At 61.1% G+C, this 112802-nt stretch carries 119 protein-coding genes and 4 tRNA genes; 45 read left to right on the top strand and 78 right to left on the bottom strand.

The window, feature by feature from the left end; all coding sequences use genetic code 11:
• Nucleotides 1-43 precede the first annotated feature (43 nt).
• Nucleotides 44-460: a hypothetical protein gene (locus QQK16_RS14775; protein ID WP_284197238.1), complete on the top strand. Its 417-nt coding sequence runs from the start codon at nucleotides 44-46 to the stop codon at nucleotides 458-460.
• A gap of 541 nt (nucleotides 461-1001) precedes the next feature.
• On the opposite strand, the gene hutG is transcribed toward QQK16_RS14775, so the two are convergent.
• The 8 genes from hutG to QQK16_RS14735 all read right to left on the bottom strand — a co-directional run bounded on the left by hutG (nucleotide 1002) and on the right by QQK16_RS14735 (nucleotide 10987).
• On the bottom strand, nucleotides 1002-1940 hold the full coding sequence (hutG, locus tag QQK16_RS14770; protein WP_284197237.1) for a formimidoylglutamase: 939 nt from the start codon (nucleotides 1938-1940) through the stop codon (nucleotides 1002-1004).
• A gap of 47 nt (nucleotides 1941-1987) precedes the next feature.
• Complete coding sequence (locus QQK16_RS14765; protein ID WP_284197236.1) at nucleotides 1988-2410, bottom strand: hypothetical protein; 423 nt, start codon at nucleotides 2408-2410, stop codon at nucleotides 1988-1990.
• A 138-nt stretch (nucleotides 2411-2548) separates the two neighbouring features.
• Nucleotides 2549-3751, bottom strand: a complete 1203-nt coding sequence (gene hutI / locus QQK16_RS14760) for an imidazolonepropionase (protein WP_284197235.1) — start codon at nucleotides 3749-3751, stop codon at nucleotides 2549-2551.
• A gap of 140 nt (nucleotides 3752-3891) precedes the next feature.
• A complete protein-coding gene (gene hutU, locus QQK16_RS14755) occupies nucleotides 3892-5565 on the bottom strand; it encodes a urocanate hydratase (RefSeq protein WP_284197234.1) in 1674 nt (557 codons plus the stop codon).
• 32 nt (nucleotides 5566-5597) lie between these two features.
• Nucleotides 5598-6101, bottom strand: coding sequence for a GNAT family N-acetyltransferase (locus QQK16_RS14750; protein WP_284197233.1), 504 nt, complete (start codon nucleotides 6099-6101; stop codon nucleotides 5598-5600).
• Between the two features lie 8 nt (nucleotides 6102-6109).
• The gene (gene hutC, locus QQK16_RS14745) at nucleotides 6110-6805 is read right to left on the bottom strand and encodes a histidine utilization repressor (RefSeq protein ID WP_284197232.1); all 696 of its coding nucleotides are present in this window, start codon (nucleotides 6803-6805) and stop codon (nucleotides 6110-6112) included.
• A gap of 148 nt (nucleotides 6806-6953) precedes the next feature.
• Nucleotides 6954-8483: a histidine ammonia-lyase gene (gene hutH, locus QQK16_RS14740; protein WP_308447046.1), complete on the bottom strand. Its 1530-nt coding sequence runs from the start codon at nucleotides 8481-8483 to the stop codon at nucleotides 6954-6956.
• Between the two features lie 365 nt (nucleotides 8484-8848).
• Nucleotides 8849-10987: an AsmA family protein gene (locus QQK16_RS14735; protein ID WP_284197231.1), complete on the bottom strand. Its 2139-nt coding sequence runs from the start codon at nucleotides 10985-10987 to the stop codon at nucleotides 8849-8851.
• Nucleotides 10988-11243: 256 nt separating this feature from the next.
• Between QQK16_RS14735 and QQK16_RS14730 the strand changes: the two genes are divergently transcribed.
• On the top strand, nucleotides 11244-11669 hold the full coding sequence (locus QQK16_RS14730) for an acyl-CoA thioesterase (protein WP_284197230.1): 426 nt from the start codon (nucleotides 11244-11246) through the stop codon (nucleotides 11667-11669).
• 73 nt (nucleotides 11670-11742) lie between these two features.
• Here the strand turns inward: QQK16_RS14730 and QQK16_RS14725 are convergent, their stop codons facing one another.
• From QQK16_RS14725 to QQK16_RS14710, 4 genes are all read right to left on the bottom strand, one after another.
• The gene (locus QQK16_RS14725) at nucleotides 11743-13356 is read right to left on the bottom strand and encodes a methyl-accepting chemotaxis protein (protein WP_284197229.1); all 1614 of its coding nucleotides are present in this window, start codon (nucleotides 13354-13356) and stop codon (nucleotides 11743-11745) included.
• Between the two features lie 191 nt (nucleotides 13357-13547).
• Complete coding sequence (gene mnmA, locus QQK16_RS14720) at nucleotides 13548-14618, bottom strand: tRNA 2-thiouridine(34) synthase MnmA (protein WP_284197228.1); 1071 nt, start codon at nucleotides 14616-14618, stop codon at nucleotides 13548-13550.
• A 111-nt stretch (nucleotides 14619-14729) separates the two neighbouring features.
• On the bottom strand, nucleotides 14730-15257 hold the full coding sequence (locus QQK16_RS14715) for an NUDIX hydrolase (RefSeq protein WP_284197227.1): 528 nt from the start codon (nucleotides 15255-15257) through the stop codon (nucleotides 14730-14732).
• Between the two features lie 225 nt (nucleotides 15258-15482).
• Nucleotides 15483-15746: a hypothetical protein gene (locus QQK16_RS14710; protein ID WP_284197226.1), complete on the bottom strand. Its 264-nt coding sequence runs from the start codon at nucleotides 15744-15746 to the stop codon at nucleotides 15483-15485.
• Nucleotides 15747-16158: 412 nt separating this feature from the next.
• Between QQK16_RS14710 and QQK16_RS14705 the strand changes: the two genes are divergently transcribed.
• From QQK16_RS14705 to QQK16_RS14660, 10 genes are all read left to right on the top strand, one after another.
• Nucleotides 16159-17034 (top strand): BadF/BadG/BcrA/BcrD ATPase family protein, encoded by an 876-nt coding sequence (locus tag QQK16_RS14705; protein WP_284197225.1) that lies wholly within the window; start codon nucleotides 16159-16161, stop codon nucleotides 17032-17034.
• Nucleotides 17035-17781, top strand: coding sequence for a GntR family transcriptional regulator (locus tag QQK16_RS14700; RefSeq protein WP_284197224.1), 747 nt, complete (start codon nucleotides 17035-17037; stop codon nucleotides 17779-17781). It begins immediately after the preceding gene.
• A 16-nt stretch (nucleotides 17782-17797) separates the two neighbouring features.
• The gene (gene nagA, locus QQK16_RS14695; RefSeq protein ID WP_284197223.1) at nucleotides 17798-18910 is read left to right on the top strand and encodes an N-acetylglucosamine-6-phosphate deacetylase; all 1113 of its coding nucleotides are present in this window, start codon (nucleotides 17798-17800) and stop codon (nucleotides 18908-18910) included.
• Nucleotides 18911-19933 (top strand): SIS domain-containing protein, encoded by a 1023-nt coding sequence (locus QQK16_RS14690; RefSeq protein ID WP_308447045.1) that lies wholly within the window; start codon nucleotides 18911-18913, stop codon nucleotides 19931-19933.
• A 179-nt stretch (nucleotides 19934-20112) separates the two neighbouring features.
• Nucleotides 20113-21378 (top strand): extracellular solute-binding protein, encoded by a 1266-nt coding sequence (locus QQK16_RS14685; protein ID WP_284197222.1) that lies wholly within the window; start codon nucleotides 20113-20115, stop codon nucleotides 21376-21378.
• Between the two features lie 153 nt (nucleotides 21379-21531).
• Nucleotides 21532-22401 (top strand): carbohydrate ABC transporter permease, encoded by an 870-nt coding sequence (locus QQK16_RS14680; RefSeq protein WP_284197221.1) that lies wholly within the window; start codon nucleotides 21532-21534, stop codon nucleotides 22399-22401.
• Complete coding sequence (locus QQK16_RS14675; protein WP_284197220.1) at nucleotides 22398-23291, top strand: carbohydrate ABC transporter permease; 894 nt, start codon at nucleotides 22398-22400, stop codon at nucleotides 23289-23291. The genes QQK16_RS14680 and QQK16_RS14675 overlap by 4 nt, the downstream gene beginning before the upstream one ends.
• Nucleotides 23288-24778: a beta-N-acetylhexosaminidase gene (nagZ, locus tag QQK16_RS14670; protein WP_284197219.1), complete on the top strand. Its 1491-nt coding sequence runs from the start codon at nucleotides 23288-23290 to the stop codon at nucleotides 24776-24778. The genes QQK16_RS14675 and nagZ overlap by 4 nt, the downstream gene beginning before the upstream one ends.
• 281 nt (nucleotides 24779-25059) lie before the next feature.
• Nucleotides 25060-26172, top strand: a complete 1113-nt coding sequence (locus QQK16_RS14665) for an ABC transporter ATP-binding protein (protein ID WP_284197218.1) — start codon at nucleotides 25060-25062, stop codon at nucleotides 26170-26172.
• Nucleotides 26173-26262: 90 nt separating this feature from the next.
• Nucleotides 26263-29013: a TonB-dependent receptor gene (locus tag QQK16_RS14660; protein WP_284197217.1), complete on the top strand. Its 2751-nt coding sequence runs from the start codon at nucleotides 26263-26265 to the stop codon at nucleotides 29011-29013.
• Nucleotides 29014-29263: 250 nt separating this feature from the next.
• On the opposite strand, the gene QQK16_RS14655 is transcribed toward QQK16_RS14660, so the two are convergent.
• From QQK16_RS14655 to QQK16_RS14635, 5 genes are all read right to left on the bottom strand, one after another.
• Nucleotides 29264-30091 (bottom strand): M48 family metalloprotease, encoded by an 828-nt coding sequence (locus tag QQK16_RS14655; RefSeq protein ID WP_284197216.1) that lies wholly within the window; start codon nucleotides 30089-30091, stop codon nucleotides 29264-29266.
• A 20-nt stretch (nucleotides 30092-30111) separates the two neighbouring features.
• Nucleotides 30112-30612 (bottom strand): SH3 domain-containing protein, encoded by a 501-nt coding sequence (locus tag QQK16_RS14650; protein ID WP_284197215.1) that lies wholly within the window; start codon nucleotides 30610-30612, stop codon nucleotides 30112-30114.
• 4 nt (nucleotides 30613-30616) lie between these two features.
• Entirely contained in the window at nucleotides 30617-32488 is a 1872-nt protein-coding gene (locus QQK16_RS14645; protein WP_284197214.1) for a CHASE2 domain-containing protein, read from the bottom strand.
• Between the two features lie 68 nt (nucleotides 32489-32556).
• Nucleotides 32557-32928, bottom strand: coding sequence for a hypothetical protein (locus tag QQK16_RS14640; protein WP_284197213.1), 372 nt, complete (start codon nucleotides 32926-32928; stop codon nucleotides 32557-32559).
• A 161-nt stretch (nucleotides 32929-33089) separates the two neighbouring features.
• Nucleotides 33090-33815, bottom strand: coding sequence for a YebC/PmpR family DNA-binding transcriptional regulator (locus QQK16_RS14635; RefSeq protein WP_284197212.1), 726 nt, complete (start codon nucleotides 33813-33815; stop codon nucleotides 33090-33092).
• Here QQK16_RS14635 and QQK16_RS14630 point away from each other — a divergent pair.
• Nucleotides 33814-33939: a hypothetical protein gene (locus QQK16_RS14630; protein WP_284197211.1), complete on the top strand. Its 126-nt coding sequence runs from the start codon at nucleotides 33814-33816 to the stop codon at nucleotides 33937-33939. The genes QQK16_RS14635 and QQK16_RS14630 overlap by 2 nt on opposite strands.
• Nucleotides 33936-34226, top strand: a complete 291-nt coding sequence (locus tag QQK16_RS14625; RefSeq protein ID WP_284197210.1) for a PsiF family protein — start codon at nucleotides 33936-33938, stop codon at nucleotides 34224-34226. The genes QQK16_RS14630 and QQK16_RS14625 overlap by 4 nt, the downstream gene beginning before the upstream one ends.
• A gap of 45 nt (nucleotides 34227-34271) precedes the next feature.
• Here QQK16_RS14625 and QQK16_RS14620 read toward each other — a convergent pair whose 3' ends face one another.
• Nucleotides 34272-35252, bottom strand: a complete 981-nt coding sequence (locus QQK16_RS14620; protein WP_284197209.1) for a site-specific tyrosine recombinase XerD — start codon at nucleotides 35250-35252, stop codon at nucleotides 34272-34274.
• 53 nt (nucleotides 35253-35305) lie between these two features.
• Between QQK16_RS14620 and QQK16_RS14615 the strand changes: the two genes are divergently transcribed.
• Nucleotides 35306-36193, top strand: coding sequence for an AEC family transporter (locus tag QQK16_RS14615; protein ID WP_284197208.1), 888 nt, complete (start codon nucleotides 35306-35308; stop codon nucleotides 36191-36193).
• A gap of 70 nt (nucleotides 36194-36263) precedes the next feature.
• Here QQK16_RS14615 and rplS read toward each other — a convergent pair whose 3' ends face one another.
• The 5 genes from rplS to ffh all read right to left on the bottom strand — a co-directional run bounded on the left by rplS (nucleotide 36264) and on the right by ffh (nucleotide 39891).
• Entirely contained in the window at nucleotides 36264-36644 is a 381-nt protein-coding gene (gene rplS, locus QQK16_RS14610) for a 50S ribosomal protein L19 (protein WP_284197207.1), read from the bottom strand.
• A 61-nt stretch (nucleotides 36645-36705) separates the two neighbouring features.
• Complete coding sequence (gene trmD, locus QQK16_RS14605; RefSeq protein ID WP_308447044.1) at nucleotides 36706-37479, bottom strand: tRNA (guanosine(37)-N1)-methyltransferase TrmD; 774 nt, start codon at nucleotides 37477-37479, stop codon at nucleotides 36706-36708.
• A 1-nt stretch (nucleotide 37480) separates the two neighbouring features.
• Nucleotides 37481-38029 (bottom strand): ribosome maturation factor RimM, encoded by a 549-nt coding sequence (gene rimM / locus QQK16_RS14600; protein ID WP_284197206.1) that lies wholly within the window; start codon nucleotides 38027-38029, stop codon nucleotides 37481-37483.
• A 24-nt stretch (nucleotides 38030-38053) separates the two neighbouring features.
• On the bottom strand, nucleotides 38054-38296 hold the full coding sequence (gene rpsP / locus QQK16_RS14595) for a 30S ribosomal protein S16 (RefSeq protein ID WP_284197205.1): 243 nt from the start codon (nucleotides 38294-38296) through the stop codon (nucleotides 38054-38056).
• Nucleotides 38297-38541: 245 nt separating this feature from the next.
• Nucleotides 38542-39891, bottom strand: coding sequence for a signal recognition particle protein (gene ffh / locus QQK16_RS14590; RefSeq protein ID WP_284197204.1), 1350 nt, complete (start codon nucleotides 39889-39891; stop codon nucleotides 38542-38544).
• 261 nt (nucleotides 39892-40152) lie between these two features.
• Between ffh and QQK16_RS14585 the strand changes: the two genes are divergently transcribed.
• The 9 genes from QQK16_RS14585 to QQK16_RS14545 all read left to right on the top strand — a co-directional run bounded on the left by QQK16_RS14585 (nucleotide 40153) and on the right by QQK16_RS14545 (nucleotide 48429).
• A complete protein-coding gene (locus QQK16_RS14585; protein ID WP_284197203.1) occupies nucleotides 40153-40971 on the top strand; it encodes a cytochrome C assembly family protein in 819 nt (272 codons plus the stop codon).
• Between the two features lie 193 nt (nucleotides 40972-41164).
• The gene (pilB, locus tag QQK16_RS14580) at nucleotides 41165-42877 is read left to right on the top strand and encodes a type IV-A pilus assembly ATPase PilB (protein ID WP_284197202.1); all 1713 of its coding nucleotides are present in this window, start codon (nucleotides 41165-41167) and stop codon (nucleotides 42875-42877) included.
• Between the two features lie 25 nt (nucleotides 42878-42902).
• The gene (locus QQK16_RS14575) at nucleotides 42903-44126 is read left to right on the top strand and encodes a type II secretion system F family protein (RefSeq protein ID WP_284197201.1); all 1224 of its coding nucleotides are present in this window, start codon (nucleotides 42903-42905) and stop codon (nucleotides 44124-44126) included.
• Nucleotides 44127-44130: 4 nt separating this feature from the next.
• Nucleotides 44131-45000: a prepilin peptidase gene (locus QQK16_RS14570; protein WP_284197200.1), complete on the top strand. Its 870-nt coding sequence runs from the start codon at nucleotides 44131-44133 to the stop codon at nucleotides 44998-45000.
• Nucleotides 45001-45031: 31 nt separating this feature from the next.
• On the top strand, nucleotides 45032-45646 hold the full coding sequence (coaE, locus tag QQK16_RS14565; protein ID WP_308447052.1) for a dephospho-CoA kinase: 615 nt from the start codon (nucleotides 45032-45034) through the stop codon (nucleotides 45644-45646).
• A gap of 70 nt (nucleotides 45647-45716) precedes the next feature.
• Nucleotides 45717-46475: a cell division protein ZapD gene (gene zapD, locus QQK16_RS14560; RefSeq protein WP_284197198.1), complete on the top strand. Its 759-nt coding sequence runs from the start codon at nucleotides 45717-45719 to the stop codon at nucleotides 46473-46475.
• A gap of 3 nt (nucleotides 46476-46478) precedes the next feature.
• Nucleotides 46479-46670 carry a DNA gyrase inhibitor YacG gene (locus tag QQK16_RS14555; protein ID WP_284197197.1) on the top strand — a complete coding sequence of 64 codons (192 nt, stop codon included), beginning with the start codon at nucleotides 46479-46481 and terminating at the stop codon, nucleotides 46668-46670.
• Between the two features lie 107 nt (nucleotides 46671-46777).
• Nucleotides 46778-47533 carry a GNAT family N-acetyltransferase gene (locus QQK16_RS14550; protein ID WP_284197196.1) on the top strand — a complete coding sequence of 252 codons (756 nt, stop codon included), beginning with the start codon at nucleotides 46778-46780 and terminating at the stop codon, nucleotides 47531-47533.
• 77 nt (nucleotides 47534-47610) lie between these two features.
• On the top strand, nucleotides 47611-48429 hold the full coding sequence (locus QQK16_RS14545) for a lysophospholipid acyltransferase family protein (protein WP_284197195.1): 819 nt from the start codon (nucleotides 47611-47613) through the stop codon (nucleotides 48427-48429).
• Here QQK16_RS14545 and QQK16_RS14540 read toward each other — a convergent pair.
• Nucleotides 48413-49237 carry a symmetrical bis(5'-nucleosyl)-tetraphosphatase gene (locus QQK16_RS14540; protein ID WP_284197194.1) on the bottom strand — a complete coding sequence of 275 codons (825 nt, stop codon included), beginning with the start codon at nucleotides 49235-49237 and terminating at the stop codon, nucleotides 48413-48415. The genes QQK16_RS14545 and QQK16_RS14540 overlap by 17 nt on opposite strands.
• A 105-nt stretch (nucleotides 49238-49342) precedes the next feature.
• Between QQK16_RS14540 and QQK16_RS14535 the strand changes: the two genes are divergently transcribed.
• Nucleotides 49343-50245 carry an HDOD domain-containing protein gene (locus QQK16_RS14535; RefSeq protein WP_284197193.1) on the top strand — a complete coding sequence of 301 codons (903 nt, stop codon included), beginning with the start codon at nucleotides 49343-49345 and terminating at the stop codon, nucleotides 50243-50245.
• Between the two features lie 81 nt (nucleotides 50246-50326).
• On the opposite strand, the gene rplQ is transcribed toward QQK16_RS14535, so the two are convergent.
• The 46 genes from rplQ to QQK16_RS14305 form a co-directional block, all read right to left on the bottom strand.
• Complete coding sequence (rplQ, locus tag QQK16_RS14530; RefSeq protein ID WP_284197192.1) at nucleotides 50327-50716, bottom strand: 50S ribosomal protein L17; 390 nt, start codon at nucleotides 50714-50716, stop codon at nucleotides 50327-50329.
• Nucleotides 50717-50746: 30 nt separating this feature from the next.
• Entirely contained in the window at nucleotides 50747-51730 is a 984-nt protein-coding gene (locus QQK16_RS14525; RefSeq protein WP_284197191.1) for a DNA-directed RNA polymerase subunit alpha, read from the bottom strand.
• A gap of 52 nt (nucleotides 51731-51782) precedes the next feature.
• Entirely contained in the window at nucleotides 51783-52403 is a 621-nt protein-coding gene (gene rpsD, locus QQK16_RS14520; protein WP_284197190.1) for a 30S ribosomal protein S4, read from the bottom strand.
• Nucleotides 52404-52418: 15 nt separating this feature from the next.
• Nucleotides 52419-52811, bottom strand: a complete 393-nt coding sequence (gene rpsK, locus QQK16_RS14515) for a 30S ribosomal protein S11 (protein WP_072428309.1) — start codon at nucleotides 52809-52811, stop codon at nucleotides 52419-52421.
• Nucleotides 52812-52828: 17 nt separating this feature from the next.
• Nucleotides 52829-53191, bottom strand: a complete 363-nt coding sequence (gene rpsM, locus QQK16_RS14510; protein WP_284197189.1) for a 30S ribosomal protein S13 — start codon at nucleotides 53189-53191, stop codon at nucleotides 52829-52831.
• A 70-nt stretch (nucleotides 53192-53261) separates the two neighbouring features.
• Nucleotides 53262-53375 carry a 50S ribosomal protein L36 gene (gene rpmJ / locus QQK16_RS14505; protein WP_072428311.1) on the bottom strand — a complete coding sequence of 38 codons (114 nt, stop codon included), beginning with the start codon at nucleotides 53373-53375 and terminating at the stop codon, nucleotides 53262-53264.
• Nucleotides 53376-53403: 28 nt separating this feature from the next.
• Entirely contained in the window at nucleotides 53404-53622 is a 219-nt protein-coding gene (gene infA, locus QQK16_RS14500) for a translation initiation factor IF-1 (RefSeq protein ID WP_284197188.1), read from the bottom strand.
• A 39-nt stretch (nucleotides 53623-53661) separates the two neighbouring features.
• The gene (gene secY, locus QQK16_RS14495; RefSeq protein WP_284197187.1) at nucleotides 53662-54963 is read right to left on the bottom strand and encodes a preprotein translocase subunit SecY; all 1302 of its coding nucleotides are present in this window, start codon (nucleotides 54961-54963) and stop codon (nucleotides 53662-53664) included.
• Between the two features lie 36 nt (nucleotides 54964-54999).
• The gene (gene rplO, locus QQK16_RS14490; protein WP_284197186.1) at nucleotides 55000-55434 is read right to left on the bottom strand and encodes a 50S ribosomal protein L15; all 435 of its coding nucleotides are present in this window, start codon (nucleotides 55432-55434) and stop codon (nucleotides 55000-55002) included.
• A complete protein-coding gene (gene rpmD, locus QQK16_RS14485; RefSeq protein WP_284197185.1) occupies nucleotides 55435-55617 on the bottom strand; it encodes a 50S ribosomal protein L30 in 183 nt (60 codons plus the stop codon).
• Nucleotides 55610-56131, bottom strand: a complete 522-nt coding sequence (gene rpsE / locus QQK16_RS14480) for a 30S ribosomal protein S5 (protein ID WP_284197184.1) — start codon at nucleotides 56129-56131, stop codon at nucleotides 55610-55612. Before rpsE ends, rpmD begins: the two co-directional genes overlap by 8 nt.
• A gap of 9 nt (nucleotides 56132-56140) precedes the next feature.
• Entirely contained in the window at nucleotides 56141-56494 is a 354-nt protein-coding gene (rplR, locus tag QQK16_RS14475) for a 50S ribosomal protein L18 (protein WP_284197183.1), read from the bottom strand.
• A gap of 14 nt (nucleotides 56495-56508) precedes the next feature.
• Nucleotides 56509-57042, bottom strand: a complete 534-nt coding sequence (gene rplF, locus QQK16_RS14470) for a 50S ribosomal protein L6 (protein WP_284197182.1) — start codon at nucleotides 57040-57042, stop codon at nucleotides 56509-56511.
• Between the two features lie 10 nt (nucleotides 57043-57052).
• Complete coding sequence (rpsH, locus tag QQK16_RS14465; protein ID WP_284197181.1) at nucleotides 57053-57448, bottom strand: 30S ribosomal protein S8; 396 nt, start codon at nucleotides 57446-57448, stop codon at nucleotides 57053-57055.
• 11 nt (nucleotides 57449-57459) lie between these two features.
• Nucleotides 57460-57765 carry a 30S ribosomal protein S14 gene (rpsN, locus tag QQK16_RS14460; protein WP_284197180.1) on the bottom strand — a complete coding sequence of 102 codons (306 nt, stop codon included), beginning with the start codon at nucleotides 57763-57765 and terminating at the stop codon, nucleotides 57460-57462.
• 8 nt (nucleotides 57766-57773) lie between these two features.
• A complete protein-coding gene (gene rplE, locus QQK16_RS14455) occupies nucleotides 57774-58313 on the bottom strand; it encodes a 50S ribosomal protein L5 (protein ID WP_284197179.1) in 540 nt (179 codons plus the stop codon).
• 2 nt (nucleotides 58314-58315) lie between these two features.
• A complete protein-coding gene (gene rplX / locus QQK16_RS14450) occupies nucleotides 58316-58633 on the bottom strand; it encodes a 50S ribosomal protein L24 (RefSeq protein WP_284197178.1) in 318 nt (105 codons plus the stop codon).
• Nucleotides 58634-58644: 11 nt separating this feature from the next.
• Nucleotides 58645-59013 carry a 50S ribosomal protein L14 gene (gene rplN, locus QQK16_RS14445; protein WP_072428322.1) on the bottom strand — a complete coding sequence of 123 codons (369 nt, stop codon included), beginning with the start codon at nucleotides 59011-59013 and terminating at the stop codon, nucleotides 58645-58647.
• A gap of 221 nt (nucleotides 59014-59234) precedes the next feature.
• The gene (rpsQ, locus tag QQK16_RS14440; RefSeq protein ID WP_284197177.1) at nucleotides 59235-59498 is read right to left on the bottom strand and encodes a 30S ribosomal protein S17; all 264 of its coding nucleotides are present in this window, start codon (nucleotides 59496-59498) and stop codon (nucleotides 59235-59237) included.
• Complete coding sequence (gene rpmC, locus QQK16_RS14435; RefSeq protein WP_284197176.1) at nucleotides 59499-59687, bottom strand: 50S ribosomal protein L29; 189 nt, start codon at nucleotides 59685-59687, stop codon at nucleotides 59499-59501.
• 1 nt (nucleotide 59688) lies between these two features.
• Nucleotides 59689-60105, bottom strand: coding sequence for a 50S ribosomal protein L16 (gene rplP / locus QQK16_RS14430; protein ID WP_072428324.1), 417 nt, complete (start codon nucleotides 60103-60105; stop codon nucleotides 59689-59691).
• Nucleotides 60089-60793, bottom strand: a complete 705-nt coding sequence (gene rpsC, locus QQK16_RS14425; RefSeq protein WP_308447043.1) for a 30S ribosomal protein S3 — start codon at nucleotides 60791-60793, stop codon at nucleotides 60089-60091. The genes rplP and rpsC overlap by 17 nt, the downstream gene beginning before the upstream one ends.
• 7 nt (nucleotides 60794-60800) lie before the next feature.
• The gene (rplV, locus tag QQK16_RS14420) at nucleotides 60801-61130 is read right to left on the bottom strand and encodes a 50S ribosomal protein L22 (RefSeq protein ID WP_284197175.1); all 330 of its coding nucleotides are present in this window, start codon (nucleotides 61128-61130) and stop codon (nucleotides 60801-60803) included.
• A gap of 9 nt (nucleotides 61131-61139) precedes the next feature.
• Nucleotides 61140-61415 (bottom strand): 30S ribosomal protein S19, encoded by a 276-nt coding sequence (rpsS, locus tag QQK16_RS14415; RefSeq protein ID WP_028446086.1) that lies wholly within the window; start codon nucleotides 61413-61415, stop codon nucleotides 61140-61142.
• 6 nt (nucleotides 61416-61421) lie between these two features.
• Nucleotides 61422-62252: a 50S ribosomal protein L2 gene (gene rplB, locus QQK16_RS14410; RefSeq protein ID WP_284197174.1), complete on the bottom strand. Its 831-nt coding sequence runs from the start codon at nucleotides 62250-62252 to the stop codon at nucleotides 61422-61424.
• Nucleotides 62253-62263: 11 nt separating this feature from the next.
• Nucleotides 62264-62560 (bottom strand): 50S ribosomal protein L23, encoded by a 297-nt coding sequence (gene rplW, locus QQK16_RS14405; RefSeq protein WP_284197303.1) that lies wholly within the window; start codon nucleotides 62558-62560, stop codon nucleotides 62264-62266.
• Between the two features lie 5 nt (nucleotides 62561-62565).
• Nucleotides 62566-63189 (bottom strand): 50S ribosomal protein L4, encoded by a 624-nt coding sequence (gene rplD, locus QQK16_RS14400; RefSeq protein WP_284197173.1) that lies wholly within the window; start codon nucleotides 63187-63189, stop codon nucleotides 62566-62568.
• Nucleotides 63189-63833 (bottom strand): 50S ribosomal protein L3, encoded by a 645-nt coding sequence (gene rplC, locus QQK16_RS14395; protein ID WP_284197172.1) that lies wholly within the window; start codon nucleotides 63831-63833, stop codon nucleotides 63189-63191. The genes rplD and rplC overlap by 1 nt, the downstream gene beginning before the upstream one ends.
• Nucleotides 63834-64020: 187 nt before the next feature.
• The gene (gene rpsJ, locus QQK16_RS14390; RefSeq protein ID WP_072428332.1) at nucleotides 64021-64332 is read right to left on the bottom strand and encodes a 30S ribosomal protein S10; all 312 of its coding nucleotides are present in this window, start codon (nucleotides 64330-64332) and stop codon (nucleotides 64021-64023) included.
• Between the two features lie 87 nt (nucleotides 64333-64419).
• Nucleotides 64420-65610 (bottom strand): elongation factor Tu, encoded by a 1191-nt coding sequence (gene tuf / locus QQK16_RS14385; RefSeq protein ID WP_284197161.1) that lies wholly within the window; start codon nucleotides 65608-65610, stop codon nucleotides 64420-64422.
• A 62-nt stretch (nucleotides 65611-65672) separates the two neighbouring features.
• Entirely contained in the window at nucleotides 65673-67769 is a 2097-nt protein-coding gene (gene fusA, locus QQK16_RS14380; protein WP_284197171.1) for an elongation factor G, read from the bottom strand.
• A 28-nt stretch (nucleotides 67770-67797) separates the two neighbouring features.
• A complete protein-coding gene (gene rpsG, locus QQK16_RS14375) occupies nucleotides 67798-68268 on the bottom strand; it encodes a 30S ribosomal protein S7 (protein ID WP_284197170.1) in 471 nt (156 codons plus the stop codon).
• 160 nt (nucleotides 68269-68428) lie between these two features.
• The gene (gene rpsL, locus QQK16_RS14370) at nucleotides 68429-68803 is read right to left on the bottom strand and encodes a 30S ribosomal protein S12 (protein ID WP_072428335.1); all 375 of its coding nucleotides are present in this window, start codon (nucleotides 68801-68803) and stop codon (nucleotides 68429-68431) included.
• A gap of 198 nt (nucleotides 68804-69001) precedes the next feature.
• The gene (gene rpoC, locus QQK16_RS14365) at nucleotides 69002-73195 is read right to left on the bottom strand and encodes a DNA-directed RNA polymerase subunit beta' (RefSeq protein WP_284197169.1); all 4194 of its coding nucleotides are present in this window, start codon (nucleotides 73193-73195) and stop codon (nucleotides 69002-69004) included.
• Nucleotides 73196-73308: 113 nt separating this feature from the next.
• Complete coding sequence (rpoB, locus tag QQK16_RS14360) at nucleotides 73309-77496, bottom strand: DNA-directed RNA polymerase subunit beta (RefSeq protein ID WP_284197168.1); 4188 nt, start codon at nucleotides 77494-77496, stop codon at nucleotides 73309-73311.
• Nucleotides 77497-77664: 168 nt separating this feature from the next.
• On the bottom strand, nucleotides 77665-78033 hold the full coding sequence (gene rplL, locus QQK16_RS14355; RefSeq protein WP_284197167.1) for a 50S ribosomal protein L7/L12: 369 nt from the start codon (nucleotides 78031-78033) through the stop codon (nucleotides 77665-77667).
• Between the two features lie 56 nt (nucleotides 78034-78089).
• A complete protein-coding gene (gene rplJ / locus QQK16_RS14350; RefSeq protein WP_284197166.1) occupies nucleotides 78090-78626 on the bottom strand; it encodes a 50S ribosomal protein L10 in 537 nt (178 codons plus the stop codon).
• A 307-nt stretch (nucleotides 78627-78933) separates the two neighbouring features.
• Nucleotides 78934-79632, bottom strand: a complete 699-nt coding sequence (rplA, locus tag QQK16_RS14345) for a 50S ribosomal protein L1 (protein ID WP_284197165.1) — start codon at nucleotides 79630-79632, stop codon at nucleotides 78934-78936.
• Nucleotides 79633-80064, bottom strand: a complete 432-nt coding sequence (gene rplK, locus QQK16_RS14340; protein ID WP_284197164.1) for a 50S ribosomal protein L11 — start codon at nucleotides 80062-80064, stop codon at nucleotides 79633-79635.
• Nucleotides 80065-80168: 104 nt separating this feature from the next.
• The gene (nusG, locus tag QQK16_RS14335) at nucleotides 80169-80702 is read right to left on the bottom strand and encodes a transcription termination/antitermination protein NusG (protein ID WP_284197163.1); all 534 of its coding nucleotides are present in this window, start codon (nucleotides 80700-80702) and stop codon (nucleotides 80169-80171) included.
• Between the two features lie 22 nt (nucleotides 80703-80724).
• A complete protein-coding gene (gene secE, locus QQK16_RS14330; protein ID WP_284197162.1) occupies nucleotides 80725-81081 on the bottom strand; it encodes a preprotein translocase subunit SecE in 357 nt (118 codons plus the stop codon).
• Between the two features lie 86 nt (nucleotides 81082-81167).
• Nucleotides 81168-81243, bottom strand: a tRNA-Trp gene (locus QQK16_RS14325).
• Between the two features lie 50 nt (nucleotides 81244-81293).
• On the bottom strand, nucleotides 81294-82484 hold the full coding sequence (gene tuf / locus QQK16_RS14320; protein WP_284197161.1) for an elongation factor Tu: 1191 nt from the start codon (nucleotides 82482-82484) through the stop codon (nucleotides 81294-81296).
• A gap of 39 nt (nucleotides 82485-82523) precedes the next feature.
• A tRNA-Thr gene (locus tag QQK16_RS14315) sits at nucleotides 82524-82598 on the bottom strand.
• Nucleotides 82599-82615: 17 nt separating this feature from the next.
• Nucleotides 82616-82689: transfer RNA gene (locus QQK16_RS14310), tRNA-Gly, on the bottom strand.
• Nucleotides 82690-82759: 70 nt separating this feature from the next.
• Nucleotides 82760-82844 (bottom strand) — tRNA-Tyr (locus QQK16_RS14305).
• 104 nt (nucleotides 82845-82948) lie between these two features.
• Here QQK16_RS14305 and QQK16_RS14300 point away from each other — a divergent pair.
• Together QQK16_RS14300 and QQK16_RS14295 are read left to right on the top strand one after the other, a co-directional pair.
• Nucleotides 82949-83890 (top strand): hypothetical protein, encoded by a 942-nt coding sequence (locus tag QQK16_RS14300; RefSeq protein WP_284197160.1) that lies wholly within the window; start codon nucleotides 82949-82951, stop codon nucleotides 83888-83890.
• Nucleotides 83881-84636 (top strand): type II secretion system protein, encoded by a 756-nt coding sequence (locus QQK16_RS14295; RefSeq protein ID WP_284197159.1) that lies wholly within the window; start codon nucleotides 83881-83883, stop codon nucleotides 84634-84636. The genes QQK16_RS14300 and QQK16_RS14295 overlap by 10 nt, the downstream gene beginning before the upstream one ends.
• Here the strand turns inward: QQK16_RS14295 and QQK16_RS14290 are convergent.
• Complete coding sequence (locus tag QQK16_RS14290) at nucleotides 84633-86324, bottom strand: sensor histidine kinase (protein WP_284197158.1); 1692 nt, start codon at nucleotides 86322-86324, stop codon at nucleotides 84633-84635. The two genes, QQK16_RS14295 and QQK16_RS14290, sit on opposite strands and share 4 nt — an antisense overlap.
• A gap of 178 nt (nucleotides 86325-86502) precedes the next feature.
• Here QQK16_RS14290 and QQK16_RS14285 point away from each other — a divergent pair, with 178 nt between their 5' ends.
• Nucleotides 86503-87159 carry a prepilin-type N-terminal cleavage/methylation domain-containing protein gene (locus tag QQK16_RS14285; RefSeq protein WP_284197157.1) on the top strand — a complete coding sequence of 219 codons (657 nt, stop codon included), beginning with the start codon at nucleotides 86503-86505 and terminating at the stop codon, nucleotides 87157-87159.
• Nucleotides 87160-87202: 43 nt separating this feature from the next.
• On the opposite strand, the gene QQK16_RS14280 is transcribed toward QQK16_RS14285, so the two are convergent.
• Entirely contained in the window at nucleotides 87203-89170 is a 1968-nt protein-coding gene (locus QQK16_RS14280) for a monovalent cation:proton antiporter-2 (CPA2) family protein (RefSeq protein ID WP_284197156.1), read from the bottom strand.
• Between the two features lie 138 nt (nucleotides 89171-89308).
• Between QQK16_RS14280 and QQK16_RS14275 the strand changes: the two genes are divergently transcribed.
• The 13 genes from QQK16_RS14275 to QQK16_RS14215 all read left to right on the top strand — a co-directional run bounded on the left by QQK16_RS14275 (nucleotide 89309) and on the right by QQK16_RS14215 (nucleotide 99310).
• On the top strand, nucleotides 89309-90295 hold the full coding sequence (locus QQK16_RS14275; RefSeq protein ID WP_284197155.1) for a KpsF/GutQ family sugar-phosphate isomerase: 987 nt from the start codon (nucleotides 89309-89311) through the stop codon (nucleotides 90293-90295).
• A gap of 69 nt (nucleotides 90296-90364) precedes the next feature.
• Complete coding sequence (kdsC, locus tag QQK16_RS14270; protein WP_284197154.1) at nucleotides 90365-90880, top strand: 3-deoxy-manno-octulosonate-8-phosphatase KdsC; 516 nt, start codon at nucleotides 90365-90367, stop codon at nucleotides 90878-90880.
• Nucleotides 90881-90882: 2 nt separating this feature from the next.
• Nucleotides 90883-91458 carry an LPS export ABC transporter periplasmic protein LptC gene (gene lptC, locus QQK16_RS14265; protein ID WP_284197153.1) on the top strand — a complete coding sequence of 192 codons (576 nt, stop codon included), beginning with the start codon at nucleotides 90883-90885 and terminating at the stop codon, nucleotides 91456-91458.
• Nucleotides 91439-91972 carry a lipopolysaccharide transport periplasmic protein LptA gene (gene lptA, locus QQK16_RS14260; RefSeq protein ID WP_284197152.1) on the top strand — a complete coding sequence of 178 codons (534 nt, stop codon included), beginning with the start codon at nucleotides 91439-91441 and terminating at the stop codon, nucleotides 91970-91972. Before lptC ends, lptA begins: the two co-directional genes overlap by 20 nt.
• Entirely contained in the window at nucleotides 91969-92694 is a 726-nt protein-coding gene (lptB, locus tag QQK16_RS14255; protein ID WP_284197151.1) for an LPS export ABC transporter ATP-binding protein, read from the top strand. Before lptA ends, lptB begins: the two co-directional genes overlap by 4 nt.
• A gap of 17 nt (nucleotides 92695-92711) precedes the next feature.
• Complete coding sequence (locus QQK16_RS14250) at nucleotides 92712-94172, top strand: RNA polymerase factor sigma-54 (protein ID WP_284197150.1); 1461 nt, start codon at nucleotides 92712-92714, stop codon at nucleotides 94170-94172.
• Nucleotides 94173-94215: 43 nt separating this feature from the next.
• Nucleotides 94216-94563 carry a ribosome hibernation-promoting factor, HPF/YfiA family gene (hpf, locus tag QQK16_RS14245; RefSeq protein WP_284197149.1) on the top strand — a complete coding sequence of 116 codons (348 nt, stop codon included), beginning with the start codon at nucleotides 94216-94218 and terminating at the stop codon, nucleotides 94561-94563.
• Between the two features lie 188 nt (nucleotides 94564-94751).
• Nucleotides 94752-95207 carry a PTS sugar transporter subunit IIA gene (locus QQK16_RS14240; RefSeq protein WP_284197148.1) on the top strand — a complete coding sequence of 152 codons (456 nt, stop codon included), beginning with the start codon at nucleotides 94752-94754 and terminating at the stop codon, nucleotides 95205-95207.
• 70 nt (nucleotides 95208-95277) lie between these two features.
• Nucleotides 95278-96219: an HPr(Ser) kinase/phosphatase gene (hprK, locus tag QQK16_RS14235; protein ID WP_284197147.1), complete on the top strand. Its 942-nt coding sequence runs from the start codon at nucleotides 95278-95280 to the stop codon at nucleotides 96217-96219.
• 6 nt (nucleotides 96220-96225) lie between these two features.
• Entirely contained in the window at nucleotides 96226-97086 is an 861-nt protein-coding gene (gene rapZ, locus QQK16_RS14230) for an RNase adapter RapZ (RefSeq protein ID WP_308447041.1), read from the top strand.
• Nucleotides 97083-97691, top strand: a complete 609-nt coding sequence (locus QQK16_RS14225; protein WP_284197146.1) for a flavin prenyltransferase UbiX — start codon at nucleotides 97083-97085, stop codon at nucleotides 97689-97691. Before rapZ ends, QQK16_RS14225 begins: the two co-directional genes overlap by 4 nt.
• Before the next feature lie 70 nt (nucleotides 97692-97761).
• Nucleotides 97762-98553 carry a TIGR00266 family protein gene (locus QQK16_RS14220; RefSeq protein ID WP_284197145.1) on the top strand — a complete coding sequence of 264 codons (792 nt, stop codon included), beginning with the start codon at nucleotides 97762-97764 and terminating at the stop codon, nucleotides 98551-98553.
• 124 nt (nucleotides 98554-98677) lie between these two features.
• Complete coding sequence (locus tag QQK16_RS14215; protein WP_284197144.1) at nucleotides 98678-99310, top strand: hypothetical protein; 633 nt, start codon at nucleotides 98678-98680, stop codon at nucleotides 99308-99310.
• Nucleotides 99311-100004: 694 nt separating this feature from the next.
• Here the strand turns inward: QQK16_RS14215 and QQK16_RS14210 are convergent.
• The 4 genes from QQK16_RS14210 to QQK16_RS14195 form a co-directional block, all read right to left on the bottom strand.
• Nucleotides 100005-101327, bottom strand: coding sequence for a TolC family outer membrane protein (locus QQK16_RS14210; RefSeq protein WP_284197143.1), 1323 nt, complete (start codon nucleotides 101325-101327; stop codon nucleotides 100005-100007).
• Nucleotides 101328-101419: 92 nt separating this feature from the next.
• Nucleotides 101420-104473 carry an efflux RND transporter permease subunit gene (locus tag QQK16_RS14205; RefSeq protein ID WP_284197142.1) on the bottom strand — a complete coding sequence of 1018 codons (3054 nt, stop codon included), beginning with the start codon at nucleotides 104471-104473 and terminating at the stop codon, nucleotides 101420-101422.
• 18 nt (nucleotides 104474-104491) lie between these two features.
• Nucleotides 104492-105535, bottom strand: a complete 1044-nt coding sequence (locus QQK16_RS14200) for an efflux RND transporter periplasmic adaptor subunit (protein WP_284197141.1) — start codon at nucleotides 105533-105535, stop codon at nucleotides 104492-104494.
• Nucleotides 105532-106221 carry a TetR/AcrR family transcriptional regulator gene (locus QQK16_RS14195; protein WP_284197140.1) on the bottom strand — a complete coding sequence of 230 codons (690 nt, stop codon included), beginning with the start codon at nucleotides 106219-106221 and terminating at the stop codon, nucleotides 105532-105534. Before QQK16_RS14195 ends, QQK16_RS14200 begins: the two co-directional genes overlap by 4 nt.
• A 123-nt stretch (nucleotides 106222-106344) precedes the next feature.
• Here QQK16_RS14195 and argB point away from each other — a divergent pair, with 123 nt between their 5' ends.
• The gene (argB, locus tag QQK16_RS14190; protein WP_284197139.1) at nucleotides 106345-107244 is read left to right on the top strand and encodes an acetylglutamate kinase; all 900 of its coding nucleotides are present in this window, start codon (nucleotides 106345-106347) and stop codon (nucleotides 107242-107244) included.
• 456 nt (nucleotides 107245-107700) lie between these two features.
• Here the strand turns inward: argB and QQK16_RS14185 are convergent, their stop codons facing one another.
• Entirely contained in the window at nucleotides 107701-108501 is an 801-nt protein-coding gene (locus QQK16_RS14185) for a substrate-binding periplasmic protein (RefSeq protein ID WP_284197138.1), read from the bottom strand.
• A 743-nt stretch (nucleotides 108502-109244) separates the two neighbouring features.
• Here QQK16_RS14185 and QQK16_RS14180 point away from each other — a divergent pair.
• Complete coding sequence (locus QQK16_RS14180) at nucleotides 109245-109946, top strand: formylglycine-generating enzyme family protein (RefSeq protein WP_284197137.1); 702 nt, start codon at nucleotides 109245-109247, stop codon at nucleotides 109944-109946.
• A 15-nt stretch (nucleotides 109947-109961) separates the two neighbouring features.
• Here QQK16_RS14180 and gcvA read toward each other — a convergent pair whose 3' ends face one another.
• Nucleotides 109962-110846 (bottom strand): transcriptional regulator GcvA, encoded by an 885-nt coding sequence (gene gcvA / locus QQK16_RS14175; RefSeq protein WP_284197136.1) that lies wholly within the window; start codon nucleotides 110844-110846, stop codon nucleotides 109962-109964.
• A 103-nt stretch (nucleotides 110847-110949) separates the two neighbouring features.
• Between gcvA and QQK16_RS14170 the strand changes: the two genes are divergently transcribed.
• On the top strand, nucleotides 110950-112233 hold the full coding sequence (locus QQK16_RS14170) for an adenylosuccinate synthase (RefSeq protein WP_284197135.1): 1284 nt from the start codon (nucleotides 110950-110952) through the stop codon (nucleotides 112231-112233).
• A gap of 89 nt (nucleotides 112234-112322) precedes the next feature.
• Entirely contained in the window at nucleotides 112323-112754 is a 432-nt protein-coding gene (locus tag QQK16_RS14165) for a CBS domain-containing protein (RefSeq protein ID WP_284197134.1), read from the top strand.
• Nucleotides 112755-112802: the final 48 nt, after the last annotated feature.

Below are 112802 nucleotides of genomic sequence, written 5' to 3'. Positions count from 1 at the left end.
AGCGTCGTAGCATCAATGCCTACCATCAACAGGCCTGTCACCCATGCTTCCAGAGGATTTCGAGTTAACTATCTGGCGCCGCCCTCATCGCACGTGGGGTTCGGTCATCGAGATTGATGCCACGATGGTGGCGGATGGTATCGGTGGGGTGATTCAATCCCACGAGCATGCCATCTGCACGGCGCATAGTGTCCATGTGAATCTAGACCTACCCCACGAGACGTTTGCCGTTACGTCCGATCAACTGCGGCGGATTCAGGCATTGGCCGATCAGATCAGCTACAAACTCCCCACCACGACCACAGGTATGCTCGGCGGGACTCAATTCGGCTTGAGGCTGAGTCGTGGTTCACATTCCCTCACCATCGAATGGTCGCCCCGGCTTGAAGATCAGACGGAAACCGTCAAGGCGCTTTTCATTGCCACCGAGCAACTGGCAAACTCCCCCGGCAGTCCCTGAGTCCTGCACAACATAGCGTGGCTTGAGTCCCAAGTGCCCGTTCAAGATCGCTTTACCACGTCGTTCGCCAGGCGAAACGACCTTGAACAGGCTCAAAACTACGGTCGCAGCAGGTCACGCCCACCGTTACCCAGTATCGCCTTATAGTACGCATTGCTGCGCATAGCCGGGCACGCCATAACTGCGTCCAGGAAAACAGGCGGCGGCTGGTACTGGTGTGCAGCGATGTAATGGACTATCGCGACCGGCGCGACATATATACAGCCCTGATAGGGCACAAACACATTATTTCCGCAGTAAGGCCCATCGAACTGGCATAGAGAACACTGGTGCAAACCCGCCGACACAAAGGGTTGCCAAGGATTGCTACACAACTGCTTCAGTCGTTGAAAAAATACCTCATCCACCTTCCCGGTCGCATATTCCTCTTCCGCCGTCAGCCACCCAACGACACGCACTGCCCCACAGCGCGTGTGGTAACGGACTGCATTGGCTCAGATCAGGTAGATAGGGCATATGAAAGCCGCTCCGGTACCCAGCCTCACCGAGCAATCCGCCAAGCCAGCCGTGCCGCCACCTTGGCGGTGACACCATCGCGGTCGAAGGCCGGGTTCAGCTCGGCGATATCCGCCAGCATCAGCTTGCCCGTGGCCTTGGCGGCATCGATCAGGGCCTCGACCACCGACAGCTCCACGCCGTAGGCTGCCGGCGCCGAAACGCCCGGCGCCACGCTGCCCGGCAGGACATCAAGGCAGACGGTCAGGTATAGCCAGTCCACTTCGTCGGCAAAGAAGGCCAGGGTATCGAGCAGGTCTTCCATCCTGTCGCGCGTACACTCCTCGTCGCCGCGCCACTGCACGCCCAGCTCGCGGGCGCGGTGGAACAGGGCCTCGGTATTGCCCGGCTCAGAGATGCCATAGACCAGGTAGTTGAACGACATCCGGTTGGCCGCGCAGGCCTCGGCAATCTGCCGGAACGGCGTGCCGGAACTGCCACGCTCGCCTGCCCGCAGATCGAAATGGGCATCGAGATTGATGATGCCTATGCGCGGCGGCCTGCCCTGCAGCTCGGCGTGGCGTGCCAGGCCGAGGAAGCTGCCATAGGCAATCTCGTGCCCACCGCCCAGCACCAGCGGAAAATGCCCGCGCTGCAGCAGATGGGTCACCTGCCTGCCCAGCTCCTGCTGCGCCTCTTCCAGCGCATCGCCCACGCAGCGCACATTACCGGCATCGTAGATATGCCCCTCATGGTGCCAGGCCAGGTTGGCCAGCGCCTTGCGCAGGGCCAGCGGCCCCTCCTCGGCGCCAGGCCGGCCGTGATTGCGCTGCACCCCGGCGTGGCAGGCAAAGCCCAGCAAGGCCGTACCGGGGGGCGCATCATCGTGGAAGGCCTGCAGACACTCATGCCAGCGGCGGGCCAGCGGGCCTTCCGCGGCGTCTACGCGGCCTTGCCATACGGCCATATCAGCAGCTTGGTACATAGTGGGACTCCAATGAGAATAGCCTCCCGGCTAGGGATGGACGGGCACTAGCCAGGATAGGACAGGAATAATTCGGTTTGCAGCTTGCCAGCGGGCCTTTGCCATTGCCAGCCGCTAGCCTGCAGCACTTCGGCCAGCGCCGCGAAAAGCGACTGGGCAGATCGTCGGTTGCCAAGCGCGATGCCATCGTAGGCGTAACCGGGCCGGCGCAGAAAGACGCACTCTGCAGGCAAATCGGCCACGCCAGGATGAAGATACAGGCCACTTCCTGGCCGGATGGCAGTACGCCAGACAGGTAGCAACAGGCACATTCGGTAGTAGGTCACGCCACGCCTGCCAACCACCAGTACCTCAAGCAAGCCCAGCGGCAACAATAGCAGGCACCAGACCCAAACCGGCCAGGGTGGCAACAGCAGAAGCGTGGTTGCCATATCGCTGTCCCACAACACAAACAGGTAGATGCCCATCATGAGCATATACATCTGCAAGGTCACGATGCCGGCGGGTAGCAAGAATAAGTGCCAGGAACCGATGCGGCGCTGATACCACCAACCGCCCGGCCTTGATAACCATCGCCACGCCTGGCTTGTGCTGGGTGGAGCCATGCGCTAACCCTGTTGACCGTTGTACCAGCGCCCCAGCAGCGGCTCGCCGCCCAACCAGTAGCATAGCTCGGCCGGCCGGTTGATCTGCCATAGTGCCAGGTCGGCGCGCTTGCCGATTTCCAGTGTGCCGGTCTGCTGCTGCAGGCCCAGCGCCTGCGCCGCATGCCGCGTCATGCCGGCAAGGGCCTCGGCCGGGGTGAGGCGGAACAGCGTGCAGGCCATGTTCAGCGCCAACAGTGGGCTGGAGGCGGGCGCCGTGCCGGGATTGCAGTCAGTGGAAACCGCCATGGGCACACCCGCCGCCCGCAGGGCAGCGATAGGTGGCAGCTTGGTCTCGCGCAGGCAGTAGAAGGCGATGGGCAACAGCACGGCGACCGTGCCATGCTGCGCCATGGCGGCAATGGCCTGCTCGTCCAGCCACTCCAGATGATCGGCCGACAGCCCATCATGCTGGGCCGTCAGCAGCGCCCCGCCCGAGTCGGACAACTGCTCGGCATGCAACTTGACCGGCAGGCCCAGCGCCTTGGCCGCCTGGAAGAGGCGCGCCACCTGATCGCGGCTGAAGCCTATCTGCTCGCAGAAGGCATCGACGGCATCTACCAGCCCTTCCTCCGCCAGCGGCTTGAGCCAGGCAATGCAGGCCTCGATATAGTCATCCGGCCGGCCCTGGAATTCGGGTGGCAGCGCATGGGCCGCCAGGTAGGTGGCTTGCACGCCGACCCGCCGCTGCTGACCCAGCTGCCGCGCCACCCGCAGCATCTTGCGCTCGCTGTCGAAATCCAGGCCATAGCCTGACTTGACCTCCACCGTGGTCACCCCCTCGCGCAGCATGCCGTCCAGCCGGCGCAGGCTCTGCGCCAGCAGCTCGGCCTCGCTGACAGCGCGGGTAGCGCTGACCGAGGAGCGTATGCCGCCGCCAGCACGGGCAATCTCCTCATAGCTGGCGCCATTGAGACGCAGCTCGAACTCATGCGAACGGTCTCCGCCAAATACCAGGTGGGTATGGCAGTCGATCAGCCCAGGCGTAAGCCAGCCGCCCTGCCCGTCCACCTCTTGCAGTTCGCCCAGGCCGGCGGGGATATCCTGCTCTGCCCCTAGCCAGGCTATGCGGCCATCGCGCACCAGCAGTGCGGCATCATGCAGCTCGCCGTAGCCATCAGGCTGGGCAAAGGTGGCAAGGTGGGTGTGGCGTATCAGCAGGTTCATGGCTTTGGCGTTGTTTGCAGACCCAGGTTTCAGGCCAGGTTTTCAATTTTTCAATAGGCCGTGCCGCCGGGCAACAGCGCGGCGGCACGGCTAGGCAGCAGGGGGGAGTGCTGCCGTCTGGTGGCCGGCCCCCCGCCTGATCAGCGACCCAGCATGGGCAGGTTCAACCCCTGCTCGCGGGCACAAGTCTGTGCAATCTCATAGCCGGCATCGGCATGGCGCATCACGCCTGTGCCCGGGTCGTTCCACAGCACCCGTTCGATACGCTTGGCGGCAGCATCGCTGCCATCACAGACGATAACCACGCCGGAATGCTGCGAATAGCCCATGCCCACACCACCGCCGTGGTGCAAGGACACCCAGGTCGCGCCGCCAGCCGTGTTCAACAGCGCATTGAGCAAGGGCCAGTCCGAGACCGCATCGCTACCGTCGCGCATAGCCTCGGTTTCGCGGTTCGGGGAGGCCACCGAACCCGAGTCCAGGTGATCGCGGCCGATGACCACGGGGGCCTTCAGCTCGCCCGTTCTGACCATCTCGTTGAAGGCCAGCCCCAGGCGATGCCGGTCGCCCAGACCCACCCAGCAGATACGGGCCGGCAGGCCCTGGAAGGCGATACGCTCGCGCGCCATGTCCAGCCAGTTGTGCAGGTGCGGATCGTCGGGTATCAGTTCCTTGACCTTGGCATCGGTCTTGTAGATATCCTCGGGATCGCCCGACAGCGCCACCCAGCGGAAGGGGCCTACGCCCTTGCAGAACAAGGGACGGATATAGGCCGGTACAAAGCCGGGGAAATCGAAGGCGTTGCTGACGCCCTGGTCCAGCGCCACCTGGCGGATATTGTTGCCGTAGTCGAGGGTGGCCGCACCGCGCGCCTGCAGGTCCAGCATGGCTTGCACATGCACAGCCATGGAGCGGCTGGCCGCCTCCACCACGCTCTGGGGTGCCGACTTCTGCTTGTCGCGCCACTCCGCCACGCTCCAGCCCTGCGGTAGATAGCCGTGTACCGGGTCATGGGCCGAGGTCTGATCGGTCACCACATCGGGGGTGATGCCACGCTGCACCAGCTCGCCAAACACATCGGCGGCATTGCCCAGCAGGCCCACCGATACCGGCTTGCCTTCAGCCCGGGCGGCATCCAGCATGGCCAGCGCCTCATCCAGGGTATGGGCCTTCTTGTCCACATAGCGGGTCTTCAGGCGGAAATCGATGCGGGTCTCGTCGCACTCCACCGCAATCATGGAGAAGCCCGCCATGGTGGCGGCCAGCGGCTGGGCGCCGCCCATGCCCCCCAGGCCACCGGTCAGTATCCAGCGGCCTGCCGGCTTGCCATCGAAATGCTGGTTGGCAACGGCGTAGAAAGTCTCGTAGGTCCCCTGCACTATGCCCTGGGTACCGATGTAGATCCACGAGCCGGCCGTCATCTGGCCGTACATCATCAAGCCCTTCTTATCGAGCTCATTGAAATGGTCCCAGTTGGCCCAGGCCGGCACCAGATTGGAGTTAGCCAGCAGCACACGCGGCGCGTCGGCATGGGTACGGAACACCCCCACCGGTTTGCCGCTCTGTATCAGCAGCGTCTCATCGTCGTTCAGGGTCTTGAGCGTATCCAGGATGCGGTCATAGCAAGCCCAATCGCGTGCCGCCCGGCCTATGCCGCCGTAGACCACCAGCGAAGTCGGGTGCTCCGCCACCTCGGCATCCAGATTGTTCTGGATCATGCGGAAGGCAGCTTCGGTCAGCCAGCTCTTGCAGCTCAGCTCGCTGCCGCGCGGGGCGCGGATGACGCGGCTGGGGTCGATGCGGGGATCGGTCATGGTGGTCTCCTGTCGGGGAAGGGTAGATCGAATCAGGCTGCGCCGGGGCTGAGGTCCAGGCGCAGAAAATCGGTGGTTGGATGCTTGGGATTGGCAGCGTCGAAGCGCCAGCCATGCCGACGGTAGAAGGCCAGAGCAGGAGCATTATGTCTGTCCACGCTGAGTCGCGCGGTATGGCAGCCGTGGCGCCGCAGATAGTCGACGGCATAGTCGTGCAACTGCCCACCCAGGCCTTGATGGCGCCAAGCCGGTAGCAGGTAGAACAGATGCACATAGCCGTGCCCAGGCTGATCTGGCTCGTGCCTGACCTCCAGTTGGCCGACGATCTCATCCCCCAGCCAGGCATGCACATAACCATCCGGGTAGTCGGCGCAACGCTGCGCCAACCTGGCCCGGTACAGCTCGCCCGCCGGTCCGGCATCGCGGTCGAACGCCTCGGTGGTACCGAACGATACCTGGTAGGAATCCCGCCGCATGGCATAGGCCTCGGCAAAATCATCGTCCAGCTGGATGGGGGCAAGGCGCAGATGCATCATGGCCTACCTTAGAAATGCCCGCTGAACTGGTAGCGGCCGGCCGGGTGGTACAGGTTGGCCACGCTGGCCACCAGGCCACGGGAGTAGGTGCGGCGATGCAGCACCAGGCACGGCTCGTCCTTGTCCATGGCCAGCCTGGCCTTGGCAGTGCGATCGGGCCGGCGTGCCTCGATACGGTATTCCACCCGTGATAAGGGCGCGGCACGGGTCAGGTATTCGTTGGGGGTGATGCGGCTGTAATCCTGCTTGAGGTAGTCCGGCGCCAGCTGTGGATTGGCCCAGCGTTCCTCCAGCTGGATGGGCAGCCCGTTCTCGCGATGCAGTATCAGCGAATAGAACAATGGCGCCCCCACCTGCAAGCCCATCTCGGCGGCCAGTGTGGTATCGGCCTTGACGGCCTGCAGCTTTAGCAGCTCGGCCGTATGCTCATGCCCACGTGCGCGGATTTCCTCGGCGATGCTCTTGATGTCGACCAGCGTGCTCTGGTACTTGGTGGCCGCCACAAAGGTGCCCGCGCCCTGGCTACGGGTCAGCACCCCCTCGGCCGCCAGCTCGCGCACTGCGCGGTTGACTGTCATGCGGGCCACATCGAAGCGCTTGACCAGCTCGTTCTCGCTGGGCACCTGATCACCGGCACGCCAGCGGCCTGCCTGTATCTCGCTCAGCAGGTAGTCCTTGATCTGTTGGTAGGCCGGTGTACTCATGCTCTCCTCACCTCAGAGCCCGTCATGGACTCAATTCATCGCTGCTTGTAGCGGATTACACGGGTGCCACCAGGCAGCAAGGCAGCCAGTACCAGCAGCCCCCGTGATTGAATCCACGCACCTACGCCGAGGTGCGTGGCACGCCGCCTCAGGCCTGCGAATCGAAGCGGAACGGCGCCAGCTTGGCAAAAGCCCCGTCGCGCACCAGCTGGGTGATGGCCTCGATATCGGGGGCAAAGTAGCGGTCGATATCGTAATGCGGCACCTTGCCACGGATCAGCGCCATGGCGGCCAGCAAACGTGGCGAGGTCTGGTGCGGCGCACGCAGATCCACCCCCTGTGCCGCAGCCAGCAGTTCTATCGCCAGGATATGCGCCACATTCTCGGCAATATCGCCCAGCTTGCGGGCAGCAAAGGTTGCCATGGACACATGGTCTTCCTGGTTGGCCGAAGTCGGCAGCGAATCCACCGAGGCCGGATGCGCCAGAGTCTTGTTTTCGCTGGCCAGCGCAGCGGCCGTCACGTGGGCAATCATGAAACCAGAGTTCACCCCGCCATCCTTCACCAGGAAGGGTGGCAGGCCGGACAGGGTGGCATCGATCAGAAGTGCGATACGACGCTCGGCCAGCGCACCGATTTCGGAAACGGCAATGGCCAGGTTGTCGGCAGCGAAGGCCACCGGCTCGGCGTGGAAGTTGCCGCCAGACAGCACTTCATTGGTATCGGGGAACACCAGTGGGTTGTCGGATACCGCGTCGGCCTCGCGCAGCAGCACATTGGCGGCATGGCGCATCTGGTCCAGGCAGGCACCCATCACCTGCGGCTGGCAGCGCAGGCTGTAGGGGTCCTGCACCTTGTCGCATTCCTTGTGGCTGGCAATGATGGCGGAACCATCCAGCAACTGGCGATAGGCCGCCGCAGCGTCAATCTGGCCGGCATGGCCACGCAGCTCGTGGATGCGGCGGTCAAACGGCACGACCGAGCCGGCGGCCGCGTCCACGCTCAAGGCACCGGCCACCAGGCCGGTCTGGTACAGGTCTTCTATGGCATACAGGTTCACCAGCGCAATGGCGGTAGAAGCCTGGGTACCGTTGAGCAGGGCCAGGCCCTCCTTGGCACCCAGGGTCATGGGGCTGAGGCCAACACGGGCCAGGCCCTCCACGGCAGGCAGGAACTTGCCATCCACCATCACCTCGCCCACACCCAGCAGCACGGCTGCCATATGGGCCAGGGGTGCCAAGTCACCCGACGCGCCTACCGAACCCTTGGCAGGGATGCTGGGCAGCACATCGGCATTCAAGAGCTTGAGCAGCGCCGTGATCACTTCCAGCCGTATGCCGGAATAGCCACGGCCCATGCTGGAGATCTTGAGCGTAAGCAGCAGGCGCACCATGGATGCGGGCAACGGCGCGCCCACGCCCACGGCGTGCGACAGCACCAGGTTCTTTTGCAACAGTTCCAGCTGATCGGCCGGGATATGGGTGGAAGCCAAGCGGCCAAAGCCGGTATTGATGCCATAAGCCGGCGCCCCCTTGGCCACGATGGCCGCCACGGCGCGAGCGCCGGCCTCAATGCCGGGTACGGCCGCAGGGTCCAGCGTCAGCTGCACACCGCCCGCCATGATGGCACGCAGTTGCTTGTGGGTCAGTTTACCGGGGGTCAGGGTCATGGCTTGCATGGTGTCTCTCGCATCGGATGATCGAATGAAACACAGATTACTCGTCTACATTTGTATAGACAAGATCGATTGCAAAAAAACCTGACCCGCGAGGGACATCCCCCAGCCATCGCTGGCCCGCCACCAGCACCCAAAGGCTGGGACAGGCGGCCAACCCGCCTTGGCTGCTTCAGCGGCTGATATGAACTTGAATCATTGAAAAACCGCCGCGCATTCAGACTGCTGACGGACGGCAGCGAGGGGTGTGACCCCCTCAGGGGAGAGCCCGCCGACTCAGGCTGCGCTCACGCCCAGCGCCGGGGTTACCCAGGCGCCTGCGCCATCCATCACCACCCCACTGGTATGAAGGCTCGCCTATCGGCTTGTCATTGCTTGGGCGCAGCGGCCGCGGGCTTGGCGGCGTTACCCAGCTTCTCCCGCAGGGCCGTGGTATCGAGCTTGTAGCTGGGCGACGCCAGCGGGCCGCTGATCTGTATTGGCACCTGCACACCTTTCAGGGCATCAAGTTCGGGCACGCCGCTGCCGCCACGCACGGTGGCATTGAGCAGATAGTCCACCTCGCCCCGGCCTATATCGATACGGCCATCGCCCGCCAGATTCAGGAACGGCGCACGAATGACCAGGTCACGGCTCTCGGCCACGCCTTCCTTGATCACGAAACGGGCGCTGAGGTCGGAAAAGCGGGTACGCCGGGCCACGTCTGCCGGTATGGCGCCACCCGTCAACCTGGCCAAGTTGCTGCGCAGGCCGCGCAACACATCGCCCACATCCAGGCCGGCAATGGCGCCACGGGTCAGCATCAGATCCACCCGCCCCGACATACCTTGGCGCAGCGCCGCAATACTGCTGGCCGGCGCCGTGATATCCAGATTGAGCGTCCCCCGGCCTGACAGACGGTCTATGCCGAAGGTATCGGACATCAGTGCCGCCACCTCCATGCCGGTCAATGTCTGCAGCATGTGCAGCCGGGGTTTGGCCCCCCCTTCCAGCAACAGCTTGCCATTGAGCTGGCCGCCGTAGATATCCGCCCGCAGCGGATCAAGCTTGAGCTGGCGCCGCTTGGTATCCACATGCGTCTGCAGGTTGAATACCCGGAAACGGCCTATATCCAGCTCGCCTATGCGCACCTCGCCACGCGCCACCAGGCCGCTCAGCCAATCCAGCGACAGCGGCTGTGCTGGGTCCAGCAGCGGTGCTGCCTCGGCATTGGGCAGGTAGGGGGTTAGATCGAGCTTGGCCAGATCCAGTGCAAAGGCATAGCGTGAGGAGACAAAATCCTCCAGCGACAGCTGTGCCGTGACTGGCGCCCCATCCAACTGGCCCCGGCTATCCCAATCGAAGCGCTCGCGCTCCAGATCCACCGCCGTGCGGCCAGCCAGCGCCAGCTTGATGGCGCCTTGCGGCAAGGCCTTGTTACGGTATGAACCTGTCAGGGTAAAGGCCGGCAACTCCATGGTGCGCCAGTTGCCCATGCGCAAGGGGCTCTCTATCTCCAGCTGGGCGTTCTGGGTGTCATCCAGCAGCTGCAGGGTCAGCCTGGCCTGGTCGGCAGCCAGACCGCCCGTGGGCTCCGCAGCCAGCCGTGCCAGCCTCAGTTGGCCGGCGATTTCACTGAGTCGGCTCTTGATACCGAACTCCGCCTCAATCTCGCCGGTTGCCAGCCCACCCTCGCCGCCACGCAGCGCCGGCGTTTTGAGCTTGGCCTGCCAGCGCTGCTCGCCCCGCTGCACGGTTGCCTGCGCCACCACCTGCTGTAGCTGCGCCCGCCATGGCAAGGCCCCCAACTCCAGGTCGCCAGCCAGCTCGAACCGGCCATCGCGCCATTCTGGTGTCTGCGCATTGATGGCCAGGCGAAATTGCTTGAGCCTGGCCGCCAGCTTCGCCCGGTCTACCCGCAGCTCGCTATCCACCCGCAGCCCACCGCCCCAGTCCGGTGCAGTCAGCTGCCCCACCACCGTTACCGCCCCATTCTCCCCCTCAGGGTCCAGCGCGTGCAGGTCCAGCTTGCGAAACCGGGTCGTGGCGCCATGGGCGTCCTGCCAGTTCAGCGCGGCCGACACCAAGTCCACCCGCTCCGGCCGCCAATCCACACGACCAGGCTTGGGACGCCGCGCCAGCAGGTCGTCGATGTTAAGCGTGCCATCCAGGCGCTGGTAGGCATTCACTACCAGGCCTTCGACTCGAGCATCGACCAGCTCGGCCCGGCCCTTCATCAGCCCCCCCCAACCCAGCGAGAAGCGCGCGCTTTCAAAGTGTGCAAACAGGGCGCGGCCATCCGGCTCGCTAATGGTCAGGTCTTCCAGGGTGACATTGGGGCGCGGCAACAAGGCCAGGCGCAAGGCGCCTATCTCGACCTTGCGACCCAGCGAATCACTGGCATCGGCGGCAAGCTTGTCGCCCAGGGCACTGAGGTTGAATAGCGGCACGGCTACCACCACCGCCAGCAAAAAGGCGAAGGCATAGAGGCAGCGACGTAGCCGTGGAGGAATCTGGTACAAAGGCATGGCCCGATTATGCCTGTGGCAAGGCTCACCATGCCACGACCCTTGCAGGATTTATATTTGCCCGAATACAAATCAAGCGCTTGCGGACATCGCAAACGACCGCACCACACGGCGCAACGCCCTGCCAGCGGGCAACAACGCTTTGAACAGATAGCGACCATGCACCCGGCACCTGCACAGCCCAAGCTAGCAATCAGTGGCTAGCGTCCATGGCAGGCTCTATGATGCGCCATCCTCACTCACGAGCCCATCGAGCATGAGCAATCCACACATTACCGAGATCAAGGTACGCGGCTATCACCTGGATCTGTACGGCCACGTCAACAACGCCCGCTACCTGGAGTTCCTGGAAGAAGCCCGCTGGGGCTTCACCGAAGACCATGGCTCGCTGGAATTCTTCAGCCAGGCCGGCCTCGCCTTTGTCATCGTCAACATCAATATCAACTACCGCCGCGCCGCGCTGATGGGCGAAGAGTTGAGCATCGCCACGGCCATGCAGAAGATAGGCAGCCGCAGCGCCGTCATTCACCAGGTCGTCAGCCTCAAGGGCAGCGATACCGTCATTGCCGAGGCAGATGTCACCTTCGTGATCTTCGATGCCAAGCAAGGTAGCGCCATCGCCATGGATGGCGAGCTGCGCACCATGTTCGAGCGCTTGCCGCACTGGCCACCAGCCGGCTGATACCGCAAGCCGCCTGAAGACGCGAAAAGCCCAGACAAGGTCTTGGGCTTTTGCTTGCCTTACTTGTCTTAACCTAAACCCGGTAGCGCGACACCGTCACCTGCATCTGGTTGGCCAAGGCCTGCAACTGGTTGGCCGCATCCGCCGTGACGCCGGCAGCGCCGCTGGTTTCCTCCGACATCTGGGCGATGCGCTCAACCTGTTGGGCGATATTGGTACTGGCCGCGCTCTGCTCGCGGATGGCATGGCTGATATCGTCCACCATCTCCACCACTTGGCCCGAGCCCTGCCGTATCTGCAAGATGGTCTCGCCGGCCCCCCTGGCTTTTTCCACGCCGACATCAACCCGCTCCACCACCTCGCGCATACGGCTCACCGCCGCATCCGCACCTTGCTGAATGGTGGCGATCAGGGCGCCTATCTCCTGCGTGGACACCGAGGTCCGCTCTGCCAGCTTGCGCACTTCGTCTGCCACCACGGCAAAGCCACGTCCCTGCTCACCTGCACGGGCTGCCTCGATGGCGGCATTCAGCGCCAGCAGATTGGTTTGGTCCGCCACGTCTTTGATCACACTGACCACGGCACCGATATTGGCGCTCTCACGCGCAAGCAGATTGATCTGTTCCGATGCATCAGCCACCCGCTCGGCGATGCCGTTGATCTCAGCCACTGTGGCCTTGATCACCACCTCGCCCTCGCCCGCCATATCGCCTGACCGCCGCGACATGGTATTGGCCTCATTGGCCCTGTCGGCCACATGGTTGATGCTGACCGTCACCTGCTCCACGGTCGCCGCCATATTGGCGGCCGATTCACTGGCCGAGGTGGAACTATGCGACATCTGCCGGGCCGCATCGGCCATGCCATTGGCCTGGCCCGCGACGCCGTCGACACCGCTGGCGATATCCCGGAAGCTGGTCTGCAAGGTATCGAGCAGGCGATTGAAGGCCGCCACCGTCATGCCTACCTCGTCGCGGCTGCTGATGGGCACACGCTGGGTAAAGTCGAGGTCCCGACCTATGCGCTCCACCGTGCGCTCCATCAAAGCCAGCGGGCCGGAGACCGCGCCATAGATCCACCAGCCAAACCCCACCAGTACCAGCACGCCCAGGGCAATTACCACCATGAACAGATTGCGTGACGACTCATACACGCTATCCGCCTCCAGCGCTGCGGCTTCCTGCATCTTGAGGTTGTAGCCCGCCATCTTCTCGATGGAAGCCTGCAGCACCTGTTCAGCCGGTATCACCTTGCCATACAGGGCAGCGACTGCCTGATCGGCTTGAGCCGCACTGGAGCTTTTCAGCGCCTCGGCATAACCAGCCTGGTAGGTATCAAAAGCTGCCTTCAGGGCGCCATAGTTGGCCTTGTCAGTCGCATCCGAGGCAAAGCTGGCGTAGCCATCCACCGCCAGCTTGGCCCTGCTGACTGCCTCATCCACCTTCTGGTTGAAGGCCTTCTTGAGGTCCACATCCTCTTCCATGATGTGCGACAGCAGCAAAGCTCGCATCTCACGGTATGAAATAGCAATATCGTCGGTGGCCTGAACCCGGGGAATACTCTCGACGGTAAGCGACTGCACTTGGTTATTCAAAGACATAAAGGCCTTCAGGCCTATACCACCCACCGCAAGCAGTGCAACCAGGGCAGCAGCCAGCATCACGACAAGACGCTTGCCTATGGACATATCGGTGTTCCTTTCTGGATTTCGCCTTCGCCTACAGCCAGCGAAGCCGCGCGCGCCGGCCCACGTTGCCCGGCCCCCTCCCAGAGAGGTATCAACTGCAGCAGCAACGCACGCCGGGCACGGCCAGCCTGCGCCGCCCCAAATCGAGTAAATACACTATAGCGTTGGTGCCGCCAGGATGCTCGGCTTAATCAAACGATAATTCCGCCTCCCAGGCAGGCCTCGCCGTCATACAGCACGGCCGACTGTCCTGGCGTCACCGCCCACTGCGGTACATCGAACCGAAGCCTGGCCACGCCGTCGCGCACCTCCAGCAGCTCACAGCTGGCATCGGCCTGGCGGTAGCGCGTCTTGGCGGTATAGCGGCCAGGCCTGGGCGCCTCGTCTGCCACCCAGCTCAGTTGATCGGCCAGCAGGGTATCCTTCAGCAGCAGCGGATGATCATGGCCTTGCACCACGATCAACTCATTGGCCGCCATGTCCTTGCCCGCCACATACCAGGGCTCGCCCGGCCCACCGATGTTCAAGCCCTGGCGCTGGCCCAGGGTGTAATACATCAGGCCCATATGCTCGCCCACCGTACGGCCCTCAGCCGTACGCATGCGGCCAGGTACCTTGGGCAGGTAGCGGTTGAGGAACTCACGGAAAGGACGCTCGCCAATAAAGCAGATCCCGGTGGAATCCTTCTTGGCATGGTTGGGCAGCTTGATCTCAGCCGCAATCTGCCGCACCTCGGTCTTGCGCATGCCCCCCAACGGGAATACCGCTCGCGATACCTGGTACTGGCTCAGGCGGTACAGGAAATAGCTCTGGTCCTTGGTTTCGTCCACCCCGCGCAGCAAGCGGGTGCGCCCGTCGGCTGCCAGGTCGGTGCCGGCATAGTGGCCGGTTGCGATCTTCTCGGCCCCCAGGCTGATGGCATAGTCCAGAAACGCCTTGAACTTGATCTCGGCATTGCACAGCACATCGGGATTGGGCGTACGGCCAGCCTGGTACTCGCTCAGAAAATAGGCAAACACCCTGTCCTTGTACTCAGTGGCAAAGTTCACCAGCTCGATATCGATGCCCACCAGGTCGGCCACTGCGATGGCGTCGCGCGAGTCCTCCTTGATCGAGCAGAACTCGTCGTTGTTGTCATCTTCCCAGTTCTGCATGAATACGCCGACCACGTCTATCCCCTGCTGCTTGAGCAGCCAGGCGGTTACCGAGGAATCCACGCCGCCCGATAGGCCGACGACTATGCGCTGGGTCTTGTCAGTCACAAGCAATACTCTTCTGCGGCCTAGGCCGCGTTATCGGGATATGTCCTTCCTGCTTGAGGCAGGGGAACACACTCCCCAAATTAGCACTTCATCCTGCGCCGTACTTGCCGCTCAAGCAGCGTCTTTGTCGTAGTGGCGTATCAAGTCCAGCGGATAGCGCCGTCCCGCGCGGTAATCCTCTATGCATTGCAACACCAGTGGGCTGCGATGCTGCGCCTGGCAGGCGAGGACTTCCTCATAGCTCAGCCATACGGCACGGACGATACCGTCGTCCAGCACTGCCACCACGTCGCCGGGCCTCGCCTCGGCCGCAAAGCGATGGCTGCAGACCCCCGCCCCGGCAACCTGGCCAGGCGCCAGGTCGGCGGCGTAGGCAAAGCGCAGATAGGTCAGCCCAGGCTTGCCGGGCGGTGACCACTGATAGATGCCCACCAGAGCCGTGGGGCACACTTGGTAAGCGGTTTCCTCGCGCGCCTCGCGTATGGCCGCCGCAAGCAAGGATTCATCATCATCGAGGTGTCCCGCCGGCTGGTTATAGCGGCGACCGTGCTCAGTCAGTTCCTCGACCAGCAGATAGCGCCCCGCCTGCTCGACCAGCACAGCCACAGTGGTATTCGGTTTCCAGATGGGGTCGGACACGGTGCACACAAGCCTTACGGCGGGAAAATCCCGCTATTTTAAACACTAAGAGCCTGTTCACGATTTTTTCACCAGCGCTGGAGAATGCCGCCACCCCGGCCCCCTCTGCAGCGCATCACCCCATGTGCAGTAACGAAACCCAGTGACGTAGCTCTGTTAGCAGCACCAAAAAGCAAAAAAGGCGGCTCGCGCCGCCTTTTTCCATTCAGGCCGAAGCCGTCCCGATTAGGACTTCTTCTCTTCCTTCTTGGCTTCTTCCTTCTTGGCTTCAGCCTTTACTTCAACCTTCTTCTCTTCCTTCTTGGCTTCGGCCTTCACTTCAACCTTCTTCTCTTCCTTCTTGGCTTCGGCCTTGGCTTCAACCTTCTTCTCGTCCTTCTTCACTTCGGCCTTGGCGGCATCAGCCTTAGGGGCTTCGGTCTTGGCAACTTCGGTAGCGAAGGCAGCGGTAGCGAACAGGCCGGCGATCAGAGCAGCGATCAGTTTCATGGTGTTTCCTTTAATTGGAGGAGGAGTGGATACAGCTTGGAATTGGAGCGGCTAACAAAACCCAGCGCAGCGGTTCTGGCTAGGCGTGCGGGCGCAGGCAGTACGTGGGTACGGCAAGCTCGCACAACAACGCCAGAAGGGTTTTGTTAGCCGCTTTTATTACGACGGTATGACACGTCACCCGCCTTAACGCAGACCCCAGCAAGGCGGTTGACACGGCATGGCAAGAAATCTGATACCAGCCAGCCGCTGGCTCAGGCGCTGCCACGCCACACATAGCCCGCAAAATCGGGACTTGCCGCACAAAGTCGTTGACAGCACCACGCCAGTGGTATTGAATCGGTATTGTATTCAACTGGTATCAAACCAGTCACAATAAGACCGGTATCTATCGGTCACGCGGAGTTAATGGATGTCTCTTGAATTCTTGATCGGCGTCGATGGCGGCGGCACAGGCACCAGGGTGCTGGTGGCGGATCGCGACGGCCGCGAGCTGGCACGGGGCAGCGCCGGGCCATCAGGCCTGGCACTGGGCATCGCGCCAGCGTGGCAAGCCATACAGGCCGCCTGCGACCATGCGTTCGCCAGCCTGGGCCAGCCTTTCGACGCCGCCCGCTGCGCCATGGGCCTGGGCCTGGCAGGCGTACATAACGCCAGCTGGGCCGCGGCATTCCTGGCAGCCGCGCCGGCACTCCATGCCATCAAGCTGGACAACGATGGCTTCACCACCCTGCTGGGCGCGCATGGCGGCCAGCCTGGCGTCATCGTTGCCATCGGCACCGGCACCATAGGCGAGGCCTGGTTCGGCGACAGCCCATCCGGCCCGCGCAAGCGCACCGTATCGGGCTGGGGTTTTCCCTGCGGCGACGAAGGCAGCGGTGCCTGGATAGGCATGAGGGCCACCCAGCTGGCGCAGAAGGCATTGGATGGGCGACTGTCTCGCGGACCACTGGCTGAGGCAGTAATACAACATCTTGGCGGCTCGGTAGACAGTGCCTATGACTGGCTGGCGCAGGCTCGCCAGACCAATTACGCACAACTTACGCCGCTGGTACTAAGCCACGCCACGAACGACGGCGCCGCTGCTACCATCTTGCGCCAGGCTGGTGAAGAAATTGCGGCGATAGCGCTAGCGCTGGATCCCGAGTCTCATCTGCCACTGGCGTTCTGTGGTGGTCTTGCTGCGGCATTGCAACCCTGGCTACCAGCAGAACTGGTCCACCGTGCGCGCCAGCCTTTGGGCGACTCCGCCACTGGCGCGCTGCATCTGATTAGGGGAAATACATAAATGGACAAGGCCCGCGAAGCCGCCCTTCTGGCACTCAAGCCAGATGCAGACAGCAGCACCCCGCTTTATCTCCAGGTTGCCAACAAACTCTCCAGCGCCATCTCCACGGGCCTCTGGCAAGCCGACGAGGCCCTGCCCTCCGAGCGCGTGCTGTGCGACATGCTGGACATCTCGCGCGTCACCGCCCGCAAGGCCATGGACATGCTGTTCGAGCAAGGCCTGATCGTCAGGCGCCAGGGCTCGGGCACCTATATCGCCCCCCGCCTGGTGCAGCCACTGTCGCGGCTCACCAGCTTTTCTGAAGAAATCCGCAGCCGTGGCTTTGCCCCCTCGTCGCGCTGGCTTAGCCGCGAGACGGGTATCGCCAGCCAGGAGGAAGTCCTGCGCTTGGGACTGTCGCCGGCAGCCAACGTGGCCCGGCTCAAACGCCTGCGCATGGCCGACGACACGGTCATGGCGGTGGAAACCTCCACCCTACCCAGCCGTTACCTGGCCGACCCCACCGTGGTGGCCGACTCGCTGTATGCCTATCTCGACAGCCACGGCAGCTCGGTCACCCGCGCCCTGCAGCACATTAAGGCCGTCAATGCCACCGACGAGATTGCCCAGCTGGCAGGCATACCCTCGGGCACAGCCATGCTGATGATTACCCGAATAGGCTATCTCGACAGCGGCCTGCCGGTGGAGCTGACCTACTCCTATTGCCGCAATGACTACTACGACTTCATCGCCGAACTCCGCCGCTGAGCAAAGAACCTGAACGATGCAAAACCTGCACGGCAATATCCTCACTCCCGATGGCTGGCAACACGGCGAACTGCGCTTCGACACGCATATCACCGCATTGCAGGGCCAGGCACGCGATCCCGCCGGCAACGCCGACGACATCATCCTGCCTGGCTTTATCGACCTGCATGTCCATGGTGGCGGCGGTCGTGATGTCATGGAGGGGGGCGATGCCCTGTCGGTGATCACCCGCATACATGCCCGGCACGGCACCACCAGCCTGCTGGCCACCACCATGACGGCACCCAAGCGCGAGATAGAACATGCGCTCAGCGGCGTGGCCACCGTGGTGGCGCAGCGCACCAGCGGTGGTGCCCGGGTACTGGGCGTGCATCTGGAAGGCCCTTATATCAACCCCGGCAAGCTCGGCGCCCAGCCCAACTTCGCCCGCGACGGGGTACTCAACGAGATCAGCAGCTTCAACAATCTCGCCCCGTTGCGGGTACTGACCCTGGCGCCCGAGGTGCAGGGCCATATGGCCTTGATCAGCGAACTGGTGTCACGCGGCATACGGGTACAGTTGGGCCACACCCTGGGTAGCTACGAGGATGGCGTGGAAGCCCTCAAGCATGGGGCGTCGAGCTTCACCCACCTGTTCAACGCCATGACCGGCCTGCATCACCGCGAGCCCGGCATGGTGGGCGCAGCACTGGCCCACGCCGAGTACGCCGAGCTGATACCCGACCTGTTGCATGTGCACCCTGGCGCCATCAAGGCAGCACTGCGCGCCATACCCAAGCTCTATTGCGTCACCGACTCGACCGCCGCCGCCGGTATGCCCGACGGCAACTACAAGCTGGGGCGTCATACCGTCACCAAGTGCATGGGCGGCGTGCGCCTGCCCGATGGCACGCTGGCCGGCTCCACCCTGACGCTGGACGAAGCCCTGCGCAACCTGGTGAGCCTGGGCCTGGACCTGGACGACGCCGCCCGCCGGCTATCCACCTACCAGGCCGAGCTGCTGGGCCTCGATGATCGCGGCCAGCTCAAGCCCGGCGCTTACGCCGACATCGTGGTGCTTGATCGCAACCTGAAACTGAAGGCCGTCTATGTCGAAGGCGAGCCGGTAAATCTGACGTCGGAGAAGTAAGTGACTACTTGCATGTGGAAAGAGATGCGCGAAGGCGCAGCTGCCATCGCCCGCCAGGCAGACAAACAGGATGCCCGCTACGCCGAACTGGGTGCGCGCCTGCGCCATACCGACCCGCACGCGCTGGTCACCGTGGCACGGGGCAGTTCCGACCATGCCTCGGCCTATTTGGCCTATCTCACCATGCTGCGGCTGGGCCGCCTGTCCGTCTCGCTGCCCATGTCGCTGGTCACCCTCTACGATGCCCCGCTGGATGTGGCAGGCACGGTCGCCGTCGCCGTCTCGCAGTCTGGCCGCAGCCCCGACGTGGTCGAGCCGATCAAGCGCTTCCGCCAGGGCCGCGCCCAAACCATAGCCCTGGTCAATGATGCCGCCTCGCCGCTGGCCGAAGCCGCCGAATGGACGCTGCCGCTGGAAGCCGGCCCCGAATACGCCGTGGCCGCCACCAAGAGCTATATCGCCAGCCTGGCCGCTGGCGCCCGCCTGGTTGCCCACTGGGCCGATGACGCCCAATTGCTCAACGGCCTGGCCGCCCTGCCCGATAACCTGGCCAAGGCGCAGGAAGTGGACTGGTCCCATGGCGTGGAGGTATTGCAGCAAGCCGAGCGCATCATGGTGGTGGGCCGAGGCCTGACCCTGCCAGTTGCCCTGGAGGCTGCCCTCAAATGCAAGGAAACCGCAGCCATCCAGGCCGAGGCATTCTCGGGCGCCGAGATCAAGCATGGCCCCATGGCACTGATAGACGAAGGCTACCCCCTGCTGATCTTCGCACCGCGCGGCCCGGCGCAGGCGGGTCTGATCAAGCTGGCAGAAGAAATGCGCGCCCGTGGCGCCAAGGTGCTGCTGGCGGCCCCGACCGATGTGGCCGAGCGCGAACTGACCCTGCCGCTGGGCCCGGTACCGGAACTCGACCCCATTGCGGCCGTCACCGCCTTCTACCCCATGGTGGAGGCCCTGGCCCGTGCCCGTGGCTACGACCCCGATCAACCGCGGCACCTGAACAAAGTGACCTTGACCCGCTAGCCCGCCGGGCCAGCACTGGCCACGCCGTGGGCCACCGCACGGCAGGTCAAGCAATTGACCCACCCTGGCCCCAGGCCAGGGAAGAGACGACACCGCGCCCAAGAGCCCGGTGCAGGATTGGAGGGCGCGCCAACGCGCACGCCTGCTAGACGACAACAGACTGATGGGGTGTATGCACCATGAAGACCAACCGTATCGCCAAGACAGCCCTGCTGCTGGCAGGCCTTGCCCTCTGCGGCCAGGCACAGGCAGCCAAGCAGCGCCTGGAGTTCTGGACACAGAGCCTGGCACCCAAGTTCGCCCCCTACTTCAAGGATGTGGTCAGCCGCTACAACGCGTCCAACGCCCATGTCGAAGTGGTCTGGGTGGATTACCCCTGGGACGTGATACGCACCAAGTTCACCGCGGCCATTGCCTCGGGCAAGCCCCCCGCCATGGCCAATATGGACGTACCCTGGGCCTATGAATACAAGCAGAAGGGGCTGATACAGTCGGTCGACCCCCTGGTGGACAAGAGCCAGTATGTCGGCGGCGCCCTCAAGGACGTCACCTTCGATGGCAAGCTGTACGCCTTCCCCTTCTATAACGGCGCCAATGTCATTGCCTACAACACCGAGCTGTTCAAAAAAGCCGGCCTGGACCCGAAAAAGGCCCCCGGCAGCCTGACCGAACAGCTCAACTACGCCAAGATCATCAAGGCCAAGACCGGTGTCGCCGGCTTTGCCCCCACCCTGGGTCCCACCAAGCTGGAAGGCCTGATGGCGCAGGAAGGCCTGGAGGTATTGAAGGATGGCCGCGCCGTATTCAACTCGCCCGCCCACGTCGCCCTGGTGAACAAGCTGGCCGACGCCTACAAGGCCGGTGCCCTGCTCAAGGACAATCTGTTTGCCCAGGACAACTTCCAGGTCTCGATGGCCGCCTATAACAGCGGCCGGCTGGCCATGCTGGTATCGGTGCCCGCCGCCATGACCCGGGTACGCGACGACGCCCCCGGCATCTACAAGGTCACCGATGTGGCCGGCCTGCAGCTCAGCCCCACCGGCATCGCCTCGGGCGGCTGGCAGTTCACCTTTGTGGTGCCGCGCAATGTCGATGCCAAGCTGCTGCCGGAGATAGGCAAGTTCGGCAACTACCTGACCAATGCCGAGAACCAGCTGGCCTTCTCGCGCTTTGCCGGTACCCTGCCCACTTCCAAGCGCGCCGCACAGGACGCCCACTTCCAGACCTACCCGACCAACGCCGGCGCGGTGGAAAAAGCCGTGGTGGCCGCCGCCAAGAACCTGGAACAGACACGCACCATCTACCTGGGCGGTGTCAAGGATGCCGAGCTGCTGTCCACCCGCCTGTCCGCCGCCGTCGAGCAAGCCGTCACCGGCCGCAAGGACACCAAGCAGGCACTGGATGAAGCCGTCGCTTTCTGGAACAAGAAACTCGGCAAGTCCTGATACCGATACAAGGCCTTGACCCGCTACGCCCGCCCTGGGGCCGACGTAGCGGGTGCCGCACGCCCATACCGGGCAAGGCGACCTGGCTGATCCCGGCGTGGCCGGTATCGCCCTGACACGCAGCTGCCGTACACCGGCATGGAGACATCTATCGTGGCCCACTCCCGCAAAGCCACCCTGACGGCCTATCTGTTCCTGACCCCGGCCATGGTCCTGCTCCTGGCCTTTGCCTTCTGGCCCGTCGGCTTCGGCTCCTATATCGCATTCACCCAATACAACCTGATCGACGCACCGGTATGGGTGGGGCTGGAGAATTTCCGCGAACTGTTCGACGACGAACTGTTCATCGGCTCGCTGAAGAATTCCGCCCTCTACCTCATTGTGGTACCGGTCATCCAAGTACTGGCCATCCTGCTGGCGGTCCTGGTCAACAACAACTTGCCGGGCATCAAGTTCTTCCGCGCCGCCTATTACCTGCCGGTGGTCACCACCGTGTCGGTCATCGGCATCATCTGGAACTTCATGTACAACGACGATGGCGCCCTCAATGCCATCCTGCGCTGGCTGCACCTGATCAACGAGCCCATAGGCTTTCTCACCGACGACCGCATCGCCCTGTTTGCCGTCATGTTCGTCACCATCTGGCGCGGCCTGGGCTGGTATATGGTGCTCTACCTGGCCGGCCTGCAAGCCATCTCGGCCGATGTCTACGAGGCCGCCACTCTGGACGGCGCCAATGCCTGGCAGAAGTTCTGGCGCATCACCGTGCCCCTGCTGCTGCCCACCATCCTGCTCTGCTCCATCATGTCCATGCTGGCCGCCGTCAAAGCCTTTGAGGAAGTGCAGATCATGACCCAGGGTGGACCATTCCAGTCCACCTACACGGCGCTCTACTACGCCTATGAATTCGGTATCAAGTCGCTCAACTTCGGTCGTGCGCTGGCCGCCAGCCTGGTCATGTCGGTCGTCTGCATGCTGCTGGCCTGGCTCAACTTCCGCTACCTGCAGCCCAAGAACCCATGAGCCAAGCCCAAACCATGCCGGCAATCGCCCCCTCGTCCGCCTCCGCGCTGCAGCGCGGCCTGCGCAGTGCCCGCCTGCGTCGCATCGTCCGGCGCCTGCCCCACTACCTGCTGCTGTCCGTGCTGGCCATCATCACCGTCTATCCGTTCTGGTGGACCCTGGTCACGGCCCTCTCCACCACCGGCGACGTCTACAGCTTTCCACCGCCGCTGTGGCCGCAGGACCCCAGCCTGGTCAACTTCATCGAGGTATTCGACACCATCGATCTGCTGGCCTTCTACAAGAACTCCCTGTTGATCTCGGGCGCTACCGTGGTCGGCACCCTGGTGATCTGCAGCCTCGCCGCCTATCCGCTGGCACGGATGCAGTTTCCCGGGCGCAAGCTGGTGTTCGGCGCCATTATCGCCACCATGATCCTGCCGGCCGAGATCAACTTCCTGGTCAATTTCATCACGGTCTCCAAGCTGCAGCTGACCGATAGCGTGACCGGCGTGGTCCTTCCCAATCTGGCGGGCGCGGTCGGCATCTTCCTGATGAAGCAGGCCTTCGAGGCCGTGCCGCAGGATCTGATCGACGCAGCCCGGGTAGATGGTGCCAACGAGTGGGAAATCTTCTGGAAGATCATGCTGCCCTTGGCCAAGCCCGCCCTGGGTGCGCTGGCCATCCTGACGCTGGTGACCGCCTGGAACCAATACATCTGGCCCTCGGTGGTCATGACCAGCCCGGAGAACTTCCCGCTCAGCGTAGGCGTGCAATACCTGTCGGGCTCCTTCAGCTTCAAGACCCGCGTGGTCGCCGCCGGCGCTGTGCTGACCGTGATCCCCATCCTGATCGTCTTCCTGTTTACCCAGCGCTATTTCCTGCGTGGCTTTGATGGTGCCGTGAAATGACCCAGAACCTGAACCAACTTGCCGGCCGCGCCCTGATGGTCGATGTGCCCGGCGATGAACTGACCGCCGCCGATGCCGACTTCCTGCGGCAGCTTGATACCCGAGCCATCTGCCTGTTCCGCCGCAATGTCAGCAGCGCCGAGAAAACCCGCAAACTGGTGGCCGACCTCAAAGCCGTCATCGGCCAGGATGCCCTGATAGGCATAGACCAGGAGGGCGGCGCCGTGATGCGCACCCTGTTCATGCCCGCCGCCCCCAGCGCCATGGCCCTGGGCGCAATCGGCTCCGACACCCTGGCCTACCAGGTCGGTGCCGCCATCGCTCGCGGCCTGGCATCGCTGGGTATCAACTGGAACTACGCACCGGTGCTGGATCTGAACAACAATCCGCGCAACCCCGTCATCGGCGAGCGCAGCTTCGGCGCAGATCCAGAGCAAGCCGCCCGCCTGGCTGGCGCCTGGATGGCCGGCCACCTCAGCGAAGGCGTGGCTACCTGCGTCAAGCATTTCCCCGGTCATGGCGACACCCATACCGATTCGCACCTGGCCCTGCCCATCGTCGACAAGTCACGCGCTGCCATCGAGCAATACGAACTGTCGCCGTTTCATGCCCTCATCCAACAGACCCCTGGCTTGATGAGCGCCCATATCGTCTTCCCCGCCTTCGACAATGAGCGCCCCGCTACCCTTTCGCCCGCCATATTGCAAACCCTGCTACGCGACGAATGGGGCTACCAGGGCGTCACCATTACCGATGGCATGAACATGAAGGCCATACGCGAGCGCTGGGGCCAGGCCCAGGGCACGGTCATGGCCGTCGCTGCGGGCGCCGACCTGTCGCTGGTGCTGCAGTTCAGCGATGAAATGGCCGAGGCCAAGCAGGCCTTGCTGGCGGCCGTCGCCGCCGGCACGCTTCCCGCCGCAAGGCTAGCCGAGGCGGATGCACGCGTCACCGCCATGGCCCGCCGCTATCCCGCCGAAGTCCGTCCCTACAGCACCGAACAGGAAGCCGCCGACCGCGCGTTGTTTGCCGGTGCCTGGGCGCGCGCCCTGACCCTGGTAGGCGAGGCACAAAGGCCGCCACTGGGTAGCCGGGTCAGGCTGGTATTGCAGGCCGACGCTCCCTCCGACGGCGTATCCGAGCCCGGCCTGGCCGCCAGCGTGCTGATCGCCAAGCTGGCGCCACTGTACGCGCTGGACGTAGTGAGCTACCCGCGCCGCAGCGAGTTGGACTGGGCCAAGCTCCCACAGGATGGCGTCTACACCATCGTGGCCTCTACCACGCGCGAACGCTACAGCGCAGCCGAGCGCAGCAGCTGGCGCCCGCACCTGCACCTGGCGCTATGGAACCCCTATGCCGCTGCCGACCTGCCCTGTGCAGCGCTGGTCAGCTATGGCTTTGCCGACCCGGCGCTGAATGCCGTGGTGGCTTGGCTCAAGGGCGAGCTGAACGCTACCGGCCGGTTGCCCGCTCCGCTGGACGCCTGATACCGCGCAACGCAAGCGCGTTGCCCGCCCCTCCAAGGCCCGCATGCCCCACCCTTTTTAGGGGGTGTCGCATGCGGGCCTTCTGCTGTCTGCCACCGGGGTTTGCACAGGGATTTGGTACAAGCGTCCAGCGTCTGCCGCACAAACGCAACACTTGCAGACAAGCACCATAAAGGCGTTGACAGTGTTGTTACAGTGGTATTGAATCGGTCTTGTATTAAATTGGTATTGAAGCGGTGTCAATAGGACAATACCGCTGGCCAACAACAAGGAACCGGTCCATGGCCGAACTGAAACTGAAAAACCTGCAGAAGACCTACGAAGACGGCCCCACCGTTATCCACGGCATCGATCTTGATATCCGCGATGGCGAGTTCATGGTCTTCGTCGGCCCCAGCGGCTGTGGCAAGACCACCACCTTGCGGATGATAGCCGGGCTGGAGGACATCAGCGGCGGCGAGCTGTCCATAGGCCAGCGCCGGGTCAACGATGTCCCCGCCGCCAAGCGCGGGGTTGCCATGGTGTTCCAGAGCTATGCCCTGTACCCGCACATGACCGTGCGCGAGAACATGGGCTTTGGCCTCAAGCTGGCCAAGAAACCCAAGGCCGAGATCAACGAAGCCGTCGAGCGCGCCGCCCAGGTGCTGCAGATCACCCATTTGCTTGAGCGCAAGCCCAAAGCGCTTTCGGGCGGCCAGCGCCAGCGCGTTGCCATAGGCCGCGCCATCGTGCGCAAGCCCGACGTCTTCTTGTTCGATGAGCCACTGTCCAACCTGGATGCCTCCTTGCGCGTACAGATGCGCATCGAACTGGCCAAGCTGCACAAGGATCTGGCCACCACCATGATCTACGTCACCCACGATCAGGTTGAGGCCATGACCCTGGGCGACCGCATTGCGGTCTTCAATGGTGGTCGCATCGAGCAGGTCGGCACCCCGCTGGAACTGTATCAGCAGCCAGCCAACCAGTTTGTCGCCGGCTTCCTCGGCTCACCCAAGATGAATTTCCTGCCGGCCCAGCTGCGCAGTGGTAGCAACAGTGGTAGCGATATTGTTCTAGCCGGTAATACCAGTATTACCCTGCCCCAACAGTACCGCCTGCAGTCCGGCAGCCCCATCACCCTGGGCGTGCGGCCTGAGCACATTGCCTGGCAAGTCCAGGCCGGGGACAACGCCATCCCCGCCAGCGTCGACCTGGTGGAGCACCTGGGCGGCGAGCAGATCATCTACGCCCGTGCCGACGGCATGGACGCCCAGATCGCCTTCTCCCTGCCCAGCAAGGAAACCGCACCACACCGTGGCGAGCGCGTCTGGCTCAAGCCCGAGCTGGCTGCCTGCCACCTGTTCGATGCGGCCGGCCTGGCCCTGCCGGGCAGCGGCCAACCCTATCCGTAGCACCCGTATACCCCGCCTTCGCCGGGTAGGGCGAAGCCGGGATCGTTGTTCAGCATCAGAGCGGTACTAATCCAATTACAGGAGAGCGGCATGTTTAACGAAAGGGGTTTCGCCATGCAGTACAAACCAACGCCCGTCGCCTTGGCAGTAGCCATTGCCATGCTGGGCGCAGCAGCACCCGCCTATGCGGCCGATGCACCGGCCGCCCAGCCTGAGGTGAAGGCGGAGGAAGTGAAGGTTACCGGCATCCGGGCCTCCAAGCAGCGCTCACTGGTTGCCAAGCGCAACGCAGCCTCAGTCGTGGAAGTCGTGACCTCCGAAGATATCGGCAAGATGCCGGACAAAAACGTCGCCGACTCGCTCCAGCGCGTTCCTGGTGTCAATACCATCACCGCCGGCGGCACCGAGGGCGGCTTTGGTGAAAACGACCGTATCAGCCTGCGTGGCACTCCCCCCAGCCTGACCGCCACCACCATCAACGGCCACGGCGTCGGCACTGGCGACTGGTTCATCCTGAACCAGACCGGTGCAGGCCGCAGTGTCAGCTACTCCCTGCTCCCGTCCGAACTTGTAGAGCGCATCGAAGTACGCAAGAGTGCCCGTGCTGACATAACCGAAGGCGGTGTCGCCGGCTCGGTAGACATCCAGACACGCCACCCGCTGGACGCCAAGACCCAGTTTTCCGCCACTGGCAATATCCAGGCCGTCTATTCGGAACTGGCCGACAAATGGGACCCCCAGCTCAGCGCCTCCTTCAACTGGAAGAACAGTGCCAATACATTTGGCATCATGGTGCAAGGCTTCAACGAGAAGCGCCATCTGCGCCGCGACGGGCAGGAATTTTTGTGGTGGGACACCCTGGAAAACCTCTGGGGCAAAAACAACGACGTATTGGCAGCCGCACCCGAGCTACGCGGCAAGAACATCAGTCTGCTGACCGGCTCGGCATGGTTTGAGCAGGAGCGCGTGCGCAAAGGCGGCCTGATCACCCTGCAGGCTCGGCCTGCCGAAGGCATCAACCTGGAGCTGTCCGGCTTCAGCTCCAAGCTCAACGCCTCGAACTACAACCGCAACCAGATGTTCTGGGCCGTGTCGCCACTCACCAATGGTGTCGTCCCCTCCAGCTACACCATAGAAGGCAGCACAGTCACCGCCATCGCCTTCCCCGCCACCTGCCCTGCTCATCTCAATGGCGCCTGTGGTGGTTCCTGGATACAGGACGCGATCGGCCGCAAGGGCGCTTACGCCAAATCCGACTTCCTCAACCTGGATGGTCGCTTCAATATCAGCGACCGCTTCACCCTGACCGGCCAGCTTGGCACCACACGCGGTGAAGGCGGCACGCCGCGCGATACCATCGCTGAAATTGGCGGCCCATATGTAGGCGGCAGCTACAAACTCAACGGTATGAACGGCGCGGCAACCGTCACCATACCAGGCGTGGCAAATTTCCCCACCGCAGGCAATATCGACACATGGGGCGGCAAGGTACTGACCAAGGATTCCGAGGACTACGGCCAGATTGATGGACGCTATGCCTTTGCTGAAGGTGTCGTCCCCACCCTTAAGTTTGGCCTGCATTTTGCCAAGCATGAGCGCAGCCTGGAGCAGTCCGGCAGCATTACCGACCCAGCAGGCGTGCCACGCAGCAGCCTAGGAGCCGTTACCGGAAGCTATCCAAGCGACTTCGGCGCCGGACTGGGTGGTGGTGTGCTTGGCGGTTCTTGGGCCATTCCCTTTGACCAGCTGATTGCCTGGGGCGACAAGTACAAGCGCCCCGACCGGCAGGATTGGGCCAGCTCCTACACCATCAGCGAACCCACCAGTTCGGCCTACATCATGGCTGACATTCAAACCGACGAAGGCCTGAGCGGTAATGTGGGTATCCGTTTTGCCCGTACCAAGGAAGAGATCAAGTCCTATGTACTGGATGCCAACGGCAGTTTCCAAGGGCCAGGCAACACCCGTTACGCGGCCAGCGTCGTATCGTCGGATTACACAGACGTCCTGCCCAGCGCCAACCTCAGGCTCGATATCGGCAGCGATCTGGTCGCCCGGATTGCCTTGGCCAAGGTCATGGCTCGTCCCGACTTTGGCCGCCTGGCCGGCCTGAGCCTGAACGATACCTCACTGAGTGGCAGCGGCGGCAACCCTTACCTCAAGCCTATCCGCTCGACCAACTTTGATGCGGGGGTGGAATGGTACTTCGGCAAGAATGCCATGTTGTCAGCGGCATTCTACTCGATGGACCTGTCATCCTATGTTTCGTTCGGTACCTACAATGCCGTATTCCGCAACGGTGTGGAAAGCCAGAAGCAAGGCAAGGACGTATTCAGCACCTATTTGATGAACACCCCAATCAACACCACAGGTGATGTCAAGGGTATAGAACTATCGCTGGAAATGCCCATAGGTGGTGGCTTTGGCTTCAACACCAACTACACCTATGCGGATGGTAAGGAAACCAGCGTGGCCTGTGAGGCTAAGGAAAATGCCGGTGACCGACACGCTTGCGACCTCGTCGGCACCTCTGAGCACTCCTTCAACCTGGGCGGTTTCTACGAAGTGGGCAAGTTGAGCGCCCGCGTCGCCTACAACTACCGCTCCGCCTTCCTGAACGGTATCGATCGTCGCAGCGCGGTCTATCAGGATGCGGTCGGCACCTGGGTCGCTTCGCTCGGCTACACCATCAACGACAACCTGGCGTTGAGCTTCGACGCCAAGGACATCAACAACCCACTGCTGAAGACCTATGTCTACGACAAGACCGGTGCCAAGCAGCCGCAGTCGTTCTACAAAAATGGCCGTCAGTACTATGTCGGCCTACGCATGAAATATTAAGCCCTGGCAAGGGGCAGGTCGTCGCAGCATGGCGGCCTGCCCTGTTCCACCGTGCGACAAAACACCGCCATTGCGGTGGCCGGCAAGGCGGCGTAGCAGGTCCCGGCCCATCTTCCATCAAGGTTCACTCCTCTCTGGCGCGTGTTGCATCCCGCTTTGGGCCATGCCACCGCGCCATTTTTTATGCGCCATCCAGCATGAAAAACGGCGCACCGGCCAGGCCGGTACGCCGCTCATCGTTACCCCCAGGCTAGCGCCTGAGCTTGCTGAAGCGCGGCAGGTTGTCCACGTTCTTGCTCAACTCCTCCATGCGCTCACCCATAGCCACTTCCAGCCGGTCCAACCGGTCATTGGGCATGGGGTGGGTTTCCAGCAGAAAACCCAAGCCAGGGTCGCTTGCCGATTCCGACAGGGTCTGCAACACCCCAACCAGGCCATAGGGGTTGTAACCGGCACGTGCCGCAATCACCACTCCCATGCGGTCGGCCTCGTACTCATCCTCCTTGTCCAGCCCCTTCAGGTAAAGCTCCTTGCCGCCGCCTATCAGCTTGGCGGTATTGGCCGCGCTGCGCTTGCCGGTGTTGTCGGCATACTGGGCGGCGATATCAGACAAGGCCGCCGTCCCCAGGCTTTTCTGGATGGCGCTGAGCTGGTGCTTCTTCAGCACATGGGCGATTTCATGGGCCAACACCCCCGCCAGCTCGGCCTCACTGCGCAGGCGCTGCAGCAGCCCTCGGGTGACCAGGACATGCCCGCCCGGCGTGGCAAAGGCATTCACATGGGGATGGTCTATCACCCCGAACTTCCAGGGCAGGCCTGGGCGCTCACTGTGCAGCGCCAGCCACACACCCACCCGGTTTACATAGCGCTGCATCTCGGCGTCGTCCACCAGCGGTGCCGCGCCCAACAGGGTAGCGGCCAACTCGCCACCCATCTGCACTTCTTCGGCCTCGGTAATATCGCGATTGGCGTCCACCACCTTCTTGGCGGTCTCCAGCCCCTTGATCAGCTTGCCCACATCCCAGGCCTGGGCCGGGGCGGCAAAGGCCAACAACAGGGGCAATATCAGTTTGCGCATGCTGAGCTCCTTCTTCCCTGTCATTTGCTGTCAGCCGATTTGGGCAGGTAGTCGACCTTCACGTCTTCCAGTTTGCCGGCGCGGGCAAACCGCTTGGCATCTTCTGCCGTGACCTGCATGCCGTTGAGCTTGGCCAACTGCTCCATATCAGGCTGGGCCTCCTTCAGCCCATCCTTGCTGATGCCCTTTACGCCTGTGGTCTGGGTCTTGGACGAACTCCCGGTCTGGAACACCGATACCAGCGATCCCAGCCCGCCACCACCACTGCCGGGCTTGGCCTGGCTATTGCCGGTACGTACATTTAGCATCTTCACCCAGCCGACCTGACCGTCGGCCTTGATCTGTATCCAGGCGCCTTGGCGCTGCACGATCTCTACCGCCGCCTTGGCCGCCACATCGCTGACCTTGGCTGCATCCGCAAAAGGCTTCTGTTTCAGTTCTGCTGCCCGCAATACTGTGCCCATCTCTGCCGCCTGCGCAAAGCCAGCCGCCAACAGCAAGATAGTTATCGCTAGTTTCATTGCTTCAACTCCCGTTTCCGCTCGTGCCCAGACGCCCGGGCTCAAACAACCTGACTTCCTGCTCCCTGCCTTTTACATGGTGCAAGCCGCAATCACGGTAGCTGAAATCCGCCTGCGCCAGCAGCATGGTCGACTCCGCCACCAGCACCCGCGCCACCCCCTTGGTCTGCCCTTCTATACGGCTGGCCAAGTTCACCGTGTCACCTATTGCAGTGTAGTCCAGTCTATCTCGAGAGCCGATAAAGCCGACAACCGCAGGCCCGCTATTGAGGCCGATACCAATGTCGAAATCATGACCCAGCTCGGTCAGCTCGGCCTTGAATCGCACCAGCGCCTCCGCCATCTCAATGGCGGCCGCTATCGCATGCTTGGCGTGATCAGGGTCATTCACCGGAGCGCCCCAGAAGGCCATGATGGCATCGCCGATGAACTTGTCCAGGGTGCCGCCGTGGCGGAAGATGATTTCCACCTGGGTGGAGAAATAGCGGTTGAGCAGGGAGACGATGGCCTCTGGCGAGCGGGTTTCCGACAGCGTGGTAAAACCGCGAATGTCCGAAAACAGCACCGTCACCTGGCGGCTTTCAGCATTCACCTCGGTATTGATCTCACCATTGGCCACCAGATCGCTTACCACGCGCGGGTCCAGAAAACGCTGGAACATGCCCATGGCCCGCTCGCGCTGCTGCCGCTCCTTCAGATAGGCCAGCAGGGCACACAGCCAGAAATAGCCCCAGCCCCAGGCCAGCGGCGCAAACAAGGGCAGGAACAACCCTCGCCCAAGCTGCCACCAGACTATCGCCACCACCAATACATTCACACCCAGCAAACCATACAAGATACGGGTAGGCGCATAGCCACGGGCAAACAGCCAGGCGATGCTGCCCAGCAACAGCGCAATAAAGGGCAGCACCAGCGGCCTGGGCTTCTCGCCCAGCCAATCACCGGCCCGCAGGTTGTCTATGCTGGTGGCCAGGATATCGACGCCGGGATAGGTGCTGGCCAAGGGGGTAAGACGCAGGTCCATCAGGCCCGGTGCCGCCGCACCGACCACCACGACCTTGTCCTTGAACTCCATCAGCGGACGGCGGGGCTGCTCGCGCTGCGCGTCTTCATACAGGTCGGCATAGGACACATGCTGCCAGCCACCGCGCCAGTTGAGCAGAATACGGTCACCCTGCTGCGGCAGCGGCCAGCCCAGGTCGCGCGCCAGCCGGGCTGGCATGGAGGGGAAGCGCCAGCCCTGGTAGTCCTTGTAGAGCAGGTAGTGGCGACCAACCAGGTCGCTGTCTTCCACAAAATTGATCAGCCCGCCACGCATGGCCCCCGGCTGCTTGTGCTGCAGCATCACCAGGGGCAGCAATACCGGAATGCGGGTTTGCGGATTGGCCCCTGGCAGCGCCGTCACCCCCACAGCAGGCGGGATCATGCTGGCCATGGGCCCACCACTACCACTGTCCTGCAGCGCCATGGCCAGGTAAACGTTGCTGTGCGCCGCCACCGTCTCGGCAAAGGCCTGGTCATGCTCGGGCCGATAGAAATCCATCTCGTTGAAATGAATATCAAACACGATGGCACGGGCCCCCTGGCGCGCCAGATAGTCGGTCAGTTCGCCATGCACCGAGCGTGGCCATGGCCAGCTGCCGGCCGCCTCATTCATCCGTTCGAGAGAGCGCTGGTCGATATCGACCACCACCACGCCGGTCGAAACCGGGCGGCGCTTGGCATGCTCACGCAGCAGCACATCGCCGGCGCGCTGGTCGATGATGCGGCTGGTGTGCAATACGGTGTAGTCCAGCAACACCAGCAGCAAGCTGATGGCCAGCCAGTGCCACCAGGAGAAATGGCGCAGCAGGCGTAAGAGGTGGGCGGAGGTCATGGCGTGGCCAGGCGATCAGACAGCTTGCTTTTTAGCAGCCTGCGGCCCCGATCTCCAGTGCCGTCCGCTTATTTCAACGGCCCCATGCGCGTCATGGCTGGTTTGTGCTGGCGCAGCATCTGCGCCACAAAGGCATCCCGCTGGGTAGGCGAGCAGCGGGCCAGCATGCGGAAAGTCTCACTCGGCAGGCGGCGATAGCGCCGGCGATCCCGTTGAGGGTGGACCTGGCGCCAGCGGTTGAACACCAGCCAATCCCACAGCTCATCAGGCACTGGCTCACCTATCTTCATGACCAGGTCACGATAGGCAATGTAGTCGCCTATATGGGGCCGGGGGCCAGGGTCGGGCAATTGCCGGCTGACACGCATGCCCAACAAGCCGCGCAGGCGATCACGCCAGCGGCTGTTACCACGATTTCGATAATTTGGCGTGTGATACATGGCGACAATCCGTTCCTTAACAAGCCTCTGTGCCTGCTCCATCTTAGGCAAGCCATAGCTCAAATGCGTAAGGGCCGGATAACCGGCCCTCTGTCGGGAAGTACTGCATTCATCACAGCGGCCATGCCAGCCCGCCCGCAGACTCCCCGTCTACTGGTCTGTTACTCGTCCATCAGGGCGGTGGTGTAGACCTCCTGGACATCGTCCAGGCTTTCCAGCGCATCCAACAGCTTCTGCATCTTCACGGCATCGTCGCCGGCCAGCGGTGTTTCCGCCTGCGGCTTCATGGTGGCTTCGCCCATCTCAGCCTTGAAACCGGCAGCCTCCAGGGTTTCCTTGATGGTGACGAAGTCATAGGGAGGGGTGATGACCTCGATGGAACCGTCGTCATTGCTCACCACATCGTCAGCGCCAGCCTCCAGCGCCGCTTCCATCAAGGCATCCTCATTGGTGCCAGGGGCAAAGATCAGGTAACCGCAGTGCTTGAACTGGAACGACACGCAACCGTCAGTGCCCATGTTGCCGCCATACTTGTTGAAAGCATGGCGCACATCGGCCACGGTACGGGTCTTGTTATCGGTCAGGCAATCCACCATCACGGCGGCACCGCCTATGCCATAACCCTCGTAGCGCGTTTCCATGTAGTCCACGCCCTCCAGGTTACCGGCACCGCGATCAATGGCGCGCTGGATATTGTCCTTGGGCATATTGGCGCCCAGGGCTTTGTCCACCGCCAGTCGCAGGCGCGGGTTGGTAGCAGGGTCAGGGTCACCCATCTTGGCGGCAACCGTGATTTCCTTGATCAGCCGCGTGAACAGCTGGCCGCGCTTGGCGTCCTGACGACCCTTGCGGTGTTGAATATTCGCCCACTTGGAATGGCCGGCCATGATAAAAATCCTCGAAAACGAATCAGAAGAAGGCCGGCATTTTATCACAGCGGCATTTGCTGCTGGCTGGCAGCTCTTCTACACTGCCTTGGCTTTGCCATTTCCCTACTGGAGTTCACCATGAAACTGCTTGCCCTTATCGTTCCCGCCCTGCTGAGCCTAAGCCTTACCCATGCTGCCGACGCCCCCGCCACTGCCAAGGAACCCACCAAGCAACAGAGCAAGATGGTTCAGTGCAACAAGGATGCCGAAGGCAAGAAAGGCGACGAGCGCAAGAAATTCATGAGCGAATGCCTCAAGGCCAAGCCCGCCAACCCTCAGCAGGAAAAGATGAAGGCCTGTAACAAGGAGGCCGAAGGCAAGAAGGGCGACGAGCGCAAGAAGTTCATGAGCGAGTGCCTGAAGAAGTAGTCCAGCCATCACCCCTGCTGGCGTGGCTCGCCTGGCGAGCCACTGTCATCCGTCACCGCGACGGCCACGCGGATGATGCGCTGCATGCAAGGTTGCCAGCCTGGCCTTGGCCACATGGGTGTAGATCTGGGTGGTGGTAATGTCCGCATGCCCCAGCAGCAGTTGCACCACCCGCAGGTCCGCGCCGTGGTTGACCAGATGGGTGGCAAAGGCGTGCCGCAGCACATGCGGGCTCAGGCGCTGGGCCGCTATGCCCACCCGCAGTGCGTATTGCTTGACGATATACCAGAAGCCCTGCCGGGTCAGCGGCTGGCCATGGGCATTCACGAAGGCAATCGGGTGGGCACGGCCGCCTAACAACTGAGGCCGCCCTTCGGCCAGGTAGCGCCGGAATGCCTGCTGTGCCGGCTGCCCCATAGGCACCAACCGCGTCTTGTCTCCCTTGCCATGCTCTATCCGCACCGAACCTTCGGCCAGATTCATGGCAGCCAGCGGCAAGGCCACCAACTCGGACACCCGCAGGCCAGCCGCATACATCAGTTCCAGCATGGCCGCGTCACGCAGACCCAGCGGCGTATCCAGCGCGGGCGCACGCATCAGCGCCTCCACCTCCACCTCAGACAGCGTCTTGGGCAAGGGCCGCACCAGCCTGGGGCCATCCAGCTCGCCGGTGGGGTCCACAGCTATCGTCTCCTCCTCCAGCAAATGCCGGTAGTAGCGACGCAAGGCCGACAACAAGCGGCCACGGGATGCCCCATTCTTGCCCCGCATCAAGGCGGGCAGACGTCGCTTGTCCACCTCGCTCAATGCCGCCGTCTCGGCATAGCGCACCGCCAGCAGGGCTAGGTAATCCCGTATCTGATCGGGGCCAGCGCTCAGGCTGTCGCTACCCGATTGCGCCAGCCAATCGGCCCATTGTGTCAGGTCGCGCCGGTAGCTATCTGCAGTGTGGCCGCTCCACCCCTCCGACAGCCAGGCGGCATCAATAAAACCGTCTATTCTGTCCCGATCCGTCATGGCGGACATAAAGTCACCACCTCATGCTGCATTTTGCTCGAACAGGCCGATAATCCCAGCCCATGATCACCCTGCTGCTACCTGACTTCCTGCTGATACTGCTGGGCTATGCGCTCAGGCGCAGCAGCTTTCGCGACGATGGTTTCTGGCAGGGCATGGAACAGTTTATCTACTACGTCCTGTTTCCGCCGCTGCTCTTCAATGCAGTGTCACGCGCACCGCTGGACATGGCGCAAAGCGGCCCCATGCTGCTGGCAGGCCTGCTGTTCACCCTGGGTGGACTGTTGTTGGGCTATGCCGCCCGCTGGCTACTGCAGGCCTCACCCGCCGCACTGAACAGCGGCACACAATGCGCCTACCGCTTCAATACCTACGTGGGCCTGGCCATCATCGGCGGCCTGCACGGCCAGCAAGGCATTGCCGCCTTCGCCGTGCTGGTCGGCCTGCTGATTCCACTGGTCAACCTCATCGCCATCCTGCAACTGACCCGGGGCCAGGGCAACCGCATCTGGCGCGAGCTGCTGACCAACCCGCTGATCATCGCCATTGTCCTGGGGCTGTGCTGGAATCTCAACGAATGGTCCTTGCCCGCCTGGCTGCACCACGGCCTGGGCCTGCTGGCAGGTGCCGCCCTGCCACTGGGTCTCATCACCGTAGGCGGCGCCCTGCGCCTGGCGGCCTGGCGCGGCGCGCCCTGGCTGGTTGCCTGGTGGTCGGTGGTCAAGCTGCTGCTGCTGCCCTTGCTGGCCGTTGCCTGCTGCCGCCTGCTGGGGGTGACTGGCGTGTACTACCAGGCAGCGCTGGTACTGGCCTGCCTGCCCTCTGCCACCACCGCCTATATCCTGGCCGTGCGCCTGGGCAGTGACGGCCAGCTGGTCGCCGCCACCATCACCGCCACCACCTTGGGCGCCATGCTGACCGTGCCGCTCAACCTCGCCCTATGGGGATGAAGGTCCTGCGGGCATAAAAAAACGGCCGTCTTGCGACGACCGTCTTTCAAGCAGCAGCAGTGTCCGTCGCTTAAGCGGCGGCAACAGCGACCTTGCGGGCCGGCAGCTTTTCCTTGATACGTGCGGACTTGCCCGAGCGGTCGCGCAGGTAGTACAGCTTGGCGCGACGCACATCACCACGACGCTTCACTTCAACCGAAGCAACCAGCGGCGAGTAGGTCTGGAAAGTACGCTCAACGCCTTCACCCGACGAAATCTTGCGGACGATGAAGGAGCTGTTCAGGCCGCGGTTACGCTTGGCGATAACCACGCCTTCGTAAGCCTGCAGACGCTCGCGGTTACCTTCCTTCACCTTCACTTGCACGATGACGGTGTCACCGGGGGCGAATTCGGGGAGGGTCTTGCCCAGACGGGCGATTTCTTCTTGTTCCAGCTTGGCGATGAGATTCATCGTTCAATACTCCAGTGTGAAGCTTGTTCCTTCTCAGGCTGCCAGCCACCTCTCGGTGCGCTCAGGCATCCTCTTTACGTGCATCCTGGTCCTGTTCGGACTGGAACTCACGGAGAAGACGAGCTTCCTCTTTTGTCAGTTGGCGATCCTGCAGCAACTCGGGCCGACGCAACCACGTCCGCCCCAGCGACTGCTTAAGCCGCCAACGCCTGATCGCCGCATGGTTGCCCGAAAGCAGGACTTCCGGAACCGCCATGCCGCGATATTCTTCTGGACGGGTGTAATGCGGGCAATCCAGCAACCCGTCCACAAAACTGTCTTCCTGCGCCGAGGCTGCATCATTCAGCACCCCGGGCAACTGCCTGACCAGCGCATCGATCAGTACCATGGCCGGCAATTCGCCGCCCGACAGCACATAGTCGCCAATGGAGATTTCCTCATCCACCTGGCGCGCAATCACACGCTCATCTATGCCTTCGTAGCGACCGGCCAGAATGATCAGGCCGGGCTCCTGCAGCAGTCGCATCACCGACTCATGGGTCAGCGGCGCGCCCTGCGGCGACATATAAACCACCCTGCTGCGCGCAGCGCCAGCAGCAGCCTGCGCTGACCTGGCATCCTCGATGGCAGCCTCCAGCGGCTCTGGCAGCATCACCATGCCGGGGCCACCACCATAGGGGCGATCATCCACCCGCCGGTAATTGCCCGTGCTGTAGTCGCGCGGGTTCCAGCACTGCAGGCCAAACAAGGCTTGCTCGTGTGCCCGCTGCGTCACGCCATGCTGGGCAATCGCCTCGAACATGGCAGGAAAAATCGTGACGACATCAAAGCGCACGTCAGTAATCCAGGCCCCAATCGACCTTGATCACGCCGGCTACCTGGTCAACGCTGTCGATGACCGGGCCCACGAACGGGATCAGGCGTTCAGCCTGGCCATCCTTCACCACCAGCACGTCATTGGCACCGGTGCTGAGCAGGTTGTCTACCTTGCCCAGGCTTTCGCCCTGCAGGTTGACAACGGCCAGGCCGATCAGATCGGCCCAGTAGTATTCACCCTCATCTGCCGGCGGCATGGCAGAGCGCGGAATCGCAACCGTCATCCCCTTGAAACCATGGGCGACATCACGATCCGTCACGCCTTCCAGCTTGGCAGACAGATTCTTGGGCTGGCGATTACCCTCTTCGACACGATAGGCGCGCCAGTTGCCATTACGGCCCAGCCACCATGTATCGTAATCAAACAGGCTATCGGCGTACTCGGTGTCGGAAACCACCTTCACCCAGCCGCGTATACCAAACGCACCTGCGACAAAACCCATCGGCACCAGATCAGCCGGTACACCGGCCTGTGATGCTGCGATGGGCTTTTGGTCCGCCGGCTTCATGTCGGCGCTCACGTCCTTCGGCACTTAGGCCGGCAGACGCTTGACCAGCTTCTTGACGCTGTCAGCCAGCTGGGCACCGTTGCCAATCCAGTGGCTCAGGCGGTCAGCAGCAATGCGCAGACCCTCTTCGCCATCCTTGGCTTGGGGGTTGTAGAAGCCAATGCGTTCAATAAAGCGACCGTCACGGCGGCAGCGCTTGTCGGCCACGACCACGTTGAAGAACGGACGATCCTTGGCGCCACCACGGGCAAGACGAATCACAACCATTATGTTGTTCCTAAAATTCTGGTTAGGCGGAGAAAGCCGGGCATTCTACAACCACCCGGCACAAAGCAGCAAGAAGATCTTGCAACTCAAGTAATTAGACCTTATCGGCAAACCACACTGGCGGCCGCCAGGCGGGGCGTACAGCCAGCGCACCCGCGTTGCACAACGACAAGGCGGCAAGCCTTGAACAGGCGCCCAGAGTCTATTCACGATCTTTTCCCCGGGGAAAAATCGTGAAAAGGCTCTTACATGCCGGGGAGCATGCCCTTCATGCCCTTCATCAGCTTGAACATATTCTTGCCGGAGAACTGCTTCATCATCTTCTGCATGTCCTCGAACTGCTTGAGCAGGCGATTGACTTCCTGCACGCTGACCCCGGCGCCGGCAGCGATACGGCGCTTGCGGCTGGCCTTGAGCAACTCGGGCTTGCGCCGCTCCAGCGGCGTCATCGAGCGTATGATGCCCTCCACCCGGCGCATGGCTTTTTCAGCCTCCGGCCCCTGCATGGCCTGGCTCATCTGGCCCATGCCCGGCAATTTGTCGAGCAGGCCGGACATGCCACCCATTTTCTTCATCTGCTGTATCTGCGCCAGGAAATCCTCAAGGTCAAACCCCTTGCCGGACTTCATCTTCTTGGCGAGTTTCTCAGCCTCTTCCACATCGACCGTCTGCTGCACCTGCTCAATCAGGCTGAGCACATCGCCCATGCCCAGGATGCGCGAAGCCATGCGCTCGGGGTGGAAGGGCTCCAACCCACCCACCTTCTCGCCCACCCCGATGAACTTGATCGGCTTGCCGGTCACATGCCGCACTGACAGCGCCGCACCACCACGGGCATCGCCATCGAGCTTGGTCAGCACCACGCCGGTCAGCGGCAAGGCCTCACCAAAGGCCCGCGCCGTATTCACCGCATCCTGCCCCTGCATGGCATCCACCACAAACAGCGTCTCTATCGGGTTGAGCAGCGCATGCAACTGCTTGATCTCGGCCATCATGGCCTCGTCTATTGCCAGGCGGCCCGCAGTATCAACAATCAGGACATCAAAGAAATGCCGCTTGGCATGATCCAGCGCAGCACGGGCGATATCGGCCGGCGCCTGCTTGGGGTCGGAAGGAAACCACTCCACCCCCACCTGGCCTGCCAACAGCTTGAGCTGCTCGATGGCGGCAGGCCGATACACGTCGGCCGAGACCACCAGCACCTTCTTCTTGGAATCTTCCTTCAGGCGCTTGGCCAGCTTGCCGGTGGTCGTGGTCTTGCCCGCCCCCTGCAAGCCCGCCATCAGCACGATGGCCGGCGGCACAGCAGCCAGGTTGAGGCTGTCGTTGTGGTCGCCCATCAGCTTCTTCAGCTCATCGTGCACCACACCGATCACCGCCTGGCCCGGCGTCAGGCTGCCCATCACCTCCTGCCCCAGGGCACGCTCTTTCACCTGCGCCACGAAGGTTTTCACCACAGGCAAGGCGACATCGGCCTCTAGCAGGGCCATGCGCACCTCGCGCATGGCGTCCGAGATATTGTCCTCCGTCAACCGGGCGTGACCGCGCAGAGTTTTGACGACAGTGGAAAGACGGCTTTGCAGGTTGTCAAACATGGGAGCAATTCTCAATCGGCACCCAGCGGTGCTCTGTTAGACTTGAGCAGCCTCTCGACACGAGGCCGAAGACTGGTTCGGAAACTGTTTACCGCTATCTTGCCCGCCAGCAGCAGGGCCGCAAACACGGCATCCGCAGCCGCATGGGGTAGCTGCCGCAGCGCACTAGCGATGCCGGCAAGCGCGTAGACAGATTCCCAAAGGCTGTTTAAACCCGGCAGTTTACCTGACTTGCCGCAACCCGACTTGCCAACACGCCCCATGACTCAGCACCTCACCCTGCTCCCCCTGTTGGTATGGCTAGGCTACCTCGCGCTGGCCTGCTGGCTGTGGGCATCACGCCGGCAACCCTTCCAGGCCCCGCCAGCCACCCGCCTCAAGCTGGAACACAGCCTGCTGGGCCTGCTGCTGCTACTGCACGCCCCCCTGGCCTTCACCCCCCTGATCGGCCTTGCCCCCCACTTCGGCGCGCGCGAAGCCCTGGGCATGCTGACCTGGATAGCGGTACTGATCTACTGGACAGCAGCCTTCCTGATCAAGCTGGAAGGCCTGCAGGTCATCTTGCTGCCCGTGGCAACCGTCAGCCTGGGCGCCAGCCTGCTGATGCCTGCCGGCCACCCGACACCATGGCTGTCCGCCCCCCTGATGCAGGCTCATTTCGCCATTGCCATGCTGGCCTATGGTTTTTTCGCCGTAGCGGCGGGACTGGCGGTCCTGATGCGCCTGGCCGATCGCCAGCTGCACCAACCAGGCCGCGGCCTGCTCAGCCAGCTACCACCCTTGCTGGCACTTGAACGACTACTATTCTCCACCCTGGCGCTGGGCTTTGTGCTGCTGACCGCCACCCTGGTCACCGGCACGGTCTTCTCCGAGGCGCTGTTCCACAAAGCGGTTACTTTCAATCACAAAACCCTGTTCTCGCTGGCAGCATGGCTGGTATTCGCCGCCCTGCTCTGGGGCAGGCAGACGCGCGGCTGGCGCGGCCGCATTGCCGTGAACTGGACACTGACGGGCTTCACCCTGCTGCTGTTGGCCTATATTGGTAGTCGGTTCGTACTGGATGCGCTGCTGCAACACTGATCGCCGCAGCCAAGCGGCAGCGCCATCCGGCAATTATGCAAGGCGAAATTTATGCCTACGCCATAAAAAACCCATCAAAGCCAGACGGCGCAAGGGTTTTCGGCTTTACATACGAACTTGACAAAGGCATTATTTATGCCAGCCTTCTAAATACGGCGCAGTTCGCGTCACCTTCCGCAAGGACGCATTACCTATGGCGCAATCCCCATCCACCCTCTCTGGCATCGCCCGCGCGCTGGTTCAGCAAGGCCGCTTACAGGAAGCCGATGCGGATGCCATCCAGGCACAGGCACAGGCCAGCCAGACCAGCTTTGTGCAGGCCCTGGTTGCCAGCAAGAAACTCAGCGGCCTGCAGGTGGCCGAGTTCGCAGCCCAGACCTTCGGCTACCCCATGCTGGACCTGGCCCAACTCGACCCGGCCTATATCCCGCCCGGCGCGCTGGATCGCAAACTGATGCAGACCCGCCGCATCGCCCCGCTGTACAAGCGCGGCACCAAGCTGTTCGTGGCCATCTCCGATCCGACCTACCTGCAGGCACTGGAAGATGCCAAGTTCCAGAGCGGCGCCGTCATCGAACCCATCATTGTCGAAGACCCCAAGCTGGGACAATTGATCGATAAGCTGGTCGAGGCCAGTGGCGCCAACCTCAAGGACATGGTGAACGACCAGGACGACCTGGACCTCAACGTGCCCGAGGAGAGCCAGGTAGAAGCCGACACCGGCACCAACGAAGTTGATGACGCCCCGGTGGTGAAATACATCCAGAAGCTGTTACTGGATGCCATCAATAGCGGCGCCTCCGATATCCACTTCGAGCCCTACGAGAAATTCTACCGCGTACGCTACCGCATCGACGGCGTGCTGCGCGAAGTGGCCCAGCCTCCGCTGGCCATCAAGGAGAAAATCTCCTCCCGTATCAAGGTGATCTCCAAGCTCGACATCTCGGAAAAGCGCATCCCGCAAGATGGTCGGATGAAGCTGGTGCTATCGAAGACGCGCGCCATCGACTTCCGGGTCTCCACCTTGCCCACGCTGTTCGGTGAGAAGATCTGTATGCGGATTCTCGACCCCAGCTCCGCCACGCTAGGTATCGACGCACTGGGTTACGAGCCTGATCAAAAAGCAGCCTTGCTGGACGCTGTCCATCGCCCCTACGGCATGGTATTGGTAACCGGCCCCACCGGCTCCGGCAAGACGGTGTCGCTCTATACTTGCCTCAATATCCTGAATGAACCTGGCATCAATATTTCGACCGCCGAAGACCCGGCCGAAATCAACCTGCCCGGCATCAACCAGGTCAACGTCAACGACAAGGCCGGCCTGACATTCGCGGCCGCACTCAAATCCTTCCTGCGGCAGGATCCCGACATCATCATGGTCGGTGAAATCCGTGACCTGGAGACCGCCGACATCTCGATCAAGGCCGCCCAGACCGGTCACATGGTGTTCTCCACCCTGCACACCAACGATGCGCCTGCCACCCTCTCACGTATGCTGAACATGGGCATCGCCCCGTTCAACATCGCCTCGTCGGTCATCCTGATCACCGGCCAGCGGCTGGCACGGCGCCTATGCTCTGCCTGCAAGAAACCGGTGGACATACCACACGACGTGCTGTTGCGCGCCGGCTACACCGAGGACGACCTGGACGGCAGTTGGCAGCCCTATGGGCCTGTTGGTTGTGATATCTGCAAGGGCACGGGCTACAAGGGCCGGGTGGGCATCTATCAGGTCATGCCCATCTCCGAAGAAATGCAACGCATCATCATGCGCCAGGGTAACTCTATAGACATCGCAGACCAGGCCAAGCGCGAGGGTATTCGCGACTTGCGCCAATCCGGCTTGCTCAAGGTCAAGCAAGGCATGACCTCGCTGACCGAAGTAGAAGCCGTCACCAACGAATAAGGCTGTTAAGCCAAGGAGTAACCGCATGGCGGTCGATAAGAAAAACCAGGTCAAGGAACAAACCTTTTCCTGGGAAGGCAAAGACAAGACGGGTAAAACCATCAAGGGTGAAATGCGCGCCGGTGGCGATGCCGTGGTGCGTGCCAGTCTGCGCCGCCAGGGCGTTACCGTGCTCAAGATCAAGAAGCAATCCCGATCCATGGGCAAGCGCATCACCGAGAAGGACATCACCTTCTTCACCCGCCAGATGGCGGTCATGATGAAGTCCGGCGTACCGCTGCTGCAAGCCTTCGACATCGTCGCCAAGGGTCACGCCAACCCCAGCGTGACCCGCCTGCTGACCGAGATCAAGAACGACGTGGAAACCGGTGCTAGCCTCACCCAGGCCTTCCGCAAGCACCCGCTCTACTTCGACCAGTTGTTCTGCAACCTGATACAGGCGGGCGAGCAGGCCGGTATTCTCGATAATTTGCTGGATAGACTAGCAACCTACAAGGAAAAGATCCTGGCCATCAAGGGCAAGATCAAGTCCGCACTGTTCTACCCCATCTCGATTGTTGTTGCAGCATTTATTGTGATCTCGGTGATCATGATTTTCGTGATCCCCGCCTTCAAAGACCTGTTCTCTGGCTTTGGCGCCGAACTGCCTGGCCCCACCCAGTTAGTGATTACCATCTCGGAGATCTTCCTCGGTTACTGGTGGGCCATATTCGGCAGCATAGGCGGCGCCATCTATGGCGTCATCCAGCTCAAGAAACGTTCACGTAAGTTCCAGCATGCCATAGACAAGTTGTCGTTACGCATCCCGGTGCTGGGCGAAGTCATGCGCAAGGCCACCATCGCCCGCTGGACACGCACCATGTCCACCATGTTTGCCGCCGGTGTGCCGCTGGTTGAAGCACTGGACTCCGTCGGCGGCGCCGCCGGCAATATCATTTATGCCGATGCCACCAAACGCATCCAGACCGAAGTCAGCACCGGTACCAGCCTGACTGTCGCCATGCAGAACAGCGAAGTCTTCCCCCCTATGGTGATGCAGATGGTTGCCATCGGCGAAGAATCCGGCGCACTGGACGCCATGCTGGGCAAGATCGCCGACTTCTTCGAACAGGAAGTGGACGAGGCCGTCGATGCGCTGACCAGCCTGATGGAACCCATGATCATGATGGTACTGGGCCCCATCATCGGCGGCATCATCATTGCCATGTACCTGCCCATCTTCAAGATGGGTGCCGCCGTCGGCGGCTGATGCAATGACGCTACTCAACCTCGCCAGCATTGAGCCGGCGTTCTTCATAGTTTTCTCGCTATGCTTGGGCCTGATCGTAGGCAGCTTTCTGAACGTGGTTATCCATCGCTTGCCCAAGATGATGGAGAGCGAATTCCGTCACGAATGCGCGGTCATCGATCTGCCCGAAGATGCCGAAGAGCCAGCCAGGCCACGCTACAACCTGGCGGTACCGCGCTCAGCCTGCCCAGGCTGTGGCGCCCTCATCACCGCCCGCGACAATATCCCCGTGCTCTCCTGGCTATGGCTGCGCGGACGCTGCCGTCACTGCCAGACAGCCATCAGTCCGCGCTATCCGCTGGTGGAACTGACGACCGGCCTGCTCACTGCCGCCATGGCCTGGCACTTTGGCCCCTCCCTGCTGGCGGTGGGTGCGATTCTTCTGGTGTGGTTCCTGGTAGCCTTGTTCTGCATTGATGCCGATACCTATCTGCTGCCCGATAGCCTGACCCTGCCCCTGCTCTGGCTGGGCCTGCTGTTCAACCTGAACGGCATCTTCGTTCCCTTGCAGGATGCCGTCGTTGGTGCCATGGCTGGCTATCTGCTGCTCTGGCTGGTCTACTGGGCCTTCAAGCTGGTCACCGGCAAGGACGGCATGGGATATGGCGATTTCAAGCTGCTGGCTGCCCTGGGCGCCTGGATGGGCTGGCAGTGCCTGCCTGTCATCATCCTCATGTCGTCGGTAGCCGGTGCAATCATAGGCATCAGCCTGACCCTGCTGGCGCGGCGAGGCTGGGGCAAACCCCTGCCTTTTGGACCCTACCTGGCCATAGCCGGCCTCGCCACCCTGTTCTGGGGTCCGCAACTACAAAGACTAATCTGGGGCGCCTACTGATGCCTCGTCCGCCGGAGTGCCTCTCTTGCGCGTGATAGGCCTGACCGGCGGCATTGGCTCGGGCAAATCCGCCGTCGCCCAGGCTTTCCAGGCGCTGGGCGTGCCCCTGGTCGATACCGACGAGATCGCCCATCGCCTAAGCCAGCCCGGGCAGGCAGGTGCCGCCTGCGTAGCGCAGCTGTTCGGATCAGATTACCTGACGCCAGATGGCGCCATCGACCGCCCCAGGCTAAGACACGCCATCTTCAGCAATCCCCAGGCTAAGGCCAACCTGGAAGCCACCTTCCACCCCCTGATACGCCAGACCGCACTGGCCGATCTGGCCAGCCTGCCCACCACCACGCCCTATTGCCTGCTGGCCGTGCCCCTGCTGTTCGAGACGGGCGCCTACGCCAGTACGATCTCGCGCGCCCTGGTGGTCGATGTCCCCGAGGCGATGCAGATATCTCGCGTGATGCAGCGCAGCCAGCTCAGCGAGACCGAGGTCAGGGCCATCATGGCCGGCCAGATGAGCCGCAGCGAACGTTTGGCTCGAGCCGACGACGTGATCACCAACGACGGCGACCTCGCGCAACTCGCGGATAAAGTTAAGGTTTTACATAAGAAATATCTGCAAGCACCTGAATCGGAACCCGATTCAGCTTAATCGTTTGTAAAAATGGGGCGAATCTTGCACAATCGAGCGCTAATACAGGCCTAACCATTCCACGCCCAACGTGATCAGCTACGAATTCCCCGTCAACGAACGTATCCGCACCTTGCTGCGGCTGGAGGATTTGTACGACCGTGCCGCCTTCTTTGCCGGTCGCGATCACCCCCTGGAGCATCACGCCTCCCTGCTGTGCCTGTTCGAAATCATGGAAGTGGCCGGCCGCGCCGATCTGAAATCAGATCTGCTGCAGGAACTGGACCGCCAGCGCCAGACACTGGAAGGACTGCGCGACAATCCGCAGATTTCCGAAGAGGCGCTGGATATGGTACTGGCCGATATCGAGCACACCCATGGCCGCCTGCTGGAGCCCACCGGCAAGTTCGCCCAGCACCTGCGTGAGAATGAGTGGCTGATGGCCATCAAGCAGCGCTCCGGCATTCCCGGCGGCGTTTGCGAGTTCGACCTGCCCTCCTACCACTTCTGGCAACAAAAACCGGTAGAAGAACGCCGGCACGAACTGGGGGGCTGGCTAGGCCCCATGCTGCCCATCAAGGACGGCATAGACATCGTGCTGCGGATATTACGCAACAGCGCCAAGGTAGTACCCCTGGTGGCCCGCAATGGTGCCTTCCAGCAGATGTCGGGCGGCAAGCTGGTGCAGCTACTCAAGGTAACACTGGCCTCCGACATTCCCTACGTCCCCGAACTCTCGGCCAACAAGTACGCCATCAATGTGCGTTTCGTTACGCCTGCCGCCGGCTCCGACCGCCCCAGGCAGTGCGATCACGATATCGATTTCGTCCTGGCTTTCTGCAACCTCTGATCCATGTCCCAACGTCAAGTCCCCTGCCCGTGTTGCGGCAAGCTCAGCCCATGGTCAACCGATAATCCCTGGCGTCCTTTTTGCAGCGAACGCTGCAAGCAGATAGACCTTGGCCTATGGGCTGCCGAACAGTACCGGGTTGCAGGCAGTCCGGTCGATCCGCTGGCAGACGACGGTAGCGACCACCGCGCCTAGGCGTCGTTACACCGGTAAGAAATCCTTCATTCCACGGTCACCTGACCGTCATCGCAGCACTCTAAGTTTGTTCCTGAGACCACGAACAGACCTGGAGCCCCAGCGCCATGCTGCATATCGAACTGCAACCCACCACCCCGGTCCGGCCCAAGCTCAGCGTCAGCTTGGCCAGCAGCGACAGCGACGTACGCGCAGCGCAGGCCTTGCGCTACAAGGTGTTTGGCGAAGAGATGGGCGCTCGGCTCAACAGCCGCCATAGCGGCCTGGATGTAGACCTGTTCGACCCCTGGTGCGAACACCTGCTGGTACGGGACGAAGCCAGCAACGAAGTCGTCGGCACCTATCGCATCCTGCCGCCCCACCAAGCCAAGGCACTAGGCAGCTACTACTCCGAAACCGAGTTCGACCTGACCCGCTTCCAGCACATCCGCAACAGCATGGTCGAAGTGGGGCGCTCCTGCGTACATCCTGACTACCGCACCGGCGCCACCATCACCCTGCTCTGGGCCGGTCTGGCCGACTACATGAGCCGCCACGGCTACGAATACCTGGTCGGCTGCGCCAGCATCAGCATGGCGGACGGCGGACATGCCGCCGCCAGCATCTACCGGGAGCTGAGCAAGAAATCCATGTCGCCGGTAGAGTGGCGCGCCCATCCACGCTGCCCACTGCCCCTGGATGCACTCGATGATGCCGTGCCGGCCGAGATCCCGCCGCTGATCAAGGGCTATATGCGCGTGGGGGCCTATATCTGCGGCCTGCCGGCATGGGATCCGGACTTCAACACCGCCGACCTGCTGATCCTGCTTCCCATGAGCCGGATGAATAACCGTTACGCCCGCCACTTCATCGCCACCGAATGACCGGGGTGCTGGCCGGTATCAGCGCACGGTTTGCTGACAAGCCGCTGCTCGCGACATTACACTCGCGGCTTGTCACCATGAAAACACCGCGACTACTACGCGCGTGGCGTTCCGCCCGCCTCTTCCTGCATCTGCTGCTTGGCCTGACCGAGGTTGCCCTGCTGTTCAAGCGCAGGGATGCCGCCAGCCGGGCGCGCGCCATCGCGCGCTGGTCTCGGCGCCTGTGCCAGATACTGGGCATCGAGGTGGAAGCACGCGGCGACCACCCTGAGCTGGTGCCTACCAATACCGTGCTGGTGGCCAACCACGTGTCCTGGCTGGATATCTTTGTCATGAATGCGGTCTGCCCATCGCGCTTCGTGGCCAAATCCGAGGTCCGCCGCTGGCCCCTGATAGGCTGGCTATGCCATCGGACCGGCACCCTGTTCGTGGCCCGCGAACGCCGCCATGACACCGTGCGGGTCAATCGCCAGATTGCCCATGCGCTCAGCAGCGGCGATTGCATTGCTGTCTTCCCCGAAGGCAGTACCACCCATGGGCTGGATGTCGCCAGCTTCAATGCCTCGCTGCTGCAGCCCGCAATAGAAGCTGGCGCCCAGCTGCAGCCCATCGCCCTGCGCTACTACGACCAGCACGGCCTGCGCAGCACGGCTGCCGCCTATGTGGGGGAAATGAGCCTGATTGAATCCATGGGCCTGTTGCTGGCTGAACCGCGCATGCGCGTCACCCTCGATTACCTGCCCGCCCTAGCCGCCCAGGAATATGGCCGGCGAGAGCTGGCGCAGCTGGCGCAGCAACGCATCGCCGAACGGGTGCGTAGCGATATCGAGCTGGCCGTCGCAGCACCTGAGGCCTCGCAACCGGCAAACGGGGACGACATCAGCCCCAGTCGCTAGAGCGCGCTTGCCGTGATGGCACCTGAAACACCTGCCTATCCTCCAGCCGCACACCAGCCAGGCTGCCGCCCCAGACGCAGCCGGTATCCAGCGCGATGACATCAGGCCTCAGCATCAAGCCCAGGGCCGACCAATGGCCGCTGACTATACAGACATCCTGCTGCTGCCTATCCGGCGCATCAAACCAGGCATGCAGATAGGCCGGCGCATTGTCCAGCTCTCCCTTGAAATCCAGGTCCAAGGCCCCTGTGTCCGTCAGCAGGCGCATGCGGGTGCAGACATTCACCACCAGGCGCAGCCTGTCTATGCCGACCAGCCCCTCATGCCACCGACTCGGTTGATTGCCATACATCTGCCCCAGGAATTCCTTATACCCCGCGGAGGCCAGCACCGCCTCGACCTCCGCCGACAGCGCCACCGCCTGTTGCGCCGTCCAGTCGGGCAGCAAGCCCGCATGAACAAACAGAAAGCCACCGCATCGCCGCACCAGCGGCTGACAACGCAGCCAGTCCAACAGCAAGGGTGCGTCAGGCGCCGCCAACACCTCGGCCAGGGTATCCCTACCTTTCTGCCTCGCCAGACCCGCCTGCACCGCCAGCAGGTGCAAATCATGATTGCCAAGCACGATATCGACACAGTCCCGGTGCTGATACACCCAACGCAACACCGCCAGTGAGTCTGGCCCACGATTGACGAGATCGCCCACCAGGAACAGTCGATCCCTATCCGGCTGAAACGCCATCTCGGCCAACAAGTCCAGAAACTCCTGATAACAACCCTGCAGGTCGCCTATTGCATAGCTGGCCATGGTGAACTCGATAAGGGTAAGCCGCCGATTATAGTGATATCGGCAGCTTGCGTGCTGGGCTGGCTATCGCTGGCACTGAGCACTAGACTCATGCGAGGAGGACAGATGATAGAGCACCCATTAGCCAGTATTGATGCCTGGACACGCTTCTTCGAAGCCAGCACCTTCCCCATACTCGCCCGCAGCAAGGCAGAGCTGGTCAAGCTGGTGGAGAAAGGCGAGGATGCCACGGTGCTGGATCTGGCCGCTGTCGCACATCACGACGCCCTGCTGGCACTCAAGATACTGCGATATCTGCAGCGTCACCGCTCCGCCCAGCAACTGACCGACGTCACCACCGTAGAACGGGTCATCCTGATGGTGGGAGTCGACCCCCTGCTGCGCGCCTTTGTCGAATGCGACACGGTCGAGCATATGCTACAGGGGCACCCACAGGGTCTGAAGCAGGTCCTGCGGGTGCTGCAGCGGGCCTTCCATGCCGCCATTAGTGCCGAACTCTGGGCCGGTCACCGGCACGATATCGACGGCGGCGAGGTGGGTACCGCCGCCTTGCTGCGCGATATTGCCGAAGTACTGGTGGGCTGCTTCTCCCCCAAGCTGCTACTACGCATACGTGCCATGCAACAGCTAGACAAGCGCCTGCGCAGCCAGGTAGCACAAAAGACCGTGCTGGGCTTTCCGTTACTCGAGCTACAACTGGCACTGATCGAAGCCTGGCACCTGCCCCCGATACTAAAGATGCTGATGGATGAAGGCCACGCAGAGAACCCCAGGGTGCGTACCGTTACGACCGCAGTGGCCTATGCCCGCCATAGTGCCAATGGCTGGAACGATGAGGCGCTTCCTGACGACTACCAGGCTGTAGCCGACCTGGCCGGCATGGGTTACGACAAGGCGCAGCACCTGTGCCACGAAGCCAGCCGCAAAGCGCAGAAAAGCTGGGACTGGTTTGGCGATGATCCCGCCGAGCCGCCACCACCCATACAGATATCGGCCCACCCCAGCTAATGCTGCGGCTACGCCGAAAGCAGTACGCCAGACGTAAAAAAGCCAACCCTAAGGTTGGCTTTTCTATTGGAACACTGTGGTTTAGGCAGCTTCCACGACTTCAGCAACTTCCGGACGGTCCAGCAGTTCGACCAATGCCATAGGAGCATTGTCGCCCTGACGGAAACCGTACTTCAGGATGCGCAGGTAGCCGCCGTTACGGTTCTTGTAGCGTGGGCCCAGCACGTCGAACAGCTTCAGGGTCAGCTCACGATCGCGGGTGCGGTCGAAGGCCAGACGCAGGTTGGCGACAGTGCGCTCCTGCTTGCCCAGAGTGATCAGCGGCTCAGCCACGCGACGCAGTTCCTTTGCCTTAGGCAGCGTCGTCTTGATGACTTCGTGCTTCAGCAGTGCGTTGGCCAGGTTGCGCAGCATCGCCAGACGATGGCTCGTCGTGCGATTCAGTTTGCGGTTACTTTGACGATGACGCATGGTGTTTATCCCTTGTCTTTCCAGCCTGGATTACGGCTTTTCCAGGCCGACCGGCGGCCAGTTTTCCAGCTTCATGCCGAGCGTCAGACCCTTGGAGGCCAGCACTTCCTTGATTTCGTTCAAGGACTTGCGACCCAGGTTGGGGGTCTTCAGCAATTCGGTCTCGGTACGCTGGATCAGGTCACCGATGTAATAGATGTTTTCAGCCTTCAGGCAGTTCGCCGAACGCACGGTCAATTCCAGATCGTCAACCGGGCGGAGCAGGATCGGGTCGACCTGCGGGGCACGAGGCGCCTCAGGTTCGACTTCAGTGCTCTTCAGGTCAGCGAACACGGCCAGCTGCTCGACCAGGACGCGGGCGGCAAAACGAACCGCTTCTTCCGGATCGATGGCACCGTTCGTTTCGATCTCCATCACCAGCTTGTCGAGGTCGGTACGCTGCTCAACACGAGCGCTCTCAACCGCGTAGCTGACGCGACGTATCGGGCTGAACGACGCATCCAGCAGGATAGAGCCGATGTTACGACCCTCTTCCTTGTCCAGACGCACGACAGCCGGCTGGTAGCCGCGGCCCTTTTCAACCTTGATCTCCATGGCGAGCTTACCGCCAGCAGAGAGGTTGGCGATCACGTGATCAGGGTTGACGATCTCGACGTCGTGAGGGACTTCGATATCGCTGGCCTTAACAACGCCTTCGCCATCCTTCTTCAGGGTCAGCAGGGCTTCACCACGGCCGTGCAGCTTGAGCACCACACCCTTGAGGTTCAAGAGGATATCAACGACATCCTCCTGAACACCGTCAAGTGCCGAGTACTCATGCAACACGCCTTCGATCTTAACTTCGGTCGGCGCATAGCCGGGCATCGACGACAGCAGGATACGGCGCAACGCATTGCCGAGCGTATGGCCGTAGCCACGCTCAAACGGCTCCATCACGACACGCGCCTGGGTAGACGACGATGCCTGCACATCGATGATGCGCGGTTTCAGCAAGTCATTCGCGTTGCTTTGCATAAACAATCAATCCCTTTATCGAAACGAGCGACGATCCGTATTTACGGTTCGATTACTTCGAGTAGAACTCGACGACGAGCTGCTCGTTGATGTCGCTGGACAGGTCGCTGCGTTCTGGGGCGCTCTTGTAAACGCCTTCCATCTTCTTGCCATCGACACTAACCCAGCCGGGGAAACCGATCTGCTCAGCCAGCGCGAGCGCTTCCTGAATACGAACCTGCTTCTTCGACTTGTCGCGAACAGACACCACGTCGCCAGCCTTGACCTGGTAGGAGGCGATATTCACCACCACACCATTCACGGTGATCGACTTGTGGCTGACCAGCTGACGAGCTTCCGAGCGAGTCGAGCCGAAGCCCATGCGGTACACAACGTTGTCGAGACGCGCTTCCAGGATCTTCAACAGGTTTTCACCGGTCGAGCCCTTACGGCGGGAAGCCTCTTCAAAATAACGGCGGAACTGACGCTCAAGAACACCGTAGATACGGCGAATCTTTTGCTTCTCACGCAGTTGCACACCAAAACCTGACAGACGGGGCTGCTTAGCACCGTGTTGACCAGGCTTACTATCCAGCTTGCACTTGCTGTCCAGAGCGCGACGTGCGCTCTTCAGGAACAGATCTGTGCCTTCGCGGCGCGAAAGTTTACATTTCGGTCCGATATAACGTGCCATCTCGGGTCTCCGGAATTAGATACGACGCTTTTTCGGCGGACGACAGCCGTTGTGCGGTACGGGGGTAACGTCGGAAATGCTGGTGATCTTGAAACCCAGCGCATTCAACGCACGCACAGCGGAGTCACGGCCTGGGCCGGGTCCCTTGATGCGGACTTCGAGGTTCTTGACGCCATATTCCTGGGCAACTTTACCAGCATGCTCCGCTGCCACCTGGGCGGCGAATGGTGTACTTTTCCGAGAGCCCTTGAAACCAGCACCGCCCGAGGTAGCCCAGGAGAGAGCATTTCCTTGGCGATCAGTGATGGTCACGATCGTGTTGTTGAAGGAAGCGTGCACATGCACGATGCCTTCCGACACGACCTTTTTGACTTTCTTCCGTACACGCACTGTGTTTGCTTTAGCCATTGCTATTCCTTAAGTGCTTACTTCTTCCCTGCGATCGACTTACGCGGGCCCTTACGGGTACGCGCGTTCGTGCGGGTGCGCTGACCACGCGCGGGCAAGCCCTTGCGATGGCGCAGACCACGGTAACAACCGAGGTCCATCAGACGCTTGATGTTCATCGTAATCTCACGACGGAGGTCACCCTCAACCGTGAACTTGCCGACTTCCTCGCGCAGCTTGTCCATCTCTGCATCGGTCAGGTCCTTGATCTTGCGATCAGCTGGAACTGAAGCGATGGCACAGATGGCCTTAGCGCGAGTCTGTCCGATCCCGTAAATGGCTTGCAGGCCAATGACGGTATGCTGATGATTGGGTATGTTTACCCCAGCAATACGGGCCATTCTCGTTACCCCAGATGTAAAAAGTTGCGGATTCTAGCACCAAACGCCAGCCGACGGCAACTGACGCGGCTTAACCTTGACGTTGTTTGTGCCGCGGATCCGTGCAGATCACACGCACAACGCGGTTGCGGCGTATGACTTTGCAGTTACGGCATATTTTCTTGACCGAAGCTTGAACTCGCATCGCTCTATCCTTTCAATGAAAAACCGCGTCACTTCGAGCGGAAGACTATACGGGCACGGGATAGATCGTAGGGCGTCAGCTCCACGGTCACCTTATCGCCAGGCAGGATGCGGATATAGTGCATCCGCATCTTGCCGGAGATATGGCCCAGTACCACATGACCATTTTCCAGTTTCACGCGAAAAGTCGCGTTGGGAAGGTTCTCCAGAACCTCCCCTTGCATCTGAATAACGTCTTCCTTCGACATGACTCGTTCGGGTTATCTATCGTTAGTCACAGGTTCGTATCAGCCAGCCTTGAAGTTCGCTTTCTTCAGCAAACTCTCGTACTGGTGAGACAGCAGATACGACTGGACCTGTGCCATGAAGTCCATCGTTACCACCACCACGATCAACAGTGAAGTACCGCCGAAATAGAACGGCAGGTTCCACTGCAGGAGCAGGAACTCCGGAATCAGGCAGATGATGCTGATGTAGATCGCACCGATCAGCGTCAGACGCAGAATCACTCGCTCAATATACTTTGCGGTCTGTTCACCCGGGCGTATGCCAGGGATATACGCACCGCTCTTCTTCAGGTTCTCAGCCGTTTCCTTGGGGTTGAATACCAAGGCGGTATAGAAGTAGCAGAAGAAGATGATGGCAGCTGCATAAAGCATCACATACAGCGGCTGACCAGGATGCAACATGGAGCCGACCGGCTTCAACCAGGAGAAGAAGCTGGACTCACCACCCCAGGACATCAGAGTAGCCGGAAACAATATGATGCTCGAAGCAAAAATCGGCGGTATGACACCAGCCATGTTCAGCTTGAGTGGCAGGTGGGTGTTCTGACCTTGCATCACGCGGTTGCCCACCTGACGCTTGGCATAGCTCACCAGCACCTTGCGCTGACCACGCTCCACAAACACCACTGCAGCAGTCAGCAAGACCACGCCAGCACCCAGGGCCAACACCAGCAGCACAGGCAGCGCACCTTGGTTAGCCAACTCCAGGGTCTGACCTATGGATGCCGGTATGCCAGAGGCAATACCCGCAAAGATCAGGATGGAGATACCGTTACCCAGGCCACGCTCGGTGATCTGCTCACCCAGCCACATCAAGAACATCGTGCCGGTCACCAGGGTCAACACAGTGGTGAAGTAAAACTCCGCACCACTGATACCTGGCACAACCAACTGAGAATTGAGCGCCCAACTTGCCGCACCGAAGCTTTGTGCAACAGCGATAACCACGGTCAGATAACGCGTGTACTGCGTGATCTTGCGACGACCTGCCTCACCCTCCTTCTTCAATTCCTTCAGCTTGGGTACGACTTCCGAACCCAGCTGAACGACAATAGAAGCAGAGATATACGGCATGATGCCGATGGTAAACACCGTTGCCCTGGACAAGGCACCGCCCGAGAACATGTTGAACATGTTCAGCAGCCCGGCCCCGCTCTGCGACATGTCGAAGAGCTTGGCCAAGGCTATCGGATCAATACCTGGTATAGGGATATGCGCACCGATGCGATAAACGATCAAAGCACCTATGAGGAACAAGATTCGTTTTTTCAGATCTGCATACTTGCTTGCAGTACTGGCCATCGCAGGATTTGCCACGTAGTCGCCCTATCTCAAGCTTTATTCGACAATGCTGCCGCCGGCGGCTTCCAGAGCAGCACGGGCACCGGCAGTTGCCGACACGCCACGCAGCTTGATAGCCTTCTCCACCTTACCAGCCAGGATCAGCTTGGCAGCCTTGGCACCTTGCGGAACCAGGCCAGCCTGCTTCAACACCAGCAAGTCGGCTTCTTCAACCGGCAGCTTGTTCAGGTCGTCCAGACGCAGCTCAACCGTATGACCCTTGGTCAACGACTTGAAACCACGCTTAGGCAGGCGACGTTGCAAAGGCATTTGACCGCCTTCGAAGCCCACCTTGTGGAAACCACCCGAACGCGACTTCTGACCCTTGTGACCACGGCCACAAGTCTTGCCCAGGCCAGAGCCAATGCCGCGGCCTACACGCTTGGAAGCGTGCTTGGCACCATCAGCGGGCTTGATCGTATTCAGTTCCATTTAGCCCTCGCTTTTCAGCAGATAGCTGATCTTGTTGATCATGCCGCGGTTTTCCGGGGTATCGATCACTTCCACCGTTTGGCGGATGCGACGCAGACCCAGACCACGAGCGCACGCCTTGTGCGCTTCGAGACGGCCAATCAGGCTCTTGACGAGCGTTACCTTGATCTTGGAATTAGCCATTTGCCTCGGCCCCCAGGATGTCCTCGATGGCCTTGCCGCGCTTGGCAGCAACTTCAGCCGGGCTGCGCAGCTTGGACAAACCGTCCAGGGTGGCACGCACGAGGTTGTAAGGATTGGTGGAACCGTGGCACTTGGCCGAGATGTTGGTCACGCCCATCACCTCGAACACAGCGCGCATCGGACCACCGGCCTTGATACCAGCGCCTTCAGCGGCAGGCTGCATGAACACGGTGGTAGCACCGTGCTTGCCAACGACTGCGTGCTGAACGGTACCGTTCTTCAAGCTGATCTTCACCAGCTTGCGGCGGGCTTCTTCCATTGCCTTTTGCACAGCCACGGGCACTTCCTTCGACTTGCCCTTGCCCATGCCAATACGGCCATCACCGTCACCGACCACGGTCAGTGCGGCGAAACCCATGATCCGGCCACCCTTCACCACCTTGGTGACGCGGTTGACGCTGATCATCTTCTCCCGCAGGCCGTCGCCGCGATCTTCGATTTCTGACTTCGCCATGATTACTCCTTAGAATTCGAGGCCGGCTTCACGAGCGGCGTCGGCCAAAGCCTTGACGCGGCCGTGGTAATGGAAGCCCGAGCGGTCGAAGGCAACGGCGCTTACGCCAGCAGCCTTCGCCTTTTCGGCGATACGCTTACCAACAGCAGCTGCAGCAGCGATGTTGCCACCGTTAGCGATGTCCTTACGGACATCCACTTCCAGGGTCGACGCGCTGGCCAGCACCTTGCCGCCGGTCTCATCAATGACCTGGGCGTAGATATGGCTGTTAGTGCGATGAACCGAAAGGCGCACCACTTTCAAGCCGGCAATGCGGGCACGGGTTTTGCGGGCCCTGCGCAAGCGAGTTTCGTTCTTGTCCATGATTTCAGCCTCGATTACTTCTTCTTGGTTTCTTTCAGGACCACCACTTCGTCGCTATAACGTACACCCTTGCCCTTATAGGGCTCTGGAGCACGGTATGCGCGAATCTCAGCGGCAACCTGACCAACCTGTTGCTTGTCGACACCCTTCAGGAGGATCTCGGTCTGCGTCGGGGTTTCCACCTTCACACCAGCCGGCATCTTGTGCGCGACAGGGTGGGAGAAACCCAGCGTCAGATTGAGAACTTCACCTTGAGCCTGGGCACGATAACCCACGCCTACCAGGTTGAGCTTGCGCTCAAAGCCCTTGGAGACGCCGGTTACCATGTTGTTCAGCAGCGCACGCATCGTGCCGGACATGGCGCGGGAGTGCTTGCTTTCATCAACGGCCTTGAAGACCAGAGCGTTGTTTTCGACAGCGATCTCGACAGCGCTATCCAGAGGACGCGATGCGGTACCGAGCGGGCCCTTAACAACAATCTCGCCACCGGCCATCTTGACTTCAACGCCGGCAGGCAGAACGACTGGGTTTTTAGCTACGCGGGACATGTTCTACTCCTTACGCCACGAAGCAGAGCAGCTCGCCACCGATACCCTGGGCGCGTGCTTTGCGGTCAGTCATCACACCCATGGAGGTGGAGACAATGGCGATACCGAGGCCATTCATGACCTTGGGGATATCGTTCACGCCCTTGTAGATACGCAGACCAGGCTTCGAAACGCGATCGATGCGCTCGATAACCGGACGGCCGGCGTAGTACTTCAACTCGATATCGAGTTGGGGCTTCTTTTCATCGCCGGTCACGGCGAAGTTTTCGATATAACCTTCATCCTTCAGCACGGTAGCGATAGCCACCTTGATCTTGGAGGAGGGCATCGTTACCGACGGCTTGTCCGCACGCTGAGCGTTACGGATGCGGGTCAGCATATCGGCGATGGGATCATGCATACTCATTCGTGATCTCCTTACCAGCTGGCCTTGACAACACCGGGGATCTCACCACGCATGGCGATCTCACGGAGCTTGTTACGGCCGAGGCCGAACTTGCGGAACACACCACGCGGACGACCGGTAACCGAACAACGGTTACGCAGACGCGTCGGGTTGGCGTTGCGCGGCAGGGCCTGGAGTTTCAGGCGGGCGGCGAAGCGCTCTTCGTCGCTCAGGTTCTGGTCGTTGATGATTGCCAGCAGCTGTTCGCGCTTGGCGGCAAACTTCGCCACCAGCTTTTCGCGCTTCTCTTGACGGTTGATCAAAGCGAGTTTAGCCATGGCAAACCTCAGTTCTTAAACGGGAACTTGAACGCGGCGAGCAGCGCACGGGCTTCTTCGTCGGTCTTCGCGGTGGTGGTAATCGTGATGTTCATACCACGCAGGGCGTCGATCTTGTCGTACTCGATTTCCGGGAAAATGATCTGTTCCTTGACGCCCATGTTGTAGTTACCACGGCCGTCAAAGGACTTGCCCGAAACACCGCGGAAGTCGCGCACGCGCGGCAGAGCGATGGTCACCAGACGATCCAGGAATTCATACATACGATCGCGACGCAGGGTGACCTTGCAGCCAACCGGGTAGTTGTCACGAATCTTGAAGCCGGCAATCGACTTCTTCGACAGGGTCACGACGGGCTTTTGGCCGGTGATCTTGGTCAGATCGCCAACGGCGTGTTCCATGACCTTCTTATCGGCCACAGCTTCGCCAACACCCATGTTGACAGTGATCTTCTCGATGCGCGGCACTTCCATGATCGACGTATAGCCGAACTTTTCAGTGAGCTGCGGAACGACGGTTTCTTTGTAGAAATCTTGCAAGCGTGCCATGTTTAGCCCCCGACCACTTCGCCGTTCGACTTGAACACGCGAACTTTTTTGCCGTCGTCGAGCAACTTGAAGCCGACACGGTCAGCCTTCTGGGTCGCCTTATTGAAGATGGCTACGTTGGAAACCTGGATCGGCATCGTCTTGTCCACCACGCCGCCAGCAACACCGCGAACCGGATTCGGCTTCTGGTGCTTCTTCACGACGTTGATACCTTCAACGATAACCTTGTCATTGACCAGAACACGCAGGACGGTGCCGCGCTTGCCCTTGTCTTTGCCAGTGATAACGACGACTTCGTCGCCTTTACGAATCTTATTCATGCGCGTACCCCTTACAGCACTTCTGGCGCGAGCGAGACGATCTTCATGAAGCGCTCGGTGCGCAGTTCACGCGTCACCGGCCCGAAGATGCGGGTGCCGATCGGCTCAAGCTTGTTGTTGAGGAGCACGGCGGCATTGCCATCAAACTTGATGAGCTGACCATCGGCACGACGAACACCCTTGGCAGTGCGAACAACGACGGCGTTATAAACGTCGCCCTTCTTCACGCGGCCACGCGGTGCGGCGTCCTTGATACTCACCTTGATGATGTCGCCCACCGAAGCGTAACGACGCTTGGAGCCACCCAGCACCTTGATGCACATAACAGAGCGCGCACCGGTGTTGTCAGCAACATCCAGCATGGATTGCATTTGAATCATGGAAACAAACCTCCAACTTAACCCGTCAATTCCGCCGGCATACCCGGCAGCGCCGTAGCAAACCACGGCACAACGGCCAGTTTTGGACCCCGATAGGGATAAAACTCCGACACCGAAATGGTGGAACACCATTTCGGACGAAGGATAAACAGCAGGGCATTCTACGATATGTAGAATGCCCTGACAAGCACTTACGCTAAAAAAGTGATCAGATCACTTGATTAAGCAGTACGAGCCTTCTCGATGAGACTGGTCACGATCCAGGACTTGGTCTTGGACAGAGGACGAGTTTCCTCGATGGTCACCATGTCACCTTCGCCGTAGGCGTTGGTTTCATCGTGCGCATGGTACTTCTTCGACAGACGAATGATCTTGCCGTAGAGCGGGTGCTTAACCTTACGCTCAACCAGCACAACCACGGTCTTGTCCATCTTGTTGCTGACCACACGGCCGGTCAGCGAACGCTTCAGTTTGGTCTCGGTCATTTACGCCACCTTCTGAGCCAGGATGGTGCGAACACGCGCGATATCGCGGCGAACGCGCTTCAGTTCACTGGTCTTGGCAAGCTGCTGGGTAGCCAGCTGCATGCGCAGGCCGAACTGGGCCTTCAGGAGCGAGGTGAGCTCGGTCTTGAGCTCATCGACCGATTTGTTACGCAATTCAGTCGCTTTCATCTCACTGCCCCACATGTCGGGTTACGAAAGTCGTCGCGATTGGCAGCTTGGCGGCGGCCAGACGGAAGGCTTCGCGGGCGAGAGTCTCGTCCACACCGTCCATCTCATACAGCACCTTACCAGGCTGAATCTCGGCAACGTAGTATTCCGGGCTACCCTTACCATTACCCATCCGAACTTCGGCGGGCTTGGAAGAGATAGGCTTATCCGGGAATACGCGGATCCACACACGACCGCCACGCTTGATGTGACGGGTCATGGCGCGACGAGCGGCTTCAATTTGACGCGCGGTCAGACGACCACGGCCAATGGCCTTCAGGCCCCACTCGCCGAAGCTAACCTTGTTACCGCGGGTAGCAACGCCGGTGTTACGGCCTTTCTGCTGTTTGCGGTACTTGAGTCTAGTTGGCTGCAGCATTTCGAGGTCCCTTTCGCGGCTTGCGTTCGGCTTGTTCCGGCTGAGCGGCCACTTCCTGGCCAGCCTTCACGTCACCCTTGTACACCCACACCTTGATACCGATGATGCCGTAGGTGGTCTTGGCTTCGGACGTCGCGTAATCGATGTCAGCGCGCAGGGTGTGCAGGGGCACACGGCCTTCGCGATACCATTCGGTACGGGCGATTTCGATGCCGTTCAGACGACCCGACGACATGATCTTGATACCCTGGGCACCCAGACGCATGGCGTTCTGCATCGCGCGCTTCATAGCACGACGGAACATCACGCGCTTTTCCAGCTGGGCAGCGATGGAGTCAGCGATCACTTGTGCATCGGTTTCCGGCTTGCGGATTTCTTCGATGTTGATGTGCACCGGCACACCCATCAGCTTGACCAGGTCGCGCTTCAGGATCTCGATGTCTTCACCCTTCTTGCCAATCACCACACCCGGACGGGCGCTGTGGATGGTAATGCGGGCGTTCTTGGCCGGACGCTCGATAACGATGCGACCAACCGAGGCATGCGACAACTTTTTCTTCAGGAACTCGCGCACCTTGATATCTTCGGCGAGCATGGCCGGGAAGTTTTTGCTATTCGCATACCACTTCGAGGCCCAGTTCTTGTTGACGGCTAGACGGAAGCCAATCGGATGAATTTTCTGTCCCATATCGTCCTCATTCGCCCACGGTCAGGGTGATGTGGCAGGTTTGCTTCTCGATGCGGTTGCCACGGCCCTTGGCACGTGCGGCAAAACGCTTCAGGGAAGGCCCCTTGTCCACATAAATGGTCGTCACCTTGAGGGCGTCAATATCGGCGCCATCGTTGTGTTCGGCATTTGCAATCGCCGACAGCAACAGCTTCTTGATGATGACCGCGCCCTTTTTAGGGCTAAAGGTCAGAATGTTGATGGCGTGCTCAACCGGCTTGCCGCGCACCAGGTCAGCGACCAGGCGAGCTTTCTGAGCCGACAGGCGTGCGCCAGTCAAAATAGCGGAAGTTTGCATGGCGGCACCTTACTTCTTGGCTTTTTTGTCGGCAGCGTGACCCTTGAACGTACGGGTCAGCGAGAATTCGCCCAGCTTGTGACCGACCATGTTCTCGTTGATGTACACGGGAACATGTTGCTTGCCGTTGTGCACCGCGATGGTCAGACCGACAAAGTCGGGCAGCACGGTGGAGCGACGGGACCAGGTCTTTACCGGGCGCTTGTCGTTGGTCGCACGCACTGCTTCAATCTTCTTGAGCAGATGAGCGTCGACGAACGGGCCTTTTTTAACGGAACGAGCCATGTCTAATTACCCCTTATTCGAATACCGGCGGCGCACGATCATATTGTCGGTGCGCTTGTTGCTGCGGGTACGGTAACCCTTAGTCGGGGTACCCCACGGGCTAACCGGCACACGACCTTCACCAGTGCGGCCTTCACCACCACCGTGCGGGTGATCGATCGGGTTCATCGCCGTACCGCGAACGGTCGGGCGAATACCACGCCAGCGATTTGCACCGGCCTTGCCGATCTTGCGCAGGTTGTGCTCTTCGTTACCAACTTCACCGATGGTGGCGCGGCAATCGACGTGCACCTTGCGGATTTCACCGGAACGCAGACGCAGCTGGGCGTAGGCACCTTCGCGAGCCAGCAATTGCACGGAAGCACCGGCCGAACGCGCAATCTGCGCACCCTTGCCAGGTTGCATTTCGATGCAATGGATGGTGCTACCGACCGGAATGTTGCGCAGCGGCAGGGTGTTACCCGCCTTGATCGGCGCTTCCGGGCCGCTCACCACTTGCGCGCCGGCCTTCAGGCCACGCGGAGCGATGATGTAGCGACGCTCGCCATCAGCGTAGCAGAGCAGCGCGATGTGGGCGGTACGGTTAGGGTCGTATTCCAGACGCTCAACGGTGGCAACAATGCCATCCTTGTTGCGACGGAAATCGATCAGGCGGTAGTGCTGCTTGTGGCCGCCGCCTTGATGGCGAACGGTAACCACACCGCGATTGTTACGACCGGCGTTCTTGCTTTGGCTTTCCACCAGGGCAGCGTGCGGCTTGCCCTTGTGCAGCTCAGGGCTGACAACCTTGACAACGGCGCGGCGACCGGGGGATGTGGGCTTAACTTTTACCAGCATCGTCGTTCTCCTTACTGTGCAGCCTGGAGGTCAATCTCTTGACCGGGCTTAAGGGCAACGTAGGCCTTCTTCCAGCCCTTACGCCAGCCAGTGGTACGGCCGAAACGCTTTTGCTTCGGCTTCACATTGGTGACTTGGACGGATTCGACCTGCACTTTGAACAGCAACTCAACCGCAGCCTTGATTTCCGGCTTGGTCGCATCGCTGACGACGCGGAAAACCACTTGCTCGTACTTCTCAGCAACCAGCGTGCTCTTTTCAGAGATCACCGGAGCCAGCAGTACCTGCAGCAGACGATCTTGATTCAGCTGAGTCATGCCAGGATCTCCTCGATTTGCTTGAGCGCCTCGCGGGTGACCAGCACCTTCTTGAAGCGAACCAGGCTGACCGGATCGGCCTGCGACGGCTCGAGCACGAGCACGTTGGGCAGGTTGCGCGAAGCCAGGTACAGGTTCTCATCAAGATTGTCGGTGACAATCAGGGTGCGCTCGTTCAGACCCATGGCAGCCAGCTTGGCAGCAAATGCCTTGGTCTTCGGGGTTTCGGCGGTGAAGCCGTCAACCACCACCAGACGCTCTTCACGCACCAGTTGCGACAGGATGGTCGCCAGGCCAGCGCGATACATCTTGCGGTTGACCTTCTGGGTGAAGTTTTCGTCAGGGGAGCTCGGGAAAATCTTGCCACCACCACGCCACAGCGGGCTGGACGCCATACCGGCACGAGCGCGGCCCGTACCCTTTTGACGCCACGGCTTGCGGGTGGACTTGGCCACATCGCTACGGCCCTTTTGGGCACGGTTGCCGCTACGGGCATTGGCGAGGTAGGCGGTGACAACCTGGTGAACCAGGGCTTCATTGTAATCGCGACCGAACAATGCGTCGGAAGCGGTCACACTGGCAGCGGCTTGGCCACTTGCATTGATGACTTTCAGTTCCATTACGCACCTGCCTTCACGCTGGGACGCACGACAACGTCGTTGCCCTTGGAGCCGGGAACGGCACCCTTGACGAGCAACAGACCACGCTCGGCGTCAACACGAACCACTTCCAGGTTTTGCACGGTGCTCTTGACGTTACCGTACTGACCAGCCATGCGCTTACCGGGGAATACACGACCCGGATCCTGCGCCATACCGATCGAACCAGGAGCGTTGTGCGACACGGAGTTACCGTGGGAGGCACGCTGCGAACTGAAGTTGTGACGCTTGATGGCACCGGAGAAGCCCTTACCTTGGGAGGTACCGGTCACATCGACCAGTTGACCCACGGTGAAGATCTCAACGGTGATCTGGCTGCCAGGCTGGAACTTGGCCAGCTCGTCAGCCGTCAGCGCGAACTCGTGCAGACCACGACCAGCCTCGACACCTGCCTTGGCAAAGTGACCGGCTTCAGCCTTGTTGACACGATTGGCGCGACGCTCGCCGAAGGTGACTTGCACAGCGGCATAGCCATCTACTTCAGGAGTCTTGATTTGCGCGACGCGATTGGACGACAGATCCAGCACGGTCACCGGGATGGAAGCACCATCCTCGACGAACACGCGGGTCATACCGACCTTGCGCCCGATAAGTCCTAAGCTCATCGTTCTTTCCTTTTAAAAGGGCCAGCTACGATTGGCCGGCGATCATCGCAAGCCGCGCAGGGCGGCCTGCATCGAACGAAACTACCTGCCTTGCACCACCACCTTACGGCAGCAAAAAATACAAAGCGGGCTCGCCATTACAGCGAGCCCGCGATGATACTGCAACGTCTTGGTTTTATGCAAGAAATTATTGCAGTTTGATCTCTACGTCCACACCAGCCGGCAGATCCAGCTTCATCAGGGCGTCAACCGTCTTGTCGGTCGGGTCCACGATATCCATCAGGCGCAGGTGAGTACGGATCTCGAGCTGGTCGCGCGAGGTCTTGTTCACGTGCGGCGAACGCAGCACGTCGAAACGTTCAATCTTGGTGGGCAGCGGAACCGGGCCCTTGACCACAGCGCCAGTGCGCTTGGCAGTGTCGACGATTTCCTGGGCGGAACGATCGATCAGTGCGTAGTCGTAAGCCTTGAGGCGGATGCGGATCTTTTGGTTAGCCATGATTTTTCCTAAAGAGCGAGACAACCGGATGGTTGCCTGAACAACATGAAAGAACAAGGGTGGGCCTGCTGGCCCACCCATTGACTATTACTCGATGATCTTGGCAACAACGCCAGCGCCAACGGTACGGCCACCTTCGCGGATAGCGAAGCGCAGACCTTGTTCCATGGCGATCGGAGCGATCAGGGCCACAACCACTTCAACGTTGTCGCCTGGCATCACCATTTCGGTGCCAGCTGGCAGCTCAACCGCACCGGTCACGTCGGTGGTACGGAAGTAGAACTGCGGGCGATAGCCATTGAAGAACGGGGTGTGACGGCCGCCTTCATCCTTGCTCAGCACGTAGACCGAACCGGAGAACTTGGTGTGCGGGGTGATCGAACCCGGCTTGGCCAGAACTTGGCCACGCTCGACGTCTTCACGCTTGGTACCACGCAGCAGCGCGCCGATGTTGTCGCCAGCCTGACCTTGGTCCAGCAGCTTGCGGAACATTTCCACGCCGGTACAGGTGGTCTTGACGGTGGGCTTGATACCGACGATTTCGATTTCTTCGCCGACCTTGACGATGCCGCGCTCAACACGACCAGTCACCACGGTGCCGCGACCAGAGATCGAGAACACGTCTTCCACGGGCATCAGGAAGGCGCCGTCGATGGCACGCTCAGGAGTGGGGATGTAGCTGTCCAGGGCTTCAGCCAGACGGAAGATGGCGGGTTCGCCGATTTCCGACTGGTCGCCTTCCAGGGCCTTCAGTGCCGAACCCTTGATGATGGGCAGGTCGTCGCCAGGGAAGTCGTACTTGCTCAGGAGTTCACGGACTTCCATTTCGACCAGCTCGAGCAGCTCGGCGTCGTCGACCATGTCGGCCTTGTTCATGAACACAATGATGTAAGGCACGCCAACCTGACGGGCCAGCAGGATGTGCTCGCGGGTCTGCGGCATGGGGCCGTCAGCCGAGGACACCACCAGGATAGCGCCGTCCATCTGGGCTGCACCGGTGATCATGTTCTTGACGTAGTCGGCGTGGCCGGGGCAGTCAACGTGAGCGTAGTGGCGGTTTTCGGTTTCGTACTCGACGTGCGCGGTGTTGATGGTGATACCGCGGGCCTTTTCTTCAGGCGCGCTGTCGATCTGGTCGTAGCCCTTGGCTTCGCCGCCGAACTTCTTCGACAGGATCGTGGTGATCGCGGCGGTCAGCGTGGTCTTGCCGTGGTCAACGTGACCGATGGTGCCAACGTTTACGTGCGGCTTAGTCCGCTCGAACTTTTCCTTTGCCATTGCTTCTATCCTTAGTCTTGAATTGGGTTTACAACCGCCGGGCAGTTGGCCCGGCAGTCGGTTTACTTCTTGTTAATGATGGCTTCAGCGACGTTCTTAGGCGCTTCGGAGTAGTGCTTGAATTCCATCGAGTAGGTAGCACGACCTTGCGACATGGAGCGCAGGGTGGTCGAGTAACCAAACATCTCGGACAGAGGCACTTCAGCCTTGACCATCTTGCCACCGGCAGGGTTGTCGTCCATGCCTTGCAGCATGCCGCGACGCGACGAGATGTCACCCATGATGTCGCCCATGTACTCTTCCGGGGTCTCGATTTCAACGGCCATCATAGGCTCGAGGATCACGGGACCGGCGCGACGCATGGCTTCCTTGAAAGCCAGCGAGCCGGCCAGTTCAAAGGCGATCTGCGACGAGTCAACGTCATGGTAGGAACCGAAGGTCAGGCGAACGCGAACGTCAACCACCGGGAAGCCAGCCAGCACGCCAGACTTCAGCGTGTTCTGGATACCCTTGTCCACCGACGGAATGAATTCGCGGGGGATGGTACCACCCTTGATTTCGTCGATGAACTCGTAACCCTTGCCTTCGCCCGAAGGCTCGACAGTGATCACGCAATGGCCGTACTGACCCTTACCACCCGACTGCTTGGCATGCTTGCCTTCGATGTCGATGGCGGTCTTGGTGATGGTTTCGCGGTAGGCCACTTGCGGGGCGCCCACGTTCGCTTCCACGCCGAATTCGCGCTTCATGCGATCCACCAGGATTTCCAGGTGCAATTCGCCCATGCCCGACATGATGGTCTGGCCGGTCTCTTCGTCGGTACGCACGCGGAAGGAAGGATCTTCCTTGGCCAGGCGATTCAGGGCAACGCCCATCTTCTCCTGGTCAGCCTTGGTCTTAGGCTCTACGGCAACGTGTATCACCGGCTCAGGGAATACCATGCGCTCCAGGGTGATGACGTGGTCAGGCGAACACAGGGTTTCACCCGTCGTCACATCCTTCAGACCGATACCGGCAGCGATATCGCCAGCGCGAACTTCCGCGATTTCTTCACGGTTGTTGGCGTGCATCTGAACGATACGGCCCATGCGCTCCTTCTTGCCCTTGACCGAGTTCATCACGGTATCGCCAGTATTGACGACGCCGGAGTAAACGCGGAAAAAGGTCAGCTGACCGACATAAGGGTCGCTCATCAGCTTGAAGGCCAGCGCCGAGAACGGCGCTTCATCGGAAGCCTGACGGGTGTCGGGCTGATCACGATCATCCACACCTTCAACCGGCGGCACATCAACCGGCGACGGCAGCAACTGGATGACAGCATCCAACATCAGCTGCACGCCCTTGTTCTTGAAGGCGGTACCGCACAGCATCGGCTGGATTTCGCAAGCCAGGGTACGTGCACGCAGGCCGGCGACGATTTCGTCTTCGGTCAGCTCGCCCGTTTCCAGGTACTTGTTCATCATCTCTTCCGACGACTCGGCAGCGGCTTCGATCATCTTCTCGCGCCATTCGGCAGCGACAGAGACCAGGTCAGCCGGGATATCGACGTAGTCGAACTTCATACCCTGCGAAGCTTCGTCCCACAGGATGGCCTTGTTCTTCAACAGGTCAACCACGCCGGTGAAGCCATCTTCAGCGCCGATAGGAATCGCGATAGGCACCGGATTGGCGCGCAGACGCAGGCGCATTTGCTCAACCACGCGGAAGAAGTTGGCACCTTGACGGTCCATCTTGTTCACGAAGGCCAAGCGCGGCACCTTGTACTTGTTGGCCTGACGCCAAACGGTTTCCGACTGGGGCTGAACACCGCCCACAGCGCAGTAAACCATGCAAGCACCGTCCAGCACACGCATCGAACGCTCCACCTCGATGGTGAAGTCGACGTGACCGGGGGTATCGATGATGTTGATGCGATGTTGCTCGAACTGGTTAGCCATGCCCTTCCAGAACGTGGTGGTCGCAGCGGAGGTGATCGTGATGCCACGCTCCTGCTCCTGCTCCATCCAGTCCATGGTGGCGGCGCCATCGTGCACTTCACCGATCTTGTGGTTCACACCGGTGTAGAAAAGAATACGCTCAGTCGTCGTGGTTTTACCCGCGTCGATGTGCGCGCTAATACCGATGTTCCGGTAGCGTTCAATGGGTGTAATGCGTGCCACAGCCAATACCTTTGCTTAAAAGGGTGAATTAGAAGCGATAGTGGGCGAAGGCCTTGTTGGCTTCAGCCATACGGTGCACTTCGTCACGCTTCTTCATCGCGCCGCCACGGCCTTCGACCGCATCCAGCAATTCGCCAGCCAGACGCTGACCCATCGACTTTTCGCCGCGCTTGCGGGCAGCTTCACGCAGCCAGCGCATGGCCAGCGCCATACGACGGGTCTGACGCACTTCAACCGGCACCTGGTAGTTTGCACCACCGACGCGACGGCTCTTCACTTCAACGACCGGCTTCACGTTGTTGAGGGCTTGGGAGAACACCTCAAGGGGGGCCTTACCGGTCTTCTTTTCAACGATTTCCAGCGCGCCGTAAACGATGCGTTCGGCAACCGACTTCTTGCCATCCTGCATGACGACGTTCATGAACTTGGACAGTTCTTCGCTACCGAACTTTGGATCCGGCAATACTTCGCGTTTGGGTACTTCTCTACGACGTGGCATGTTTCAACCTCAGTAGTATTCAGTTGAGCGCAAGAAATTTTGCGCTCGCGACCATCCCGATGGATTGGTCACTTACTCGACGATGCGCACAGGGGCGCTACGCCGTCGTCGCGAATGTCTTGAACGAGCAAGACCGGGCTCGCGACCCAACCCAGGCGAATTAAGCCTTCGGACGCTTCGCGCCGTACTTGGAACGAGCCTGCTTACGGTCCTTGACACCAGCGGTATCCAGGGAGCCGCGCACGGTGTGGTAACGCACACCTGGCAAGTCCTTCACACGACCGCCGCGAATCAGCACGACCGAGTGTTCCTGCAGGTTGTGGCCTTCACCGCCGATGTACGAAATCACTTCGAAACCGTTGGTCAGGCGAACCTTGGCGACCTTACGCAGAGCCGAGTTAGGCTTCTTCGGGGTCGTGGTGTACACGCGAGTGCAAACACCGCGTTTTTGCGGGCAGGCTTCGAGCGCAGGAACCTTGCTCTTGGCCGTTTCCGCCACACGTCCTTTACGGACGAGCTGGTTGATGGTTGGCATTATCTTTTTCCCAAAAGTAAAAAATGGCGTGCCTCGCGCAAGACGCACGAGGGGCCGCCCCCACAAAAGAGCGCGGATTATAGGTAAATCAAGCGCTTAATGTCAACAAACCCTCCCGCCGCCCATCACTTTTGTAGTGAAGGGCCGACGGAAGGGTTGTCGATACGTCAACCAGCGGCTGCTTGCGCAGCCACCGGGTCAGACTTCTTCCTGGCTGGGTTCTGCATCGACAACCGCAGCAACCATTTCGGTCATGCCGGGCAGTTGCCCTGCCTTCTGACGACGACGGTTGTTGTGGTAGGCAAGACCCGTACCGCCTGGTATCAGGCGACCCACAATCACGTTTTCCTTCAGGCCGCGCAGTTCGTCGCGCTTGCCCATGATGGCGGCTTCGGTCAGGACACGCGTGGTTTCCTGGAACGAAGCAGCCGAGATGAAGGAATCCGTCGACAGCGAGGCCTTGGTGATACCCAGCAGAATGTTGTCGAATATCGCCGGCTGCTTGTTGGCGGCGATCAGCTTGTCGTTCGCCTCCAGCACTTCAGCCCGCTCGACCTGCTCACCCATGATGAAGTCGGAATCACCTGCATCGGCGATCACCACACGACGCAGCATCTGGCGAACGATCACCTCGATGTGCTTGTCGTTAATCTTCACGCCCTGCAGACGGTACACTTCCTGCACTTCTTCGGTGACGTAGCGAGCCAGTGTCTCGATACCCTGCAGGCGCAAGATGTCGTGCGGGTCGGCCGGGCCGTCCACGATGGTTTCGCCACGGTTCACCACCTGACCGTCGTGGACCAGCACATGCTTGTCCTTCGGAATCAGGTACTCGTGCGGCGTGCCGTCCAGATCGGTGATGATCAGACGCTGCTTGCCCTTGGTGTCCTTGCCGAACGACGAGGTACCGGTCACTTCTGCCAGCATGCCGGCATCCTTGGGCGAACGGGCTTCGAACAGCTCGGCCACACGCGGCAGACCACCGGTAATGTCGCGGGTCTTTACCGATTCCTGCGGGATACGGGCCAGCACTTCACCCACACCCACCTGCTGGCCATCCTTCACGGTAATGATGGCGCCAACCTGGAAGGTGATGTTCACGGCTGCATCGGAACCCGCCAGCTTCACTTCCACGCCATGCTCGTCCAGCAGCTTGATCTGCGGGCGGACGCTCTTGGTCGCGCCAGCCTTGCGCTTGGGATCAATCGCCACCAGGGTGGACAGACCGGTCACTTCATCGATCTGCTTGGCCACGGTCACGCCTTCTTCGACGTTCTCGAAGCGCACCTGACCGGCGTACTCGGTAATGATGGGGCGAGTATGCGGATCCCAGGTCGCCAGCACCGCACCAGCCTTGATGGACTGTGCATCGTTGACCATCAGGGTCGCGCCGTATGGCACCTTGTGACGCTCACGCTCACGGCCAGCATCGTCGAACACCACCACCTCACCCGAACGGGTAATGACGATCTGCTCGCCCTTGGTGTTGGTGACGTAACGCATGGTACCAGCGAAGCCGACCTTACCATTGGACTTGGTCTCCACCTGGCTGGCCGACGCAGCACGCGAAGCGGCACCACCAATGTGGAAGGTACGCATGGTCAGCTGGGTACCCGGCTCACCAATGGACTGCGCCGCGATCACACCGACAGCCTCACCCACGTTGACGCGCTGACCACGGCCCAGATCGCGGCCATAGCACTGCGCACACAGACCGTAGCGGGTTTCGCAGGTCAGCGGGGTACGCACCTTCACTTCATCGATGCTGAGGGCTTCGATGCGCTCCACGATATCTTCGGTCAACAGGGTACCGGCTTCGTACACGGTTTCCTGGGTAGCCGGATCGATCACGTCGATGGCAGCCACACGGCCCAGGATACGGTCGCGCAAGGCTTCGATCACGTCACCGCCCTGCACCACGGCCTTCATGGCCACACCGTTCTTGGTACCGCAGTTGTCCTCGGTCACCACCAGATCCTGCGTCACATCGACCAGACGACGGGTCAGGTAACCCGAGTTGGCGGTCTTCAGCGCGGTATCGGCCAGACCCTTACGGGCACCGTGAGTCGAGATGAAGTACTGCAGAACCGTCAGGCCTTCACGGAAGTTGGTGGTAATCGGCGTCTCGATGATCGAGCCATCCGGCTTGGCCATCAGGCCCCGCATACCTGCCAACTGGCGAATCTGCGCCACCGAGCCCCGTGCACCGGAGTCGGCCATCATGTAGATGGAGTTGAACGATTCCTGGTCTACCGTCTTGCCTTCGCGGTCTACCGTCTTTTCCTTACCCAGGTGGGCCATCATGGTCTTGGCAACCTGGTCGCCACAGCGGCCCCAGATATCCACTACCTTGTTGTAGCGCTCGCCCTGGGTCACCAGACCCGAGGTGTACTGGGCTTCGATTTCCTTCACTTCACGCTCGGCCTCGGCCAGCAGCGTCGCCTTCTCGGCCGGCACCAGCATGTCGTCCACACAGATGGACAGACCAGCGCGGGTCGAATAGGTGAAACCGGTGTACATCAGGCGGTCAGCCAGGATGACCGTCTCACGCAGGCCGACACGACGGAAGGAAGCGTTGATCAGCTTGGAGATTTCCTTCTTCTTGAGCGCCTTGTTGACGTTCTCGAAAGGCAGGCCCTTGGGCAGGATCTCCGACAGGATGGCGCGGCCAACGGTGGTCTCGCGACGCACCAGCTTGTATTGCCATTCGCCGCTCTCGTCCTTGTACCAGTCCTTCAGGCGCACGCTGATGCGGGCATTCAGCTCGGCCTGACGGGTTTCGTAGGCTCGCAGCAGCTCTTCCAGATCAGCGAAGCGCAGGCCTTCGCCCACACCATTGATACGTTCGCGGGTCATGTAGTACAGACCCAGCACGATATCCTGCGACGGCACAATGATAGGCTCGCCGTGCGCTGGCGACAGCACGTTGTTGGAGGCCAGCATCAGGGTGCGGGCTTCCATCTGCGCTTCCAGCGACAGCGGCACGTGTACAGCCATCTGGTCACCGTCAAAGTCGGCGTTGAAGGCAGTACAGACCAGCGGATGCAGCTGGATGGCCTTGCCTTCGATCAGCACCGGCTCGAACGCCTGGATACCCAGGCGGTGCAGCGTAGGCGCACGGTTCAGCAGCACCGGATGCTCGCGGATGACTTCTTCCAGGATGTCCCAGACTTCCGGCACTTCCTGCTCAACCAGCTTCTTGGCCGCCTTGATGGTGGTAGCCAGGCCCAGCACTTCCAGCTTGTGGAAGATGAAAGGTTTGAACAGCTCCAGCGCCATCTTCTTGGGCAGGCCGCACTGATGCAGCTTGAGGGTCGGGCCCACCACGATGACCGAACGGCCCGAGTAGTCGACGCGCTTACCCAGCAAGTTCTGACGGAAGCGACCGCCCTTACCCTTGATCATGTCAGCCAGCGACTTCAACGGACGCTTGTTGGCGCCAGTCATGGCCTTACCGCGACGACCGTTGTCCAGCAGCGAATCGACGGCTTCCTGCAGCATGCGCTTTTCGTTGCGCACGATGATTTCAGGGGCCTTCAGCTCCAAAAGACGCTTGAGACGGTTGTTACGGTTGATGACGCGACGATACAGGTCATTCAGGTCGGAGGTGGCGAAACGGCCGCCATCCAGCGGGACCAGCGGACGCAGTTCCGGCGGCAGCACCGGCAGCACTTCCATGATCATCCACTCAGGCTTGATGCCCGATTTCTGGAAGGCTTCCAGCACCTTCAGGCGCTTGGCGATCTTCTTGATCTTGGCTTCGGAACCGGTGTTCTGCAGATCGTGCCGCAGGGTTTCCATCTCGTTGTTGATGTCCAGCGTGCGCAGCAGTTCGCGCACCGCTTCGGCACCCATCAACGCGACAAACTCATCGCCGTATTCTTCCACCTTGGCCAGGTAGTCGTCTTCCGACAGCAGCTGGCCGCGTTGCAACGGCGTCATGCCCGGTTCGATGACGATAAAGCCTTCGAAATACAGCACCCGCTCGATATCACGCAGCGTGATGTCCAGCACCATGCCCAAACGGCTGGGCAGGGACTTCAGGAACCAGATATGGGCAACCGGCGAAGCCAGTTCAATATGGCCCATGCGCTCACGGCGCACCTTGCTGAGCGTGACTTCAACGCCGCACTTCTCGCAGATCACGCCACGATGCTTGAGGCGCTTGTACTTGCCGCACAGGCACTCGTAGTCCTTGACCGGCCCGAAGATGCGGGCACAGAACAGGCCATCGCGCTCAGGCTTGAAGGTACGGTAGTTAATGGTTTCAGGCTTCTTGACTTCACCGTACGACCACGAACGGATCTTGTCGGGCGAGGCCAGGCCGATGCGGATGGCATCGAATTCTTCTTCCTGGGTCACCTGCTTGAACAAGTCGAGCAAAGCTTTCATGTCTTTATCCTCGTTTCACGAGTGAGGCCCTGCCAAGCGCCGCGCCACTGCGCGACACTCTTTCGGCGCCAACGGGGTGCGGCCTCACCGCCTCACCCCGCGCGCCATCTGACTTAGTACCGTTCCAGATCGATGTCGATACCCAGCGAGCGGATTTCCTTCACCAGCACATTGAAGGATTCCGGCATGCCGGCGTCGATCTTGTGATCGCCCTTGACGATGTTTTCATAGACCTTGGTACGGCCATTCACATCATCGGACTTCACCGTCAACATTTCCTGCAGCGTGTAGGACGCACCATAGGCTTCCAGTGCCCACACTTCCATCTCACCGAAACGCTGACCACCGAACTGCGCCTTACCACCCAGCGGCTGCTGGGTAACCAGGGAGTACGGGCCGGTGGAACGGGCGTGCATCTTGTCGTCAACCAAGTGATGCAGCTTCAGCACGTGCATGTAACCCACGGTCACGCGACGCTCGAACGCTTCACCAGTACGGCCGTCATACAGCTTGAGCTGGGTACGGGTGTCATTGAAGCCCAGGCGCTGGGTATGCTCGGATTCGGCCGGATAAGCCAGTTGCAACATGGCCATCAGGTCCTCTTCCTTGGCGCCGTCGAACACCGGGGTGGCAAACGGCACGCCATCGCGCAGGTTGTCGGCCAGCTCCAGGATTTCCTCGTCGCTCATGCTGCCCAGGTCTTCCGGCTTGCCACGGCTGTTGTAGACCTCTTCGAGGAACTTGCGCACCTCGCCGGCCTTCTTGGCAGCCTTGCTCGACTCTTCCGCCAGCATGCGGTCTATGCGCTTGCCCAGACCCTTGGCAGCCCAACCCAGGTGGACTTCCAGAATCTGACCCACGTTCATACGCGAAGGCACGCCCAGCGGGTTCAGCACGATGTCGACCGGCGTACCGTCAGCCATGTGCGGCAGATCCTCGATCGGCAGGATCTTGGACACCACACCCTTGTTACCGTGACGACCGGCCATCTTGTCACCAGGTTGCAGGCGACGCTTCACGGCCACATAGACCTTGACCATCTTCTGCACGCCAGGTGGCAGTTCATCGCCCTGGGTCAGCTTGCGCTTCTTGTCCTCAAAGCGCAGATCGAACTCAGCGCGCTTCTGCGACAGGTTGTCCTTCATCAGCTCCAGCTGCTTGGCCACATCCTCGTCCGACAGACGGATATCAAACCAATCGTGGCGAGTCAGGTCCGCCAGGTATTCGCGGGTCAGCTCAGTGCCCTTGGCAATGCGCTTCGGACCGCCATTGACCTTCTTGCCGACCAGCAAGCGCTCCAGACGCTCGAAGGCATCGTTTTCCAGAATACGCAGCTGGTCGTTCAGGTCCAGGCGGAAACGCTTCAGCTCATCGTCAATGATGCCCTGAGCGCGCTTGTCGCGGTCTATGCCTTCGCGGGTGAACACCTGCACGTCAATGACGGTACCGCTCATGCCCGAGGGCACGCGCAGCGAGGTGTCCTTCACGTCGCTGGCCTTCTCACCGAAGATGGCGCGCAGCAGCTTCTCTTCTGGCGTCAGCTGGGTTTCGCCCTTAGGCGTCACCTTACCGACCAGCACGTCACCGGCTTCCACTTCGGCGCCGATGTAGACGATACCAGCCTCATCCAGGCGGCCCAGCATGCGCTCGCTCAGGTTGGAGATATCGCGGGTGATTTCTTCCGGTCCCAGCTTGGTGTCGCGGGCAACAACCGACAGTTCCTCGATATGGATGGAGGTGTAGCGGTCATCGGCCACCACCTTCTCGCTGATCAGGATCGAATCTTCGTAGTTGAAGCCGTTCCATGGCATGAAGGCCACCAGCAGGTTCTGGCCCAGCGCCAACTCACCCAGGTCGGTGGAGGCGCCGTCGGCGATCACGTCCAGGGCAGAGATCTGGTCGCCCACTTGTACGATGGGACGCTGGTTGATATTGGTGTTCTGGTTGGAACGGGTGTACTTGGTCAGGTTGTAGATGTCCACACCGACTTCGCCGGCGCTGGTTTCATCATCATTGACCCGGATCACCACGCGGTTGGCATCGACATAGTCGACACGGCCACCACGCAGCGCCTTCACAGCCGTACCCGAGTCGACCGCACAGGTGCGCTCGATACCGGTACCCACCAGCGGCTTCTGCGCACGCACGCAAGGCACAGCCTGGCGTTGCATGTTGGCACCCATCAAGGCACGGTTGGCGTCATCGTGCTCCAGGAAGGGAATCAGCGAGGCAGCGACCGATACGATCTGGCTAGGCGCCACATCCATATACTGGACGCGCTCGGGCCGGGCCACGATGGTTTCGCCATGCTCACGGCAGGTCACCAACTCGTCGATCAGTTCGCCAGTGCTGTCGTCCAGCTTGGCGTTGGCCTGGGCGATCACATACTTGCCTTCCTCAATGGCAGACAGGTATTCGATCTCGTCAGTCACCTTGTTGTCCACCACCTTGCGGTACGGGGTTTCCAGGAAACCGTACTCATTGGTGCGGGCATAGATGGCCAGCGAGTTGATCAGACCAATGTTCGGGCCTTCCGGTGTCTCAATCGGACAGACGCGGCCATAGTGGGTCGGATGCACGTCACGGACTTCAAAGCCAGCGCGCTCGCGGGTCAGACCGCCCGGTCCAAGAGCCGATACACGGCGCTTGTGGGTGATTTCCGACAGCGGGTTGGTCTGGTCCATGAACTGCGACAGCTGCGAGGAGCCGAAGAATTCCTTGATGGCAGCACTGACCGGCTTGGCATTGATCAGGTCGTGCGGCATCAGGTTGTCGCTCTCGGCCTGGCCCAGGCGTTCCTTCACGGCACGCTCAACCCGCACCAGACCGGCGCGGAACTGGTTCTCGGCCAGCTCACCCACCGAACGGACGCGACGGTTACCCAAGTGATCGATATCGTCCACTTCGCCACGGCCGTTGCGCAGTTCCAGCAGAATGCCGATCACGGCGACGATGTCGTCGGTGTTCAGCACGCCCGAACCAGTAGTGCCCTGCGGGCCCACGCGCTCGTAGAAACGCTTCTGCCAGCCCGGCGCCTTCTCATCGAGACGGTCGGGGTAGGCGCGGCGGTTGAACTTCATGCGGCCCACGGCCGACAGATCGTAGCGATCTTCCGAGAAGAACAGACCGTTGAACAGCGCTTCCACTGCATCTTCGGTGGGCGGCTCGCCTGGGCGCATCATGCGGTAGATGGCCACGCGGGCAGCCTGGCGATCCGGCGTTTCGTCCAGACGCAAGGTGTTCGAAATGTAAGCGCCCTGATCCAGGTCGTTGATGTACAGCAGCTTGATCGAGGTCACACCGGCCGATTCAAACTTGATCAGCAGATCCTCAGTGATCTCCTCGTTGGCGCGCGCCACGATCTCACCGGTATCCGGATTCACCACATTGGCGCCAAGTACACGGCCAACCAGGTTGTCGGTCGGAATCTCGAGTTCGGTCACGCCAGCAGTCTGCAGATCGCGGATATGCTTGGCGGTAATGCGCTTGTCCTTCTGGACCAGCACCTTGCCGTCGCCGGCAACGATGTCGAACTTGGCCACTTCGCCCTTGAGGCGATCGGCCACCACTTCCAGGAACACGCCCTTCTTCGACAGGCGTACCGTGTCGAAGTCGTAGCAGTCCGCCAGAATCTGTTCGTTGTTGTAACCCAGCGCCCGCATCAGGATGGTCACCGGCATCTTGCGGCGACGGTCGATACGGAAGTACAGCAGATCCTTGGGGTCGAACTCGAAGTCCAGCCAGGAACCACGGTAGGGGATGATACGAGCGGAGAACAACAGCTTGCCGGACGAGTGCGTCTTGCCCTTGTCGTGCTCGAAGAACACGCCGGGCGAGCGATGCAGCTGCGACACGATGACACGCTCGGTGCCGTTGATGACGAAGGAGCCATTGCTGGTCATGAGCGGAATCTCGCCCATGTAGACTTCCTGCTCCTTGGCTTCCTTGACCACGGGCTTGGACGACTCGCGATCAAAGATAGTCAAACGTACTCGCGCGCGCAGCGGTGCGGCGAAAGTGATGCCGCGCTGCTGGCACTCGACCACGTCGAACGGCGGTTCGCCCAGCTGGTAGCTGACGAAATCGAGCTTGGCATAGCCGTTATGGCTGGTGATCGGGAAGATCGAGGCAAATGCTGCCTGCAGGCCACTGGTGCGGCGCTGCTCCATGGGAACGCCCAGTTGAAGAAACTCTGTATAGGAGTCGATTTGGGTGGCGAGCAGATAAGGAACGTCCAGAACGTTCGCCCGCTTCGCAAAACTTTTACGAATGCGTTTCTTCTCAGTGAACGAGTAACTCATAGAGTCTCCGGTCGAGTTGGGGCGCTAAAACCAAACCACAAAACCCGCAATGGGCAGGATTTCCGGTTTGGCAACGCACAATCAGTACAGTCGGTACAGCGAATTCCCACAAGCGCAAGAAGGCTGGCGACCGAAATCGCCAGCCTTTAGCAAGTCCCCTGGGGAGACTTACTTCATCTCAGCGGTAGCACCAGCTTCGATGAGCTTCTTGACCATGGCTTCAGCATCAGCCTTGGCAGCGGCTTCCTTGACAGTCTTGGGAGCGCCGTCGACCAGGTCCTTGGCTTCCTTCAGGCCGAGGCCGGTCAGTTCGCGCACAACCTTGATCACGCCAACCTTGTTGGCGCCAGCGCCGGTCAGGATAACGTCGAATTCGGTCTTTTCTTCAACTGCAGCGGCAGGGCCGGCAGGGCCAGCAACAGCAACAGCAGCAGCGGAAACGCCGAACTTCTCTTCGAATGCCTTCACCAGGTCATTCAGTTCCAGAACGGTCAGGCCAGCAACGGCGTCGAGGATGTCTTCTTTGGTCAGAGCCATGTTTAATTACTCCTGAATACAGATAAGTCGTGAGATCTAAAACGTGTAGCGCGCGATCAGGCGGCTTCGGCAGGTGCTTCGGCGGCCACTTCGGCCGGAGCTGCACCACCTTGCTTTTTCTCTGCCAGTGCAGCCAGGCCGCGGGCAAAGCCGGCAACCGGAGCTTGCATAACGTAGAGCAGCTTGGACAGCAGCTCTTCGCGGCTCGGAATGGAAGCAAGTTGGCCAACTTCAGCGGCGTTCAGCGTCTTGCCGTCGAAGGAGCCAGCCTTGACCACGATCTTGTCGTTGGTCTTGGCAAAGTCAGCCAGCACTTTGGCAGCAGCCACCGGGTCGGCAGAAATGCCGTACACCAGCGGGCCAGCCATGTGGTTGGCCAGATCGGCAAATGCGGTGTCGGCAACAGCGCGGCGTGCCAGCGTGTTTTTCAACACGCGCAGGTAAACGCCCTTGGCGCGTGCTTCAGCACGCAGCTTGGTCATGGCGCTGACCTGGATGCCACGATATTCGGCCACCACGATGGCTTGAGCCTTGGCAACTTCTGCCGAGATCTCAGCCACTACAGCCTTTTTATCGTCGAGATTGAGACTCAAGGTCTACCCTCCTGGAAAATCCTTCCCCACAACGGGGATGGAGCCTAAAGAAATGGCGACCAATCATCAGGAGAACTAACCGACGCCAGATAGGCGACGGGAGGGAAATCCTGTTCTTGGGTACACCATCTGCGTAGGGCGGGGCGACGCGGACAATTGCTCATCCCGTATCGCTTGCCGATTAAGACAGCAGCACAAAGCACTGCCAGCCCCTACGGTCTTTGATAATCCGCGCAGCTCTTGCGAACATTGCGGCCCAAAGTCCGATTAAGGTGCGACTCGCGCCGCACCCCGGTACTACTAAAACTTATGCAGCCAGAACGGTAGCAGCATCAACGCGTACACCGGCACCCATGGTGCTGGAGACGGCGATCTTCTTGAAGTACACACCCTTGGACGATGCTGGCTTGGCCTTTTGCAGGGCGTCGATCAGCGCGGTCAGGTTGGTCTTCAGATCAGCAGCGTCAAAGCTGGCGCGGCCGATGGTGCTGTGGATGATACCGTTCTTGTCGGTACGGTACTGAACCTGACCGGCCTTGGCGTTCTTCACGGCCTCGGCTGCGTTCGGGGTCACGGTACCCACCTTGGGGTTAGGCATCAGGCCACGTGGGCCGAGGATGGTACCCAGCTGACCGACGATACGCATGGCGTCCGGCGTGGCGATCACCACGTCGAAGTCCATCATGCCGCCCTTGATCTGCTCTGCCAGGTCTTCGAAACCAACGATGTCAGCACCGGCGCCCTTGGCGGCTTCGGCATTGGCACCCTGGGCGAACACGGCAACGCGAACGCTCTTGCCGGTGCCCTTGGGCAGCACGACCGAACCACGCACAACCTGGTCCGACTTACGAGCATCCACGCCCAGGTTGATGGCAACATCAACCGACTCACCGAACTTGGCGGTGGCGCCTTCCTTGACCAGCGACAGTGCCTCGTCGATAGCGTACAGCTTGTTACGGTCGATCTTGGCCTTCAGGGCTGCGACGCGCTTGGAAACCTTAGCCATTTACACACCCTCCACATTCAGGCCCATCGAACGAGCGGAGCCAGCGATGGTACGCACAGCGGCGTCCAGGTCAGCAGCGGTCAGATCGGGAGTCTTGGTCTTGGCAATATCTTCCAGCTGAGCGCGGGTGATGGTGCCAACCTTGTCGGTATGGGGCTTGGAGCTGCCCTTGGTGATACCAACAGCCTTCTTGATCAGGATGGTGGCCGGCGGGGTCTTCATCACGAAGGTGAAGGACTTGTCCGCAAAAGCAGTGATCACCACAGGAATCGGCAGACCAGGCTCAACGCCTTGGGTCTGGGCATTGAACGCCTTACAGAATTCCATGATGTTCAGGCCGCGCTGGCCGAGTGCCGGGCCGATGGGTGGCGAGGGGTTAGCCTTGCCAGCCGGCACCTGCAGCTTGATGTAGCCGATAATCTTCTTAGCCACGGTATGCTCCTAAAATGGGTACAAACGCAGGCGAACCCGCTCCCCTTGACAAAACCCGGCTTGCGCCAGGCACTAAAACAGCCCGAAAGGCAGAACCCGAGAGTTTAAACCTTTTCGACCTGCGAGAAATCAACTTCTACCGGAGTAGCACGACCAAATATCAACACCGACACCTTGAGCTTGCTCTTGTCGTAGTTGACTTCTTCCACGGTCGCATTGAAGTCCGCGAACGGACCCTCGGTAACACGCAACACCTGACCCACATCGAACAGGACCTTGGGCTTGGGTTTCTCCACGCCTTCCTGCATCTGGGCCATGATGCTTTCGACTTCCTTGACCGAGATCGGGGTGGGACGCATGCCCGAACCACCGATAAAGCCGGTCACCTTGGGCGTATTCTTCACCAAGTGCCAGGTCTCGTCAGTCATTTCCATCTCCACCAGCACATAGCCAGGGAAGAACTTGCGCTCAGTCAGCGCCTTGGTACCGTTGCGAATCTCCATCACCTCTTCGACCGGAACCAGAATCTGGCCGAACAGATGTTGCATATCGGAACGATCAATACGCTCCCTGAGTGCCTTCATCACACTCTTCTCGAAACCCGAGTAGGCATGAACCACATACCAACGCATCGCCATCAAGCATTCTCCGGGGAATAAATCAGCCGCCGCGCTTCAACAAGAGGTCGTAGAGCAGCCAGCTCAGACCGGAATCAACCAGCCACATGAACAACGACAACACCACGGTAAAGACAAAGACCGCGCCGGTCATTTGCCAGACTTCCTTCTTGGAAGGCCAGACGACCTTCTCGGCTTCCTTGACGGAATCACGGGCGTAATCGACAAAGTCACGGCCAGGCACGGAAAACCACACCACCGTCACGGCAAACAGCACACCCGCCAACACAGACACCACGCGCAGTGCTTGCTGATCGGCCGGCAACAGGTAGTAACCGGCGATACCGGCAGCCACCAGCGCCAAGGCGGCGAACAACTTCAATTTGTCTACTTTTTCCATGCGTCGGCTTTTGCCCGAAAATAAAGACAGCCGCTTTCCAGTCGGAAAACGGCTCTCTTAGATATTTAACACAACCACTTGTTAGGTGGCAGGCGAGGAGGGTCTCGAACCCCCAACCCCCGGTTTTGGAGACCGGTGCTCTGCCAATTGAGCTACTCGCCTGCAAAGTCGCAAGCGCAGCCTAAGCCACGCCTACAACTTGAAACTCTTTATTACTCGATGATCTTGGCAACAACGCCGGCGCCAACGGTACGGCCGCCTTCGCGGATAGCGAAGCGCAGACCTTGTTCCATGGCGATCGGAGCGATCAGGGCCACAACCACTTCAACGTTGTCGCCTGGCATCACCATTTCGGTGCCAGCTGGCAGCTCAACCGCACCGGTCACGTCGGTGGTACGGAAGTAGAACTGCGGGCGATAGCCATTGAAGAACGGGGTGTGACGGCCGCCTTCATCCTTGCTCAGCACGTAGACCGAACCGGAGAACTTGGTGTGCGGGGTGATCGAACCCGGCTTGGCCAGAACTTGGCCACGCTCGACGTCTTCACGCTTGGTACCACGCAGCAGCGCGCCGATGTTGTCGCCAGCCTGACCTTGGTCCAGCAGCTTGCGGAACATTTCCACGCCGGTACAGGTGGTCTTGACGGTGGGCTTGATACCGACGATTTCGATTTCTTCGCCGACCTTGACGATGCCGCGCTCAACACGACCAGTCACCACGGTGCCGCGACCAGAGATCGAGAACACGTCTTCCACGGGCATCAGGAAGGCGCCGTCGATGGCACGCTCAGGAGTGGGGATGTAGCTGTCCAGGGCTTCAGCCAGACGGAAGATGGCGGGTTCGCCGATTTCCGACTGGTCGCCTTCCAGGGCCTTCAGTGCCGAACCCTTGATGATGGGCAGGTCGTCGCCAGGGAAGTCGTACTTGCTCAGGAGTTCACGGACTTCCATTTCGACCAGCTCGAGCAGCTCGGCGTCGTCGACCATGTCGGCCTTGTTCATGAACACAATGATGTAAGGCACGCCAACCTGACGGGCCAGCAGGATGTGCTCGCGGGTCTGCGGCATGGGGCCGTCAGCCGAGGACACCACCAGGATAGCGCCGTCCATCTGGGCTGCACCGGTGATCATGTTCTTGACGTAGTCGGCGTGGCCGGGGCAGTCAACGTGAGCGTAGTGGCGGTTTTCGGTTTCGTACTCGACGTGCGCGGTGTTGATGGTGATACCGCGGGCCTTTTCTTCAGGCGCGCTGTCGATCTGGTCGTAGCCCTTGGCTTCGCCGCCGAACTTCTTCGACAGGATCGTGGTGATCGCGGCGGTCAGCGTGGTCTTGCCGTGGTCAACGTGACCGATGGTGCCAACGTTTACGTGCGGCTTAGTCCGCTCGAATTTCTCTTTTGCCATTTTGGAGTCCTTGATTGCGAATAGAAACGTATCAAGCGATGGTGCCCATGGGCAGATTCGAACTGCCGACCTCTCCCTTACCAAGGGAGTGCTCTACCCCTGAGCTACATGGGCATTCCACACAAAACAGATGGAGCGGGTGAAGGGAATCGAACCCTCGTCGTAAGCTTGGAAGGCTTCTGCTCTACCATTGAGCTACACCCGCTCGACAAGACCTCTAAACCCACTTGCCACGCGGAGCACTTCACACCGCGACGCTACCTACTTCTGAATTCTGGTGGAGGGGGAAGGATTCGAACCTTCGAAGGCAGAGCCGTCAGATTTACAGTCTGATCCCTTTGACCGCTCGGGAACCCCTCCTGAATGAGCGGCGCATTATGGTGATGCTTTAGCACCCTGTCAAACACTTCGTGCAAAAAAATCTCACAATTTCGCTAAGTGGTTGTTAGGCATCAACATTGCTTATGAGCCTTATCATGCAAAACAAAGCAAACTCCAAGGCCCGCCCACCACGCAAACAGCGGGGGAATGCCCTGCTTATCTTCTTTTTGCTGGTTGCGATGGGAATGCTGAGCCTGCTGGTCAGTAAGCTGAACAGCCAACCCAGCGCGCTGTTGCACGCCGAATCCAGCCCAAGCCACTTGAATCAAGCCAGACAAGCCCTGCTCGGGCACATACAGAACAGTCTACTCAATGCCCCAGTTGCCGATGCCAGGTTACCGACAGCACTGGCCGCAACCGACACAATACAGCTCGGCAGGTTGGACTACGCTGGCATAGGCCTCGGCAAAGCAGGAACAACAGATAGCGAACTTTGGTACGTTGCCACAGGCTTCCCCTTATTCGACACGACGCCAACCCATTTACTCACACAGTGCAACACCAACCAGCCAGCGACCACAAGCCTCGCCGCCATCATCATTGCCCCAGGCCCCGCGCTCCCAAGCCAAACCAGTCGCAGCAGCACAGCAAGTGCAAGCCAGTATATGGAGGGCTTGACGGGCACACCGACTGGATGCACTGGTAATCCCAGCAATGCAGATACGCCGCCAGACAGTTTTCTGATCAGTGCAAGTACCAGCCCGGTTTTCAATGATCGACTCGCCACCATCAGTCGGGCCGACATTCTGGAAGGCATGGCCCGCGAAGCTTACAGGCAGATCAATCTGAGCATGAGCAACCATGCCGCCACCAGTGGCAGCTACCCCAGCAGCAAGGCCGGTCTTACCGGCCTACCGACCTGGCTTGCCAGCGGAGCCTGGTTCGACGAAATCACATATGACTCCACCTCCGTCGCACCCGACGTCCGTCTACGGCTTACCCACTGCTACCAGATTCAATTGCACTGGGATAATGCAGGCCAACTCACTACAGTCACGCCACTGGAACCTCAACAATGCAGCTGAACCGCAACGCACTGCGCACCCTCCAGTCAGGCTTCACCTTGGCTGAGGCAGCCACGGTACTGGTTATCGTGGCCCTGGTGCTGGGCGGCATGCTGATAGGGCTGCCGACCCAACTCGAAAACGCAAGGCTCAGCGAAGCGCGCACCCAATCGGACAACATCAGCGCCGCCCTAGTAGGCTATGCCCTGCGCCAGGAGTATCTACCCTGTCCCGACACCAACGGCGATGCCCTGGAAGAGCCACGCGCACCGGCCACGGGCGCCTGCCCCAGCCAAGAGGGTTGGCTGCCCAGCGCCACTCTAGGCGTCAATCAGGCCGACCCATGGGGAAGCCGGGTTCGCTATCGTGTCGCACCGGAGTTCTCCAACGCCAACACCCCGATTACCCTGGCGACCACCGCCGCCAATCCACTGCAAGTCTGCGCGGACCAGCCCTGCACCACGCCACTTGCTCAGGACGTACCTGCCGTATGGGTCATGCACGGGCGCAACGCACTAGGCGCCAGAAATAGCCACTTCACGCTCAATGCAGCCACGCCGGCCACCTCAGACGAGCGCGACAATGCGAATGGGCGCAACCTTACGGATACTGCCGATGCAGCCTGCCCAGCCGCGTGCCGTTTCATCATGCACCAGCCACAAGACGCCAATCCTCCCACCATCCCATTTGCATTCGACGATATTGTCAACTGGCTGCCTTTAGGCATTCTGCTCAGCCGAATGACCGAGGCCGGCGCCATTCCCTAAACACCCGGCTGCAGTTCGAACCGCACCTTTCCGGGCTGATTCTCCACCAATTGCAACCGCCCCCCCCTTGCCTTTGCCAGGCTTGCGGCCTGATAGAGCCCCAAGCCAAAGCCCGTATTGGATTCAACAGGTGCCAACAGCAAGCGCTCAGCCAGAGCCGCATCAACCGCCATGCCATCATCCTCCACCCACAGCCGCCCACTGGCGTCCAGCCCCGCCCGCAACACCAGCTCTCCAGCCATGGCTCGCTTGTTCATGGCGTTCTGTAGCAAATTGTCGATCACGCAGTCATAGAGGGCGACATCGATTAATGGGCAACCAGGCGCAAGAGGAGCAAGCGCAATCCCCGAGTTGGCGTAGCGTATGGCAACGCGCTCCCACCAGTCTTGCGCGGGCAGGAGAATCACATCCTCAACGCCCCCCAAAGGCGCACTCAACTTCCCCAACGTCACCTCCAACCGCCGCCCTATCTCCGGCAACTGCCTGGCATACAAGCTGGCCAACCTATGCGGGTCAGTGCTGATCTGGGCCGCGCCTATCAGCCCCTGCAAGGCCTGCAGCAGGTTCTTGATGTCGTGGGTCAGGCGCGCCCCCGTCTCGTACACCGCCTCTATATAAACGTGCTCCGCCAGCCTGGCCTCGCGCTGCTTGGCCAGATAGAGCTGCTCCAGCAGGCGCACCGCCAGCTGCAACTGCAATCTGTGCGCCGTGGTGATCGCCCCACGCGTGCTCAGCACCAGCTGCAAATCCCCGGCTTTCAGCGAGACACCCGCCCCACGTCTGACACCAAATTCCCCCTCCCCACCCGGCCCGAGCCAATGCCCGCCCGCCACCCAGGGCAGCATCAGCAGCTCCCTCAAAGCCGCCTGCAGGAATACCTCAGCATCCGTCTCGCGGCCATAGTGCGCCGTTACCCGTGCCGACCACAGCTCAAAAGGTGAGCCCAGCTGAAACAGCTGGGCCGAGAACAAAGCCCCTATGCCCGCAAAGCCCCCCAGCGGGTTCCACAGCAAGGCCAGGGCCGCCAGCAGACCGCCGGTCGCCACCAGCATGGTGGCCAGGGCAGCCACATACTGGTACTGCCAGCCGCGCACCAAGGCCGCAGTGCCCAGCGAGACCAATAGGGTCAGCAAAAGCAGCAGCAGGCTGTAGAGAAAATCCAGCGGCTGTGCCTGCGGCGGCTCAGCCGCCGGTATGGGCCACACGGCCAACAACAGCAAGCCTGCCGGCAACAAATAGGACACCGCCCGCGGCCAGGGCGGCGCCTGCAACAGCGCGGCCGGCAACAACTGCAGCCAGAGCAAGAGCAGCACCAGTAAGGCCAGACCCAGATGCAACCGGCGCAGGCCAGGTGCCGACATTCCTGCCGCCCGCCCTCCCACCAGCGCCGCCACCAGCGCCGCCCAACCCAACAGCAATGCCGGCCCCGCAAACATCGCCAGGGCCAGCGCCGCCAGCGCCATTCCCGCCAGACCCCAGGCGTTCATGTCCCGCTGGGGCGCATACACCGGTTGCCACAACAAGAGCAGGCCCAATTGCGCCAGCAGCAACAAGCGCAAAGCGGCATGCCCCTGCGGCAGCCAGGCCACCAGGAACAACAGCCACACCAGGAGCAAGGGCAGCCAGCGCAAGCGCACCTCGGGTGCCAGCAGCTTGCGCGACAGAACAGTCAGCCAATCAAAATACATTCACGCTCCGACGATACGCCGACAGGGACTGTTGAAATCACAACATCAGCAAGTATTAATATGCCAACAGCAAGCTGACAAGCGGCTCAAGCTGGACTATAGATATTGGCACATGCATTGCTTAGTGTTTGCTCAGCTCGCCTTCGAGCGAAATTCCCTACAGCAGGAGATTGCCCCCATGAATTCCATCGCGCGCAAACAGCAGGGTTTCACCCTGATCGAAATTGCCATCGTCCTCGTCATCATCGGTCTGCTGCTGGGCGGTGTGCTCAAGGGCCAGGAGATGATAGAAAACGGCAAGGTCAAGAACGCCGTCAACGACTTCAACGGCACCGCCGCCGCCCTCAATGCCTACCGTGATCGCTTCCGCGCCATGCCGGGTGACGACAATGCTGGCGCCGCCGCCATTACCGCGCGTGGTGCCAACTGGGTCGGCATACCCGAGGGCGACGGCAACGGCATCGTTGCCTCCACTAATGCCCAGACCTTCACCGGTGCTGGCGAGAACGAACCTTTCTGGCGCCAGATGCGTGCTGCCGGCCTGGTCAGCGGCGACCCTGCCGCAGTAGGCATCGATTCACTGCCGCGTAACGCCTTTGGCGGCCTCACTGGTATCTCCAATGCCGTCGCCGGTATCCAGGGTCTGTCGCTGTGCATGTCGCGTGTACCAGGCAAAGCTGCCGCAGCCCTCGACGTACAACTGGATGATGGCACGCCCAACCGCGGCTCCTTCCGCGCAACCGTCAGCGCAGCTGGCGCAAACACCGCGCCCGGCGCCCAGGCAGCAACCTACGTAGAAGAAACCGTCTACACAGTCTGCCGCCAGATCGCCTGATCGCTGGCAAGCTGCACCCAGCCCGCCACCCGGCGGGCTTTTTTCATTCCCCGCTCAACAAACGCCGCTCCGCCCGGCTCAGCATCTCCGGCCCCGCCAGCAGCACCACCACATCGCCGGCCATCAGTACTTCCTCGCTGCCCGGCTCATCAATACGGCGCCCGCCACGGCGCAACGTCTTCACCAGCACCCCCATGTCGGCCAGATCCAGGTCAGCCAAAGGCTTGCCAACCGCAGCAGCCTGCGTGTCCAGCGCCACCGAGTGCAGCCTGGGCTGCGCCTGTTCCTCCAGGCTATCGTCAGTCGCGCCACGGAAGAAACCCTTGAACAGGCTGTAACGCGCCTCCCGTGCATCGCGTATGCGGCGCAAAACCCGGTTCAACGGCACACCCAGAAGCATCATCGCGTGCGAGGCCAGCATCAGGCTGCCCTCCATAATCTCCGCCACCACTTCATCCGCCCCGGCCGCGCGCAGCCGCTCGATATCGGTGTCATCCCAGGTACGCACGATCACCGGCAGATCAGGCCGCTCCTCCCGCACCACATGCAGTATCTTCAGCGCCGAGGGCGTATGGTCATAGGTCACAATCAAGGCACGGGCACGGGTCAGGCCCGCCGACATCAACACCTCGCGCCGGGTGGCATCACCAAACGATACATTCTCGCCGGCTGCCGCCGCCTCCTTCACCCGCTCCGGGTCCAGGTCCAAGGCATAGATATCTATGTGCTCCTGCTGCAGTAGCCGGGCCAGCGCCTGCCCGCTGCGGCCGTAGCCGCACAGGATTACATGGTCCGAGGTCGCCATGGTCTTGGCCGCCAACTGGGTCAGCCGCATGGCCTGCAACATCCAGTCCGATGCAATAAAGCGGCGCACGATAGTCTCGGTTTGCTGGATAAGGAAAGGCGCCGCCAGCATTGACAACAAGATGGCCGCCAGCGCCACCTGCTCGGCCACCGGCGGCAGGATGCCCGAGCTGGCAGCCAGCGCCAGCAACACAAAGCCGAACTCCCCCCCCTGCGCCAAAGCAATGCCGGTACGCACCGCCGTGCCAGGGCTACGGCCAAACCAGCGTGTCAGGCCAGCAATGATGGCCGCCTTGCCCACCAGCAGAAACGCAAACACCAGCAGCACCGTCAACAACTCGCGCCAGACCGCCATCAGATCCAGCCGCATGCCCACCGTAATAAAGAACAGCCCCAGCAACAGATCACGGAAAGGCCGGATATCCTCCTCCACCTGATGACGGTACTCGGTTTCGGCAATCAACATACCCGCCAGAAACGCCCCCAGGGCCAGGCTCAGCCCCGCCAGCGAAGTGGCATAAGAGATACCCAGCGTCACCAGCAGCACATTCAGCACGAACAACTCGGTAGAGCGCCCCTTGGCCACCAGATGGAACAACGGCCGCAGCAGCTTGGGGCCAAAGTACAGCAAGATCACCAAGGTCAGGACGATCTTGACCAAGGCCAGCCCCAGCACCAGCCACGGATCGCCACCCGCACGGCCCAGGGCCGGAATCATGATCAGCAGCGGTACCACCGCCAGATCCTGGAACAACAAGATCCCGATGGCGTGCTGCCCGTGTATGGCATTGATCTCCACCCGCTCGGCCAGCATCTTGCTGACGATGGCGGTGGACGACATGGCCAGGGCGCCCCCCAGCGCCAGGCCCGCCTGCCATGGCAAGCCAAACAGCAACGCCGCCCCCATCACCAACACCATGCAGCTGACCACCTGAGCCGAACCCAGCCCAAACACCAGGGTACGCATGGCCGTCAGCTTGGCCAGGCTAAACTCCAGACCCAGGCTGAACATCAGGAACACCACGCCAAACTCGGCCAGCTCGGCCACCTCAGTAGAACTGCGTATCAAGCCCAGCGCGTGCGGGCCGATGGCAATCCCCACAAGCAGATAGCCCAACATGGCCGGCAGCTGGAAACGGCGGCACAAAGTGACCACCGCCACAGCGGCGGCCAGGAGTAGCAGAACGGTCTCAAGCGCATGGTGCATAAAGGCGATCAGTGGCGGTCAACGGAAGAATTATACGAATACGGCAGGCTTTCGCCCGCCCACGCGCGACATTCCGCCCGGGACGGGAACCAAACAGGAATACTGACGTTCCCTTGGCATCCCTTATACTCCCGCCTTATGACTACCCAACACACCCCCAACGCAGCAGAGTTGCTGGCCTTGGCCCGCGATGTGCTGAATATCGAAGCGCAGGCCATACAGGCCGTAGCCGGGCGGCTGGATGACAGCTTTATCGCTGCCCACCAGCTGATGCTGGGCTGCCAGGGCCGTGTCGTGGTGGCAGGCATGGGCAAGTCTGGCCATGTCGGCCGCAAGCTGGCGGCCACCCTGGCCTCCACCGGCACCCCCGCCTTCTTCATGCACCCGGCCGAGGCCGCCCATGGCGACCTCGGCATGATCACCGCCGACGATATCGTGCTGGCCCTGTCCAACTCCGGCGAAAGCGATGAACTGGTCACCCTGCTACCCGCCATCAAGCGCAAGGGCGCCCGGATGATCGCCATGACAGGCAATCCCGACTCCACCCTGGGCCAGGCGGCCGACATCCACCTGAACGCCCGGGTCGAAAAGGAAGCCTGCCCGCTCAATCTCGCCCCAACGGCCAGCACCACCGCCGCACTGGCCCTGGGCGACGCCCTGGCCGTCTGCCTGCTGGAAGCGCGGGGCTTTGGCCGCGACGACTTTGCCCTCTCCCACCCCGGCGGCAGCCTGGGCCGGCGCCTGCTGGTGCATGTGCGTGACGTCATGCGCCAGGGCGACGAACTGCCCATGGTCAAGCAGACCGCCAGCGTGCGCGACGCATTGTTCGAGATTACCCGCAAAGGCCTGGGCATGACCGCCGTGGTCGACGACCACGGCAAGCTGCAGGGCATCTTCACCGATGGCGACCTGCGCCGCGCCATGGATAGAGAGCTGGACCTCAAGGCCGTGGACATCGCCCAGCTCATGACCCGCAACCCCAAGACCATCGCCGCCCACAAGCTGGCAGCCGAAGCCGTACAGCTGATGGAGCAGGCCAAGGTCTACGTGGTCCTGGTACTGGATGAAGGCAAACTGGTAGGCGCCTTGCGCATGCACGATCTGTTGCGCGCCGGCGTGGTGTAGGCCCTATACCTCTCTATATCGGATAGCAAGCCGGCGCCCCAGGGCGAACAGGCAGACAAGGAAAATACGGTGCTGGAACGCGCACATAACGTAAGACTGATGATATTCGACGTCGATGGCGTCATGACCGACGGCAGCCTCTACTACACCGACAGCGGCGAAGAGCTGAAAGCCTTCAACTCGCTCGACGGCCACGGCCTCAAAATGCTGCGGCAATCCGGCGTAGCGCTGGCCATCATCACCGGCCGCAACTCCCGCCTGGTAGAGCACCGTGCCCGCAACCTGGGCATCGATCATCTGATCCAGGGCGCCCACGACAAGCTGGCCGCCTTTGAGCAACTGCTGAGCGACACCGGCTTCAGCATGGCCGATTGCGGCTATATGGGCGACGACGTCATCGACCTGCCCGTCATGCGCCGCGTGGCCTTCGCCGTCGCCGTACCCGACTCCCCCACTCTGGTACGCCAGCACGCCCACTACGTCACCGGCGCACGTGGCGGCAACGGCGCCGTGCGGGAAGCCTGTGAAATCATCATGCAAGCCCAGGGCACCCTGGACGCACAACTGGCGCCCTATCTCAAGTGAGCATGCTGCCCGACCGCGCGGCCCGCGCCTTCCCCCTGCTACTGCTCGGCCTCCTGGCCGGCATGGCACTGCTGCTGGACCGCGCCACCAACCTGCCCTACTTCTCGCCCCCCGCCGGCAGCCGCGACCCCGACCTCACCATCAACCGCTTTGTCGCCACCGGCTACGGCCCCGATGGCAAGCCGCTGTATAAACTGACCGCCAGTGGCATGCGGCACTATCCGCATGACGATCACTCCGAATTTGCCGACGCCCTGCTGGTACGCACCCTGCCTGGCGAGCCTACGCTCACCATCAGCGCCGAAAAAGCCCGCATCACCGAAGGCGGCGACCGGGTCTTCTTCGAGCAGGATGTACGCATGCATCGCACCGCCGCAGCCGGCGTCGACGCCATGACACTCAACAGCAGCCGCCTGCAGCTGGACATCACCCGCGGCCTCGCCAGCTCGGATGCCCCCGCCGACATGGTGAGCGGCGGCAACCGCATGCGCAGCACCGGCTTTGACTACGACCACCCGAACACACGTCTGAATCTGCGTTCCAATGTGAGCCTCTACTATGCCCCGCCTCAACGCTAAGCTGCTGCTGACCAGCGCCCTGACCCTGCTGGCTCCCCTGGCCCTGGCCGAGAAAGCCGACAGCGGCAAACCCATCAATGTCGATGCCGGCCGCGTCAGCCAGGATCAGAAAACCGGTCGCTCCGTGCTGGAAGGCGGCGTCAGGCTGGTACAAGGTACCCTGTCGCTGGACGCCGACCAGGCCGTGATCACCGAACAGGCCGACGGCGAACAAACCGTCCAGGCCAGCGGCCGCCCCGTCAAGTTCAAGCAAAAGATGGAAGGTCAGGAAGTCTGGCTGGATGCCCGCTCCGACAAGCTCGATTACGACAGCAAGACCGGCGACGTCAAGCTGACCGGCAACGCCTGGCTCAAGCGCGGCCAGGATGAGCTGAGCGGCAGCCATATCGTCTACAACAGCGTGACCGAGATCTTCCGGGCCGAAGGCAATGCCAGCGCCACACCCGGCACAGATGGCCGGGTAAAGCTGGTGATACAGCCCAAGAAAAAGCCCGAGAGCCAAGCCAAGCCATGACCGCACGCCTGTCCGCCCAGCACCTGCAAAAGCGCTACAAATCCCGCACGGTGGTCCGCGATGTCTCGCTGCACGTCGATGCCGGCGAAGTAGTCGGCCTGCTCGGCCCCAACGGCGCCGGCAAGACCACCAGCTTCTACATGATCGTCGGCATGGTCGCACTCAACGGCGGCAAGATCTTCCTGGATGACGCCGAGATCACCCACCTGCCCATGCACCAGCGCTCCCGCCTGGGGCTAGGCTACCTGCCGCAGGAAGCCTCCATATTCCGCCGCATGACCGTGGCCGAGAACGTGCGCGCCATCCTGGAGCTGCATGTCACCAACAGCGAAACGATAGAACGCCGGCTGGACAGACTGCTGCGCGAGCTGAACATCGCCCACCTGCGCGACAGCAGCGCCCTCTCGCTATCGGGTGGCGAACGCCGCCGCTGCGAGATCGCCCGTGCCCTGGCTGCCAACCCACGCTTCATCCTGCTGGACGAGCCCTTTGCCGGGGTAGACCCCATCGCCGTGATGGATATCCAGAAAATCATCCGCTTCCTCAAGGAGCGCAAGATCGGCGTACTGATTACCGACCACAATGTCCGGGAGACCCTGGGCATCTGCGATCGCGCCTATATCATCAACGAAGGCAGCGTCCTGGCCTCAGGGAGCGCCGAAGAGATCGTCTATAACGACAATGTCCGCCGGGTTTACCTGGGTGAGCATTTCAGGCTTTAGCCTGTTACCGTGTCAGCATGAAACAATCCCTCCAACTCAAGCTTTCCCAGTCACTCACGCTTACGCCACAGCTACAGCAATCCATCAAATTGCTGCAGCTCTCCACGCTTGACCTGAACCAGGAGATAGAACGCTTCCTGCAGGACAACCCCATGCTGGAGCGCGAGGACGACAACGAGCCGGAAATCCACCCGGTACGCGAGGACGGCAGCCCGGTGGAGGTAGCCGAGCCGCCCCCCTCGCTCGACGAGACCCCCAGTACCAACACCGCCGAACCCGATTTCGACATGGATGGCGCGCTGGGCGACAGCTACTGGAACGAAAGCGGCGGCGGGCGCCAGCGCGAAGACGACGACGAATTCGACCCCCAGGCCAACGTCGCCCGCATCAGCACCCTGCGCGAGCACCTGCTGGCCCAGCTGGGCCTGTTGCCCCTGAGCCAGCGCGACCATGCCGTAGCCAACCTGGTCATAGACGCGCTGGACGACGACGGCTATCTCGGCCTACCGTTGGTCGAAATCTTTGAGTTGATCCCCGAATCCCTGCGCGACGAGCTGGAAATCGAGCTGGAAGAGCTGCAGGTCAGCCTGCAATTGATACGCCAGCTGGAACCTTGTGGCGTGGGCGCAGTCGATCTCAAGGACTGCCTGAAGTTGCAGTTGCAGCAGTTGATGCAGCACGAACCGGCCAGCGGATTGGCACTTGAGATTGTGGCCGAGCACCTCGATTTATTAGCCAACAAGGACTACAGTAAGCTTAAGAAAACGCTGAAATGCGACGACACCTCCCTGCGAGCCGCACAGTTGCTGATACAGCGACTGAACCCCCGGCCCGGAGCAGTGTTCGGCGAGACTGACACCCGCTACGTGGTAGCAGACGTGGTGGTGAAGAAGCTTCGCAACGGCTGGACGGTCCAGCTGAACGAAGCTGCGATGCCCAAACTCAAGGTCAACCAGTTGTACGCCAACATCCTGCGGCAACATCGTGAAAACGGCACCGGCCTGTCCGGCCAGCTGCAGGAAGCCAAGTGGCTGATCAAGAACGTCCAGCAACGCTTCGACACCATACTCCGCGTAGCACAGGCCATCGTCGAAAAGCAGCAGCGGTTTTTCGAACACGGCGAAGTCGCCATGCGCCCCCTGGTGCTGCGCGATATTGCGGAGGAGCTGGACCTGCACGAATCGACCATCTCTCGGGTGACTACCCAGAAATACATGCTCACGCCGCGTGGCATCTATGAGTTCAAGTATTTCTTCGGCAGCCATGTGGATACCGACTCGGGCGGCGAATGCTCGGCCATCGCCATCAAAGCCCTTCTCAAACAACTGATACAGAACGAAGACCCCAAGAAACCACTGAGTGACAGTACGCTGGCCGAAGTGCTTGGCAAGCAGGGCATCAATGTTGCCCGCCGTACCGTCGCAAAGTACCGTGAAGCCTTGCAGATCCCTCCCGTGAACCAACGAAAGTCCCTGTAGCCGCCCCGCAGCTAGGCGGCGTCCTTAACACAAGGAGAGTCGTATGAACCTGACCATCAGTGGGCACCACCTCGACGTAACCCCAGCCATCCGCGAATACGTGCAGACCAAGCTGGAGAGGGTCACCCGCCACTTCGATCACGTGATCGACATGGGCGTCACCCTCAGCGTCGACAAGCTGCAGCAGAAGATAGAAGTGAATGTGCATCTGCGCGGCAAGGATATCCATGTGGAAGCCACCGAGCCCGATATGTACGCCGCCATAGACCTGGTGGCCGACAAGCTGGATCGGCAAGTGTTAAAGCACAAAGAAAAGCGATATGGAGACCGCCACACCGATGCCATGAAGCATCATGTAGAACCGGAAAGCCACGATCAGGCAGCCGCCTGATGGCGCCGTAGCAGCAAAGCGAAAGTGACGAGAGGGAACGGGAACGGTACAGGGACACCGTTCCCGTTTTCCTTTCTGATGCAGACCATGCCACACTGGCACCACACCCTCAGCGCAAGCCGACTTTCACGCCTTGTCCTAGCCGCCCACCGGCGTACAATGGCGGCCTATTTCAGCATTGCACAACCATGGCCCTGATCGCCTCACTCCTGCCATTGACCAACGTCTTTCTCGACCTGGACCTCACCAGCAAGAAACGCCTGTTCGAACAGGCCGGCCTCTTGTTCGAGAACAGCCATGGCATCGCCCGCGCCGCCATCTTCGACGCCCTGTTCGCCCGCGAAAAGCTGGGCTCGACCGGGCTGGGCCAGGGTGTCGCCATACCGCACGGCCGCATCAAGGGCCTGAAGGAGGCCGTAGGGGTGTTTGTGCGCCTCAAGCAAGCCATCCCCTTCGAAGCGCCGGACGGCAAGCCGGTCAACCTCGCCTTCGTACTGATGGTGCCCGAACAGGCAACCGACCTGCATTTGCAGATCCTGTCGGAACTGGCACAGCTGTTCAGTGACAAAAAAGTCCGCGAAGCGCTTAGCCAGGCCACCACACCGGAAGACGTGCACCAACTGCTCACCCACTGGCAAGCCTGAGCCCCAGGGGCCGCCAGCCCCGGCCCGCCCCCGGCACCGTCGCTATCAGGCCTGATACAGAAACGGAACCATGCCCCAAATCACCGTCCGCCAGCTGTTCATCGACAACGCAGAAAAACTGCGCCTGACCTGGCTGGCAGGCCAGAGCGGCGCCAACAATCTGCTGTCCAACGAGGCCGATAACCAGAAGCCGGCCCACGCCCTGGTCGGTCACCTCAACTTCGTCCACCCCAACCGCATACAGGTACTGGGCCTGGCCGAAATCGCCTACCTGCAGCAGGTAGAGGCCACCGCCCTGAAAAAATCGCTGGACCACCTGTTCAGCACCGACATGGCAGCCATGATCATCGCCAACGGCCAGCCCGCGCCCGATATGCTGCGCGAAGCCTGCGAGCGCGCCCATGTCCCCCTGCTGACCTCGCCCGAGCAATCGCCCTACCTGATGGACGTGCTGCGCTTCTATCTGGCCAAGGCGCTGGCCGTCTCCACCAACCTGCATGGTGTGTTCCTCGACGTGCTGGAGGTCGGCGTGCTGATTACCGGCGAAAGCGCCATGGGCAAGAGCGAACTGGCCCTGGAACTGATCTCGCGCGGCCATGGCCTGGTCGCCGACGACGTGGTAGAGCTCTACCGCATCGCCCCCGACACCCTGGAAGGCCGCTGCCCGCCCCTGCTGCGCGACTTCCTCGAAGTACGCGGCCTGGGCGTGCTCAATATCCGCACCATCTTCGGTGAAACCGCCGTCCGTCCGCGCAAGAACCTCAAACTCATCATCCACCTGACCAAGCAGGCCGAATCCATCACCCCGCTGGATAGACTGCAGATGCAGGCCGCCACCCAGGCCGTACTGGATGTCGCCATACGCAAGGTCGTGCTGCCCGTCGCCGCCGGCCGCAACCTCGCCGTGCTGGTCGAAGCCGCCGTGCGCAACTACATCCTGCAACTGCGTGGCATCGACTCCACCCGCGAGTTCATCGAGCGGCACCAACGTTTCATGGAATCAGGAGAATAAGCGGCCATGGCCACCGTGCTGCAGATCGTACTGATATCGGGCCTGTCTGGCTCCGGCAAGAGCGTCGCCCTCAAACTGCTGGAAGACCTGGGCTACTACTGCATAGACAACCTGCCCGCCACCCTGCTGCCGCAAACAGTGCGCCTGCTGCAAGGCGAAGGCCATCAGCGGGTCGGCATCAGCGTGGACATACGCGGCGCCCAAAGCCTGCCCGCCCTGCCCGACTGCGTGGCAGACCTCAAGAGCCAGGGCCTGGATGTACGGGTATTGTTCCTCGAAGCCAAGACCGAATCCCTGCTCAAACGCTTTTCCGAAACCCGCCGCAAGCACCCGCTCTCCACCCTGCACACCGACTACACCGTGGCGGAGTGCATCAGCCTGGAGCGCGAGATCCTGGCCAGCGTTGCCGATCTGTCGCACCGGGTCGATACCAGCGAGCTGAGCGCCAATGCCCTGCGAGCCTGGGTCAAGCAGTTCCTGGCGCTGGACCAGTCCCGCCTCACCCTCATTTTCCAGTCGTTCGGCTTCAAGCATGGCCTGCCGCTGGACGCCGACTTCGTGTTCGACGCCCGCTGCCTGCCCAACCCCTACTACGACCCCAGCCTGCGCCCCCTCACCGGACTCGATCAACCCGTCATCCAGTTCCTGGAGGCCGAGGCCGCCCCCCAGGCCATGTACACCGATGTCCTGCGCTACCTGGAAAACTGGCTGCCCGCCTTTGATCGCGACAACCGCAGCTATGTCACCGTCGGCATAGGCTGTACCGGCGGCCAGCATCGCTCGGTCTGGCTGGCCGAAAAGCTGGCCACCCATTTTGCACAGGACCGCCAGGTGCTGGTGCGGCACAGGGAGTCCAGCCCCACATGACCATGCCCCGCACCGTCACCCTGGCGCTAACCGGCGCCTCCGGCATGCCCTACGGCCTGCGCCTGCTCGAATGCCTGCTGGCCGCCGGCGTACAGGTCTACCTGCTGTACTCCCAGGCCGCCCAGATCGTCATCAAGCAAGAGCTGGACGAAACCTGGCCATCGCGCGCCAAGGAAGTCGAAACCATGCTGCGCCAACGCCACAGCGTGGCCGACGGCCAGCTGCGGGTATTCGGCCGCGAAGAATGGTTCGCACCCGTCGCATCGGGCTCCAACCCCGCCGACGCCATGGTGATCTGCCCCTGCACCATGGGCACCCTGGCAGCCATCGCAGCCGGCATGAGCGACAACCTGATAGAACGCGCCGCCGACGTCGCCATCAAGGAAAACCGCAAGCTGGTCATCGTGCCACGCGAGACCCCCTACTCCGCCTTGCACCTGGAAAACATGCTCAAGCTGGCCCGCATGAACGTCTGCATCCTGCCTCCCAATCCAGGCTTCTACCACCATCCCCAATCCATCGCCCAACTGGTGGACTTCGTGGTGGCACGCATACTGGATCAAATCAACGTCCCCCACGCGCTGATGCAGCGCTGGGGCGAGTAAGCCACCTGCACCCGGTACGCCAGGCACAGGCAACAATCACCTTTTGCACCGCCTCACTAGGAGAAAAGCAATGGCAATGGACGAGATCGATTACCAGCTGTTCGGTGACGATATGCAGTTTGTGGAAGTGGAACTGGACCCCGGCGAAGCCGCCGTCGGCGAGGCCGGCACCCTGTTCTACATGGAAGACGGCATCCATATGGATACCATCTTCGGCGACGGCTCCGACGCCCAGAAGGGCTTCATGGGCAAGCTGATGGGTGCCGGCAAGCGCCTGATCACCGGTGAATCGCTGTTCACCACCGTGTTCATCAACCAGGGCCAAGGCAAGAAAAAGGTCGCCTTCGGCGCCTCCTACCCCGGCAAGATCATCCCCGTACACCTGCCCGATGTCGGCGGCACCCTCATGTGCCAGAAGGACTCCTTCCTCTGCGCCGCCAAGGGCGTATCGCTGGGCATAGGCTTCCAGAAAAAGCTGGGCGCCGGCTTCTTCGGCGGTGAAGGCTTCATCTTGCAAAAGCTGGAAGGTGACGGCCTGGCCTTTATCCATGCCGGCGGCGCCGTCATCGAAAAAACCCTCAAGCCAGGCGAAACCCTGCGTGTCGATACCGGCTGCGTGGTGGCCTTCGCCCCCACCGTAGACTTCGACATCCAGTACGTCGGCAACATCAAGAGCGCCCTGTTCGGCGGCGAAGGCCTGTTCTTCGCCACCCTGCGCGGCCCCGGCAAGGTCTGGCTGCAATCACTGCCCCTGGCACGCCTGGCCAACCGCATCGTCGGCGCCTCCAAGGTGGGCGGCAGCGCCGGCGGCGAGCAAGGCTCTGTACTGGGCAACCTGGGCAACATCTTCGAACGAGAATAAACCCACCGCAACCAAAGGCCGCGCAAGCGGCCTTTATCATTTCACCCAGCGCAAACTCCGTTGCGCCACGCCGAGTGCATACCATCGCCCTTAGGTGCATTCAGCACAGCAAGGAAAAACCGACATGCCTGAATACACTGAAATCTCAGCCAGGATGGCCCGCAAAATCGTCAAATCGGCATGCCCGGCAATCGCAGATGAAATCGACTTCGAGCGTGACGAGTACATGAACGAAGATGAAACGATAGTGGTACGCCACTACCAGGGCGATACCCACTTCAACCAAGACTTTGCCATCGAGGCCGATACGGTGCTGGTGTCAGGCGACTTGATCGTCCAAGGACTCCTGAGCGACTGCAACATAGCCGAACATACACTGCTGGTCGTGTGTGGAAACCTGAAAGCGACCAACCTGCACGCGCGCGGCGAAGTCATCGTCGGCGGCAACCTGGATATCGGCGAACTGGCATACCTCAGCTCATCAAACGACTACATGCTGCATGTTGGCGGCAACCTGTTTGCACAAGCCTTCATTGAAGAAGGAACTTACTGCGTTATTCAGGGCAATATCGAAGCCACCAAGATACTGTCCCTGCAAAACGAGATAGTCCAAGGCAGTGCAAGGCAGCCCGTCGTCGAAAGAAGAGCAAGCTGCGCCTCCGACATTCTCCAGCCCCAGCTATTGGAAGACGCGTACCCAGACAGACACGCCGTCCTGGCTGCCCAAAGAAACAAAGCGGCTTTGTTACCAGCGTAGCGATGCAACCAAGACCCACAGCACCGCATGAGCAAGCTCAATGCATAGCTTGCTTGCTCTGGCGTAGGGCGTAGGGCGTAGGGCGTAGGGCGTAGGGCGTAGGGCGCAATAAGCGTAAGCGCATTGCGCCGCATGAAAGCAACTCTGCACCTGGATGCTTACCCAGCGCATCAGCCGCCAACACTCACCCCACCCATAAAAATGCCCCAACTCAAACAAGTCGAGGCATCACAACCAACCACGCCTAAGCGCAAGCGGCCTGTCACTTCACACCGCCTCTGGCAGCACCACCCATCAATCCGTAGGGCGCAATAAGCAACGCGCATTGCGACGCATGAAAGCAACTCTGCACCTGGATGCTTACCCAGCGCATCAGCCGCCAACACTCACCCCACCCATAAAAATGCCCCAACTCAAACAAGTCGGGGCATCACAGCCAACCACGCCTCAGCGCAAGCGGCCTGTAACTTCAAGCTGTAGCTGGCAGCACCACCCATCAACCCGTAGGGCGCAATAAGCAAAGCGCATTGCGCCGCATGAGAGCAGCGCTGCACCTGGATGCATACTCATCGCATCAACCTCCCACACTCACCCCACCCATAAAAATGCCCCAACTCAAACAAGTCAGGGCATCACAGCCAACCACGTTTCAGCGCAAACGGCCTATCACTTCACACCGCCGGCAGCACACCCATCAGCGCGCCAGCTTGGCATTCACGGCTTCCAGATCCTTCTCCGCCAGATCGCCCACGGCGGCCGATAGCTTGAGCTGGTTCACCAGATAGTTGTACCGCGCCTGGGCCAGATCGCGCTTGGTGGAGTAGTACTGCTGCTGGGCATTCAGCAAGTCCAGCGTGGTGCGCACACCCACTTCGCGGCCCAGCTTGGTCGAATCCAGCGAGCTTTGCGACGACACCAGTGCCTGCTCCAGCGCCTTGATCTGGGCTGCACCAGCCTGCACGCCCAGGAAGGCCTGCTTGGTGGTCTGGGCGGTATCACGGCGGGTGGCTTCCAGCTTGTGCTGGGCTTCATCGCGCGAGGCCAGCGATTCACGCAGCTTGGAGCTGGTGGCGCCGCCGGTAAAGATCGGTATCTCCAGCCGCACGCCTATACTGCTGTCGCGCTTGTCCTTGGCATTGGCCGCCAGATCCTTCTTGTACCAATCCTGGCCATACGAGGCCACCAGGTTCAGCGTAGGCTGGCGCAAAAAGCGATAGCGGTCTATCTCGGCCTCGGCAATGGCCAGGGCACCGCGCTGGCCCTCTATGGCCAGGCTCTTCTGCTCGGCATGCTTGACCCAGGCATTGATGTCAGCCGGTACCGGCGGGGTGGCCATCATCTTGGCAGGCAAACCGGCCAGGCCAACCGCAGGCACACCGGTCAGCTGCAGGAAGGCATTCTGCTTCACCGTCAGCTCGTTCTCCGCCGCGATTTCGCTGGCCACGATACCGTCGTACTTGGCCTGGGCCTCGTGCGTATCGGTAATGGTAGCCACACCCACCTCAAAACTCTTCTTGGCCTGGGCCAGTTGCTGCGATACGGCGTCCTTCTGGGCCCGCACGAACTCCAGGCTGTCCTGAGCGTACAGCACATCAAAGTAAGCCTGTGCCACGCGCAGTATCAGATCTTGTCGGGCAGCCGCATAGGTCACTTCAGCCAGGCGAGCCTGCTCGTTCAACTGGTTGGCATTGACGCTGGCCGTGGCGCTATACAGAGGCTGCGACGCCGATACGCTATAGCCATAAGAATCGCCCTGCGTCTTCACATCGCCGCGTGCCGTCGCTGAAGTCGAAGAGGAATGCCCATACTGGCCATCCAGCTGCACCTTGGGCAGCCATTGCGCCGTGGCCTGGCTGGATTTCTCCTGGCCGGCGCGGAGTGCTGCTTCCGCCGCCGCGATGGTGGCATCGTACTTCTTGGCTTCCTGGTAGACCTGCAGCAGGTCAGCCGCCATGGCGGCAGAACCTGCGGCAAGCATCACCGCCAGCGACAGGGTGCGGATTGCAAAGCGTTGCATGGTTGATCCTCTGTTTTAAGCGCACAGTTTAAACATACTATGCAGTATCTTACTATGTTCAATAGCTGAAATCCAAATCCGTTTCCGCTGGCTCAAGCCGCATCCAGCGGCTTCTTCACCCGGTACCAAGTGGCATACAGGGCAGGCAGGAACAGCAACGTCAGCAAGGTGGCCACGAACAAGCCCCCCATGATGGCCCACGCCATGGGCCCCCAGAAGGTGGAGCGTGTCAGGGGCACCATGGCCAGGATGGCCGCCGCCGCCGTCAGCATGATGGGGCGGAAGCGCCGCACCGCCGATTCGACGATGGCATGCCAGGGATGTTCCCCCTCGGCCATATGCTGGTCTATCTGGTCCACCAGAATCACCGAGTTCCGCATGATCATGCCCGCCAGGGCTATCACCCCCAACTGCGCCACAAAGCCGAACGGTACCTGAAACAGCAGCAGTATAGCGGCCACGCCTATCATGCCCAGCGGCGCAGTAAGCAGCACCAATATCATCTTGGAGATATTCTGCAGCTGGAACATCAAGATGGTCATCACCGTCAGCAGCATCAATGGCATCACCGCCATGATGGAGCTTTGGCCTTTGACGCTGGATTCCTGCGAGCCACCGATCTCGATGCTGTAACCCAGCGGCAGGCTGTCGGCCAACTTCTTCACTTCCGGCCACAGCTTCATGGTCACGTCCGGCGCCTGGGCACCTTCCACGTCGGCACGCACCGAGATGGTCGGCATGCGGTTACGGCGCCACACAATGCTCTCTTCGCTCTCCAGCTTCAGCTTGGCCACCTGGCTCACCGGCACATACTTGCCACTGTGCAGGTAAACCTTGGCATCCTTCAGGTTATTGAGGTCGGTACGCTCGGGGCGATCCAGGCGGGCAATCACATCTATGGTGCGGTCATGCTCGCGGAACTGCGTCACCGTCACGCCAGACAGCGATATCTGCAAGGCATAGGATAGCTGCTGCGAGGTAATGCCCAGGGCACGCGCCTTGTCCTGGTCCACTTCCAGCCGCATCACCTTCACCCGCTCGCTCCAGTCGGTGTTCACATGGCGGATATGCGGGTTGCCGCGCATGATGGCCGATACCTGCTCCGCCACCTGCTTGAGCTTGGCCTGGTCAGGCCCGGCCACACGGAACTGCACCGGGTATCCCACCGGCGGGCCGTTCTCCAACCGTGTCACCCGGCCGCGCACCAGCGGGAAGTCCTTGTCGAACAGGCCCTGTATTTTGGCCATCACCTCTTCGCGCACCTTCTCGTTCTTGGTCATCACCATCAGCTGGCCAAAATTCAGGTTGGGCAGCTGCTGTTCCAGCGGCAGGTAGAACCTAGGGCTGCCGTTGCCCACATAGCTGGTCACACTGGCGATATTGGGGTCGCCCTTGAGCTTCTCCTCCAGCGCCTTGATCTGGATTTCGGTCTGCTCATAGGTAGAGGCTTGCGGCAGCCACACGTCCACCATCAACTCCGGCCTGTTCGATGAAGGGAAGAACTGCTTGGGCACGAACTTGAACAGCCCCAGCGCCGTCACAAAGGCCAGCAGGGTGACGATCAGGACAGTCTTGCGGTAATTCAAACACCAGTTCACCAGGCGGCGGAAGCGCTGGTAGAAAGGCTTCTGGTACACCGCATTCTCGTCGCCATGATGCTTGGTCTCAGGCAGCAGCTTGTAGCCCAGATAGGGAGTAAAGATCACCGCCACCACCCAGCTCAACATCAGCGAGATACCCACCACCTGGAAGATCGAGACGGTGTATTCACCGGCATTGGACTTGGCCAGACCCACCGGCATGAAGCCCGCAGCGGTGATCAAGGTGCCGGTCAGCATGGGAAAGGCAGTCGTGGTGTAGGCATAGGTGGCCGCACGCAGCCTGTCCCAGCCCTGCTCCAGCTTCAGTGCCATCATTTCCACCGCAATGATGGCATCGTCCACCAGCAGGCCCAGGGCAATGATCAGCGCCCCCAGCGAGATACGCTGCAGGTCCAGGCCAAAGGCATACATGACCAGAAAGGTCATGGCCAGCACCAGCGGGATGGACAGCGCCACCACCAGGCCAGTACGCCAGCCCAGCGAGAGGAAGGACACCACCAGCACGATGGCCACCGCCTCGATCAGGCTCTTGACGAACTCATGGATGGAATCCTTGACCACCTTGGGCTGGTCGGACACCGCATGGATTTCTATGCCCACCGGCAGCTCGGCACGGATGCGCTCAATGCTGGCATCCAGTTTCTGGCCCAGCTGGATGACATCACCCCCCTTGCGCATGCTGATGGCCAGGCCTATGGCCTCCTGACCGTTGTGGCGCATCTTGCTGACAGTCGGGTCGGAATAACCACGATACACCTTGGCCACGTCACCCAGGCGGAAGGTACGGCCGTTGGCACGTATGCCGATATTGCGTATGGCTTCGATCGAGTCAAACTCGCCAGTCACCCGCATGGCCACCCGCTCGCTGCTGGTTTCCACGGCCCCAGCCGGCACCACCGCATTGGTGGCCTGCAAGGTCTGGAACACCAGCTGCGGGTCCAGCCCCAGCGAAGCCAGCTTGGCATTGGAGGTCTCGACGTAGATCTTCTCGTCCTGCACCCCCACATAGTCGACCTTGTTCACGTCGGGCACATGCAACAGCTCGGCCCGGGCGGCATCGACATACTTCTTCAGTTCGGCATAGCTGAAACCGTCGGTGGTAAAGGCATAGAGGTTGCCAAAGGTATCGCCGAACTCGTCATTGTAGAAAGGCCCGCGCACGCCCTCTGGCAAGGTGTGCCGGATATCGCCCATCTTCTTGCGCACCTGATACCAGATATCCGGTACCTCTTGTGGCGGCACACCCTCCTTCAGGTTGATCAGCAGCTGGTTCTCACCCGCCTTGGAGTAAGAGCGCACATACTCGATCTGCGACATCTCCTGCAGCTTCTTCTCCATCTTGTCGGTGACCTGCAGCTCCATATCGGTCGCCGATGCACCCGGCCAGTAGGTCTGTATCACCATGGCCTTGAAGGTGAATTCCGGGTCTTCCTTCTGGCCCAGATGGGTATAAGAAAAATAACCCGCGAACATGAAGACGATGATGAAATACAGCACCAGTTGCTGGTGCTTGAGTGCCCATTCGGACAGGTTGATGCTGCGCATGCTGGCTCCCTATCCGGCTTACTTGCGGCTCAGCTGGCTTTCGGCCAGGCGTACCAACTGGTTGGCATGCAAGAGGTGCGCACCCGCCGTCACCACGGTCTCGCCAGCCTTCAGCCCACTGGCCACCAGCACCACATCATTGCGCACCCCCGCCAGTTGCACGGGCCGGGCGCTGACGCGGTTGGTCTTGCTGTCCACCACCCAGACCTTGGGCTGGCCATCGCGGTCGTAGATCGCCGTCAATGGCAGGGTAAAACCACTCAGGCTCTCGTCGCCGGGCAGGCGCACATTGGCGGTCATGCCCAGGCGCAACGCCTCATCGGCCTCCACCACGCTCACACGGGCAGCATAGGTGCGGGTGATCGGGTCGGTATCAGGCGCCAGCTCGCGCAGCTTGCCCGCATAGCGCTTGCCTGGCAGCGCCCACAGCTCCACCGTCAGGCTGGCCGCCTTGCGCAGCTCCTCCACGCGGGATTCCGGCACGCTCACCACCACCTCACGCTCTCCCTGCTCGGCAATCTTGACCACGGGCGTGCCGGCCGCCACCACCTGGCCGACTTCCGCATTGATGGCCGTCACCACGCCGGCCCGCTCCGCCTTGAGCACCGTGTAGCCACCCTGGTTGCTGCTGAGGTTGTATTGCGAGCGCGCCGCATCGAACGCCACCTTGGCCGCATCCACATTGGTCTGGCTGACAAATCCCTGGCCGCGCAGTTGCTGCGCCCGCTCATAATCCATGCGTGCCTTGTCGAACTGGCTCTTGGCCGAGGCCTGCTGCAAGGCCACATCGCGACCATCCAGGCGCAGCAGCGGCTGGCCGGCCTTCACCGCCTGGCCCAGCTCCACATAGCGCTCCACAATCTGCCCCGCTAGGCGGAAGCCCAGCTGGGCCTCGCGGCGGGCACGCACCTCACCGGAATAACTGGCGGTAGTGGCAATGCCATCAGGTTTGACCACCACCGTACGCACCGGGCGTACATCCTCATAGGGGGTCTCGGTCTTGCCACAGGCGGCCAGGGCCGTGGCAACGGCCAGCAACAGGGCCAGGTTGCGCTTCATCATGCTTCGCTCTCTCCGTTTTGCTTGTCGCCCGGGCGCGCGCCCAAGCCATGAATCAGGGTCTCGATGACTTCTTCAAGATAGCGGTCCAGGTCCAGACCGGGGCAAATATCCGTATGTTTCCACACCATGGCCATGACCACCGGGGCCACCACCACCTTCACCGCCACATCCAGCGCCACCGGGCGGAACTCGCCACGGTCTATGCCGAACTGGATGGCACTGGCAATCAGGTTTTCGCCCCGGGCTATCACCTCCTCGCGGTGAAAGCGCGCCAGTTCAGGGAAATTGCTGGCCTCGGCAATCATCAGCTTGGGTATGCCGGACAGCTTGGTCGCACCATGCATATGCCACCAGGTGCGGATGACAAAGGCCAGCAGTTCAGGGCCGTTGCCGTCGAACTGGGCAATCAGTTGCTCGCCCTCCTGCAAGGTAGGCACCAGCGACTCGCGTATCACCGCCTTGAGTATGTCTTCCTTGTTGGCGTAATAACGATAGATGGTCCCTGCCGTCACGCCAGCGGCGCGGGCAATGTCCTCGACCTTGGTGGCCGAAAACCCCCGCGCCACAAACAAGTCCAGCGCCGCATCCAGTATCTCGCCTGGGCGGGCGTCCTTGCGCCGGGTCCAGCGCGTCACGGTTTCCAGCACCGGGCAGCGCTCGTTGCAGTCAGTGTTTTCAGGCTTCACGATAAAATAAATGAACGTTCATTTAATTTAAGTTACGCCTCTCCCGAAAACTAAGCAAGTCCGAGTGCAGTATCAGATGACGAACGGCGCTAAAATCCCCCCACTTCAACCAGGATCGCCGCCATGCCCGCCATCGAACCCATCTCTGCCCAAACCGCTGCCGATAAGGCCAGTGTGCTGGCAGAAGCCATGCCCTATATCCGCCGCTTTTACGACAAGACCATCGTGATCAAGTACGGCGGCAACGCCATGATCGAGCCCGAGCTGAAAGAAGGCTTCGCCCGCGATGTGGTGCTGCTCAAGCTGGTCGGCATGAACCCCGTCGTGGTGCACGGCGGCGGCCCCCAGATCAACGACCTGCTCAACCGCGTGGGCAAACAGGGCGAGTTCATCCAAGGCATGCGCGTCACCGACAGCGAAACCATGGAAATCGTCGAAATGGTGCTGGGCGGTCTGGTAAACAAGGAAATCGTCTCCCTGCTCAACCAGCACGGCGGCAGGGCCGTGGGCCTCACCGGCAAGGATGGCCACTTCATCCGCGCCAAAAAGATGTTCCTCAAGGGTGAAGGCGACGAGGAGCAGATCGATATCGGCCAGGTCGGCGAAATCGAGAGCATCGACCCCGAGCTGGTGGCCCTGCTCGATACCCGCGACTTCATCCCGGTCATCGCCCCCATAGGCGTGGGCGCAGAAGGCGAAGCCTTCAACATCAATGCCGACCTGGTGGCAGGCAAGCTGGCCGAAGTCCTGGGCGCCGAAAAGCTGATCCTGATGACCAACACGCCCGGCGTGCTGGACAAGCAAGGCCAGCTGCTCACCGGCCTCACACCCAGCATCGTCGACCAGCTGGTGGCAGAAGGCACCATCTCCGGCGGCATGATCCCCAAGATCGCCTCCGCCCTGGAAGCCGCCGTCAATGGCGTCAATGCCGTGCACATCATCGACGGCCGGGTCAAACACGCCCTGCTGCTCGAAGTACTCACCGACCACGGCGTCGGCACTATGATCAAGCGCGACGAATAAACGTCGTCGCACCCGGCTTGCTCAGGCAAGCCAGGTCGTTCAAGCGGGCACCGCACTAAAGGGGCGTGCCCGCTGCCAGGTTCAGCCCGCCACCAGCCAGTCACGGAAAACCCATGCCGGCGCATTCTGCTGGTTGCGCACGCCAATATAGGCAAAGCTATTGTTCCAATCCGGCAGCGGTACAAGTGCCATTGAGGAACACCATATGCAGGGGCTTTTGTAGCTTGGTGAATGGCACACCCATGCAGAGCATAGTCCCAGGGAACCTCTGCGCAAGTCCACGTACGAGCGATAGCCAGGCTCCCTCCCGGCGGCGGGTGCGGTGACGCCCGGCTCCGGGGAAGTGGGATAGAACAGCGAAAGACCGTTGATTTCTCAGCGCCAGTAAACGCCCGGCTCTACCGTGCGTTTAACTGAAATGCCTAGCCTCCAGCCTTTGCAGCGCCTCCCCGGGGCTCAGTTCACGCTGCGGGCGTCGCGCAATGCCCGCTCCAAAAAACCGTCCTTGGTCATGGCCTTGAGCGCCTGGTCCAAAGGGCCGATCAGATGGCTCCGCTCCACGTGGATGTAGTGGTAGGCGGGCAGATACTCCAATACGACGGAGCGGAAGGTTTCGGTGCCATTGAGCACCCTGGCGGATTTGAGGGCCCGCAGGGTGGGGCTGACGCCCGGTTCACGTATCACCACCACATCAACCCGCCCCTGCGCCAGCATCCGGAACATGGATTCATAGGTATCCACCAGGCTGACATTCATACCGGCCGTCTTGATCTCGGCGATCCGGTAACCGCGCCGCACGGCGATGTTCAAGGTTCGCATGTCCTCCCAGTTACGGATCTCCAGCGAGGGCTTCATGCTGACAGCCAGGAAGGTCATCGGCCCGATCGAGGTGGGAATGCGCCGCATATTGGTATAGGCGTCCTCGATCACGGGCAGGCGCGCCAGCAGGGCATCGGACTTGCCGGTGTTGGCAGCGATCAGGCCTCGCGCCGCCGGCATGAAGGTCAGCTCGACCGGCTGCCCGATGCGACGGTAGGCTTCGCGCACCACCACTTCGTAATAACGCTCGGTCCCTTCGTCGTTCTCCACGCCGGCGATGCGTACCGGTGCCTCCTCCGCCGCATAGGGGGCGACAGCGGCAAGTGCCAGGAGCAATCCCAGGAAGTGGCGGAGGCGCATGATGGTTACACCTGCAAGGAGTAAGGGGGTATGAGCGAACAGCGCGGCCAGCTCGGCGGCCTTGGCCCAGCCGCTCATGTCGGCTTTCCAGACCAGCGAGTCGACCTGGAAACTAACCCGCTCTCCAGCTGGGCTTGCAGTCCAGCCAGATCGTAGGGGCCAGCCTTCTGGCCAGTGAAGGGCGACGTGATAGCTTTGTTCGAGGACCCACTTCCCACTCCCGTGGACTAGTGCGCTGAACGCTTACAAAATAGACCTGCCCAGCCTCGCCGACTAGGTAAGCAGAGAAAAATCCGCCCCGCGGCATCCCGTACCAGAAATCAGGCTGCCTGCTTGGCTCAAGCTGACAGCACACGGCCATCTCGGGTCACAGGGCGCGCAGGATGCCATCGCCCTGCTGCTCAGGCACGTTGGCTTGCGTCGGCCACCGCCACCAGCCAGTCGCGGAAAGTCCGCACCGCCGTATTGTCCCGGTTGCGCAGGGGCACGACCCCAGCGCCCAATTCAGCCGGCATCTCCACACCCAGATACGCCCCCGTATCGAATCAGTGAACGTTCATAAGGCAAACCGGACCGCCACTATCAAAAATGCCAGCCACCATGTCATTTCGTGGTCTTATAACCGTGGTAGCGTATCGCCCAACTTAGGGAGGCCCCGGAGTTAATAAATGCCGTCCAGAATACTCAACCCCACCTTTTGCGCAGTTATCCTTTTCGGTGTCACTACGTATTCAGTTCATGCCGCAGACATTCAGGACTTAGCCAAAAGCAAGGTGTCACCAGGCAAATCATTTCGTGATTGCGAGCGGATATGCCCCCTAATGGTGGAGATTCCCGCGGGGCAATTCACAATGGGCAGCCCCGAGGAAGAAGGTGAACAGTTCCCCGGCTACAGGCTGCGCTGGGAAGGCCCCCAGCACCCAATATCGATCCGCTACAAGCTCGCCATCAGCAAGTTCAACATTACCTTTGAAGAATGGCAAGCCTGCACACAAGCCGGTGGATGCAACGGCTACCAACCCGATGACCATGGCCGCAAGCATGGCCGCTTGCCGGTCTGGAATGTCAGCTGGGACGACGCCCAGAGTTACCTACTCTGGCTAAGTAACAAGACCGGCAAATCCTATCGCTTGCTCAGCGAGGCAGAGTGGGAGTACGCCGCACGGGCTGGAACCACCACACCCTACTATACGGGTGAGCGTTTCTTGGCCGAACAGGGCAACTTTCTGGGCAGTATCAGGCCGGGCAAAGTCACCGCCGTCGGGCTATATCCTGCCAATCCGTTCGGGCTCCACGACATGGTAGGCAACGTGCGGCAATGGACGCAGGACTGCCTCAACAGGGGCTACCACGGCGCGCCGGCTGACGGCAGCCCTTGGCTTGCCGGCGATTGCAACAGTCGGATCATACGAGGCGGTAGCTGGGTTGATGAGCCCCCCCTGCACCGTTCTGCTCGCCGTATCCACGAGGTCGTCAGCACCCGATCGATGACGGTGGGGTTCAGGGTTGCCAGGGTGCTTTAGCGCCTGCTCAAGGCCTCAGCCCGCCGCCGCTGCCACCAGCCAGTCGCGGAAAGCCCGCGCCGCCGTATTATCCTGGTTGCGCAGGGGGATATAGGCAAAGTAGCGCCAGTCCCCCAGGCGCGGCTGGGTAAACGGCGTCACCAGCCGCCCAGCCTGTATATCCTCCGCCACCAGCACCGTCGGCCCCATGGCCACGCCCAGGCCATCCAACGCCGCCTGCAGGGTCAGGTAGAAATGGTTGAAGCGCAGCGCCTGGGCCGGCTGCAGGTCGGCCACCCCCGCAGCCGCCAGCCAATCCGACCAGACCTCGGGCAGGGTCGCTGTATGCAGCAAGGTGTGCTGCGCCAGATCGGCCGGCCGCAGCAGGGGTTGGCGCAGCAGCAGCGCGGGGCTGCACACCGGCAGTCGCTGCTCGGCCAGGAACTCCCAGCCCTGGTAGCCGGGCCAATCCTGGGGGCCGCCGCGTATGACCAGGTCAAACGGCTCGCCCAGCGCGTCTATCGCCTCATTGGAGGTGGAGATGCGTACCTCCACCAGGGGATGCGCCATTTGAAAACGTGACAGCCTCGGTATCAACCAGCGCAGGGTAAAGGTGGCCGGCGCGTTGACCCGTAGCACCTGCGGGCCGGGCAGCCGCTGCAACCTGACCGTTGCCTCCTCCATCTGCTCGAAAGCCGGCAGCAAGGCGGCCAGATAGCCACGCCCCGCTTCCGTCAGCAACACCCGCCGATTCTGCCGCTCGAACAATGCCAGTCCCAGCCACTCCTCCAGCTGCCGCACCTGCCGGCTGATCGCACCATGCGTCACATGAAGTACCTCGGCCGCCGCACTGAAACTCTGCAGTCGGGCCGCCACTTCAAAGGCCCTTAGCGCATTCAAGGGAGGGAGCTGTCGCTTCATCGGTGAGTTTTCCTGACACGAACGCACAGCTTAAGTCGTTTGTTGCGCGCCGCCAAGCCCGGTACCGTTGCGCCCTGTCAACCAATCACAAGGGGTGCAGGGCATGTCCAACAAACTCATCGTTATCGGTATGCAATGGGGGGATGAAGGCAAGGGCCGCATCGTCGATCTGCTCAGCCAGCAGGCCGACCGGGTAGTGCGCTTCAATGGCGGCCACAACGCCGGCCACACCCTGGTGGTAGAGGGGCAGACCTGGAAGCTGGCCCTGCTGCCTTGCGGCCTGCTGCACGGCAAGCCCGGCGTGATAGGCAGCGGCTTGGTGATCGATCCCGAAGCCCTGCTGGCAGAGCTGGATCGCGTGGCCCAACAGGGCCTGGCAATAACCCCAGGACAGTTGCTGGTGGACGAGACCGCCACCCTGGTACTGCCCTCCCACGCCGCGCTCGACCAAGCCGAGGAGGCCCAGCGCCGCCATCCCATAGGCACCACCGGCCGTGGCATAGGGCCGGCGTTTGCCGACCGCGCCGGCCGCCGTGCCATACGGGTAGGCGATCTGGCCGACCCCACCCTGCTGGCGCAGAAAGTCGACGAAGCCCTGCACTACCACAACAGCCTGCTGGCAGCCTGGGGCCAGCCACGCCACGATCCCGCCGCCACCGTGTCGCGGCTGCTGGCCCTGGCCCCGCGTTTGCTGCCCTATGTGGGTTCATCCTGGCAACGGCTGCAACAGGCCGACCAGGCCGGCGAGCGCTTGCTGTTCGAGGGGGCACAGGCGCTGATGCTGGACAACAGCCATGGCAGCTACCCCTTTGTGACCGCCTCTTCCACCCTGCCGGCCCAGGCCGTGCTGGGCAGCGGCCTGGGTGCTGCGGCGCAGGCCAGCGTGCTGGGTGTCTGCAAGGCCTACACCACCCGGGTGGGCGCCGGCCCCTTCCCCAGCGAGCTGAGCGGCGAACTGGCCGATCTGCTGCGCCAGCGCGGCCATGAATACGGCACCAACACCGGTCGTCCCAGGCGCTGCGGCTGGCTGGACATCGCCCTGCTGCGGCAGGGGTTGCAGCTGGCGCAGGTGCGCAGCCTAGCGCTGACCAAGCTCGATGTGCTCGACACCTTGCCAAGCTTGCAGCTATGCGTCGGCTACCGTATCCGCGGCGTCTTCCAGGCCAACTTCCCGGCCAGCGCGGCCGAACAGGCGGCATGTGAACCGGTGTATGAAACCTTGCCCGGCTGGCAACAGTCTACTGTGGGCATACGGCAATTCGAGGCACTCCCCGCGGCGGCACAAGCCTATGTGCAGCGGATTGCCACCCTGCTCGACTGCCCCGTCAGCCTGGTATCGACCAGCCCGGAGCGTGAGGACATCATCACGCTACAGCAGCCGTGGTGAGGCAAACCGCGCATTCCCGCTTGGCCGCCAGGGCCTGACTGTTTATATTGAGGGTACGACCTCACTTTTGCCCACGGAGTATGTGCAGCATGAAAACCGCCCGTCAGCTTCTGCAGGAAAAGTCGCGCCAGGCCATTTTCTCGGTCCCGCCCACCGCCACGGTCTACCAGGCGCTGCAACTGATGGCCGAAAAGGACATCGGCGCCGTGCTGGTCATGGAAGGTGAAAAGCTGACCGGCATATTCTCCGAACGCGATTACGCCCGTAAGGTGGTGTTGCAAGGCAAGACCTCGGCCGGAACACCCATAGTCGATATCATGACCAAGCGGGTCATGTTTGCCCTGCCCAGCCAGACTGTGGATGAGTGCATGGCCATCATGTCGGAAAAACGCTTCCGCCACCTGCCGGTGATGGATGGCGACAAGGTCATCGGCGTACTCTCGATCACCGACCTGGTGCGCGAGCAGATTGCCGAGCAGCAGTTCCTGATAGAACAGCTGGAGCAGTACATCCACGGCTGACCCGGCACCATGCATTCGAATCATCGCACCCGGCTGCCAGGCCTGGTG

The sequence above is a fragment of the Chitinimonas prasina genome (assembly GCF_030160395.1).
Lineage (GTDB): Bacteria > Pseudomonadota > Gammaproteobacteria > Burkholderiales > Chitinimonadaceae > Chitinimonas > Chitinimonas prasina.
The sequence above is the reverse complement of the archived record's forward strand: the minus strand, read 5'-3'. Positions and strand labels throughout refer to the sequence as shown.

Bases quoted from the DNA above. Each gene is read 5' to 3' on its own strand.
- QQK16_RS14215 (WP_284197144.1), top strand. From the start codon at position 98,678: ATGCCTGAATACACTGAAATCTCAGCCAGGATGGCCCGCAAAATCGTC.
- QQK16_RS14675 (WP_284197220.1), top strand. From the start codon at position 22,398: ATGAGCCAAGCCCAAACCATGCCGGCAATCGCCCCCTCGTCCGCCTCC.
- secE (WP_284197162.1), bottom strand. From the start codon at position 81,081: ATGGAAAAAGTAGACAAATTGAAGTTGTTCGCCGCCTTGGCGCTGGTG.
- hutH (WP_308447046.1), bottom strand. From the start codon at position 8,483: ATGCAAGCCATGACCCTGACCCCCGGTAAACTGACCCACAAGCAACTG.
- QQK16_RS14525 (WP_284197191.1), bottom strand. From the start codon at position 51,730: ATGCAAAGCAACGCGAATGACTTGCTGAAACCGCGCATCATCGATGTG.
- QQK16_RS14705 (WP_284197225.1), top strand. From the start codon at position 16,159: ATGTCTCTTGAATTCTTGATCGGCGTCGATGGCGGCGGCACAGGCACC.
- QQK16_RS14630 (WP_284197211.1), top strand. From the start codon at position 33,814: ATGATAAAAATCCTCGAAAACGAATCAGAAGAAGGCCGGCATTTTATC.
- QQK16_RS14625 (WP_284197210.1), top strand. From the start codon at position 33,936: ATGAAACTGCTTGCCCTTATCGTTCCCGCCCTGCTGAGCCTAAGCCTT.
- QQK16_RS14180 (WP_284197137.1), top strand. From the start codon at position 109,245: ATGGTGGAGATTCCCGCGGGGCAATTCACAATGGGCAGCCCCGAGGAA.
- hutC (WP_284197232.1), bottom strand. From the start codon at position 6,805: ATGAGTACACCGGCCTACCAACAGATCAAGGACTACCTGCTGAGCGAG.
- rplN (WP_072428322.1), bottom strand. From the start codon at position 59,013: ATGATTCAAATGCAATCCATGCTGGATGTTGCTGACAACACCGGTGCG.
- rplS (WP_284197207.1), bottom strand. From the start codon at position 36,644: ATGAATCTCATCGCCAAGCTGGAACAAGAAGAAATCGCCCGTCTGGGC.
- QQK16_RS14735 (WP_284197231.1), bottom strand. From the start codon at position 10,987: ATGCCTTTGTACCAGATTCCTCCACGGCTACGTCGCTGCCTCTATGCC.
- QQK16_RS14275 (WP_284197155.1), top strand. From the start codon at position 89,309: ATGACTACCCAACACACCCCCAACGCAGCAGAGTTGCTGGCCTTGGCC.
- nagA (WP_284197223.1), top strand. From the start codon at position 17,798: ATGCAAAACCTGCACGGCAATATCCTCACTCCCGATGGCTGGCAACAC.
- QQK16_RS14535 (WP_284197193.1), top strand. From the start codon at position 49,343: ATGATAGAGCACCCATTAGCCAGTATTGATGCCTGGACACGCTTCTTC.
- QQK16_RS14225 (WP_284197146.1), top strand. From the start codon at position 97,083: ATGACCATGCCCCGCACCGTCACCCTGGCGCTAACCGGCGCCTCCGGC.
- secY (WP_284197187.1), bottom strand. From the start codon at position 54,963: ATGGCCAGTACTGCAAGCAAGTATGCAGATCTGAAAAAACGAATCTTG.
- rpsL (WP_072428335.1), bottom strand. From the start codon at position 68,803: ATGCCAACCATCAACCAGCTCGTCCGTAAAGGACGTGTGGCGGAAACG.
- QQK16_RS14280 (WP_284197156.1), bottom strand. From the start codon at position 89,170: ATGCACCATGCGCTTGAGACCGTTCTGCTACTCCTGGCCGCCGCTGTG.
- hpf (WP_284197149.1), top strand. From the start codon at position 94,216: ATGAACCTGACCATCAGTGGGCACCACCTCGACGTAACCCCAGCCATC.
- QQK16_RS14165 (WP_284197134.1), top strand. From the start codon at position 112,323: ATGAAAACCGCCCGTCAGCTTCTGCAGGAAAAGTCGCGCCAGGCCATT.
- QQK16_RS14620 (WP_284197209.1), bottom strand. From the start codon at position 35,252: ATGTCCGCCATGACGGATCGGGACAGAATAGACGGTTTTATTGATGCC.
- QQK16_RS14640 (WP_284197213.1), bottom strand. From the start codon at position 32,928: ATGTATCACACGCCAAATTATCGAAATCGTGGTAACAGCCGCTGGCGT.
- lptB (WP_284197151.1), top strand. From the start codon at position 91,969: ATGACCGCACGCCTGTCCGCCCAGCACCTGCAAAAGCGCTACAAATCC.
- QQK16_RS14220 (WP_284197145.1), top strand. From the start codon at position 97,762: ATGGCAATGGACGAGATCGATTACCAGCTGTTCGGTGACGATATGCAG.
- rplF (WP_284197182.1), bottom strand. From the start codon at position 57,042: ATGTCCCGCGTAGCTAAAAACCCAGTCGTTCTGCCTGCCGGCGTTGAA.
- QQK16_RS14635 (WP_284197212.1), bottom strand. From the start codon at position 33,815: ATGGCCGGCCATTCCAAGTGGGCGAATATTCAACACCGCAAGGGTCGT.
- rpsC (WP_308447043.1), bottom strand. From the start codon at position 60,793: ATGGGACAGAAAATTCATCCGATTGGCTTCCGTCTAGCCGTCAACAAG.
- rplL (WP_284197167.1), bottom strand. From the start codon at position 78,033: ATGGCTCTGACCAAAGAAGACATCCTCGACGCCGTTGCTGGCCTGACC.
- QQK16_RS14765 (WP_284197236.1), bottom strand. From the start codon at position 2,410: ATGATGGGCATCTACCTGTTTGTGTTGTGGGACAGCGATATGGCAACC.
- QQK16_RS14585 (WP_284197203.1), top strand. From the start codon at position 40,153: ATGACTCAGCACCTCACCCTGCTCCCCCTGTTGGTATGGCTAGGCTAC.
- rplX (WP_284197178.1), bottom strand. From the start codon at position 58,633: ATGAATAAGATTCGTAAAGGCGACGAAGTCGTCGTTATCACTGGCAAA.
- argB (WP_284197139.1), top strand. From the start codon at position 106,345: ATGCCCGCCATCGAACCCATCTCTGCCCAAACCGCTGCCGATAAGGCC.
- QQK16_RS14660 (WP_284197217.1), top strand. From the start codon at position 26,263: ATGTTTAACGAAAGGGGTTTCGCCATGCAGTACAAACCAACGCCCGTC.
- lptC (WP_284197153.1), top strand. From the start codon at position 90,883: ATGCTGCCCGACCGCGCGGCCCGCGCCTTCCCCCTGCTACTGCTCGGC.
- rplC (WP_284197172.1), bottom strand. From the start codon at position 63,833: ATGAGCTTAGGACTTATCGGGCGCAAGGTCGGTATGACCCGCGTGTTC.
- QQK16_RS14300 (WP_284197160.1), top strand. From the start codon at position 82,949: ATGAGCCTTATCATGCAAAACAAAGCAAACTCCAAGGCCCGCCCACCA.
- QQK16_RS14650 (WP_284197215.1), bottom strand. From the start codon at position 30,612: ATGAAACTAGCGATAACTATCTTGCTGTTGGCGGCTGGCTTTGCGCAG.
- QQK16_RS14170 (WP_284197135.1), top strand. From the start codon at position 110,950: ATGTCCAACAAACTCATCGTTATCGGTATGCAATGGGGGGATGAAGGC.
- QQK16_RS14615 (WP_284197208.1), top strand. From the start codon at position 35,306: ATGATCACCCTGCTGCTACCTGACTTCCTGCTGATACTGCTGGGCTAT.
- QQK16_RS14555 (WP_284197197.1), top strand. From the start codon at position 46,479: ATGTCCCAACGTCAAGTCCCCTGCCCGTGTTGCGGCAAGCTCAGCCCA.
- QQK16_RS14730 (WP_284197230.1), top strand. From the start codon at position 11,244: ATGAGCAATCCACACATTACCGAGATCAAGGTACGCGGCTATCACCTG.
- QQK16_RS14250 (WP_284197150.1), top strand. From the start codon at position 92,712: ATGAAACAATCCCTCCAACTCAAGCTTTCCCAGTCACTCACGCTTACG.
- QQK16_RS14750 (WP_284197233.1), bottom strand. From the start codon at position 6,101: ATGATGCATCTGCGCCTTGCCCCCATCCAGCTGGACGATGATTTTGCC.
- rpmD (WP_284197185.1), bottom strand. From the start codon at position 55,617: ATGGCTAATTCCAAGATCAAGGTAACGCTCGTCAAGAGCCTGATTGGC.
- rpsE (WP_284197184.1), bottom strand. From the start codon at position 56,131: ATGGCGAAGTCAGAAATCGAAGATCGCGGCGACGGCCTGCGGGAGAAG.
- rpsM (WP_284197189.1), bottom strand. From the start codon at position 53,191: ATGGCCCGTATTGCTGGGGTAAACATACCCAATCATCAGCATACCGTC.
- nusG (WP_284197163.1), bottom strand. From the start codon at position 80,702: ATGGCGATGCGTTGGTATGTGGTTCATGCCTACTCGGGTTTCGAGAAG.
- rplD (WP_284197173.1), bottom strand. From the start codon at position 63,189: ATGGAACTGAAAGTCATCAATGCAAGTGGCCAAGCCGCTGCCAGTGTG.
- QQK16_RS14540 (WP_284197194.1), bottom strand. From the start codon at position 49,237: ATGGCCAGCTATGCAATAGGCGACCTGCAGGGTTGTTATCAGGAGTTT.
- hutU (WP_284197234.1), bottom strand. From the start codon at position 5,565: ATGACCGATCCCCGCATCGACCCCAGCCGCGTCATCCGCGCCCCGCGC.
- rplB (WP_284197174.1), bottom strand. From the start codon at position 62,252: ATGCTGGTAAAAGTTAAGCCCACATCCCCCGGTCGCCGCGCCGTTGTC.
- nagZ (WP_284197219.1), top strand. From the start codon at position 23,288: ATGACCCAGAACCTGAACCAACTTGCCGGCCGCGCCCTGATGGTCGAT.
- QQK16_RS14210 (WP_284197143.1), bottom strand. From the start codon at position 101,327: ATGCAACGCTTTGCAATCCGCACCCTGTCGCTGGCGGTGATGCTTGCC.
- rapZ (WP_308447041.1), top strand. From the start codon at position 96,226: ATGGCCACCGTGCTGCAGATCGTACTGATATCGGGCCTGTCTGGCTCC.
- QQK16_RS14710 (WP_284197226.1), bottom strand. From the start codon at position 15,746: ATGAAACTGATCGCTGCTCTGATCGCCGGCCTGTTCGCTACCGCTGCC.
- QQK16_RS14645 (WP_284197214.1), bottom strand. From the start codon at position 32,488: ATGACCTCCGCCCACCTCTTACGCCTGCTGCGCCATTTCTCCTGGTGG.
- rplO (WP_284197186.1), bottom strand. From the start codon at position 55,434: ATGGAACTGAATACGATCAAGCCCGCTGATGGTGCCAAGCACGCTTCC.
- QQK16_RS14570 (WP_284197200.1), top strand. From the start codon at position 44,131: ATGACGCTACTCAACCTCGCCAGCATTGAGCCGGCGTTCTTCATAGTT.
- rpsH (WP_284197181.1), bottom strand. From the start codon at position 57,448: ATGAGTATGCATGATCCCATCGCCGATATGCTGACCCGCATCCGTAAC.
- QQK16_RS14550 (WP_284197196.1), top strand. From the start codon at position 46,778: ATGCTGCATATCGAACTGCAACCCACCACCCCGGTCCGGCCCAAGCTC.
- rplQ (WP_284197192.1), bottom strand. From the start codon at position 50,716: ATGCGTCATCGTCAAAGTAACCGCAAACTGAATCGCACGACGAGCCAT.
- ffh (WP_284197204.1), bottom strand. From the start codon at position 39,891: ATGTTTGACAACCTGCAAAGCCGTCTTTCCACTGTCGTCAAAACTCTG.
- pilB (WP_284197202.1), top strand. From the start codon at position 41,165: ATGGCGCAATCCCCATCCACCCTCTCTGGCATCGCCCGCGCGCTGGTT.
- rpoC (WP_284197169.1), bottom strand. From the start codon at position 73,195: ATGAAAGCTTTGCTCGACTTGTTCAAGCAGGTGACCCAGGAAGAAGAA.
- rplA (WP_284197165.1), bottom strand. From the start codon at position 79,632: ATGGCTAAGGTTTCCAAGCGCGTCGCAGCCCTGAAGGCCAAGATCGAC.
- rpmJ (WP_072428311.1), bottom strand. From the start codon at position 53,375: ATGCGAGTTCAAGCTTCGGTCAAGAAAATATGCCGTAACTGCAAAGTC.
- rplE (WP_284197179.1), bottom strand. From the start codon at position 58,313: ATGGCACGCTTGCAAGATTTCTACAAAGAAACCGTCGTTCCGCAGCTC.
- QQK16_RS14725 (WP_284197229.1), bottom strand. From the start codon at position 13,356: ATGTCCATAGGCAAGCGTCTTGTCGTGATGCTGGCTGCTGCCCTGGTT.
- hprK (WP_284197147.1), top strand. From the start codon at position 95,278: ATGCCCCAAATCACCGTCCGCCAGCTGTTCATCGACAACGCAGAAAAA.
- rpoB (WP_284197168.1), bottom strand. From the start codon at position 77,496: ATGAGTTACTCGTTCACTGAGAAGAAACGCATTCGTAAAAGTTTTGCG.
- rpsK (WP_072428309.1), bottom strand. From the start codon at position 52,811: ATGGCTAAAGCAAACACAGTGCGTGTACGGAAGAAAGTCAAAAAGGTC.
- QQK16_RS14185 (WP_284197138.1), bottom strand. From the start codon at position 108,501: ATGAGCGGCTGGGCCAAGGCCGCCGAGCTGGCCGCGCTGTTCGCTCAT.
- rpsP (WP_284197205.1), bottom strand. From the start codon at position 38,296: ATGGTTGTGATTCGTCTTGCCCGTGGTGGCGCCAAGGATCGTCCGTTC.
- hutI (WP_284197235.1), bottom strand. From the start codon at position 3,751: ATGAACCTGCTGATACGCCACACCCACCTTGCCACCTTTGCCCAGCCT.
- QQK16_RS14200 (WP_284197141.1), bottom strand. From the start codon at position 105,535: ATGATGAAGCGCAACCTGGCCCTGTTGCTGGCCGTTGCCACGGCCCTG.
- QQK16_RS14290 (WP_284197158.1), bottom strand. From the start codon at position 86,324: ATGTATTTTGATTGGCTGACTGTTCTGTCGCGCAAGCTGCTGGCACCC.
- rpmC (WP_284197176.1), bottom strand. From the start codon at position 59,687: ATGAAAGCGACTGAATTGCGTAACAAATCGGTCGATGAGCTCAAGACC.
- infA (WP_284197188.1), bottom strand. From the start codon at position 53,622: ATGTCGAAGGAAGACGTTATTCAGATGCAAGGGGAGGTTCTGGAGAAC.
- rimM (WP_284197206.1), bottom strand. From the start codon at position 38,029: ATGAAGCCGGCGGACCAAAAGCCCATCGCAGCATCACAGGCCGGTGTA.
- rpsD (WP_284197190.1), bottom strand. From the start codon at position 52,403: ATGGCACGTTATATCGGACCGAAATGTAAACTTTCGCGCCGCGAAGGC.
- QQK16_RS14205 (WP_284197142.1), bottom strand. From the start codon at position 104,473: ATGCGCAGCATCAACCTGTCCGAATGGGCACTCAAGCACCAGCAACTG.
- lptA (WP_284197152.1), top strand. From the start codon at position 91,439: ATGCCCCGCCTCAACGCTAAGCTGCTGCTGACCAGCGCCCTGACCCTG.
- QQK16_RS14545 (WP_284197195.1), top strand. From the start codon at position 47,611: ATGAAAACACCGCGACTACTACGCGCGTGGCGTTCCGCCCGCCTCTTC.
- rpsS (WP_028446086.1), bottom strand. From the start codon at position 61,415: ATGGCTCGTTCCGTTAAAAAAGGCCCGTTCGTCGACGCTCATCTGCTC.
- QQK16_RS14295 (WP_284197159.1), top strand. From the start codon at position 83,881: ATGCAGCTGAACCGCAACGCACTGCGCACCCTCCAGTCAGGCTTCACC.
- rplR (WP_284197183.1), bottom strand. From the start codon at position 56,494: ATGGACAAGAACGAAACTCGCTTGCGCAGGGCCCGCAAAACCCGTGCC.
- QQK16_RS14775 (WP_284197238.1), top strand. From the start codon at position 44: ATGCTTCCAGAGGATTTCGAGTTAACTATCTGGCGCCGCCCTCATCGC.
- rplV (WP_284197175.1), bottom strand. From the start codon at position 61,130: ATGCAAACTTCCGCTATTTTGACTGGCGCACGCCTGTCGGCTCAGAAA.
- rpsG (WP_284197170.1), bottom strand. From the start codon at position 68,268: ATGCCACGTCGTAGAGAAGTACCCAAACGCGAAGTATTGCCGGATCCA.
- tuf (WP_284197161.1), bottom strand. From the start codon at position 65,610: ATGGCAAAGGAAAAGTTCGAGCGGACTAAGCCGCACGTAAACGTTGGC.
- hutG (WP_284197237.1), bottom strand. From the start codon at position 1,940: ATGTACCAAGCTGCTGATATGGCCGTATGGCAAGGCCGCGTAGACGCC.
- rpsN (WP_284197180.1), bottom strand. From the start codon at position 57,765: ATGGCTAAACTCGCTTTGATCAACCGTCAAGAGAAGCGCGAAAAGCTG.
- rpsQ (WP_284197177.1), bottom strand. From the start codon at position 59,498: ATGACCGAGACCAAACTGAAGCGTTCGCTGACCGGCCGTGTGGTCAGC.
- QQK16_RS14700 (WP_284197224.1), top strand. From the start codon at position 17,035: ATGGACAAGGCCCGCGAAGCCGCCCTTCTGGCACTCAAGCCAGATGCA.
- QQK16_RS14240 (WP_284197148.1), top strand. From the start codon at position 94,752: ATGGCCCTGATCGCCTCACTCCTGCCATTGACCAACGTCTTTCTCGAC.
- tuf (WP_284197161.1), bottom strand. From the start codon at position 82,484: ATGGCAAAAGAGAAATTCGAGCGGACTAAGCCGCACGTAAACGTTGGC.
- QQK16_RS14665 (WP_284197218.1), top strand. From the start codon at position 25,060: ATGGCCGAACTGAAACTGAAAAACCTGCAGAAGACCTACGAAGACGGC.
- gcvA (WP_284197136.1), bottom strand. From the start codon at position 110,846: ATGAAGCGACAGCTCCCTCCCTTGAATGCGCTAAGGGCCTTTGAAGTG.
- QQK16_RS14285 (WP_284197157.1), top strand. From the start codon at position 86,503: ATGAATTCCATCGCGCGCAAACAGCAGGGTTTCACCCTGATCGAAATT.
- QQK16_RS14685 (WP_284197222.1), top strand. From the start codon at position 20,113: ATGAAGACCAACCGTATCGCCAAGACAGCCCTGCTGCTGGCAGGCCTT.
- QQK16_RS14575 (WP_284197201.1), top strand. From the start codon at position 42,903: ATGGCGGTCGATAAGAAAAACCAGGTCAAGGAACAAACCTTTTCCTGG.
- rplP (WP_072428324.1), bottom strand. From the start codon at position 60,105: ATGCTGCAGCCAACTAGACTCAAGTACCGCAAACAGCAGAAAGGCCGT.
- rpsJ (WP_072428332.1), bottom strand. From the start codon at position 64,332: ATGGCTAACCAAAAGATCCGCATCCGCCTCAAGGCTTACGACTACGCA.
- QQK16_RS14655 (WP_284197216.1), bottom strand. From the start codon at position 30,091: ATGCGCAAACTGATATTGCCCCTGTTGTTGGCCTTTGCCGCCCCGGCC.